Annotated in this window: 79 protein-coding genes and 1 riboswitch (2 of these 80 cut by a window edge); of the genes, 49 read left to right on the top strand and 30 right to left on the bottom strand. The window is 70.2% G+C overall.

Features of this window, described 5'->3' with window-relative positions:
• Window positions 1-398, bottom strand: partial view of a ShlB/FhaC/HecB family hemolysin secretion/activation protein gene (locus ACQZ13_RS10580; RefSeq protein ID WP_431051679.1) — the 5' portion only. Its footprint begins 1,306 nt before the window's first position; the window shows 398 of its 1,704 coding nt (coding positions 1-398); it begins with the start codon at window positions 396-398; the stop codon falls past the left edge of the window.
• A gap of 279 nt (window positions 399-677) precedes the next feature.
• On the opposite strand from ACQZ13_RS10580, the gene ACQZ13_RS10575 reads away from it, so the two are divergent.
• The 3 genes from ACQZ13_RS10575 (at window position 678) to ACQZ13_RS10565 (ending at window position 5,132) form a co-directional block, all read left to right on the top strand.
• A complete protein-coding gene (locus tag ACQZ13_RS10575) occupies window positions 678-1,328 on the top strand; it encodes a response regulator (RefSeq protein WP_431051677.1) in 651 nt (216 codons plus the stop codon).
• 119 nt (window positions 1,329-1,447) lie between these two features.
• On the top strand, window positions 1,448-3,376 hold the full coding sequence (locus ACQZ13_RS10570) for an ATP-binding protein (protein WP_431053187.1): 1,929 nt from the start codon (window positions 1,448-1,450) through the stop codon (window positions 3,374-3,376).
• A 100-nt stretch (window positions 3,377-3,476) separates the two neighbouring features.
• Window positions 3,477-5,132, top strand: coding sequence for a lectin (locus tag ACQZ13_RS10565; RefSeq protein ID WP_431051675.1), 1,656 nt, complete (start codon window positions 3,477-3,479; stop codon window positions 5,130-5,132).
• 76 nt (window positions 5,133-5,208) lie between these two features.
• On the opposite strand, the gene ACQZ13_RS10560 is transcribed toward ACQZ13_RS10565, so the two are convergent.
• From ACQZ13_RS10560 to ACQZ13_RS10550, 3 genes are read right to left on the bottom strand one after another with little or no spacing between them, the layout of a single operon-like run.
• Window positions 5,209-5,634, bottom strand: coding sequence for a group II truncated hemoglobin (locus ACQZ13_RS10560; protein WP_297524383.1), 426 nt, complete (start codon window positions 5,632-5,634; stop codon window positions 5,209-5,211).
• Between the two features lie 30 nt (window positions 5,635-5,664).
• A complete protein-coding gene (locus tag ACQZ13_RS10555; protein WP_088403687.1) occupies window positions 5,665-6,477 on the bottom strand; it encodes a MinD/ParA family protein in 813 nt (270 codons plus the stop codon).
• Window positions 6,474-7,193, bottom strand: coding sequence for a GGDEF domain-containing protein (locus ACQZ13_RS10550; protein ID WP_431051672.1), 720 nt, complete (start codon window positions 7,191-7,193; stop codon window positions 6,474-6,476). Before ACQZ13_RS10550 ends, ACQZ13_RS10555 begins: the two co-directional genes overlap by 4 nt.
• 186 nt (window positions 7,194-7,379) lie before the next feature.
• Between ACQZ13_RS10550 and ACQZ13_RS10545 the strand changes: the two genes are divergently transcribed.
• The 3 genes from ACQZ13_RS10545 (at window position 7,380) to ACQZ13_RS10535 (ending at window position 10,210) form a co-directional block, all read left to right on the top strand.
• Window positions 7,380-8,249: a CheR family methyltransferase gene (locus ACQZ13_RS10545; protein ID WP_431051670.1), complete on the top strand. Its 870-nt coding sequence runs from the start codon at window positions 7,380-7,382 to the stop codon at window positions 8,247-8,249.
• Between the two features lie 57 nt (window positions 8,250-8,306).
• Window positions 8,307-8,978 (top strand): chemoreceptor glutamine deamidase CheD, encoded by a 672-nt coding sequence (gene cheD, locus ACQZ13_RS10540; protein ID WP_088403685.1) that lies wholly within the window; start codon window positions 8,307-8,309, stop codon window positions 8,976-8,978.
• Between the two features lie 116 nt (window positions 8,979-9,094).
• On the top strand, window positions 9,095-10,210 hold the full coding sequence (locus ACQZ13_RS10535; protein WP_088403684.1) for a protein-glutamate methylesterase/protein-glutamine glutaminase: 1,116 nt from the start codon (window positions 9,095-9,097) through the stop codon (window positions 10,208-10,210).
• A 36-nt stretch (window positions 10,211-10,246) separates the two neighbouring features.
• Here ACQZ13_RS10535 and ACQZ13_RS10530 read toward each other — a convergent pair whose 3' ends face one another.
• Window positions 10,247-10,657 carry a nuclear transport factor 2 family protein gene (locus ACQZ13_RS10530; RefSeq protein ID WP_431051668.1) on the bottom strand — a complete coding sequence of 137 codons (411 nt, stop codon included), beginning with the start codon at window positions 10,655-10,657 and terminating at the stop codon, window positions 10,247-10,249.
• Window positions 10,658-10,677: 20 nt separating this feature from the next.
• Window positions 10,678-11,043 (bottom strand): hypothetical protein, encoded by a 366-nt coding sequence (locus ACQZ13_RS10525; RefSeq protein ID WP_431051666.1) that lies wholly within the window; start codon window positions 11,041-11,043, stop codon window positions 10,678-10,680.
• A 198-nt stretch (window positions 11,044-11,241) separates the two neighbouring features.
• On the opposite strand from ACQZ13_RS10525, the gene ACQZ13_RS10520 reads away from it, so the two are divergent.
• The gene (locus ACQZ13_RS10520; protein WP_431051664.1) at window positions 11,242-12,204 is read left to right on the top strand and encodes a LysR substrate-binding domain-containing protein; all 963 of its coding nucleotides are present in this window, start codon (window positions 11,242-11,244) and stop codon (window positions 12,202-12,204) included.
• A gap of 41 nt (window positions 12,205-12,245) precedes the next feature.
• Here the strand turns inward: ACQZ13_RS10520 and hemW are convergent, their stop codons facing one another.
• The 5 genes from hemW to ACQZ13_RS10495 are packed head-to-tail and all read right to left on the bottom strand — an operon-like array spanning window position 12,246 to window position 16,697.
• Complete coding sequence (hemW, locus tag ACQZ13_RS10515; protein ID WP_431053185.1) at window positions 12,246-13,430, bottom strand: radical SAM family heme chaperone HemW; 1,185 nt, start codon at window positions 13,428-13,430, stop codon at window positions 12,246-12,248.
• Window positions 13,431-13,440: 10 nt separating this feature from the next.
• Entirely contained in the window at window positions 13,441-14,046 is a 606-nt protein-coding gene (gene rdgB / locus ACQZ13_RS10510) for an RdgB/HAM1 family non-canonical purine NTP pyrophosphatase (protein WP_431051662.1), read from the bottom strand.
• Window positions 14,047-14,077: 31 nt separating this feature from the next.
• Window positions 14,078-14,812 carry a ribonuclease PH gene (rph, locus tag ACQZ13_RS10505; RefSeq protein ID WP_431051660.1) on the bottom strand — a complete coding sequence of 245 codons (735 nt, stop codon included), beginning with the start codon at window positions 14,810-14,812 and terminating at the stop codon, window positions 14,078-14,080.
• 20 nt (window positions 14,813-14,832) lie between these two features.
• A complete protein-coding gene (locus ACQZ13_RS10500) occupies window positions 14,833-15,732 on the bottom strand; it encodes a PP2C family protein-serine/threonine phosphatase (protein ID WP_067275106.1) in 900 nt (299 codons plus the stop codon).
• On the bottom strand, window positions 15,729-16,697 hold the full coding sequence (locus tag ACQZ13_RS10495) for a serine/threonine protein kinase (RefSeq protein WP_058936168.1): 969 nt from the start codon (window positions 16,695-16,697) through the stop codon (window positions 15,729-15,731). Before ACQZ13_RS10495 ends, ACQZ13_RS10500 begins: the two co-directional genes overlap by 4 nt.
• A 31-nt stretch (window positions 16,698-16,728) precedes the next feature.
• Between ACQZ13_RS10495 and ACQZ13_RS10490 the strand changes: the two genes are divergently transcribed.
• From ACQZ13_RS10490 to ACQZ13_RS10480, 3 genes are all read left to right on the top strand, one after another.
• Window positions 16,729-17,646: a YicC/YloC family endoribonuclease gene (locus ACQZ13_RS10490; protein WP_088403678.1), complete on the top strand. Its 918-nt coding sequence runs from the start codon at window positions 16,729-16,731 to the stop codon at window positions 17,644-17,646.
• A gap of 142 nt (window positions 17,647-17,788) precedes the next feature.
• On the top strand, window positions 17,789-18,100 hold the full coding sequence (locus ACQZ13_RS10485; protein ID WP_421037868.1) for a helix-turn-helix domain-containing protein: 312 nt from the start codon (window positions 17,789-17,791) through the stop codon (window positions 18,098-18,100).
• Entirely contained in the window at window positions 17,994-19,367 is a 1,374-nt protein-coding gene (locus ACQZ13_RS10480; protein ID WP_431051656.1) for a type II toxin-antitoxin system HipA family toxin, read from the top strand. Before ACQZ13_RS10485 ends, ACQZ13_RS10480 begins: the two co-directional genes overlap by 107 nt.
• 3 nt (window positions 19,368-19,370) lie before the next feature.
• Here ACQZ13_RS10480 and ACQZ13_RS10475 read toward each other — a convergent pair whose 3' ends face one another.
• The 3 genes from ACQZ13_RS10475 to ACQZ13_RS10465 form a co-directional block, all read right to left on the bottom strand.
• The gene (locus ACQZ13_RS10475; protein ID WP_431051654.1) at window positions 19,371-20,171 is read right to left on the bottom strand and encodes a radical SAM protein; all 801 of its coding nucleotides are present in this window, start codon (window positions 20,169-20,171) and stop codon (window positions 19,371-19,373) included.
• 73 nt (window positions 20,172-20,244) lie between these two features.
• Window positions 20,245-20,814: a 3'-5' exoribonuclease domain-containing protein gene (locus ACQZ13_RS10470; protein ID WP_431051652.1), complete on the bottom strand. Its 570-nt coding sequence runs from the start codon at window positions 20,812-20,814 to the stop codon at window positions 20,245-20,247.
• On the bottom strand, window positions 20,811-21,461 hold the full coding sequence (locus ACQZ13_RS10465; RefSeq protein ID WP_431051650.1) for a DUF7146 domain-containing protein: 651 nt from the start codon (window positions 21,459-21,461) through the stop codon (window positions 20,811-20,813). Before ACQZ13_RS10465 ends, ACQZ13_RS10470 begins: the two co-directional genes overlap by 4 nt.
• A gap of 222 nt (window positions 21,462-21,683) precedes the next feature.
• On the opposite strand from ACQZ13_RS10465, the gene ACQZ13_RS10460 reads away from it, so the two are divergent.
• The 27 genes from ACQZ13_RS10460 (at window position 21,684) to rpoZ (ending at window position 65,020) form a co-directional block, all read left to right on the top strand.
• A complete protein-coding gene (locus ACQZ13_RS10460) occupies window positions 21,684-22,745 on the top strand; it encodes a sigma 54-interacting transcriptional regulator (protein ID WP_431051648.1) in 1,062 nt (353 codons plus the stop codon).
• A 170-nt stretch (window positions 22,746-22,915) separates the two neighbouring features.
• A complete protein-coding gene (locus tag ACQZ13_RS10455) occupies window positions 22,916-23,158 on the top strand; it encodes a hypothetical protein (RefSeq protein WP_431051646.1) in 243 nt (80 codons plus the stop codon).
• A 94-nt stretch (window positions 23,159-23,252) separates the two neighbouring features.
• Complete coding sequence (locus tag ACQZ13_RS10450; protein WP_431051644.1) at window positions 23,253-23,900, top strand: DUF4255 domain-containing protein; 648 nt, start codon at window positions 23,253-23,255, stop codon at window positions 23,898-23,900.
• Window positions 23,897-24,724, top strand: coding sequence for a hypothetical protein (locus ACQZ13_RS10445; protein ID WP_431051642.1), 828 nt, complete (start codon window positions 23,897-23,899; stop codon window positions 24,722-24,724). Before ACQZ13_RS10450 ends, ACQZ13_RS10445 begins: the two co-directional genes overlap by 4 nt.
• Window positions 24,725-24,816: 92 nt before the next feature.
• Window positions 24,817-26,613: a phage tail sheath family protein gene (locus tag ACQZ13_RS10440; protein ID WP_431051640.1), complete on the top strand. Its 1,797-nt coding sequence runs from the start codon at window positions 24,817-24,819 to the stop codon at window positions 26,611-26,613.
• Window positions 26,614-26,687: 74 nt separating this feature from the next.
• A complete protein-coding gene (locus ACQZ13_RS10435) occupies window positions 26,688-27,131 on the top strand; it encodes a phage tail protein (RefSeq protein ID WP_431051638.1) in 444 nt (147 codons plus the stop codon).
• Window positions 27,132-27,421: 290 nt separating this feature from the next.
• Window positions 27,422-29,062, top strand: coding sequence for a phage tail protein (locus ACQZ13_RS10430; protein ID WP_431051636.1), 1,641 nt, complete (start codon window positions 27,422-27,424; stop codon window positions 29,060-29,062).
• Entirely contained in the window at window positions 29,059-29,538 is a 480-nt protein-coding gene (locus ACQZ13_RS10425; protein ID WP_431051634.1) for a phage tail protein, read from the top strand. The genes ACQZ13_RS10430 and ACQZ13_RS10425 overlap by 4 nt, the downstream gene beginning before the upstream one ends.
• A complete protein-coding gene (locus ACQZ13_RS10420) occupies window positions 29,538-30,731 on the top strand; it encodes a hypothetical protein (RefSeq protein WP_431051632.1) in 1,194 nt (397 codons plus the stop codon). The genes ACQZ13_RS10425 and ACQZ13_RS10420 overlap by 1 nt, the downstream gene beginning before the upstream one ends.
• Before the next feature lie 6 nt (window positions 30,732-30,737).
• Entirely contained in the window at window positions 30,738-30,905 is a 168-nt protein-coding gene (locus tag ACQZ13_RS10415) for a hypothetical protein (protein WP_431051630.1), read from the top strand.
• A 15-nt stretch (window positions 30,906-30,920) separates the two neighbouring features.
• Window positions 30,921-32,006, top strand: coding sequence for a phage late control D family protein (locus ACQZ13_RS10410; protein WP_431051628.1), 1,086 nt, complete (start codon window positions 30,921-30,923; stop codon window positions 32,004-32,006).
• A gap of 28 nt (window positions 32,007-32,034) precedes the next feature.
• Window positions 32,035-32,748, top strand: a complete 714-nt coding sequence (locus ACQZ13_RS10405; protein WP_431051626.1) for a phage baseplate assembly protein V — start codon at window positions 32,035-32,037, stop codon at window positions 32,746-32,748.
• 11 nt (window positions 32,749-32,759) lie between these two features.
• Window positions 32,760-34,391 carry a hypothetical protein gene (locus ACQZ13_RS10400; RefSeq protein ID WP_431051624.1) on the top strand — a complete coding sequence of 544 codons (1,632 nt, stop codon included), beginning with the start codon at window positions 32,760-32,762 and terminating at the stop codon, window positions 34,389-34,391.
• A 4-nt stretch (window positions 34,392-34,395) separates the two neighbouring features.
• On the top strand, window positions 34,396-34,779 hold the full coding sequence (locus tag ACQZ13_RS10395) for a GPW/gp25 family protein (RefSeq protein WP_331616352.1): 384 nt from the start codon (window positions 34,396-34,398) through the stop codon (window positions 34,777-34,779).
• 4 nt (window positions 34,780-34,783) lie between these two features.
• Window positions 34,784-37,162 (top strand): baseplate J/gp47 family protein, encoded by a 2,379-nt coding sequence (locus tag ACQZ13_RS10390; RefSeq protein WP_431051622.1) that lies wholly within the window; start codon window positions 34,784-34,786, stop codon window positions 37,160-37,162.
• Window positions 37,162-40,116, top strand: coding sequence for a phage tail protein (locus ACQZ13_RS10385; RefSeq protein ID WP_431051620.1), 2,955 nt, complete (start codon window positions 37,162-37,164; stop codon window positions 40,114-40,116). The genes ACQZ13_RS10390 and ACQZ13_RS10385 overlap by 1 nt, the downstream gene beginning before the upstream one ends.
• 18 nt (window positions 40,117-40,134) lie before the next feature.
• On the top strand, window positions 40,135-40,449 hold the full coding sequence (locus ACQZ13_RS10380) for a hypothetical protein (RefSeq protein ID WP_431051618.1): 315 nt from the start codon (window positions 40,135-40,137) through the stop codon (window positions 40,447-40,449).
• A gap of 13 nt (window positions 40,450-40,462) precedes the next feature.
• Window positions 40,463-40,861: a hypothetical protein gene (locus ACQZ13_RS10375; RefSeq protein WP_431051617.1), complete on the top strand. Its 399-nt coding sequence runs from the start codon at window positions 40,463-40,465 to the stop codon at window positions 40,859-40,861.
• Window positions 40,858-41,796 (top strand): hypothetical protein, encoded by a 939-nt coding sequence (locus ACQZ13_RS10370; RefSeq protein WP_431051615.1) that lies wholly within the window; start codon window positions 40,858-40,860, stop codon window positions 41,794-41,796. The genes ACQZ13_RS10375 and ACQZ13_RS10370 overlap by 4 nt, the downstream gene beginning before the upstream one ends.
• A 109-nt stretch (window positions 41,797-41,905) precedes the next feature.
• Window positions 41,906-44,020: a hypothetical protein gene (locus ACQZ13_RS10365; protein WP_431051613.1), complete on the top strand. Its 2,115-nt coding sequence runs from the start codon at window positions 41,906-41,908 to the stop codon at window positions 44,018-44,020.
• A 24-nt stretch (window positions 44,021-44,044) separates the two neighbouring features.
• Window positions 44,045-49,171 carry a hypothetical protein gene (locus ACQZ13_RS10360; RefSeq protein ID WP_431051611.1) on the top strand — a complete coding sequence of 1,709 codons (5,127 nt, stop codon included), beginning with the start codon at window positions 44,045-44,047 and terminating at the stop codon, window positions 49,169-49,171.
• Between the two features lie 4 nt (window positions 49,172-49,175).
• On the top strand, window positions 49,176-50,780 hold the full coding sequence (locus tag ACQZ13_RS10355; RefSeq protein ID WP_431051609.1) for a hypothetical protein: 1,605 nt from the start codon (window positions 49,176-49,178) through the stop codon (window positions 50,778-50,780).
• Complete coding sequence (locus tag ACQZ13_RS10350) at window positions 50,777-52,741, top strand: ATP-binding protein (RefSeq protein ID WP_431051607.1); 1,965 nt, start codon at window positions 50,777-50,779, stop codon at window positions 52,739-52,741. Before ACQZ13_RS10355 ends, ACQZ13_RS10350 begins: the two co-directional genes overlap by 4 nt.
• 376 nt (window positions 52,742-53,117) lie before the next feature.
• Entirely contained in the window at window positions 53,118-62,213 is a 9,096-nt protein-coding gene (locus tag ACQZ13_RS10345) for a hypothetical protein (RefSeq protein ID WP_431051605.1), read from the top strand.
• A gap of 48 nt (window positions 62,214-62,261) precedes the next feature.
• Complete coding sequence (locus ACQZ13_RS10340; protein WP_431051603.1) at window positions 62,262-64,076, top strand: Imm49 family immunity protein; 1,815 nt, start codon at window positions 62,262-62,264, stop codon at window positions 64,074-64,076.
• An 83-nt stretch (window positions 64,077-64,159) separates the two neighbouring features.
• Window positions 64,160-64,795 carry a guanylate kinase gene (gmk, locus tag ACQZ13_RS10335; protein WP_431051601.1) on the top strand — a complete coding sequence of 212 codons (636 nt, stop codon included), beginning with the start codon at window positions 64,160-64,162 and terminating at the stop codon, window positions 64,793-64,795.
• Window positions 64,796-64,816: 21 nt separating this feature from the next.
• Window positions 64,817-65,020: a DNA-directed RNA polymerase subunit omega gene (gene rpoZ, locus ACQZ13_RS10330; RefSeq protein WP_058936171.1), complete on the top strand. Its 204-nt coding sequence runs from the start codon at window positions 64,817-64,819 to the stop codon at window positions 65,018-65,020.
• 84 nt (window positions 65,021-65,104) lie between these two features.
• On the opposite strand, the gene ACQZ13_RS10325 is transcribed toward rpoZ, so the two are convergent.
• Together ACQZ13_RS10325 and ACQZ13_RS10320 are read right to left on the bottom strand one after the other, a co-directional pair.
• Window positions 65,105-66,136, bottom strand: a complete 1,032-nt coding sequence (locus ACQZ13_RS10325; RefSeq protein ID WP_431051598.1) for a DUF4253 domain-containing protein — start codon at window positions 66,134-66,136, stop codon at window positions 65,105-65,107.
• Window positions 66,137-66,166: 30 nt separating this feature from the next.
• Window positions 66,167-68,155 (bottom strand): DEAD/DEAH box helicase, encoded by a 1,989-nt coding sequence (locus tag ACQZ13_RS10320; protein WP_431051596.1) that lies wholly within the window; start codon window positions 68,153-68,155, stop codon window positions 66,167-66,169.
• 106 nt (window positions 68,156-68,261) lie between these two features.
• Here ACQZ13_RS10320 and ACQZ13_RS10315 point away from each other — a divergent pair, with 106 nt between their 5' ends.
• The 4 genes from ACQZ13_RS10315 (at window position 68,262) to ACQZ13_RS10300 (ending at window position 70,573) form a co-directional block, all read left to right on the top strand.
• Window positions 68,262-69,578, top strand: coding sequence for an Nramp family divalent metal transporter (locus tag ACQZ13_RS10315; RefSeq protein ID WP_431051594.1), 1,317 nt, complete (start codon window positions 68,262-68,264; stop codon window positions 69,576-69,578).
• Window positions 69,579-69,672: 94 nt separating this feature from the next.
• Window positions 69,673-69,885, top strand: coding sequence for a DUF4287 domain-containing protein (locus ACQZ13_RS10310; RefSeq protein WP_431051592.1), 213 nt, complete (start codon window positions 69,673-69,675; stop codon window positions 69,883-69,885).
• A 249-nt stretch (window positions 69,886-70,134) separates the two neighbouring features.
• Window positions 70,135-70,341, top strand: a complete 207-nt coding sequence (locus ACQZ13_RS10305; RefSeq protein ID WP_297532502.1) for a type II toxin-antitoxin system HicB family antitoxin — start codon at window positions 70,135-70,137, stop codon at window positions 70,339-70,341.
• Window positions 70,342-70,345: 4 nt separating this feature from the next.
• Window positions 70,346-70,573, top strand: a complete 228-nt coding sequence (locus ACQZ13_RS10300) for a type II toxin-antitoxin system HicA family toxin (protein WP_431051590.1) — start codon at window positions 70,346-70,348, stop codon at window positions 70,571-70,573.
• On the opposite strand, the gene ACQZ13_RS10295 is transcribed toward ACQZ13_RS10300, so the two are convergent.
• From ACQZ13_RS10295 to ACQZ13_RS10265, 7 genes are all read right to left on the bottom strand, one after another.
• Window positions 70,570-71,256: a glutathione S-transferase family protein gene (locus ACQZ13_RS10295; protein ID WP_297532498.1), complete on the bottom strand. Its 687-nt coding sequence runs from the start codon at window positions 71,254-71,256 to the stop codon at window positions 70,570-70,572. The genes ACQZ13_RS10300 and ACQZ13_RS10295 overlap by 4 nt on opposite strands.
• An 87-nt stretch (window positions 71,257-71,343) precedes the next feature.
• The gene (locus tag ACQZ13_RS10290; protein ID WP_431051588.1) at window positions 71,344-71,625 is read right to left on the bottom strand and encodes a hypothetical protein; all 282 of its coding nucleotides are present in this window, start codon (window positions 71,623-71,625) and stop codon (window positions 71,344-71,346) included.
• Entirely contained in the window at window positions 71,622-72,053 is a 432-nt protein-coding gene (locus ACQZ13_RS10285; RefSeq protein ID WP_431051586.1) for a hypothetical protein, read from the bottom strand. The genes ACQZ13_RS10290 and ACQZ13_RS10285 overlap by 4 nt, the downstream gene beginning before the upstream one ends.
• Before the next feature lie 4 nt (window positions 72,054-72,057).
• The gene (locus ACQZ13_RS10280) at window positions 72,058-72,537 is read right to left on the bottom strand and encodes a hypothetical protein (protein ID WP_431051584.1); all 480 of its coding nucleotides are present in this window, start codon (window positions 72,535-72,537) and stop codon (window positions 72,058-72,060) included.
• A 308-nt stretch (window positions 72,538-72,845) separates the two neighbouring features.
• The gene (locus tag ACQZ13_RS10275; RefSeq protein ID WP_431051582.1) at window positions 72,846-73,631 is read right to left on the bottom strand and encodes a hypothetical protein; all 786 of its coding nucleotides are present in this window, start codon (window positions 73,629-73,631) and stop codon (window positions 72,846-72,848) included.
• Entirely contained in the window at window positions 73,628-91,906 is an 18,279-nt protein-coding gene (locus ACQZ13_RS10270) for a hemagglutinin repeat-containing protein (RefSeq protein ID WP_431051580.1), read from the bottom strand. Before ACQZ13_RS10270 ends, ACQZ13_RS10275 begins: the two co-directional genes overlap by 4 nt.
• 59 nt (window positions 91,907-91,965) lie before the next feature.
• A complete protein-coding gene (locus ACQZ13_RS10265; protein WP_431051578.1) occupies window positions 91,966-93,810 on the bottom strand; it encodes a ShlB/FhaC/HecB family hemolysin secretion/activation protein in 1,845 nt (614 codons plus the stop codon).
• An 87-nt stretch (window positions 93,811-93,897) separates the two neighbouring features.
• Window positions 93,898-93,999: riboswitch (cyclic di-GMP riboswitch) on the bottom strand.
• Window positions 94,000-94,404: 405 nt separating this feature from the next.
• Here ACQZ13_RS10265 and ACQZ13_RS10260 point away from each other — a divergent pair.
• Window positions 94,405-95,760, top strand: a complete 1,356-nt coding sequence (locus ACQZ13_RS10260) for an ImmA/IrrE family metallo-endopeptidase (RefSeq protein WP_431051576.1) — start codon at window positions 94,405-94,407, stop codon at window positions 95,758-95,760.
• 38 nt (window positions 95,761-95,798) lie between these two features.
• Here the strand turns inward: ACQZ13_RS10260 and ACQZ13_RS10255 are convergent, their stop codons facing one another.
• Both ACQZ13_RS10255 and ACQZ13_RS10250 read right to left on the bottom strand, forming a co-directional pair.
• A complete protein-coding gene (locus ACQZ13_RS10255) occupies window positions 95,799-96,182 on the bottom strand; it encodes a DUF7079 family protein (protein WP_431051574.1) in 384 nt (127 codons plus the stop codon).
• Window positions 96,179-97,021 carry a hypothetical protein gene (locus ACQZ13_RS10250; RefSeq protein ID WP_431051572.1) on the bottom strand — a complete coding sequence of 281 codons (843 nt, stop codon included), beginning with the start codon at window positions 97,019-97,021 and terminating at the stop codon, window positions 96,179-96,181. Before ACQZ13_RS10250 ends, ACQZ13_RS10255 begins: the two co-directional genes overlap by 4 nt.
• Window positions 97,022-97,191: 170 nt before the next feature.
• Between ACQZ13_RS10250 and ACQZ13_RS10245 the strand changes: the two genes are divergently transcribed.
• Complete coding sequence (locus ACQZ13_RS10245) at window positions 97,192-97,794, top strand: 2-hydroxychromene-2-carboxylate isomerase (RefSeq protein ID WP_431051570.1); 603 nt, start codon at window positions 97,192-97,194, stop codon at window positions 97,792-97,794.
• Between the two features lie 116 nt (window positions 97,795-97,910).
• Window positions 97,911-98,162, top strand: coding sequence for a YXWGXW repeat-containing protein (locus tag ACQZ13_RS10240; protein ID WP_088403665.1), 252 nt, complete (start codon window positions 97,911-97,913; stop codon window positions 98,160-98,162).
• A gap of 84 nt (window positions 98,163-98,246) precedes the next feature.
• Here the strand turns inward: ACQZ13_RS10240 and ACQZ13_RS10235 are convergent, their stop codons facing one another.
• The 5 genes from ACQZ13_RS10235 to ACQZ13_RS10215 all read right to left on the bottom strand — a co-directional run bounded on the left by ACQZ13_RS10235 (window position 98,247) and on the right by ACQZ13_RS10215 (window position 108,559).
• The gene (locus ACQZ13_RS10235) at window positions 98,247-99,134 is read right to left on the bottom strand and encodes a hypothetical protein (protein ID WP_431051568.1); all 888 of its coding nucleotides are present in this window, start codon (window positions 99,132-99,134) and stop codon (window positions 98,247-98,249) included.
• Between the two features lie 286 nt (window positions 99,135-99,420).
• Window positions 99,421-101,829, bottom strand: a complete 2,409-nt coding sequence (locus ACQZ13_RS10230) for a protein kinase domain-containing protein (protein ID WP_431051566.1) — start codon at window positions 101,827-101,829, stop codon at window positions 99,421-99,423.
• Window positions 101,826-103,751, bottom strand: a complete 1,926-nt coding sequence (locus tag ACQZ13_RS10225; RefSeq protein ID WP_431051564.1) for an HDOD domain-containing protein — start codon at window positions 103,749-103,751, stop codon at window positions 101,826-101,828. Before ACQZ13_RS10225 ends, ACQZ13_RS10230 begins: the two co-directional genes overlap by 4 nt.
• Before the next feature lie 105 nt (window positions 103,752-103,856).
• Complete coding sequence (hrpA, locus tag ACQZ13_RS10220) at window positions 103,857-107,756, bottom strand: ATP-dependent RNA helicase HrpA (RefSeq protein ID WP_431051562.1); 3,900 nt, start codon at window positions 107,754-107,756, stop codon at window positions 103,857-103,859.
• A gap of 389 nt (window positions 107,757-108,145) precedes the next feature.
• Complete coding sequence (locus tag ACQZ13_RS10215; RefSeq protein ID WP_431051560.1) at window positions 108,146-108,559, bottom strand: VOC family protein; 414 nt, start codon at window positions 108,557-108,559, stop codon at window positions 108,146-108,148.
• A 110-nt stretch (window positions 108,560-108,669) separates the two neighbouring features.
• On the opposite strand from ACQZ13_RS10215, the gene argA reads away from it, so the two are divergent.
• The 5 genes from argA to dnaG form a co-directional block, all read left to right on the top strand.
• Complete coding sequence (argA, locus tag ACQZ13_RS10210; RefSeq protein ID WP_421037901.1) at window positions 108,670-110,010, top strand: amino-acid N-acetyltransferase; 1,341 nt, start codon at window positions 108,670-108,672, stop codon at window positions 110,008-110,010.
• Between the two features lie 127 nt (window positions 110,011-110,137).
• The gene (locus ACQZ13_RS10205) at window positions 110,138-110,410 is read left to right on the top strand and encodes an oxidative damage protection protein (protein ID WP_088403658.1); all 273 of its coding nucleotides are present in this window, start codon (window positions 110,138-110,140) and stop codon (window positions 110,408-110,410) included.
• 246 nt (window positions 110,411-110,656) lie between these two features.
• Complete coding sequence (locus tag ACQZ13_RS10200) at window positions 110,657-110,959, top strand: H-NS family nucleoid-associated regulatory protein (protein WP_088403657.1); 303 nt, start codon at window positions 110,657-110,659, stop codon at window positions 110,957-110,959.
• Window positions 110,960-111,197: 238 nt separating this feature from the next.
• Window positions 111,198-113,771: a putative bifunctional diguanylate cyclase/phosphodiesterase gene (locus ACQZ13_RS10195; protein ID WP_431051557.1), complete on the top strand. Its 2,574-nt coding sequence runs from the start codon at window positions 111,198-111,200 to the stop codon at window positions 113,769-113,771.
• Window positions 113,772-113,780: 9 nt separating this feature from the next.
• A protein-coding gene (dnaG, locus tag ACQZ13_RS10190) for a DNA primase (RefSeq protein WP_431051555.1) crosses the window boundary here: on the top strand, window positions 113,781-115,343 show its 5' portion. The gene runs 537 nt beyond the window's last position; only the first 1,563 of its 2,100 coding nucleotides appear in the window; its start codon is at window positions 113,781-113,783; its stop codon lies beyond the right edge, outside the window.

Raw genomic sequence — 115,343 nt, 5'->3', positions numbered from 1 at the left:
TTCACCTGCTGCGGCGGCACGACCACGCGCACCAGCGGATAACCGGCCTCGCGGTAGAGCGCTTCGACCGCATCGGCCAGTTGATAGAACGCGGCCACCGTCTGACGTTGACCGCGCAGCGGCGCCGCCAGCGCCGCGGACGCCGCGGCCAGCTCCGGGAAGCCGTCGCTGAAGCGTACGTCGTCGACGCTGACCTGCAGGTCGCGCGCCTGCGCCGGCACCGCGTTGGGCGCGGGCACCGGCAGCGGCGCGGCGGACGCCGCCGGCTCGGGCGGGCGCAGATCGCGCGGCGTAACCTGCGGCGCGAGCGGCGGCGGCGGACTCTGCTGGGCCAGCGCCGCGCCGGCGGCCAAGGCCAGGGCGGTGCCGCCGAACACGGCGGAACGGAAAGGACGCATGCGGGATTCCCTCGAACCGTCCGCGTGCGCAGACGATCCCTCGTGATGCTTGTTCGTTGTTCTTCTCTCGTGGAGGCTCGCGGGGAGGCTCTCGTGGAGGCTGTCGTGGCAGCGGCGCGATCGTAGGCGCGGCCCCTCCCGCGAGGCGTAGAACGAACGGACTACACCGCCACCCCGCGGGCGCCAGACAATCGCCATCCGATGCAAACCGCACACGCCACCGCCCCCGCCTCGGCACTTCCGGGCACCGACGCCGCCGGCTCTCCGTACGATGCGTTCATGACGCTCATCCACGTGATCCTGGTCGAGGACGATCCGGGCTTCGGCGACGCCCTCTGCCGCGTCGTCGAAGACTCGCCCGGCATGCGCCTGGCGGGTCGCGCGGTCACGCGCGCCGAAGGCCTGGCGCTGCTCGCCGGTCCGCCCGCCGACGTGCTGCTGGTGGACCTCGGACTGCCCGACGGTTCGGGCATCGACGTCATCCGCGCCGCCGCGCGCGACTGGCCCGCCTGCCACATCATGGTCAGCACGAACTTCGGCGACGAGACCCACGTGATCCGCTCGATCGAGGCCGGCGCCTCGGGCTACCTGCTCAAGGACAGCGCCCCGGCACGCATCGTCGAGGAGATCCGCAGCCTGGCCGCCGGCGGCAGCCCGATCAGTCCCATCATCGCCAGGAAGGTGCTGTCGCGCTTCCGGCAGGACGCCGCCCGCGCCGTCCCGGCCGAAGCCTCGCCGCTGTCCGCGCGCGAGAACGAGGTCCTCGCCCTGATCACCAAAGGCTTCTCGACCGCCGAGATCGCGGACCTCATGACCCTGTCGCCGTTCACTGTGCGCAGCTTCGTGCGCCGCATCTACGGCAAGCTGAAGGTCAGCTCCAAGGCCGAAGCCATCTTCGAAGCGCGCTCGCAGGGATGGCTGCCGGAGTGACGCCGCCACGCCTGCCCCCAAGCGATTCTTCAAGCGCTTCTCCAAACGCCTCTCCCAGCGTTTCTCTACGCGTTTCCCCACGGCCATCCCCGATCGCGTGGCTGGTGCTGCTCGTCTCGCTGGTGCTGGCGGCGGTGGTTACGGCGGTGGCGCTCAGCGCCTTCGTCGACCGCGCCTTCAGCCCCGCGCTGCATCTGACGGAAGCGGACTGGCAGGTCTCCGAACGCGCCGGCCGCGTCACGCCGCCGGCGACGCAGGACGCCGACGCCTTGCCGCAGGACTGGCATCCGGTGACGCTGCCGCTGGCCTTGCCGGTGGCGCTGCTGGGCCAGGCCGAGGCGGCGCGCGAAGGCGACGCGGCCGTGCGCACGACCTGGCTCCGCGTGCGCGTGCCGTCCGTGCCGGGTCATGCGCGCGGCCTGCTCGCGGGCCAACTGGGCCTCTACGGCGCGCGCATCAAGACCGACGGCACCATCGCCGTCTACGCCGACGGCCACCTCGTCCATCGCGCCCAGGAACAGGGTCCGTTGTGGAACAGCACCCGCACGCCGCTGTGGGTGTCGCTGGAGCCGCCCGAGGACGGCCCTCCGGTGCGCGAGTTCCTGATCCGCCTGGAACACACCAGCCGCAGCCAGGTGGCGGTCTCCAGCCTGTGGCTGGGACCGGTCGACGCCCTGCGGGCCCGCTATCACCTGCGCGCCTGGCTGCAGCTGGAGCTGCCGGCGATCCTCGGCGCGGGCTTCGCGGCGATCGGCGTGTTCGCGCTGTTCGTCTGGATCCGCCGCCCGCATGAGACCGGCTACCTGCTGTTCTTCAACCTCGCGGCGACGTCCTACCTGCGCGGGCTGCATTTCTACGTCTCGCTCCCGATCGCCAACGACGCCTTCGCCTGGCTCACCGTCAACTCGCTGTTCTGGCTGGTGACCGTCGTCCACTTCTTCCTGCGCTCGCTGCACGGCCAGCCGATGCGCGGCATGACGCGCGCGCTGGTGACGGTGACGGTGCTGGTCGGCATCGCGACGCTGCCGCTGCCCGGCCTGCTGCCCAACACCCCGCGCGTGACGCCGCTGCTCTACCTCGTCGTGGCCGGCATGGGCATCGTGGTCGGCACCGCGGGCGCGCGCGCCGCGTGGAAGAGCTCCCGCGAAGGCCGCCTCGTGGCCGCGGGCATCGGCGCGTGCGTGCTGCTGGGCATGTCGGACTGGGCGCTGCAGAACAACGTCGTGAGTCCCGAGGGCTGGTACCTCGGCGCCTACGCCAACGCCGTGGCGCTGACGGTCTTCGGCCTGCTGATGTACCGCCGTTATGTGCAGGCGATCGCGACCGTCGAGGACCTCAACGCGAGTCTGGCCGAGCGGCTGGCCGCGCGCGAGGCCGAGCTCGACGAGAGCCACCGCCGCCTGCGCGAGATCGAACGCCGGCAGGCCGTCAGCGACGAGCGCCAGCGCCTGATGCAGGACATGCACGACGGTCTGGGCGCGGCGCTGATCGGCGCGATCCGCAGCGCCGAGCGCGGCGCGCTGCCCGAGCGCGACGTGGCGCGCGTGCTGCAGGACTGCCTCGACGACCTGAAGCTGACCATCGATTCGATGGAGCCGGTCGAGGCCGACCTCCTGCTGCTGCTCGCCACCCTGCGCTTCCGGCTGGAGCCGCGGCTGGAAGGCAGCGGCGTCGCCTTGCGCTGGGATGTGCGCGAAGTGCCGCAGCTGCCATGGCTGGAACCGTCGAGCGCGCTGCACATCATGCGCATCGTCCAGGAGAGCATCGCCAACGTGCTGCGCCACACGCGCGCGTCGGAGATCTGCCTGAGTACTTCGACCCAGGACGATGGCGTGTGCGTCGAGATCGTCGACAACGGCCAGGGCTTCGACGTGGCGGCCACGCTGGCCCGCGGCGGCGGACGCGGCCTGCAGAACCAGCAGCGCCGTGCGGCGGCCATCGGCGCGCGTGTGGACTGGCAGTCCGGCGCGCAGGGCACGCGCTTCAGACTCTGGCTGCCGTTGGGGTCGTCGACGTCGTCGTCGCCGCAGATCGGTCACTCCACCTAGTCACCGATCGACGCACCTCGACACAAGCGCTCCGGGAGCGCGTGCCTACAGTGCCCTCCACCTTGACGCCCCCTCGCGGTGTCGCAGTTGGAGACTCCTCGTGACCTTGTCCCGTCGTACCTTCCTCGGCAGCGCTGCCGCCGCTGCCGGCGCCGCCGCCGCGTCCACACTGCCCTTGTCGAACGCCGTCGCCGCCAGTCCGATCGGCGACGTGGTCGGCAAGATCACCGTGGGCTACCAGGGCTGGTTCGCCTGCGCCGGGGACAACGCGCCCATCAACGGCTGGTGGCACTGGGCGCAGGACTGGAGCCGCACGCCCTCCCCGACCAATCGCGCGATCGTCTCATGGCCCGACATGCGCGAGTACGCCGCCGGCTACGCCACGGCCTTCTCCCGGCTCGGCAACGGCGGCCCGGCGACGTTGTTCTCGTCCTACGACCAGTCCACCGTCGACACCCACTTCCGCTGGATGCAGCAGAACGGCTGCGACACCGCCGCGCTGCAGCGCTTCAACCCCAACGGCGGCGAAGGCGCGACCCGCGACGCCATGGCCCTGAAGGTGCGCAGCGCCGCCGAGTCCTACGGCCGCAAGTTCTACGTCATGTACGACGTGAGCGGCTGGCGCAACATGCAGCCCGAGATCAAGGCGGACTGGCTGAACAAGATGTCCGCACTCGTGGCGTCCTCGGCCTACGCGCGGCAGAACGGCAAGCCGGTCGTGGGCATCTGGGGCTTCGGCTTCAACGACGACAACCATCCCTGGTCCGCCGCCGCCTGCCTGGACGTCATCAACTGGTTCAAGAGCCAGGGCTGCTACGTGATGGGCGGCGTGCCCACCTACTGGCGCGAAGGCAAGAACGATTCGCGCACCGGCTACCTGGACGTCTATCACGCGTTCAACATGATCTCGCCCTGGATGGTCGGCCGCATCGGCGACGCGGCCGGGTCCGACTGGTTCTACCAGAACGTCAACCTCGGCGACCAGGCCGACTGCAACGCGCGCGGCATCGACTACCAGCCCTGCGTGCTGCCCGGCGACGTGAGCGCGCGCCAGCGCGCGCACGGCGACTTCATGTGGCGCCAGTTCTACAACATGGTCCGCCTGGGCTCGCAGGGCCTCTACATCTCGATGTTCGACGAGTACAACGAGGGCAACCAGATCGCCAAGACCGCCGAGACCGCGGCCTTCGTGCCCGCCGGCTCCGGCATCCTCGCGCTCGACGAGGACGGCACCGCCTGCTCGTCGGACTACTACCTGCGCCTGACCAACGACGGCGGCCGCATGCTCAAGGGCCAGCTGCCGCTGACGCCCACCCGCCCGACGCCGCCCGTGGTCGGCACGACGCCGCCCACCGCCCAGGTGGTGACGCTGCGCGCTCGCGTGAACAACCGCTACGTGACCGCCGAGAACGCCGGCGGCGCGCCGCTGATCGCCAACCGCGACGCCATCGGCGGCTGGGAGCAGTTCGAGCTGCTGGACGCCGGCAGCGGCAACATCGCGCTGCGCGCGCGGGCGAACGGCAAGCTGGTCTGCGCCGAGAACGGCGGCGGCTCCGCGCTGATCGCCAACCGGACCGCGATCGGGCCGTGGGAATCGTTCAAGCTGATCCGCAACGCGAATGGCTCGGTGTCGCTGCAGTCGCTCGCCAACAACCGCTACGTGACGGCGGAGAACGCCGGCGCCGCGTCGCTGATCGCGAACCGGACGGCCATCGGCCCGTGGGAACAGTTCGACTGGATCACCGCCGCGCGCTGAGGCCGGCTCGTCGAGACGTAGACACGTCGCGGGACGCGACGTGTCGTCTCAGAGGTCTTGACTCGGACGTCTGGCGTCAGACGTTGCGCATCCAGTCCGCCGTGTTGGCGAACGAGGCGGCCAGGCGCCGCTGCAGTTCCACGTCGAGTTCGCACTCGGCCATCGCCTGCGTCATCGCCGACATCCACTGGTCGCGCTCGGCGATGCCGATGCGATAGGGCATGTGGCGGGCGCGCAGGCGCGGATGGCCGAAGCGCTCGACGAAGTGGTCGGGGCCGCCCAGCCAGCCGCACAGGAACCAGAACAGCTTGTCCCGCGAGCCGTCCAGCGTCGTCGGGTGGATGGCCCGCAGCTGCGCGAAACGCGGCTCCAGGTCCATCAGGTCGTAGAAGCGGTCGACGAGGCGACGGACCGCATCCTCGCCGCCCACCCACTCGAAAGGGGTAGCGGGCGCGGCGGCCTCGGGCGTGCCGTCGGCACCGGTCTCGGTGGAATCAGTCATCAGGGCGCGAGGAACGGGAAACGGGCGGTATCAAGCGTGTCCGGCGGAGTATTCCAGCACCTTGGTCGCGAGCCCGCGAATCCCCTGCGCCGCGTCGCAGCCGGGGTAGTGTTCCAGCAGCAGCTGCCGCTTGAGCACGGCCTGCCGGACCATCGGGTCGTTCTTGACCTCGCCCAGCAGTTCCAGCTTGAAGGTCTGGCCCGGCGTCGGGCCGACGAAACGCTGCAGCACCTGCTGCAGCTGGCCGCAGATCAGCTTGCCCTCGCCGGGCCGGTTGGCCTGGTTGACCACCAGGCGCACCAGGCGGCGCTCCTGCTGGGTGGCGAGCACCTTGATCGTGGCGTACGCGTCCGTCAGCGAGGTGGGTTCCGGCGTCGCGACGACGAGCACGTCATGCGCCATCGACACCGAGAACAGCACCACGTCCGAGATGCCGGCACCGGTGTCCAGCAGCACGTAGTCGAAACGCGGCCGCACCACCTCCAGGATGTGCAGCAGCTTGTCGCGCACGTCGGGCGTCAGCCGCGAATACTCGACCATGCCCGAGCCCGCCAGCAGCACGTGGAAGCCGCCCGGCGCGGGCAGGATGGCCTGGTCCAGGGTGCAGCGTTCGGTGAAGACGTCGTGCAGCGTGAGCTTGGGGTGCAGGTTCAGCACCACGTCCAGGTTGGCCAGGCCGAGGTCGGCATCCAGCACCAGCACGCGCTCGCCGCGCGCGGCCAGGGCCGCCGCCAGGTTGGCGGTGACGAAGGTCTTGCCCACGCCGCCCTTGCCGCTCGTGACGGCCAAGGTGCGAGCGCCTCCGCGGGCATGGGGTGCAGCAGGAGCTGTTGTATTGCTCATTCACTATCCTGTTGCGTTACGGCGAACAACATGCCCTTTTCCTCGGCGCTCACCAGCGAGTCCACATGGCTCTCGAGGCAGGCACGGTTGCGGCCTTCGGCCTTGGCACGGTAAAGCTGACGATCCGCCCTTTCCGTCCAGATCAATGTCGACGACCGCACCCACTGGGGCGCGAACGCCCCGCCGATGCTGATCGTGCAGGTCAGCGGCGGATGACCGGCGCCGGCGCTGATCGCCAGGGCCTGCACCCGCTGCCGGATGCGTTCCGCGACCGTCACCCCGAACGAGGTCGGGCAGTTGGGCAGGATGATGGCGAACTCTTCGCCGCCTATCCGCGCCACCGTGTCCATCGGCCGCACCGTCTGCGCGATCGCCTGGGCGACCGCGCGGATCACCAGGTCGCCGGCCGCGTGGCCGTGCTGGTCGTTGACCGCCTTGAAGTGGTCGATGTCCAGCATCAGCAGCAGCGCCGGTTCCCCGGAGCGCGCCACGCGGTCGACCTCGCGCGCCAGCGCCATCTCGAAGCTGCGGCGGTTGACCAGGCCGGTCAACGCGTCCTTGCTGGAGAGATCGCACAAGGCGTCGAGGATGCCCTGCAGCCACAGCTCCGAATACGGTTCGGCGTCGGGCAGCATGGCCCCGGCCTGTTGCAGCAGCTGCAGGGCCAGTTCCAGGCGCAGCTTGTGGGCTGCTATGAGACTTTGCGGAGCGTCCAAGGTCGATTCGGGCAATTTCGAGGGCAGTCTAGCGGCTTCCCCCCCAAATGAGCGCGCAGAAAAGAGGGGTTCCCCCCACCTCTTTCACACATCAAATGGACCAAACACACTCAAACTAGCTATTGTCGACAATGGCGATCACCCGGTGCTACGGCATCTCATCCTCGAATAAAACCAAACAGCCCCATGCGCCCAGGTCAACCGGTTTCGCTCGCGGTCCCGCCCCAGGTGGAGGCGATCGATCATGAGTTCAGCTTCAGCAAGGCCGACTTCGAACGGGTCCGCCAGCTGATCTACCAGCACGCCGGCATCTCGCTGCACGACGGCAAGCATGCGATGGTCTACAGCCGGCTCTCGCGCCGCCTGCGCGACACCGGCCACAAGAGCTTCGCCGACTACCTCCAGTGGCTGGAGGGCGTCACCGGCCCGCAGGGCGACCAGGAGTGGCAGGAGTTCGTCAACTGCCTGACCACCAACCTGACCTCGTTCTTCCGCGAGGACCACCACTTCCTGTCGCTCACCGACGACCTCAAGACGCTGACCGGCAAGCCGATCCGCATCTGGTGCTGCGCGGCGTCCACCGGCGAGGAGCCCTACTCCATCGCCATGACCTGCCAGGAATCGCTGGGCGCCAGCAGCGGCGTGCAGATCGTCTCCAGCGACATCGACACCAACGTGCTCAACACGGCCCGCAAGGGCGTGTACGCGGCCGAGTCGCGCGGCCTGTCGCCGCAGCGGCTCAAGCAGTTCTTCCTGCGCGGCACCGGCGCCAACGAGGGCCGCATCCGCGTTCGCCCGGAGCTGGCCAAGATGATCGACTTCCGGCCGCTGAACCTGATGCACACCACGTGGTCGCTGGGCGACCCGTTCCACGTCGTGTTCTGCCGCAACGTCATGATCTATTTCGACGCCCCGACGCAGCGCAAGGTGCTGGAGCGCATCCACAAGGTGATGCGTCCGGGCGGATTGCTGTTCGTCGGGCATTCCGAGAACTTCACCGATTCCCGCGATCTCTTCCGCCTGCGCGGCAAGACGATCTACGAGCGTGTCGGCTGATCGCCACGAACGATCCGCCGCACGACGATCCGAAGAACCCTCATTCAGCGACACCCCATGACCCTGCCCTCAGCCTCCTCCGCGATGCAGCAAAGCGCGGCGCTGGCCAGCGCCGGCGCGGCCCGCGTGGCCCAGCTCAAGTCGGTGACGCGCAAGAACGGCGAGGCGTCGTTCTTCTTCTACGAAGCGCACTTCAAGAACGCCGCGGTCAAGGTCCTGCCCGGCGAGTACTTCGTCGACAACGACGACATCCTGGTCATGACCACGCTGGGCTCGTGCATCGCCGCCTGCCTGTGGGACCGCCACGCGCAGATCGGCGGCATGAACCACTTCATGCTGCCCGAAGGCCAGGGGGACTCGGGCCGCTACGGCTCGTTCGCGATGGAACTGCTGATCAACGAGATGATGAAGCGCGGCGCCTCCAAGAGCCGCATGGAAGCGAAGATCTTCGGCGGCGGCGCGGTGATCGCCGGCATGAACACGATCAACGTCGGCGAGCGCAACACCAACTTCGTTATCGACTTCCTGAAGCTGGAACGCATCCCCATCGTGTCCAAGGACGTGATGGACGTCTACCCGCGCAAGGTGTGTTTCCTGCCTAAGAGCGGCAAGGCGATGGTCAAGCGCCTGGCGCCGACCAACACCGACGCGCTGGTGCAGCAGGACCGGACCGCGGCGCAGCAGGCGCAACCGGTGGCGAGCACCGGCGGGTCCATCGACCTGTTCTGACACGCAGACGGATGCGGACAAGGACGCATCACTGAGACAACATCGGGGCGGCACCGAGGCAACAAGGACGCCGCGCCGGAACCGGCCAAGCCGGGCAGTACCGAGGAGTAGAAGAAATGGCCAAGACCACCGTCGTCGTCGTCGACGATTCCGCGCTGGTGCGGAGCATCCTGACCGAGATCATCAACCGCCAGCCCGACATGCAGTGCATCGGGGCCGCGAGCGACCCGCTGGCCGCGCGGGAGATGATCCGCAACCTCAACCCCGACGTGATCACGCTCGACGTCGAGATGCCGAAGATGGACGGCCTCGATTTCCTGCAGCGCCTGATGCGCCTGCGGCCGATGCCCGTCGTGATGGTGTCGACGCTGACCGAGCGCGGCGCCGAGGTCACGCTCAAGGCGCTGGAGCTGGGCGCGGTGGACTTCGTGGCCAAGCCCAAGATCGGCGTGGCGGACGGCATCCGCGCGCTGGCGCAGGACATCACCGACAAGATCCGCATCGCGGCGAAGGCGCAGATCCGGCGTCTGCACGCGCCGGGTCCGGCCGCGGCGCCGGGCGCCCCCGCCCCCACCGGCGGCGCGACGCCCCCGCTCAAGCCCGCCTCGCCGATCGCGAGCCTGGGCCGGCTGTCGACCGAGAAGATCATCTTCATCGGCGCGTCGACCGGCGGCACCGAGGCCACCAAGGACGTGCTGATCAACCTGCCCGCCGACTGCCCGGCGGTCTGCATCACGCAGCACATGCCGGCGGGCTTCACCCGCAGCTACGCGGCGCGGCTGGACGGCCTGTGCAAGATCCGCGTGAAGGAAGCGCAGGACGGCGAACGGATCCTGCCCGGCCACGGCTACATCGCGCCGGGCGGCATGCACTTCAGCGTGGAGCGCTCCGGCGCCAACTACATCGCCCGCGTGCAGGACGGCGAGGCGGTCAACCGCCACAAGCCGTCGGTGGAGGTGCTGTTCAACTCCGCCGCGCGCGTGGTGGGCCAGAACGCGCTGGGCATCATGCTCACCGGCATGGGCGCGGACGGCGCCAAGGCGATGAAGACGATGAAGGACGCGGGGTCCTACAACCTCGTGCAGGACGAGGCGACCTGCGTCGTCTTCGGCATGCCGCGCGAGGCCATCAACGCCGGCGCGGCCGACGAGGTCCTGCCGCTGCACCAGATCGCCACGCGACTGATCGAGCGCCTGCGCAGCACGGCAGGCATGTCGATGAACCGCGTGTGATGCGCAATTGATCGGCGACTGATCGTCGATCAATCGTCACTTCCCGGCGGGGAGCTCCTCGCCGAACACGAAACGGGCGCTAATGATGCGCCCGTTTGCGTTTCCGCTCGCACCTCCGTTGCCGCCCTCGCCGTCTGCGTGAGCCGGGTCGACCTCGTAGATCGCGATCAGCTCGCGCACGACGGGGCCGTCCGGCGTCTGGTTGACGATGCGTTCGTGGTCGATGACGGTGTTGCCGACTGCGATGCGATGCAGCAGCTGAGCGTGAGGACGCGAGGCCTCGAAGCGCGCGGCCATCCGCTCGCGCAAGGCCGGAGAACCTTGCGCGATCAGCCGGTCGGGATACTCGTACTGGCGCGCGTCGGCCGCGTAGGTGGCGATCAGCGCCTCGACGTCATGCGCGTTGTAGGCGTCGAGCTGCGTTTGAACGATGTCGGCAGGCGACATCGAAACGCTCGTCGTTTTGCTCATTGGGCGCGACCCTTCTTTTCTTCGTTGTTCCGGTTGACGACCGGCAACGCGCGCGCGGGCGCGGCCGCCTGTCGATCGTTGGCTGCGGCAACCAGCGTCGCCTGGCGCGCGGCCTGCTCGCGGGCGACCCGCTGCGCTTCGACCTTCGCGAGGCGCTGCTCGCGGGCGGCGATCTGGAATTCGGCGTTGACGTCGTTGAAGGCGTTGGCGTTCGAGACCAGCGCCAGCGCGGACAGGATCGCGATCAGCACGGTCAGCGCCGGTCCGATCACCGGGAAACGCGCCCACGGCGAGTAGGCGTAGCACGGTCCCTGCGGGGTCAAGCGGGCGTGCAGGCAGGACGTGATGTCGGGCTCGTTCATGGTCGTTCCTTCGTTCATCGGGGGGAGTTCTTGGGCGATCACAGGGAGTTCTGGATCAGTGCTGGTAATGCTAGATGCCCAACAAACGCTCTCCAAACGCTATATCCTTGCCTCCTTGTGCAGCCTGGCTACCCAGTGGAAGCCACGCCAGAACCCGGACCTCGATCCGGGACGGGCCCCGACACAGGATGACGACCGATGCGAATCCCCCGCCTTCCGCTCCAGTACCTGGCCGCTTTCCGCGCCGCCGCGCTGCACCAGAACCTGCGCGCCGCGTCCGAGGAGCTCAACCTCACGCACTCCGCCGTGAGCCAGCAGATCCGCGCGCTGGAGCTGCAGCTCGGCTTCCCCGTCTTCGACCGGCAGGGACGGCGCGTGGTGCTCAACGCGGCGGGCGGCGCGCTGCTCCGCGGCGTGGAACGCGCGTATCAGGAGCTCGACCAGGGCCTGCGCGCTGCGACGGCCGCGCACGGCATCGAGCAGCGCAGCCTGCGCGTGACGGTGCTGCCCTCCTTCGCACAGCGTTGGCTGCTGCCCCGACTGGGCCGCTGGCATGCGCGGCATCCGGAGGTGACCATCGAGATCGAGGCGTCGCCGCGCCTCGTCGACCTGGAGCGAGAGAACTTCGACATCGCGCTGCGCCAAGGCCTCGGCCCGTGGCCGGGCCTCGACAGCGAGCCGCTCTTCGACCTGTCGATGCTGCCGGTGGCGTCGCCGGCGCTGGCGCACCAGCTGATCGGCGAGCCGCTGGAAGCGCTCGCGCAGGCGCCGCTGCTCGGCGACGCGGCGCAATGGGAAGACTGGTTCTCGCAGGCCGGACTGCGGCGTCAGGTCGTGCCCGTCGCGATCTTCAACGACTTCGGCATCCTGCTGCAGGCGGCGGAGCAAGGCATGGGCGTCGGCCTGACGCGCGAGCTGCTGGCCGCGGACGCGCTGCTCGACGGCCGCCTGGTGCGCGTCGCGCCGCGGCAGGCGATGCTCAAGGAGCCGCAGCGGTACCACATCGTCTACCGGCCGAAGTCGCGCCAGGAGCCCGCCGTGTGCGCGTTCATCGAGTGGCTGCACGAGGAGACCGCGCAGTCGCGCGCCGCGCTGGACGGTGCCAAGACCTGTCTGGCGACGGGCAAGGTCACGCCGGGGGCGATGCCGGTCACGACCTGAGCGTCACCCGTTCAGGTCGGCGCTCAGCTCAAGCGCTCAGCTCAAGCGCTCAGGAACAGTTCCTGCAGATCGCTGAGGAAGTCGAAGCCTCGCGGCGTCGCGCGGATCACGGCCGGATCGGGATCGAGCAGACCCTTCGCGCGGCCCTGCTCCATCGCCTTGGCGATCGCCGACGGCGGCAGGCCCGTGCGTTCGAGGAAGCTCTGCATCGTCACGCCTTCGCGCAGGCGAAGCGCGTTCAGCATGAACTCGAAGGGCAGCTCGTTGCGGGCGACTTCGTTCTCGTTGGACACGGCCTGACCCTCGGCGGCCTTCTGCATGAAGGTCGCGGGATCGCGCCAGCGCACCTGGCGCAGCAGCCGATGCGCGAAGCTGAGCTTGGTGTGCGCGCCGGCGCCGATGCCGAGGTAATCGCCGAACTGCCAGTAGTTGGTGTTGTGCGTGCAGCGATGGCCGTCGCGCGCATAGGCCGAGACCTCGTAGCGCGACATGCCCTTGGCGCCGGTGCGCGCGGTGATCAGGTCCAGCATGTCGCTGGCCAGATCGGGATCGGGCAGATGCGCCGGCGGCGAATTCGCAAAGCGCGTGTTCGGCTCGATCGTCAGGTGGTAGACCGACAGGTGCGGCGGATCGAAGGCCAGCGCGATGTCCAGGTCCTGGTCGAGTTCCGCCAGCGTCTGCCCCGGCAGCGCGTACATCAGGTCGATGTTGAAGGTGCCGAACGAACGGGCCGCTTCCTCGATGGCCGCGCGCGCCTGCGTGCCGCTGTGGATGCGGCCGAGCGCGTGCAGCTTCGCGTCGTCGAAGCTTTGTACGCCGATGGACAGCCGCGTCACGCCCGCCTGCGCGAAGCCGGCGAAGCGGTCCTTCTCGAAGGTGCCGGGATTGGCTTCCATCGTGATCTCGCAGCCCGGCTCCAGCGGCAGCCGCGCGCGCAGGTCGGAGATCAGCTCGGCGATCTGCTCCGGCGCGAACAGGCTGGGCGTGCCGCCGCCGATGAAGATCGACACGACGGAGCGTCCCCAGATCAGCGGCAGCGCCGCTTCCAGGTCGGAGCGTAGCGCGGCGAGGTACTTGCGCGCGGTCTCGACGTCGAGCTCGCGCCCGTCGCGGTATTCATGCGAGTTGAAGTCGCAGTACGGGCACTTGCGGATGCACCACGGCAGGTGCACGTACAGCGACAGCGGCGGCAGCGCCGACAGCGTCAGCGTGCCGGGCCGCATCATGCGGATGATGTCAGCCAAGGTGCCAGCTCTCGCGCATCTGGCGCAGCAGGTCCTGCGACGCGAGCGCGCGATGGCTCAGGCGGTTCTTCGCCTCGGCGCCCAGCGCCGCGACGCTCTTCCCGAGTTCGGGAATGAACATCAGCGGGTCGTAGCCGAAGCCGCCCTCGCCTTCCTGCGCGTGCAGGATCTCGCCGTGCCAGCGGCCCATCGCGATCAGCGGCTCCGGATCGTCGGCCGAGCGCACCGCGACCAGCGCGCAGACGAAGCGTGCGCGTCTATCCTCGATGCCTTCGAGCTTCTCCAGCAGCACGCGGTTGTTCCCGGCGTCGCTCTTCTCATGGCCGAACAGGGTCGCGTAGCGCGCCGACAGCACGCCCGGCATGCCGCCCAGCGCGTCGACCGCCAGGCCCGAGTCGTCCGCCAGCGCCGGCAGGCCGCTGGCCTTCGCCGCATGACGCGCCTTGGTCAGGCCGTTCTCGACGAAGGTGTGGAAAGGCTCTTCCGCCTCCGGGATGCCGAGGCTGCCCTGCGTCACGAGTTCGATGCCGAGCGGCTCGAACAGCGCCTGCAGTTCCTTCAGCTTCTTCGCATTGTTGGAGGCCAGGACCAACTTCATCGCTTGCTCCAATCGGACAGGAATCGCGGAATTACTTGATGCCGAGCGCCTCGCGCTGCGCGACGAACAGCTCGCGGATGCCCTTCTCGGCGAGGTTCAGCAGCACGTCGACCTCGGCGCGCGTGAACGCGACGCCTTCGGCCGTGCCCTGCAGCTCGACGAAGTGTCCCGCACCGGTCATGACCACGTTCATGTCGGTGTCGCAGGCGGAGTCTTCGACGTATTCGAGGTCCAGCAGCGCCTGGCCGTCCAGGATGCCGACGGAGATCGCGGCGACCGCATCCTTCAGCGGCGTGTCGACGATCTTGCCCTGCGCGATCAGCCAGCTCACCGCGTCATGGGCAGCCACGTAGGCGCCGGTGATCGCCGCGGTGCGCGTGCCGCCGTCGGCCTGCAGCACGTCGCAGTCGATCTGGATGGTGCGCTCGCCCAGCTTGGACAGGTCGAACACCGCGCGCAGCGCGCGACCGATCAGACGCTGGATCTCCTGCGTGCGGCCAGTCTGCTTGCCGCGCGCGGCCTCGCGGTCGCTGCGGGTGTGGGTGGCGCGGGGGAGCATGCCGTATTCGGCGGTGACCCAGCCTTCGCCGCTGCCGCGCTTGTGCGGCGGCACCTTCTCTTCGACCGACGCGGTGCACAGCACCTTGGTGTCGCCGAACTCGATGAGCACGGCCCCTTCGGCGTGACGCGTGTAGTGACGGGTGATGCGGACCGGACGCAAGGCGTCCGCCGCGCGCCCTTGCGGGCGGGTGGCGCTGCTGCTCATGAGGAAATCCTTTGGTGCCTTCAGTGGGGCTTCTTGCCGGCCTTGCGGATCGCGTCCTGGATCTCGCGCACGGCGGAATCGATCTCGGCCTCGTCGAGCTGCACGTCCTGGGTCGCCCCGTGGATCGTGGAGGCGAAGCCTTCCTGGTCGAGGTCCTGCGTGGAGATGGAGTCCGGGGCGTCGCCCTCGCCTTCCCACTCCACGGCCAGGGCCGTCACATTGTCGCTGCGCGCGCCGGCCTGGCGCAGCGCCTGCTCGACGAGCTCCGGCACCGCGTCGCCGACCGAGCGGCTGTCGGACATGTGGCGCAGGATGTCCACGTCGCTGACCGAGCTCCACAGCCCGTCCGAGCACAGCAGCATGCGGTCGCCGTTCTGCAGCAGCACCGGGCCGTTGACGTCGATCATCGGCTTGCCGGGGCTGCCGAGACACGTGAACAGCACATGGCGGTTGAAGCGCTCGGCGCCGGTCGCGTGGCGGCCCAGCGCCTCCTGCAGCTCGCTGTAGGAATGGTCACGGGTGCGGGCGATCAGCTCGGTCTCGCGCAGCAGGTACATGCGGGAGTCGCCGCAGTGCGCCCACCAGATCTGGCCCTGTTGCATCAGCCCGACGACGATGGTCGTGCGCGGCGTGTCGTTCATGCCGCGCTGCTGCGCGTAGGTCAGCAGCTGCTGGTGCGCGAGCAGCACCGCCGTCTCCAGGAACTGCGAAGGTTCCTTGATCACCGGCTGCGCATCGCGCTGGAACAGCGCCGCGACGTTCTGGAGCGCCAGATGGGCGGCGACCTCGCCGTCCGGATGGCCGCCCATGCCGTCGGCGAGGGCGAAGAGACCGGCCTCGCGGGTATAGCAATACCCCATGCGGTCCTCGTTCTTCTCCCGTCCGCCCCGACGGCTCACCTGATAGACGGAGAACTTCACGCCTTCGCCCCGGTCTTCAGGTTCTCCAGCTGCAGCTTGAGGCGCTCGCTGAAGCTGAGCTTGGTGTAGCGGCGCTCGGTCTCGCGCGACAGTTCCTTCTGCAGCGCGAAGACGCTCTGCGGGCGGGTCAGCGGATCGAGCGACATGCACCACTCGGTCACTTCGAGCAGGTTGTCGGAATACACGTTGCGCAGGCGCGAGAGCGACAGCCCCAGGCGGTCCTTCTCCAGGCGCTGCGGCGCGTCGTTGGGCGGATAGCCCTGCATGCAGGCGTAGATGCAGGCGCCGATGGCGTAGATGTCGGTCCACGGGCCCAGCGAGCCGTCGCGGCGGTACATCTCGGGCGCGGCGAAGCCGGGCGTGTACATCGGCCGGATGAAGTTGCCTTCCTTGGACAGCACTTCGCGGGCCGCGCCGAAATCGAGCAGCACCGCCTTGTTGTCGTTGGTGATGAAGATATTGGCCGGCTTGATGTCCAGGTGCAGCATCTTGTGCTGGTGCACGATGCGCAGGCCCTTCAGGATTTCGTCGAAGAGCGACCGGATGGTCGATTCGCGGAACACCTTGTCACGCTTCAAATCGCGGGCGGTCACGATGAAATCCTGCAAGGTATCGCCTTGCAGGTAATTCATGACCATATAGACGGTCTCGTTCTCGCGCAGGAAATTCAGCACCGAGACGACGCTCGGATGCGAAATTTGCGCGAGGGAGCGGCCTTCCTCGAAAAAGCTGCGCAACCCCAGGCGGTACAGGGGCTGTTTTTCCGGTTTCACGCGGGGCGTGAGTTCTCCGGGAGATCGTTCTGCAAGGGACGAGGGGAGGTATTCCTTCAGAGCCACCAAGTGATGGTCGGGGTCTTCGGCGAGATAAACGACGCCGAATCCACCCGCAGCCAGTTTCTTGATGATCTGATAGCCCCCCACCACCGTGCCTGCGGGCAAGGGCGCCGGTTTCGGCTTTGACATAATCGCGGTTCGATTGTTCTACCGATAGCTGATGCCAGTTTACAGCATGACCGGTTATGCCAGCGCCACGGCACAACCCGCGAACTCCGGCGAAACCCCTAGCCCGGCCACCCAACCCGCGGTCACGGTGGAGGCGCGCTCGGTGAACGGACGCTTCCTCGACCTGAGTTTCCGCATGCCCGACGAGCTGCGCTCGCTCGAGCCGGCGCTGCGCGAGCTCGTCTCGGGCAGCGTCAAGCGAGGCAAGATCGAACTGAGGATCAACACCCACAAGGACACCGACACTTCCTGGCCGAACCCGCAGCCAGAGCAGCTCAACCGGCTTTCGCGGCTGGAATCGCAGGTGCAATCCTGGCTGCCGAAGGCGCAGGGATTGAGCGTCCAGGAAGCGCTGAACTGGTGCAAGACGGGAGCGACCGGCGCCTCGGCGAACGACGAGACGGTGCTCGACGCCGCGCGTCAGTGCATCCAGGGATTCCTCGAAGCGCGTGAGCGCGAAGGCGCCAAATTGGTAACGATGCTCAAGCAGCGCGTCGCCACTTTGCGGGACCTCGCCACACAAGCCGAGCCGCTGGTCCCCGCGGCGGTGCAACGCCAGCGCGAACGTTTCCTCGAACGCTGGCAGGAGGCGCTGAGCGCGACGGGCGCCACGCAGACGATCTCCGAGCAGTCGCTGCAGGAACGCGCCGTCAATGAAGCGGCGGCCTACGCGCTGCGCATCGACGTGGCCGAGGAGCTCACGCGGCTGCGTGCGCACCTGGACGAGATCGACCGCCTGCTCAAGAAGGGCGGCGAGGTCGGCAAGCGGCTGGACTTCCTGATGCAGGAACTGCACCGCGAAGCCAACACGCTGGGCTCCAAGGCCGCGGCCATCGAGCTGACCAACATCTCCGTCGACATGAAGGTCGCCATCGAGCAGATGAAGGAACAGGTGCAGAACATCGAGTGAGCGGGCGCGTGCGCGGAGATTCTGTCGACACCGTCGACAAAATCGGTCCGCGCGGCGGGCCTCCTCGGAGCGCGATGAAGGCATCTTCAAATGCCACTAAAATGGTTGTTATGAAGCAAAATCGCAGATAGCAACCACAAAAATGGCATTTACGCTGGCGACAGCCCATGAGATCCTTGAGGCGCTTGGACAACGCGTCCGTGCGCAACGGCTGGCTCAGAAGCTGTCTCAGCAGGAGCTGGCCAGGATGGCCGGACTGTCACTGGGCGCACTGCGCAAGTTGGAGAGCAACGGGCAGTCGTCCCTGGAGACGGTGATCCGCGTCGTGCAAGCGCTTGGACTGGTCGATGAACTGGAGGAGCTGTTCGTGCTCAAGCGCCAGTCCATTGCCCAGATGGAACAAGCCGAAGCCGCCGATCAGCGGCAGCGCGCGCCTCGCCGGAGATCCTCATGACACTCGATCTGCCCGTCCCGTCGCCTTCCTGCGAGGCGCGATGAAACAACTCGCCGTCCACTACTGCGGGTGGGGCGAGGACTGGCCCTTGGGGCGACTGGCCGACGACGGCCGCACGCTGCTTTTCGAGTACCACCCCGACGCCTTGGCGCAAGCCTTGGAACTGTCGCCGCTTCATCTCAAGCTGCGTTCCGCGGCCTATGGCGGATTCCCTTCGCACCAGCACCAGCTCCCCGGCCTGATCGCCGACAGCCTGCCCGACGGCTGGGGCCTGCTGCTCATGGACCGCCTGTTCCGCCAGCAAGGCCTTCGACATCCCGGGCCGCTGGACCGCCTGGCTTTCATCGGCGAGCGGGCCATGGGCGCGCTTCGTTTCGTACCGGCCACCGCTTCCGATGTCGAAGAGCCGGATTGGACGCTGCTGGCGCTGGCCCGGGAAAGCGAACGTGTCCTCGCGGGCGACACCGGTGCCGCCTTGCGCGAACTCGCGATGACCGGAGGGTCGCCGCAGGGCGCCCGCCCCAAGGCCCTCGTGCAGCACGACGCGCGCACCGGTCAGGTCAGCACGCACAGCGACGCGCCCGGCGAGCCTTGGCTGGTGAAGTTTCCCTCGCAGCACGAGCACAAGGAGGTCTGCGCGATCGAGGCCATGTACGCAGAGCTGGCCAGGGACTGCGGACTCGAAGTGCCTCAGAGCGCCTGGTTCGACCTGTCCTCGAAGTTGGCGGCTTTCGGCGTCGCACGGTTTGATCGGGAACAAGGCCTGCGCGTGCCGGTGCACAGTCTGGCCGGCCTGTTGCAGGTCGACTTCCGACTGCCCGGCAGCGCCGACTACACCAGCTTCCTGAGGGCGACGCGCGCCCTGACTCGCGATGAGCAGGAAGTGGAGAAGGCGTACGCCCGCGCCGTGTTCAACGTGCTCTTCCACAACCGCGACGATCATCCGAAGAACTTCGCCTGGCGCCTCGGGAAGGATCGTCGATGGCGCGTGGCACCGGCTTTCGACCTGACCTTCAGCGACGGCCCGATGGGGCAGCACCACATGGATGTCTGCGGTGAAGGCAATGCCGTGGGTCGATTTCACCTGCTGCGACTCGCGGCGGAAGGCGGCGTGGCCAAACAGTTCGCGGAGGCCATGATCGACAGCATGGCTGAGCAAGCCGCAGCATTCGGTCGACGGGCAATGGCATTTCCGATCCGTCGGACCACCGTCAAGCTCATGGTGTCGGCGGTCAACGCCTGTCTGCAGCGGATGGCGAGCATCTGAGTCTCAGACGACCGCGCGCACCGTCACCCTCTTTCGGGGCGCGACTTCCCCCGGGATCACCGCCACCACCGTATCCAACGCCTCGCTCGCCCGCTCCATCACTACCCGGCCGTCGGCCTCGACGACCGGGAGCGCCTGCGACGCGAAGTCGAGCCACCTCACATCGAGCTTCCCCAGCAAGACCAGACGCTTGCGCCGCACCCGCTCGCGCAACTGGGTGCGTTGCGCGGCGGTCAGGCCGTAGCGATCCTCCGTCTTCACGCCGCTGCCGCGCGGGATGAACGGCAGCAGGCTCAACCGCTTCACGCCGAGCGCGAGGCAGTGATCCACCATCCAGTCGAGCACCCACTCCCCGCCCGCGACGAGGGTTGTCTGCACCGTGGTCGGCACACGCGCCGCGAGCATCTCGCGCAGGTGCGCGTTCGCCAGCTCGAAGGCGGGTCGCCCGACGATCGCATCGTGATGCGCCTGATCGCCGTGCAGGCTCAACTTCACGGCGGTGCCGGTCGCGCGCAGCGCGGCGAGCAGCCCGTCAGGCAGCGCGATGCCGTTGGTCGTGAGTCGCGTGGCGCATCCGCAGGCCCGCGCGTGGACGAGCAATTCGGCGAGACCGGGATGGATCGTCGGTTCCCCGCCGCAGAAGTGGACCGTCCGCATGCCGTGCGCGACGAGCCAGTCGACGCGTTGCTTCAGCAGCCCGACATCCGGATGCACACCGTCCGGCGGCGCGAGGCAGAAGCCGCAGCGCGCGTTGCAGTAGCGCGTCACGCGAAAACACATCGTCGCCGGCAGCCTCGGATCCATGAGCGTGTCTCCCTGGCCCGCGAGCGCCGCACTGGAGCGCGGCACGCCGTCGCGCCGGCGCGTTGGATGCGCCTCAGCGCTGGCGGCTCTCCGCGAGCATGTTGCAGAAGAGTGCGCCCTGCTCGATCGCGTCGTCAAGCGCGACGTGGGAATGCGGCAGGTCGTCGAACCAGCGCTTGGGCATGGCGCTCTTGGTGCTGCGGCGGTAGTCGCGGCGCAGCATCACCATGGCCATCGTCTTGACGTCCAGCGCCGAGAAGCTGAACGGACTGCGCCCGGCGAAGCGGATCAGGTACCAGTAGACGAACATGAAGTCGAAGGACGCGGGATAGCCGACGAACACGGGCTGTCCGGGCAGCGCCTCCAGCCACGCGACGTACTCGGTCATCGCGGCGAGCGGCGGACGCGGATCGACGCGCGAGGCCTGCCAGGCGTCGGGATGCTGCGCCCACCAGGCCATGGTGTCGGGATGGCCGGTCGCGTCGGGCAGCGTCTCCAGGTTGGCCGAGAAGGTCGACACCAGCGTCTTGTCCGCGAGGTACGCGGCCGAACCGAAGCTCAGCATCGAATGCGGGCCGGGGATCGGGCCGTCGACCTCGACGTCGGTGCTGACGTAGATCTCGGTGCGGGTTTTCTCGTTCATGAGGACGAAGTATCGGCGCTGTCCAGCTGAGCGCGCAGCCAGCGCGTCACCTCGGCGCGGCCGCGCTTGCACAACGCCGTGTTCCAGTCCTTGCAGCGGGGCGGCGGCGGCAGCCGGCGCACGCGCGACAGCCGCTGCGCATACGCGGCCGCCTCGCGCTCGCCGGGCTTGTTCGCGTCGAAGCCGAGCCACGCGAGGCGGTCCGCGCAGGCCTCGGGCAGCCACGGCGCCCAGCGCCCGATCGTGGCCACGCCGCCGCAGCCGCACACCGCCAGCGACAAGGCGTCGAATACGCCTTCGACGAGGATCAACGGGCGGCCGTCCCCGACGTCCCCGATGTCCACGACACCGCCGCCCGGACCGATCGTCAGCATCTTGTCCTGGCCGCGCAGCGTGCTGAGGTAACGGCCGTGCACGGACACCATCGCGCCCGCGTGGTCATGCAGCGCCACGAGCACCGCGGGACGTCCGGCCCAGTCCGGATCGAAACGCAGGCCCGCCGCCTCCGCGATGGCCAGCGGGATCCCGCGACGTTCGACGTAGTCCTGACCGGGCGTTCCGGCGAGCGGCCGCGCCCGCGCGAACCGTTCGTCGGGCGATTCGCCGGAACGGGGCATGCAGATGGGGTCACGGGTGAAGGGGACCATGCCTCGATCTTCCTCCTCCCGCATCCGTCTTTCACGAAGCGATCCCCCCAGTTCCGCAATTGACCTGCCCCAGGTGGTGGCCTAGCTTGGCGACTAGAACGCCGAGGCACACCGCCCGGTCATACGAAGACACAGTCACACGGGCATACATCCGGGAGGAGTGATGGTGAAGCGAAGTACGCGCGCACGGCGGGATCTCCCCGCCGCGGCAGGAGCGCGCCCATGCTGAGCGAGCGCTCGCCCCAGCTCGTGGGCCGCGCGCCGGCCTTCCTGCAGGCGCTGTCGCTGATCGGGCGCATGGCCCGTTACGACGCGCCCGTGCTGATCGTCGGCGAGACCGGCACCGGCAAGGAGCTGGCGGCCCGCGCCATCCACTACCAGTCCGAGCGGCGCGACGCGCCCTTCGTGCCGCTGAACTGCGGCGCCGTGCCGGAGACGCTGATCGAGAGCGAGCTCTTCGGCTGCGAACGCGGCGCCTTCACCGATGCGCGCCAGGCGCGTAGCGGGCTCATCGCGGCGGCCGAGGGCGGCACGCTGTTCCTGGACGAACTCGACTCGCTGCCGCTGCGCGCGCAGGTGACGCTGCTGCGTTTCCTGCAGGACTACCGCTACCGGCCGGTCGGCGGCACGCGCGAATGCAGCGGCGACGTGCGCGTGGTCGCGGCCGCCAGCCCGCGCCTGCACGAGCTGCTCGAAACCGGCGCCTTCCGCGACGACCTGGCCTTCCGGCTCAACGTGCTGCTGCTGGAGATGCCGCCGCTGCGCGACCGGCCCGGCGACGCGCGCGTGCTCGCGGAACACTTCATCGCGCGGCATGCGCGGCAGCATGCGCTGCCGCCGCGCGCGCTCGCCGCCGGCTGCATCGACTGGATCGCGCGTCACGCGTGGCCCGGCAACGTGCGCGAGCTCGACAACCGCGTGCAGCGCGCGCTGATGCTGTCGGACGGCGACGAACTCGACCTGCGCCCGTGCGCGACGGGCTCACCCAGCTCTTTCGGCTCATTCGATGCGGCTGGAACGATGAGCGCGATGGGCTCGATCGGAACGTCGAACGTCGGCGCCGTCCCGCGGGGCCCGGCCTCCGCCGGCGACCTCCGCGCCTTCAACGATGCCCGCGAGGAGGCGTTGCTGCATTTCGAGCGCAGCTACCTCGAACAGCTGATGCACTCCGTGCACGGCAACGTGACCCACGCCGCGCGCCTGGCCGGCAAGGAACGCCGCGCGCTGGGCAAGCTGCTGAAGAAGCACGGCCTGGAGCGCGACGCGTTCGACGCGCCGAACTGAACGCCTTGCCGGGTCGGGAGCGACCCGGCGGGTCGCGGCAGGCGGGTCCGGCATCACCCGGTGCCCGGTCCCTCGCAACGCCCTCTCCTCTGAAACCCCCGTCCGACACGTCGGCGCCGCCGCTGGCACGTTCCTCGCATTGACTGCTCACAACGTTGTTGGAGACGCCGTTGTGCGAAGACGCAGGCACGAGAAGACGGCGGGCGGAGTCGGCCATCCTGGCCCACCTCGCCCGCCATCCGATGGCTGCCGACACCGAGCAGGGGATCGCGCAATGGTGGCTGGGGACGATGGGCGTGGACGTTCCGCTGGACGACGTGCGGCAGGCGCTGGAGACGCTGCTGCGCGACGGCCGCATCGAACGGGCCACGCTGCCCGACGGTCGCGCGATCTTCCGCGCGCCTCGGCCTTGAACCCGATGCGCCCCCCGCTGCGGCAACGTGTTCGAACCAGGATCTCCAGGCATTCATCAGCGCTTTCAAAGGGAACCCAGAGGACTTCACCGGCATGGCCAACATCCAGGCGATCCACTCGGTCGGGCACTCGATCGTGACCTACCTGCGCAACACCTATCCGGCCAACTCGGGCGGCGCGGCGATGCCGGAGTGCGACGTCGCGCTGGTGTCCTCGGGCGAGCTCGCCGGCACGCTGGACGACGCGACCCGGCTCACCCTCTACCTGTACCGCGTGACCGTCAACGAGCACCTGCGCCAGCACCGCCCCGACCGCATGTCCGGCGAGCAGCAGGCGCCGCTGGGGCTGGACCTGCACTTCCTGCTCAGCGCCTGGGCCGACAACGCGCAGGACGAGCTGCTGCCCTTCGCGTGGGCGATGCGCCAGCTCTACGAGCATCCGATCCTCGACGCCTCCGCGCTCTCGCCCGAAGCCGGCTGGGGCCCCGACGAAGTCATCCAGATCATCCCGTCCGAGCTGTCGACCGAGGACATGATGCGCATCTGGGATGCGCTGGAGCCGGCGTACCGGCTGTCGGTCTCCTACATCGCGCGGCGCGTGCGGCTGGATCCGGACCGGATCCTCGACGCCGGCCCGGTCGTGGCCACGCGCTTCGGCTACGGGACGGCCGTGCAGGCGGGGAACGCATCCGGCAGCGCGTCCGCGGGCGCATCAGGCACACCCGAGGGAGGCGCGCCATGACGCTCCTCATCCGCGAGCTGGAGCGCACCGACACGCGCGTGCTGGGCGCGCTGCGCTGCATCGACGCGACCACGCGCGTGCAGGTCGAATCGAGGCTGGACGTGCGCATCGACGGCGCAACCGTCAGTCGCAATCGCAGCGGGCTGTACGTGATCGTGCGCGCGCACGCGCCGCTCGAACTGGCCGCGCACGAGTCCGCCTTCGACACCCCGCCCGCCGCGCCTGTCGTCGGCGACGTGACGCTCACCGTGACCGTCACCGACCCCGGCGGCCGCTACCTGCCGCGCCGCGCGGCACTGACCCTTCCCCGCGATCCGCAGCCCGCGAACGCCGCCTCGCCCGAATCGCTGTTCCGCGCCGTCGAGCTGCCGCTGTATCCGTCCGCGGTCGCGTCGACCGGCATGAACTGGTCGGTGCTGCGCCTGAGCGTGCATGAGACCGGCAGCCTCGACGCGCTCGGCGGCGCATTGCTGCTGGCGCGCGCCGGCGGCAACGTGCTGGCGCGCGCGCTCACCGACTGGCGCGGCGAAGCGTTGCTGGCGGTGCCCGGCGTGCCGGTGACGACCTGGTCGGACGACGAGGACGCAGTCGTCGTCACCGAGCTCGCGGCCCGCATCGAATGGTGCTTCGATCCGGCGCCCGGCGCCGGGGGCACCCGCACGCCCGCGGCGCAAGTGCGCGCCGGCCGCGGGCCGGCGGTGCAACCGCTGGTCGATCCGGACGATCTCGAATCCCGCGCCGCCGCGCTCCCCGCCGCCACGCTGGACGTGGCGCTGGCGGCCGGCCGGTCGCAGTCGTTTTCCCTTCCCCTCGCACTGCCATGAAGGAACTCCTGAAGGCCCCGCGAGATGTTCGTCACGGCGATTCCCACCGCGGGTTTTTCCGCGGATGCGCCTTCAGGCAAAGGAGATAGGCCATGCCCGAATACCTGGCACCCGGCGTCTACGTCGAAGAGACCAGCTTCCGCGCCAAGTCCATCGAGGGCGTGGGCACCAGCACCACCGCCTTCGTCGGTCCGACGCGACGCGGTCCCGTCGACGGCGTGCCGGAGATGGTGACCAGCCTCACCGACTTCGAGCACGTCTACGGCAGCCTCGAGAACCTCGGGCTGAGCGACGTCACGGACGCGCGACGGCGCCTGAACTTCGTGGCGCACGCGGTGCGGGCCTACTTCGACAACGGCGGCTCCCGGCTCTACGTCGTGCGCACGGCCAACACCGCCGGCACGGCCGCGGGACGACTGCGCGACCCCAACGGCACGCCGGCCGAAGGCGCCTTCATCCGGGCGCGTTTCCCCGGCGCGGCCTACAACGGCCGGGTGTTGTTCCGCGAGGCGCGCCGTCCCGCGACGCTGCGCACCATGGGCACGGCGCCTGCGGGCAGTGTGCTGGCCGTGACGCCGGACGGCGGCACCGAGACGCTCTACACCGGCAGCGGCGCGACCTGGACCGACTCCGCCTCGGCGGCGCTGTCGCTGACGGGCCTCGGCCCGGACGACGTGCCGGGCGGCGCGAACGCGACGGCCAACCTGGTGACGCTGGCGCTGGACGTGATCGACGCGGACGGCGGCGCCCAGACCTGGGAAGACATCGGCGTGTCGCGCACGCATCCGCGCTGGATAGGCGCGGTGCTGGCGAGGACGCCGGCCAGCCGCGCCGAGGCGCTCATCAACACCGTCTGGGCCGACATCGGCGACGCGGTCGACGGCTTCGAGCTGATGGCCGCGGTGCGTGCGCTGCCCGCCGTGCCGGGCGACGCCGACGGCCGCCGCGTGCTCGCGCTGGGTAGCGGCGTGGGCAGCGAGGCGGGCAGCGACGGCGTCGCGCCGACGCTGGGCGCGGAAACGACGTCCGGCAGCTACGCCGCGGCGCTCGCGATCCTGTCGGGCATCGAGGACGTGTCCATCGTCGCCGCGCCCGGCAGCAGCGCCTACGCCGAAGCGCAGGCCGTGCAGAACGCGCTGATCGCGCATGCGGAGCGCCGCCGCGCCTACCGCATCGCGGTGCTCGACAGCGCGCCCGCGCAGACGCCGGGCGACATGCGCGTCGCGCGCGGTCGCGTGGACTCGAAGTACGCGGCGCTCTACTACCCGTGGGTGGTGGTCGCCAATCCGCTGGCCCGTCCCGGCCGCGACGACATCCCCAAGGAGATCGCGCTGCCGCCGTCGGGCTTCGTCACCGGCATCTACGCGCGCAACGACATCCAGCGCGGCGTCTACAAGGCGCCGGCCAACGAGGTCGTCACCGGCGCGCTGCGTTTCGAGTCCGACGTCAACTTCGCGCAGCAGGAGCTGCTCAACCCGCTGGGCGTGAACTGCCTGCGCTACCTCAGCGGACGCGGCTACCGCGTCTGGGGCGCGCGGCTGGTCTCCAGCGATCCGGAGTGGAAGTACGTCTCCGACCGGCGCTACTTCAACTACCTCGAAGCCAGCATCGACCGCGGCACGCAGTGGGCCGTCTTCGAGCCCAACGGCGAGCGGCTCTGGGCCAACGTGCGCCAGACCATCTCCGACTTCCTCTACAACGAGTGGCGCAACGGCGCGTTGCTGGGCAGCACGGTCGAGCAGGCCTTCTTCGTGCGCTGCGACCGCAGCACCATGACCCAGAACGACCTCGACAACGGCCGCCTGGTCTGCCTGATCGGCGTGGCCCTCATCAAGCCGGCCGAGTTCGTCATCTTCCGCATCGGCCAGAAGACGGCCGACGCGGCATGACGCCCGCGCCGCGCATGACGCGCACGCAACGCACGACCCGCATCAAAGGCCCTGTCGCTTAGGAGCATCCCACCATGGCCAACCGCACCACGCCCTACGGCGCCTTCAACTTCCTCGTCAACTTCGACGGCGGCGAGGTCTTCGGCGGCTTCTCGGACGTCTCCGGGCTGGGCACCGAGCTCACCGTGGCCGAGTACCGCTTCGGCAACGACAAGGAGAACCACGTCCGCAAGGTCGCCGGCGTGCACAAGGTCTCGGACGTCACGCTCAAGCGCGGCATCCTGAACTCGAAGACCCTGTTCGACTGGATCGCGCAGGCGCGGGTCAGCGGACCGGCGGCGCAGAAGAGCGTCACCGTCACGCTGCTCGACGAGGCGCAGAAGCCGGTGCAGTCCTGGGTGCTGCGCGGCGTGATCCCGATGAAGTACACGGGACCGACGCTGGCGGGCAAGGGCGGCGGCGACGTGGCCATCGAGGAAGTCGTGCTGTCGGCGGAAGCGCTGGAGCTGACGGTGTGATCTGCCGTACTGCCACCGCCGCTGGCCCTCACCCCCGCCCTCTCCCGCAAGCGGGAGAGGGGGCCAGAGAACGGCGGTACTGCTACGGCCACTGGCCCTCACCCCCACCCTCTCCCGCAAGCGGGAGAGGGGGCCACCCCAGTGATCCTGCAACGAATGGCTCGCTCTTCCACCTGCTACGAATGGCTCGGTGCATTCTCACTCCCTCTCCCGCTTGCGGGAGAGGGCGGGGGTGAGGGCCAGCGGCCTATGCAGGACTCCAGCGCCAACCGCTTGATCGGACATCGTCCATGAGCCTCGTCTTCGAACCTGCTGCCCCGGCCGCGCCGCCCGATGCGCAGCGTGCCGACGTCGCCTGCTTCGTGGGCTTCGTCGGCCGCCGCGCGGGCCGTCCGCTGCCCGACGCGCTGCGCACGCAACTCGATGCGGGCGGCTGGGTCACCGGCCCGTGGGCGCGACCGGCCGCGCAGGTCGAGGCGCTCCTCAACCTCCCGCTGGTGCTCGACAGCTGGCACCTGTTCGACCGTTTCTACGCCTGGGACGAGCGACCGCTCGACACGCCGGAGACGCCCGACCCGCTCGACCCTGTCGATCCCTCGCGTATGAAGCCGCGCCGCTGCGCGACCTACCTCGGCGCCGCGGTGCGCAGCTTCTTCGCCCGCGGCGGCAAGCGTGCGATCGTGATCCGCGTCGGCGATCCCTGGCCCTATCTGGAAGATGCCGCGACACGCGCCGCGCAACAGGCGGATCGCCTGGCGCTGCTGCTTCCGGCGATGTCCCCGTCCTCCGCGCCGTTCGCGCCGCACGAGCCCGCCTCGTGGCAAGGCATGCAGCACCTGTACGGCCTCCAGGACGACAGCCTGCTGCTGTTGCCCGACCTGCCCGATGTCTGCGCCACCGTGCCGCCGCCGCCCGATCCTGAGCGCCCCGCCGCGCCGCAGCCCGAAGGCTTCGCGCCCTGCGACGTCGAAGCCCCCGCGCCGCGCGACAACTCGCTGATGCGCATCCCCGCGCCGCGGCTCGACGACGCCGGCTACCAGCGCTGGCGCCAGGCGATCCGCGACGCACGCGATTTCCTCGACCGCCGACAACGCGCCGCGATGCTGCTGGCCGCCCTTCCCTTGCCGCTCGCGGGCAGCCTCGCCGCGCGGGGCCTGCATGCCCAGGCCGACCCGCGCCTCTGGCTCGAACAGACGCAGATCCTGCGCAGCGCTTTCGACGAGGACACGCCGCAAGGCCGCCCGGCCGAGGCGCTGTCGCAACTCGCGTGGCCGTGGCTGCGCACACGCGCCGCGCGCAGCGATCTGCCGCAAGGCCTGGAACCGCCAGACGGCCTGCTCGCCGGCCTCATCGCTCAAGGCGCGATCGCCCAAGGCACCTTCCGCTCCGTCGCCGGCGACGGCTCGCTGCCGCTGCTGCGCGACCTCGGCGGCGCGGAGCCCATGCCCTCCTGGGGCCTGGGCGACGACAGCCCAGGCGGTCGCCTCGCTCAACGCGTCTGCGTCTTCGCGCCCGGCGCTGACGGCTGGGCCCTGCAATCCGACGTCACGACCTCCGCACTGGACCCGTGGCGCTTCGGCGGCGCGAGCCGGCTGATCGGCACCATCCTCCGCGCCGCACGACGTGCCGGCGACGGCGCCGTCTTCGAGCCCAACGGCCCGAAGCTCTGGGCGCATCTTCGCGGCACGCTCGAAGACCTGCTCGCCGGTTTCTGGCGCGAAGGCGCCTTCAACGGCGGCGCGATGTCCGAGGCCTTCGAGGTCCGCTGCGACCGCACGACGATGACGCAGAACGACCTCGACGCCGGCCGCCTCGTCGCCTACGTGCGCGTGCGTCCGGCGATGTCGATCGAGCGCATCACCGTCGTGCTCCAACTGGGCCAGGCCGCCGGCTCCGCCAGCGCCACCGTCCTGCAGCGGGAGGCCACATGAGCGCCGACGACCTCTTCATCGGCCTGCACGTCTTCCGTTTCGAAGTCACCTTCAAGCGCGTGGGCAGCGGCAGCGGCCCCGTGGAGGTCTGCGGCGGCGCGTTCTCCGACTGCACCGGCCTGGAAGCGACGATGGAGCCCAAGCTCATCAAGGCCGGCGGCGTCAACTACGGCGCCACGCAGCGCGCCGGCACGGTGAGCTTCGCCACGGTCGTGCTCAAGCGCGGCTTCACGCGCAGCCGCGACCTGTTCCGCTGGTTCCAGACCGTGGGCGGCGGCGGGTACGCCTACCGCCTCGCGGCCGAGATCGCCGTGCTGGACACCGAAGGCCAGCCGGTGCTGACCTGGGGACTGGACCGTTGCCTGCCGGTGAAGTTCAAGGCCGCCGACCTCAACGCCAAGGGCACCGACATCGGCATCGAGGAACTGCACCTGGCGCACGAGGGCCTGCGCCTGCTCGACGCGGGAGGCGCGTGATGCCCTGGCTGCCCGACGCCCCGACGGTGGCCGCGGCCACGTTCAAGGTGCTGGAAGGGACCGGCGCCGGCGGGCCCGCGTTCGACGTGCAGTTCAACCCCGCGTCGCTGGACTACACGATCAGCAACGAGTTCGACGACCGCAACGGCAACAACGGCGCGCGCCAGTTCGTCAAGAAGAGCAGCGCGAAGCTGACGATGACGCTGATCTTCGACACGACCGAGACCGGCGCGTCGGTGCGCGACGTCACCGCCAACATCGCCGGGCTGCTGGAGCCCGCGCCCGACGGCACGAAGAAGTTCGCACCCAAGGTCGAATTCGGCTGGGGCACCTACAGCTTCAAGGGCGTCATCGAGCAGTTCAAGGAGACGCTGGACTTCTTCTCGCCCGAAGGCGTGCCGCTGCGCGCCAGCATCAACCTGACGCTGGCCAGCCAGGAAGTCGAGTTCCAGAGCAGCCGCAATCCCGCCCCGGCGGTCGACCGCAACGCGCAGCCGGAGCCCGTCAGCGCGGCGCCGGGCGCGGGCGCGGCCGACGTCGCCAACGCACTCGGCGATCCGCGCGCGGCCCGCGCCATCGCCGGCGCCAACGGCGCGGCCAGCCTGCGCTTCGGCGCCGAGGCGGGGCTGTCGGTGGGGGGAAGCATCTCGCTGTCGGCCGCGGCTGACTTCTCGGTCGGCGCGAGCGTCGGCGCGGGGATCGGCGCCGGCATCAGTGGCGGCATTGGCGCTGGCCTCAGCGGAGGCATCGGAGCCGGCATCAGCGGCGGGATCGGCATCAGCGGCGGCATCAGTGGCGGCATTGGCGTCAGCGGTGGCGTCGGTGTGGGCGTCAGCGGTGGCATCGGCGCGAGCGCCGGGATCGGCATCGGTGGCGGCATGAGCGGAGGCATCGGCGGCGGCATCGGTGCGGGTGTCTCCATGGGCGGCGGCGTGTCCGCGGGCGGCGGCTTCAATGTCGGCGCGGCGCTGACAGCCACTGCGGGCGCTGCCTTCGCCGATCTTCACGTCGCACCGCCCAGCCTCAGCGTCGATGTCTTCGACGCCCGCGCCGCGCTGCTGCCCGCGCCGCGGGTGGCCGGCTCCGCCAGCTTCAATCCCGGCGGCCGCGCGGTGGCGCAAGCCGGCGGCAGTCTCAGCGCCGACGTCGGCACGCACGCGGACCTGCACGGCCGCATCCGTTTCGGGAGTTGATCCGTCATGCCCATCACCTTCGAGGAAGTCACCGCCGACATCGAGATTGAGCCGCAGCCACGCGGCGCCGGATCGGACGCCTCCGCCGCCGCGCCGGCGACCGACATCGACGAGCAGATCGAGCAGGCGCTGCGGCTGCGGGCCGAACGCGCCGCCCGCCTCTGCGATCTCTGACCATTGCCCATCGCCATGACCGAAACCAGCGTCAGCCGTTCCGCCATCTTCAGCGCCCGCCCCACGTTGCGCATCGCCGGGCAGGCGGACGAACGCCTGTCGACGCTGATGACGGCGATGAAGATGGAGGAACACGAAGGCGGCATGAGCGCGCTGGAACTGCGCGTCACCAACTGGGTCGCGACCGGCGACGGCCGCGCGGAACTTGCGTTCAACGGCAGCTCTTCGCTGAAGCTCGGCGCGGAGCTCGGCGTCTACACCGGCGACGAGGCCGCGCCGCGCGAGATCTTCAAGGGCAAGGTCAGCGCGCTGGAGATGGTCTGCAACTACGGCGCGCCGCCGGAGCTGGTCGTCCTCGCCGAGGACGCCTTGAGCGCCGCGCGCCGCGCACGCCGCAGCAAGGTCTACACCGACATGACGCCGGCCGACGTGGTGAACGCGATCGCCGGCGGGCTGGGCCTGACGCCGTCCGTGACCGGACTCACCTCGGCGCCAGGCACCTGGGCCCAGCTGGACGAGACCGACCTCGGTTTCCTGCGCCGGCTGCTCGCGCGCTTCGACGCCGATCTGCAGGTCGTCGGCACGCAGCTGCAGGTCACGCCGCGCAAGGACGTGCAGCGCGGCACCATCGATCTGACGCTCTACAGCCAGCTCGCGCGCGTGCGCATCACCGCGGACCTTGCCGATCAGCCCACCGCCGTGAGCGTGGCGGGCTGGAACGCGAAGGACGGCTCCGCGGTGAAGGGCGAAGCCGGCACCGTCGCCAACGCGGGTCCCGGCCAGGGCCGCAACGGCGTCGCGTGGGCGGGCGAGGTCTTCGGCGATCGCAACGAGCACCTCGCCGCGCCGGCGGTCTACAGCACCGACGAGGCGCGTGCGGTGGCGGAGGCGGCGCTCGACCAGCGCGCCCGCCGCTTCGTCCGCGCCGAGGGCGTGTCCGAGGGCAACGCGCAACTGCGCGTCGGCAGCTGCGTGCGACTGACCGGCGTCTCGCCGCAGTTCGACAACACCTACTACGTCGTGCGCGCCTGCCACCTCTTCGACATGAAGCAGGGCTACCGCACCGAGTTCAGCGCGGAATGCGCCTTCCTCGGGGCCTGAAGCCGCACGGGACAACCAAGGCGATCTCATGCAACGCGACCTGCCCTCCTCCCTGTCGTCCGCCCTGCCCTTCGGCGGCCCGCTGCCCTGGGCCGCGGGCGCACAGCTGGCCAGGGTCAGCTCGATCGACGACCCCGAGCGGCTCAACCGCGTGCAGGTCCGGCTGCTCGCCTTCGACGACACCACCGGCCAGGACGCCGCGATGTGGGCCCGCGTGGTCGCGCCCTTCGCCGGCGACGACCGCGGCACCTTCTTCGTCCCCGACGTGGACGACGAGGTGCTGGTGGTCTTCGCGCAGGGCGACCCGCGCCATCCGCTGGTCCTGGGCGGCCTGTGGAACGGCAGCGCCGCCGCACCGGCCGACATCGAGAGCGGCGGCCTCAACCGCTACAAGCGCATCAAGTCGAAGAACGGCATCGTCGTCACGCTGGACGACCAGAGCGGCCAGGAGACGCTGACGCTGGAGACTCCTGGCGGCTGCAGCCTGACGCTCAAGGACGGTCCCGGCACGGTGACGCTCGAGGACAGCAACGGCAACAGCATCGAACTGGCGACCTCCGGCATCACCGTGAAGGCCGCCGCCCAGGTCACGGTGCAGGCCAGCCAGGTCACCGTCAGCGCCGGCATGGTGAAGGTCGACGCGGTGATGGCGGACTTCACCGGCATCGTGAAGTGCGCGGTGCTGCAGACCAACGCCGTCATCAGCGCCAGCTACACGCCGGGCGCCGGCAACGTCTGGTGAGGGAACGGACCATGAACCATCCGCACCATCCCGTCGTCGTCAGCGCACCGCGCGGCCTCGCCCGCAGCCTGCAGCCCTGGCTGCTGCAACGCAGCGACGACGATTTCATTCCCGCCACGCTGGACGACCTGCGCGGCGCCGGTGGTTCCAGCGGCTCCGGCTCCGGCTCCGGCTCTGGTTCTGGTTCTGGCTCTGGCGGAACGAGCGGCCTCGCGCGGCTGCGCGATCTGCGCGCGCGGGCCACCAACAAGAACGGCACGCTCAAGCTCTTCCAGCCGATCCAGCGGCAGTTCCACCTCGCGCTGGTCGAGGCCTGGTGCGACATGCCCGGCGAGCCGCGCGTCGATCCCGCCAAGATCGAATCCGCAGGGCTGGTCCTGCGGCGCCTCGGCGCCGGCGGACAGCCCGAGGGCTGGATGAAGTCCAACGGACGCATCCGCGGCTGGGTGCCGATGTCGCGTGTCGGCGGACCGGACGCGGATCCCGTTCCGACGCAACGCGCGCAGCGCGATCTCACCGGCGTCGCCGACATCGACCGCCAGCTCGTCGCCTTCTCGCGCGAGCGGCCCGACACCGCGCTCGAAGAACAGTCCATCCCGCTGTACCTCGCCCCGCCGGACGTCTGCGCCGATGCCGGCCAGACGCTGTACTACGGCCTGGTGCCGACCGTCAGCAGCGAGATCAGCGAGACCGACGCGAGCTTCGGATCGGCACAAGGATTCGACTTCGGTCCGTCGTCATCGGCCTTCCGGCTGCATCTGGTGCAGGCGCTGCGCGGCGAGGCGATGACGCTGCCCAAGGTCGGCGAGTCGGTGAGCCGCGGCTGGCTCGAAGAGAGCGAACAGCCCTCCCCCAACTCCAACCTCGTCCGTTTCATCCTGATGCTGCGCCAGCTCGCGGGCGAGTTCGACGCGTTCGGCCCGACCGGTGGCCCGATCCTGCAGGCGCTGCATTCCTTGCAACTGCCGCTGGTGCGCCGCAATGGCGAATGGCCGCAGCGCACCGTGCGCGCGGACGAGTTCCTGACGCGAGCGCACACGCTGATCCTGATGCAGGGCAGCGTGCCCGGCTCGGTGGAGATGCCCGAGACCTGGCCCGCGATGAACGCCGGCCAGACGCAGCAGCTGCTGGGCGCGATGCACGCCGCGATGCGCGCGCGCTTCGCCGCGATGAAGGCCAAGACCGGCCGCTTCGACGAGCCCGACGCGCGTTACCAGCTGCGCGCCTTCATCCGCCTGAAGGCCGACGGCCCCTGCCCGTCGCGCGTGATCTGGAGCGCCCCGAGCGATCCCTTCGTGATCGCCGCCTGGTACGAGGGCGCGGGCGCGCCGCCGGTGCAGATCGCCCTGCCCGATCCGGCCGACAGGCAGCTGCTGGCCGCGCTCAAGCCCAACGTGGCCTTCGTCGTCCCGCCGTCGCTGCAGAGCGTGCTGATGGGTTCGGCCAAGGACCTGATCGACGGCAAGAAGCCGCCGCCCGCGAGCCCCGCGCTGACGTGGATCTGCGGCTTCAACATCCCGATCATCACGATCTGCGCCTTCCTGGTGTTGAACATCTTCCTGTCGCTGTTCAACCTGTTCTTCGGCTGGCTCTTCGCGATGAAGATCTGCCTGCCGTTCCCCAAGATCCCGCCGCAGGAGTGACGCGATGACCTCCGCACTCATCGGCTGGCCGCTGCTGCCGCTCCCGGGCGACGACGGCGGCCTGGCCTGGCCCGACCTGGCGCGCAGCGTGCGCGACGGCTTGCGCCTGATCCTCAGCACCCGCCCCGGCGAACAGCTGATGCGGCCGGAGTTTGGCGGCGGCCTGGACCGCCTGCTGCACCAGCCCAACACGATCGCGACGCGGCGCGAGATGCGCGACCTGGTGCGGGACTCGCTGGCGCGCTGGGAGCGCCGCATCCTGCTCGACGCGGTCGAGGTCTGGGAAGTGCCGGGCGCGCCCGGGCAGGTGCGGGTGGAGATCGCCTACCGGCTCGCGCGCACCGGCGAGCCCGGCGCGATGAACGTCACCGTGGACCTGGAGGGCTGACGCCATGGCTATCCTGCCCCCCTCGCTCGACGACCGCCGCTTCGACGACCTGGTGGAGGAGCTGCTCGCCCGCATCCCGGCGCACACGCCGGAGTGGACGAACCCGCGCCTGGGCGATCCCGGCCGCACGCTGATCGAGCTGTTCGCGTGGCTGGGCGACGCGCTGCTGTACCGCGCCAACCTGATCCCCGAACGGCAGCGGCTGGTCTTCCTCAAGCTGCTGGGACTGGGCCTGCGGCCCGCATCGCCGGCGCGCGGCATCGTGAGCCTGGCCTTCGCGAAGGACACCGAGCGCGGCGCACACACGCTGGTGCCCGGCGGCACGCTGAAGGCGGCGATGCCCTTCGAGACGCTGTCGGAGACGACCGTGCTGCCCATCACCGGCGAGGCCTACATCAAGCGCCGGCTGAGCAGCACCGAGACCGCGCGGCGCAGCGACGTGCTGCAGGGGTTGGCCCGCATCCATCGGCTCAGCGGCACCTTGAAGGCCTACGAGACGACGCCGGTGTTCGCGCAGGGTCGCGCGGTGCCGGAGGGCGTCGACGTCTTCGCGCAGAGCGCCGACCGCGCGCTGTGGATCGCGCTGCTCGCGCCCAAGGCGCCGCAGGCCGATCAGCAGGAGGCCGTCAACGAGGCGGTGAAATCCGCGCTCGGCGGCGGCGACGCGGGGCTGCCGCCGCTGCTGTCCATGGGCATCGTGCCGGCGTTGAAGGCCCCGGCGCTGTTCGAGGACGTCACCGCGCCGACGCCGATCCCGGTGCTGTGGGAGATCACCACCCGCGGCCGCACCGACTTCGACACCGACTACCTGACGCTGCCGGTCCAGCCGGGCACCGACACCAGCAACGGCCTGTCGCGCGCCGGCACGCTGCGCCTGCAGATGCCCGACGAGCGCCAGATCTGGGCACCGAAGAACGACGTCGGTCTGAATCCGCAGGCCGGCGTCGGCGACGCGCCGCCGCGGCTCGACGATCCGGAGCGTGCGGACCGGCTCGTGGCGTGGCTGCGGCTGCGGCCGCAGCCGGGTCTCGCCGGCGCCTCGTCCCCGACCTCGTCGGCCCTGTCGGCCTCGTCAGGCAGCTCGGCTTCCGCAGCGTTCACGGCATCGTCGGCGGCCACGGGCGCATCGGCCCTCGCCGCCTCGGTCCAGCATCTTGCGCTCGCGTGGATCGGCGTCAACGCCATCGAGATCGACCAGCGCGCCACCGTCACCGGCCGCGTGCTCGGCACCTCCACCGGCGCGGCCGATCAGCAGTTCCCGCTGCCGATGAGCGGCGTCGACCCGACCACGCTGCGGATCGAGGTCGAAGCCCCCGGACGCGGCTATCAGCCCTGGACGCGCGTGGACGACCTGGGCGCGATCAGCGCCGACCCGGACGTCGCGCGCGATGCGACGGCGTATGAGATCGACGCCGAAGCCGGCACGTTGAAGATCGGCGACGGCCTGCGCGGCAAGGTGCCGGAGTCCGGCATGCGCGTGCGGCTCGCGCTGGGCCGCTTCGGCGGCGGACGCGCGGGCAACCTGCCGCCGGAGTCGCTGACCGAGCTGAGCGCACGCCGCATCGACGGCCAGCCCGCGCCGCCGATCAAGGTGCTGCAACCGCTGGCGCTGACCGGCGGCGAGGACGCGGAGACGCTGGCCGGCGCCGAGCGCCGCATCCCTGCGCGCCTGCGCCATCGCGACCGCGCGGTCACCGAGGAGGACTATCGCCGCCTCGCGTTCGAGGCGCCGGCGGTCGATGTCGGCCGCGTCGAGGTACTGCCGCGCTTCAAGCCGCGCGACCGGCGCTTCAACGTGCCCGGCGTCGTCAGCGTGATGGCCCTGCCCGCCGCAGCGCTGGCGCCCGCGCCGAACCCGAGGCCCGATCGTCCCTTCATCGAACGGTTGCACGCCCACCTGTCGGTGCGCACGCCGCTGGCGACCGAGCTCTACGTGATCGGCTGCGACTACGTGGCCGTCGGCATCTCCGTCGCGGTCGCGATCCGCGACGGGTATGCGCGGGACCAGGTCCTGCTCGACGTGCGCGAGTCGCTGCGTCGTCTGCTGTGGCCGCTGGCGCCGGGCGGACTCGACGGCCAGGGCTGGCCGCTCGGCCGATCGGTGCGCAGCCGTGAACTGGAGGTCGAGGTCTCGCGGGTGGCGGGCGTCGACGAGCTGCGCGGCCTGCGCCTGTTCCGCCAGGCCGGCACCGAGTGGCAGCCGCTGCCCGCCATCGCCGCCGACGGCGCGCAGATCCTCGCGCTGCAGCCGTGGCAGTTGCCCGAGCTGCTGTCGGTAGTCGCCATCGAAGGCAACGCCGCGCCGACCGACCTGCGCGCCCTGCCCAACCCCTTCGCCGATGCGGACGCCGTCGCGGTGCCGGTCGTGCCGGAGCTGTGCTGATGGACGCCAACGGCCTGCGCTTCTGGCTGCTCGGCGACGCCGCGCACTTCCCGGCCGTCGAGCACGCGGTGTGGGACGGCGGCTGCCGCCGGCTGCGCCTCGCGTCCGAACGCACGCTGGCGTCGGCGATGTCGCCCGCCGACGCGTTCGCCGCGGCCCAGTCGGCGCTGGAGCGCGTGCCGCGCGCGATCGATTCGCTGGAGTGCGTTGCGCGCTGGGACGCGGCGACGACCAGCGTGGTCGTGAAGAGCGTGCTGCCCGGCGAGGCCACGCTGCTGGCGCTGGACGAGACGCCGACGGACCTCTGCGCCGCGCCGGACGGCGTGCTCTACCTCGCGCTGCCGAACGCCGCGACGCCGACCGTGCGGATGCACGACCTGCGCGGTCGGTGGAACGACGTGAACGTGTCGCTGGACGGCTTCGTCCCCTGGCGGCTCGCACCGGCGGCGGACGGCGGCGTGTGGGCGCTGGAGCGCGCCACCGGACGCATCGCGCGGCTGACGGGCCGGCCGATGCGCACCGAGACACCGCAGCCCGACGACTACGACCCGCGCGTGTTCCGCCCCGATCCCGAGAACGGCTGCGCGCCGCGGCTCGCGCTGCTCGGCCCGGCGCCGCTCGATGCGGCCGAGACGCCGGTCGCCATCGCCGGCGGACCGGACGGGGCGCTCGCGCTGCTGAGCTGGACCGGCGGCATCGGCACCGCGCGCGTGCGTCGGTGGATCGCCGACGAGCGCCGCTTCGCGCCGCCACAGACGCTGATCGGCGCGACCTATGCATATGCCGTCGCGTGGCTCGCACCGGACCGCGTCGCGGTGCGCGTGCCCGGCCGTCGCGACGCGCCAGCGTTCGACCTGGGCGCCACCGGCGCCGGTGCATCGAGCGGATCGGTCGGCTCCGGTGGTGGCTCCGGTGGCGGAGCGTTCACACCGCTGCGCGAGCTGATGCCGCTCGGCGACGTCTACCCGCTGGCGCTCGATGCGGTCGAAGGTCCGTTCGCCAACGGCGCCGCGCAGCCGCCGCACTATCCGGCCGGCGCTGCGAGCGCGGAGCCGCTGCATGCGCTGTCGCTGCGACAGCTCGCGCGGCGCGGCGAGGCGCGCCATTACGCCGACAGTCCTTCGGGCCTCGTCGCCCGGATGATCGACAGCGGCGACGGCGGCACCGTCTGGCATCGCCTCTTCGCCGAAGCCGCCCTGCCCGCCCACACCGGCTTCGTCGCCTGGCTCGCCGCGACCGAGACCCCCGTGCCGCCGGCCGACGACGACCGGCTCGCCTGGCATCCGCACGGCTTCGGCGAGGACATCGCCGAGCTCGACGACGCGATGCGCGCGCCGCAGGTGCCGCTCGCCGTGTGGGAGCCCACCGCCAGCGAGCTGCCGCATCACCCCGGCCTGCTCGGCGGCGAGCGCGAGGTCGGCGTGCGCGGCCTGTTCTCGGTGCTGGTGCAGAACGCGCGGCAGCGCGTGCGCACGCTGTCGGGCCGTTACCTCTGGCTGCGGCTGGTGCTGCACGGCGACACCCGCGCCACGCCCGAGATCGCCGCGCTGCGCGTCTGGGGCAGCCGCTTCTCCTATGCCGAGCGCTACCTGCCGCGGCTCTATCGCGAGTCGCTGTTCGGCGCCGCCGCGCAGGCGCCGGGCGAACGCGTCGGCCAGATCGACACGAGCTTCGTGGCGGCCCTCGATGCCGGCGGCGCGCCCGACGATGCGCTGCGCGCGCGGCTGCGGCTGGAGCAGGTGACGCTCGGCGACCGCGCGTCGATCGAGGTCGAGCACGCCGGCGACGCCTGGCTGCTGAACGACGCCAACCGCGCGTGGCGGCTCCGGCTGGAGGCCGACGCCATCGCCGTCTACCGTCCGCGCGCCACGCCGGCCGACTTCAACGCGCGGATGCTGGCCAGCTTCGAAGGCGTGCTCACGCGCCTCGAAGACCAGGTCGCCGCGGCGCATCTGCTCACCGATCCCAACGTCGTCGCCGACGCGCAGCTCGACTGGCTGGGCAGCTGGATCGGCATCGCCTTCGACCCCGTGCTGCCGGCCGCGCGCCGTCGCGACTGGCTGCGCGCGGCGCCCGACCTCGCGCGCTGGCACGGCACGCGCATGGGCCTGCGGCTGGCGCTGGACATCGCCACCGACGGCGCGGTGCGCGGCGGCGAGGTCATCGTCCTCGAGGACTTCCGGCTGCGGCGCATCCTCGCCACGCTGCTCGGCGTGGACCTGAGCGATGAGCACGACCCGCTGCTGCCGGGGTTGCAGGTCAGCGGCAACTCGGTCGTCGGCGACACGCTGGTGATCGGCGATCGCGAGCGCGGCGAGTTGATGGCACTGCTGGACCTGGGTACTTCCACCGCCGCTGGCCCTCACCCCCGCCCTCTCCCGCAAGCGGGAGAGGGAGCAAGAGAGCCTCAGCACTTCGATGCGGCGAGCGGCCTCGGTGCGGCGAGCGGCCTCGGTGCGGCGAGCGGCTTCGATGCGGTGAGCGGCTTCGATGCGGCGATCGACTTCGACGCCCGCCTCGCCTTCCGCGCGACGGTGCTGGTGCACCAGTCGGTGGAACCGCAGGACCTCGCGCTGATCCGGCGCATCGCGCAGCTCGAATCGCCGGCGCATGTGGAGACGCGCGTCGTGTCCGCGACCTGGCCGCTGATGGTGGGCATCGCCGCGCTGGTCGGCGTGGACACCTACCTCGGTCCGCCGCGACTGCCGCGGCCGGTGCGGGTGGAGCGCAGCGGCCTGGGCATGGGCGACTACCTGATCGGCGCCGCCGTGCTCGATCCGCGCCTGTCCGGCGCGCCGCCGGTGAGCGCCCCGCCGCCGCAGGCCGATGCCGGGCTCGACGCCGTGGCGGCGGCAGGCGCCAGCTTCATCCTCGACGCCCGCGGCTCGCGCGCGGCGTCGGGCCGACAGATCACCGAGTACCGCTGGCGCCTGTTGCCGCCGACGGATGTTTGACCCTGCAGGAGAGTGGCCATGGCCGAATTCGTTCCCGGCACCGACATCAGCACCGACGCGCCGACCATCGAGGTCACCGTCAATCCCGACAAGCCGCTGCCGATGGGCCGGCAGACCTTCCGGCTCGTCGTCATCGACGACGCCGGCAACGCGTCCAAGCCCGACGAGGTAACCATCATCGTCGCCGACCAGGACGCGCCGACGGCGGTGATCCGCGGGCCGCGCATCGCGTCCTTCGGCAAGAGCTTCGAGCTGGACGGGTCCGCGTCCTTCGACGTCGGCGGCGGCAAGGTCGTCAAGTACGTCTGGACCTACCTGGGTCCGGTGACCTGAGCGGAGCCGCGCGATGGCGAAGTTCGCGATCGGCAAGCCCGTGACGACGGAGACCTCCACGGTCGACGTCGACGCGGGCCTGGCCGTGGGCGCGCACCGCTTCAGCCTCGCGGTCGTCAACGCCGCCGGGCTGCCCAGCCGCGTCGCCGACGAGGTCGTCGTGCAGGTGACCCAGTCGCGGGTGGTGCTGCCGCCCATCGCGCCGGCACCGGCACCTCCGGTGCGGCCGTTGAATCCGCGGCTGCCGCTGGAGCCGGTCCCGCCGCCGCCGCCGATCGAACCGCTGCGGCCCGCGCTGCCCGCGCAGCCCTCGCTGCCGGTGAAGCCGCAGCCGCCGAAGCCGGTTGAACCGGACAAGCCAGACAAACCCAAGCGACCGCCATCCCCACGCACGTCGAGGAGACCCTCATGAGCATCCAGGCGACCAACGCCGATCCGCTGGTGGCGCAGCCGCGCGCGGACCGCCTCGCCTACGCCACCGGCATGCTGCTGGACGCGCAGGACTTCAGCGACGAGCAGACCTACCACCGCGGCCGCCTCGCGCGGGCGCTGGCCTTCGTGGCCGGGCCCGGCACGATGGCGGGCCTGGAGGTGCGGCATGTGCCGGGCTCGGTCACGCAGGTCGAGGAGATCAGCGTCCAGCCCGGCGTCGCCGTGGACCGGCTCGGCCGCCTGGTCGAGCTGCCGCGCGACGCCTGCCTGCGCCTGCCGCGCTGGTACGACGCGCAACGGCTGGCCGTCACCGGCGACGGCACGCCCACCGGCAACGTCCCCGGCAGCGCGCTGACGCAGGCGGCGTACACCGATCTCGCGCGCTTCGCCTCGCCGCGGATGATCGCGTCCGGCGTCGCGCTGCCGGCGCTGGCGGTCGTGGCCGATGTGTTCCTGCGCTTCGCGGCCTGCGCGCGCGGACTGACGCCGAGCTTCGCGCAAGGTCCGTTCGACGCGCTCAACGCGGTGTCCATCTCGCGGCTGCGCGACGCCTACGAGCTGCTGCTGATTCCGCGTGCGGGGCTCGACGACGCCTATAGCGGCCTGCCGCTGCCGCCGGCCGATCCGGCGGCGGGCGATCCCGAGGCGACGCCAGCCGCGCGCCGCGACGCGCTGCAGGACGCCGTGCTGCACGGCTGGGCCGGCAGCGGACAGGCGAGCGTCGACGGCGCGCTCGCGCCGGCGCCCGAGCACCCGCGCGGCCTGGATCCGAGCGCGGTTTTCCTCGCCCGCGTCTTCATCCCGGTCGACACCGCGACGCCGCCCGCGCGCATCGCGGAACTGCCGCTGGTGGACAACTGGGGGCGGCGCTTCCTGCCGCCGTCCGCGCTGTTCGCGCAATGGGCCGGGCTGTAGCAAGCCCTGACCCCGAAGCCACGGCCATCGCATCCCGACCGCATCCCAAGCGCAGCAACGAGCCACAACGAGCCACAACGAGCCGCACCGAGTCTTCAAGGAGTCCGACATGGCGATCAATCTCACCCTCGGCGCCGCCCGCGTGCGCATCGATCCCGTCGAGGCGCCGACGTTGCGCAACCGCGGCGTGCTGGTCGAGGATCCGCGGCGCCAGCGTCCGCGCTACTTCGACGGCCGATTCCTGGCGGCCCGCGACCTGATCCGCGATCAGCAGTACTTCCTGACGCGCGAGGCCGACCTGGGCCGAGCCGCCGGCAGCGGCGTCGCGCACGGGTTGTCGGTGTCAGAAGGCGCAACGCCGCAGACAGTGCGCATCGCCGCCGGCGAGGGCCTGACCGGCGCCGGCGAGCTGGTGCTGCTGCCGCGCTCCCTGACCATCGACCTGGCCGACATCCCGCAGACCGAGCAGCTGTCGGCGCGCTTCGGCCTGTCGCGCCTGCCGGCGGCGCCGCTGCGCAGCCGCACCGGCCTGTTCGTGCTGGGCCTGCGGCCGGTGGAGTTCACCGCCAATCCGATCGGCGCCTATCCCACGACGCTGACCGGCGCGCGCACCGTCGAGGACGGCGACGTGATCGAAGCCACCGCGGTGGTGCTGATCCCCTGGCAGGACGACGGCGCCGCCGACGCGCTCGACGCGCGCCGCGGCTCCGCGGCGCGGACCATCTTCACGCAGCCCACCGCGCCGGGCTGGTCGGCCAACGTGCTGCCGGTCGCGATGCTGGCGCTGCAGTCCAACTCGCTGGTCTGGATCGACGAGGCGATGGTGCGGCGCGAGCTCGGCGCCGATCGCGGCGACCTGCCCGGCCTGGGCTTCGCGCCGCGCGGGCTGCGTCTCGCGCACCTGATGCAGCATCAGAACCACCTGGCCGACGTCGTCGCGCAGTTCCACGGCCGCAGCTTCCCCGCGGCCACGCAGTTCCCCGCGCTGCCGCCGGCCGGCCCGCTGCCGGCGGGCATCATCGACACGGCCGACTTCACGCAGCGCTACTTCCCTTCCGAGGTCGACGTCGACTTCTCGATCATTCCCGAGGACGAACTGCCCGCGCTGGTCGAAGAGGCGCTCGCGCTGCCGCCCATCGACTTCCTCGCCCCGCAGGCGGCCCTGGACCTGACGGCGGTGCTGGTGCTCGCGCCGGTACCGCGCGCTGACTTCGCCGCCGTGCGCGCGAAGCTCACCACGGTGTCGCGGCCGCTCAAGGCCGCGGCGCCCAACCTCGTCGCGCAACGCAAGCCGCTGGAGATCCTGACCCGCCTGCGCATTCCGCTGCCGCTGCGGCCTGTCGACGTCTCCAACCCGTCCGACGCCGAATGGGCGCGGCTGGCGAAGCTCGACTCGCTGTGGTTCGTGCGACGCCGCAACCTCGCCTACCGCGACGACCTGGTCGGCAAGCCGATCGCCGTCGCGGGCGGCTCCGATGTCGTGGTGGAACGCGCCATCACCGCGCGCATCGCGGAGCTCGGCCTGACGCCCGCGCTCGACAAGGTGCTGGCGGCGTCCAGCGCCCGCGCCGCCTCCAGCGTGATGTCGCTGCTGGCCTCGCCGCGCATCGCGGCCTCGCCCGCGCTCACGGCGGCGGCACTCGGTGCGCTCAACGCCAAGCCGGCGGACAACAACGCCAACGATCGCGCCGACGATGGCGCCGGAGCACGCGCTGCGGGGATCGACCATGCGCGCGTGCTGCAGATCGGCGCGGAGCTCGCCGACGGCGCCGTCGGCAACGGTCTCGAGAAGCTCGAACGCCACGCCGGCGACGCGGTCACGCGCACCGCGCTGGTCAGCCTGGCGAGCAACGACAACTGGCGCAAGCTCGACACCGCCGCCAGCAGCGCCGAAGGCACGAAGCTCGATCAACTGAGCGCGCGCCTCACGCGCGTGCCGGGCTCGCCGGCCACGCCCGCGCCGATGCCGACGCCAGCTCCGGTCGTTGCCGATCCCGCACCAAAGGTCGCTCCTGCGGCCAAGGCCCCGGCGAAGTCCACGGGACGCGCGGCCGCAAAGACAGCGACGACAGCGACGAAAGCAGCGGCCGCCGCGAAAGCGCCGGCGGCGATGAAGCCTCCCGCCAAGACAGCCGCGACGAAGACGACTGCGGCGAAGAAGACCGCAGCAAAAGCAAGCGCGGCAAAGACAACCGCCGCGACCAAGCGCCCGCCGCAAACCTGAGCCCCCGCGCCGTGGAGACCCATCGTGAGCACCACTCCCATCCGCGATCCGCTGGCCGGTGAGCGCGTCGTCGGGCTGTCGCCCGGCAGCGCGATCGAGGCCGCCGCCGACTGGCGCCGACGTCCCAACGTCTTCCCGGGCCGTGCGCTCACCGCGGGCGCGCTGACGCAGTGGCAGGCCTGGCAGGCCGGCCATCTCGCCACCCGCGGCCAGGACTGGACCGCCGGCATCGTCGCGGGACTCGAGGTCCGGGCGGGTCCCGTGGTCCCGCCTCCGCCGCCACCGCCGCCGGAACCGGTCCCTCCCGCGCCGACCGGCTTCCACGCGGTGGAACTGGAGATCACGCGCGGCCTCGGCCTGGCCTGCAGCGGCGAGGACCTCGTCCTCAACCAACCGCTGCGCTGCGTGCTGGCAGAAGTGCCGGTGGTCGCGCCGCCCGGATTCTTCGTGGACGGCAGCGGCGTCGAGCCCGGCACCGAAGGCGCGCCGGCCACGCTGCGTGCGCGGAAGATCGGTGCCTCTCTGGGTGAGCTGGAAGCCGCGTCGCTGGCGACCTTGCCGGCGATCGGCGTGCTGGTGCTGCAGCCGGTGACGGCGGACCGGTCGAGCGCCGATCCCATGGATCCCTGCGAGCGCGGCGCCTGCGACGAGGGCACCTACGGCGACGCCGCCGCCTTCGAGGACTGGCGCCTGGGCGACGGCGCGCGGCTGCTCTGGTACGTGTGGCCGGGCGAGTGGCGCGGCCTGCCGGCGGTGCCCGACGTGCAGCTGCGCAACGCGCTGGCCTGGACCGTGTTCCAGGCCGAGGACGCGCTGCCCGAAGGCGAGGTGCTGCCCTGGGAGGAATGGGGCCTGCCGATCGCGCTCGTCGCGCTCGACGGCGTCGCGCGTCAGCCGCTGTGGCTGGACCGTGCCAGCGTCGTGCGCCGCGGCGGCCAGGGCCGCGATTCGCGACTGGCCTTCGCGGACGGCGCGCTGATCGCCGGCTCCCGCAAGCCGGCGCTCTGGCAGGCGCGCATCGAGCAGTTGGCCGAGCAGGTCGCCGCCGCCGGCGAACCCGCACCGCTGCCCGAGACGCTCAACGACGCCTTCGGCCGCTTCCTGCCGCCGGTGGGCCTGCTGCCGCGCAACGCCTTCGATCCGAAGACGCTCAAGAGCGGCTTCTTCCCCGTCGGCTTCGACCTCGACGCGGTGCCGGTGCCGGTGGAACAGCTCGACCTCGCCGTGCGCGCGAGCGCGCCGCTGGCGCCGCTCTCGGTCGCCGCGCCGGAGGCGGTGCGCCTGCTCGTGCCGGTGCCGTTGGGCTCGTGGGAGCCTCGGCTGCTGCACAAGGAGATCGTCGATCCGCTGTTCCAGCAGACGCTCGACGAGAACCTGCTGCGCCGTTCCCGCACGCTGGGACTGCGCCAGGGCCTGCGCAACAAGGCCGCGATGCTGTCGCACGCGCTCGACGGCACCTCGCCTGTCGTGCCCTCGTTCAAGGACGATGCGGACGCGGTCGAGAACGAGTCGCTCAGCCCCTGGGGCGAGCCTCCGCCGGGTGGCGGCCATCGCAGCGACGTGCGCGCCGGCCTCCATCAGCATTTCTTCGACGGCGCCACGCCGCCCTTCGTGGTCCAGACCGGCGAGTCGCTGTTCTGCTGGGTCTGCCTGGACCCGGACCATCCGCCGCGCACGCTGATGCTGCAGTGGCACACCGAAGGCAACTGGGACCACCGCGCCTACTGGGGCGAGGACCTGATCGGCTGGGGCTCGCCGGCGGGATCGGCCGCGCACTACCGCGTCGGCGACCTGCCGACGCCGGGGCAGTGGGTGATGCTCACGGTGCCCGCCTCCGCGCTGGGCCTCGCGACCAAATCCCTCGACGGCATGGCCTTCGCGCTCTTCGACGGCCGCGCCGCCTACGGTCTCACCGGCGCGCGCACGCCGCAGGTCTGGCGCAAGTGGTTCTGCAACTTCCTGCCGCCGGGCGCGCGCGTGCAGGGCGACGAGCACTGGGACCTGCTCACCGCCAACGACCTGTGGACGCCGTTCGAGCCGCATGACGGCGTGGTGCCCAGCCTGCCGGAGCTGGAGTCGCAGGACGGCGGCGACATCCTCAATCCGGGCCAGGGATCGGCGTCGGCGCTGGCGGTGCCGACCAGCGGCTTCAACCTCGCCTACCCGCCGACCTCGGGCTGGCGCGGGCACACGCTGATGAACAAGGACGGCTCGCCGATTACCGTCATCGAGAAAGGCGCCGCCGACGCGATCACGACCTGGCTCTACCTCGACGAGCTGAACCCGCCGCGCTCCCTGTGGATCGGCGTCTACGGGCGCGGGCTGCGGGCGGACAACACGCCGAATTCCACCCTCCAGCTGAAGTTCGCGTATTGGGGCGAGAACCGCTTCGCCGAGCTGCGCAAGGCGATCCCCGGCACCGAATCGCTGCAGGCGCAGTCGGTGCGCGGCGGTCCGCTGCCGCGTTCGGGCGGCTGGGTCGAGCTGCCGCTGGTCGTGCCCGACAGCAACATCGTCGGCGAAGGCGGCGCGCGCATGTCGGTGTTCGGCATCGTCATCATGGCCTTCGACGGCACGCTGGCCTTCAGCGACCTGCGCCGCAAGCCGGCCGCGGCCGGCGCGCTGCCGGAGCTGATGTGGCCCAAGCAGGTCAGCGACGATCCGAGGCCGACCACGGTGCCGGCCTACACCGCGCTGCTCAACGCACCGCTGCAGCCGCAGCACAACCTCGGCGTTCTGACGCCAACGCCGTCCTCGCGCATCGGCACGGTGCGCGTGTACACCGAGCTGGTCGCCGATCCGCTGATCCAGCGGCTGTCGGGCCACGAGCAGTCGCAACTGCTGCTGCGCGGGCTGGACGGCTTCGCCGACTACCTGCGCACGCGCATCGACCGCGCGGACGACATCACCGACTTCGGCTTCGCCCACATGCAGGTGGACATGCACCGCATCCGCCAGCTGACGATGAGCGCCAGCGACGCGGGGCGGCTCGCCGTGTCGCCCACGCTGGCGGCGCTGGCGACCAGCGAGAGCGCGCTGGTCGTGCAGCAGCAGATCCAGGAGTACATCGGCCGGGTCAAGGCGACGGCCACCGCGCCGCCGCCCTCCAGCGTGCCGAAGGGGACGGCGGGCATCGCCGCGGCGGCAGGGTTCAGCGTCAACGCCTCGGCGACGGCGGCCGCCATCAACGCAGCGGCCAACGAGCGCGTGGCGACGATGGCGCAGTCGGGCGCCGGTCTCAATGCCGGCGCCAGCGCGGCCTTCAACGCTGGCGTCAATGCGGGTCTGAACGCCAACCTCAACGCCAAGGCCGCGGCCCAGATCAACGTCCGCGCCGACGCCCGGTCGTTCGCCTCCGAGGCCGTGCTGATCCGCCCCCCGAAGGCGCCGCCGCCCATCATCTACGCCAACCCGGTGGTGGGTCTGTCGGAGATCCGCACCACCGCGATCGCCGAGCGCCTGAAGAATCCGCCCTCGCCCGAGGCGCGCAACTACGCGCTGGCCAACCGGCAGCGCACGGTGATGTCGCTGCTCGGCCTGCTGGAAGCCTTCAGCGCCGAGGACAGCGGCGAGCTGCCCGCGCTGTTCCAGGACTTCCAGATCCCGGGGCTCGCGAACGATCCCTTCCTCGTCGGCGCGAATGCGCAGCAACGGCCGCTGACGGACTTCCGCAACAACGCGACGCTGCAGGCCGCGCTGGCCAAGCCGCCGACGGGATCGGACGCGGCGCTGGACGAGGCCACGCTGTTCACGCAGGCGGTGAGCCTGTCCGACATCACGATCTCCATCCTGCGCCAGCTGGAAGCGCGGCTGACGGTGTACCGCGACGCGCTCAACCGTTGCGACAGCGCGCTGGAGACGCTGCGCGGCGAGATCGACACGATGACGGCGCGGCTGTCGCAGGTCGGCGACGCACTGGCCGAGGCGCGGCACGACGTGAGCGTCGCGCGCGCGCTGCTGGCCGAGGAGACCGAGCGCGTCGACGGCATCAACACGCGCCGCGCGAAGGTCCTGGCGGAGGAAGTGAAGTTCATCGCCTTCATCCGCCCGCGGGAGGCCGACAACCTGCTGGCCGCGCCGACGCGCGCGGTCGATCCGGGGCTGGTCGATCCCGCGGTGCCCGCCTGCCTGCGCGACCATCCCGATGCGCCCGACGAGCTGCTGGACATGCTGCGCGTGGTGCGCGAGGCGCCGGCCAGCTGGTTCGTGCGCGCGCCGCCGCTGCTGCACCGCCTGGACAAGGTCGACCACCTGGTGCGGCTGGTCGGCAGCGCGCAGGCGCGCGCCGTGGCGGGCCTCGCGGCGCCGATGCTGGCGGTGCAGACGATTTCTGCCAGCACCAAGGTCGCGACCGGCATCGTGCAGGTGGCCACGCGGCAGGCCGAGGCGCTGGCGCCACGCATCGCGACGCTGCGCACGCTCGACCTCAACGCGCTGAAGGTGGCGACCTGGCAGGGCGTGCGGCAGCAGGCCGAGCAGGTGTTGAGCTTCGGCGACCTGGCCGAGGGCGGCCACGGCCGCGCGGACGTGTCGCACGAGGCCGCGGCGGAGCTGGACCGCATCCGCGCCGTCACCGCCTGCCTGCACGCGGAGTTCAGCGGCGTGCTGCCGGTGATCCGGCTGCAATGGGCGGAGATGCTGTCGGAGTTCGACGCCGCGCCGAATCTGCGCAACCTCGCCAGCCTGCCGCGCTGGGGCGAGATCGCGTACCTGGACCGGCGGCGGATGCAGTCCTACGTGGACTGGCTGTTCGCGCAGATCGAGCCCGGACAGCCGACGGCGGTCGCGCTGGTCAACGACGTGGTGCGCATGGCGCTGCTGCTCGCCAGCCACGCGCCGGTGGACCGCATCGTGCAGGGGCGGATGGCGCGGCCCACGCCGGGCGTGATCCCGGGCACGCGCATCCCGCTGACGGTGCTGGACACGAGCAAGCTGCGCGTCGGCATGCAGGCGCTGATGTATCGCGGGGACACGCTGGTGGCGCGGGCGACGGTCGAGGATCTCGGCCAGCAGGAGGTCGCCGCGCGCGTGATCCACACGACGCTGGCCAAGGTCGACCTGGGCGACGACGTGCGGGTGCACTTCGACACGACGGCGATGGTGAGCCTGTCGGCGGGGGCGGCGAAGCGGACGCTGTTCCGGGCGAGGTGACCGCATGACCGCGCCTGAACGCACCGTCCGACACCTGCGGCTGCGCGCGCCGGGCGAAGCGGCGGTGCGGCGGATCATGCCGACGCTCGAAGATGCGCTGCGTTGCGCCAGTCTCGGCGACGAGGGCGCGCGACTCATCGTCGTGAGGAAGCTGGCGCTCGGGCGCGTGACGGCGGGAGCCTCATCGCAGACGCTGTCGAGGTTGATCGAGGAGAGGGCCGCCGCGGTCTCTCGGCAATGGGTGTCGACGTCCGGCGGCGCTGCGGGGGTCGCGGCGACGGACGTCGGTGACGGCGCTGCGGACCGCTCGGGGTGTGTTGTCTTCGCCAGCGTCCTGGCGGCGCGGACGCAACTGGCGTCGCAGCTGCTGCGAGGCCAGCGCGCGGACGCCTGGTACTGGCCGCTCGCAGTGCCGGAGTTCGATCCGAGGTTGCCGGTGCGGCACAACCTCGCGCGGATCGCGCTCGCGATCGCGCGCACGCCGGAGGCCCAGGTCGCGCTGCCGCAATGGGTCGCCGCGCTGGTTGAAGGCCACGGCATCCGACGAGTCGCCGAGTACCTCGACGAAGACGACGGCGACCGCCTTCTGGCGATCGCCGGGCTGTCGACGACGCCGGCCCGGGCGAGTCGCGCCGTGCGGTCGGGCGACGCAGCGACCGCGTCGCAGCTGGCAACCGATGCGATGTCCGATTCGGGCGGCTCGGCCGCCGGCACAGGTCGACCGCCGACTCAGAACGCCGGCGACGACGCGCGCGCGCCGCGCTGGATCCAGCGGCTGCTGGCGCTCGCCGGCGCGGCCCCGGCTCCGGCCTCGACCGCCGCTCGCCGAGCTGCGGCGGACACGCTGGCCGTCGATCCCGCGGCGACGCTCCGGAACGCCATCGCAACTCGGCCTCGCGCGCTCCCCGATGCCGACGCCGGCGATGACGGCCGTCTCCCAGACTCGGCGGTGAACCGAGCGGATGACGTATCAGGGGCGAAGGCGTTGAAAGTCGAGCCAGGGGCACCGACGGATGCGCTCGACCGCGGACCTTCCGCACCGGACTCGCGCGACGCACACGCCGCGCTTGCGCCGTCCGCATCGGAGGCGTGGCCCTGGCTGCAGCCGACGAGCTGCGGCGGACTGCTGTTCCTGCTGCCGGTGCTGGCGAGGCTCGGCGTGCCGCGACGCGCGTCGGACGACGAGGCCGCCCGCCGCCTTGTCGCGGCGGTGCTTCACCAAGCGCTGAGACGCTCGCATGCGCCGCCCGACGATCCGATGTGGGAGCTCGCGGCAGCGCATGGCGAGGTTCCGACCCAGAGCACCAATGCGCACGAGCACGAGCACGAGCACGAGCACGAGCACGAGCATGAGCATGAAGACGAGGACGCGCAAGCCGGGGCGATCCTCGTGGAGGCTCGCCGCTGGCTGCACCGCGCCGGCCGCATCGGCCTCGTGCGACTGATCCGTCGCCGGGGCCATGTCAGCGCCACGGCCACGCACGTGGATCTGCACTTCGCGCTCGATCAATGCGACCTGCGGCTGCGCCGCCTGGGACTGGACCTCGATCCCGGCTGGGTGCCGTGGTTCGGACGGGTCGTGGCCTTCCACTACGGGAGTCCGACATGAATGCCCCCGCGCTGCCCTGGCAACTGCAGACGGTCTCGCCGACGCTGGCCGAGATCGCGCTGGCGAGGCTGGCGCCGGCGAGCGCCGACGACGACGCGGCGCCCGAGGCACGTTGGCTCTGCGCCCTGCGCGCGGCCCAGTCGGACCTGTCTCCGCTGACGGAGGCGCTGCGCGCGTGGTCCGAGTCGCCGCCGGAGGCGGACGCTGCGCTGCATCGTCTGTCGCGCGCCATGTCGCTCCCGCCTGTCGAGCAGTTGGCGGTGGCGCTCGCGCTGGCGGTGGACACCGATCCGCTCACCGCGCGCGCGGTCGCGTGGCTGCAGGCGCCGCTGCGGGAGATGCGCCCCACCGCCGGGCTCGTGGCTGCGCTGCACGCTGGTGGCTTTGACAACGGTGTTGGCGGATTGGCCGCGCTGCTCGACGGCATCGCGTTGCGCAGCGGGCTGCTGCGGCTGACGCAACCACCCGACCGCACGCTGCCCGACTGCGCGTTGTCGGTACCGACGCCGGTCGTGCTCGCCGCGGCCGGTGCCACGGGGCATTGGCCGGGCGTCGTGTTGAAGGAACCCGACAACGCTGCTGAAGCAAGTGGCACGGCCAGCGCGCAACTGCCGCCCAGCCTGCAAGCGCAAGCCGAGCGGCACGCGCGCGAGTTGCCGGCCCTCGGCGGCGCGCTCGTGGTGCGAAGCGCGCATCCGCTCGAAGCGCGACGTGCCGCGACGGCCGTGGTCGGCGCGCTGGGCCGGCGGGCGGCCTTCATCGAAGGAACGCGTGCGGAACCCGGGCTCGCCGCGTGGCTGCTGCTGCTCGACGCGGTGCCGGTGTTCTGCACCGCCCTCGCGCCCGGCGAGCGGCAACCTGTTCCTTCGCTGCCCGGCTACCCCGGGCCGATGATCGTGGCCACCGGCCTCGACGGCAGCTGGTCGCGCGACGGCGATCCGCCGGCCGGCTGGTCCGTCGAGCTGCCGACCGCCGACGAGCGCGTCGCGCTGTGGACTGACGCCGGACTCGATCAGGCGCTCGCCGCCTCGTGGGGCCATCGCCACCGCCACGCCGCCGCGCGCATCACGCAGCTGTCGCGCGCCGCATCGGCGTGGGCGGACCTCCCGACCGATCAGGCGCTGCATCACGCCTCGCGCCGCCAGCGCAGCGAGCTGGGCACGCTCGCCGAGGCGCTCACCGACGACGTCCCCGACGAGGCGCTCGTGCTGCCGCCTGCCCTGCGCGCCGCGCTCGAAGGCGTGCTGCGCCGCTGCCATTTCCGCGACGGTCTGGCGGAAGGCCTCGGCCCCGCCGTGCGCACGCGCTACCGGCCCGGCGTGCGCGCGCTGCTGGTCGGTCCGTCGGGCACCGGCAAGACCCTCGCGGCCGGCTGGCTCGCGACGCGGCTGTCCTTGCCGCTGTACCGCGTCGACCTCGCCGCCGTCACCAGCAAGTACATCGGCGAGACCGAGAAGAACCTCTCCGAACTCTTCGCCCGCGCCGAGCACGACGAGGTGGTGCTGCTCTTCGACGAGGCGGACTCGCTCTTCGGCAAGCGCACCGACGTCAAGGACGCGCACGACCGCTTCGCCAACCAGCAGACCAACTACCTGCTGCAGCGCATCGAGGCCTACGACGGCATCGTGCTGCTGACCAGCAACAGCCGCGGCCGCTTCGACAGCGCGTTCACGCGGCGGCTCGATGCGATCGTGGAGTTCCCCGCGCCGGCGGCCGAGGAGCGGCGCGCGCTGTGGCTGGCGCACCTGGGCGACGCGCACCGGCTCGACGCCGCCGGACTCAACCGGATCGCCGCGACCTGCGAACTGGCCGGCGGGCACATCCGCAACGTGGTGCTGGCCGCGCGGGCGGCGGCGCTCGGCGGGCCCATCGACGCGCGGACGCTGGACGCGGCGCTGGTCGCCGAGTACCGCAAGCTGGGCAAGGCGCCGCCGGCGGGACTGACGGCGCGCGACGGCTGAGGTCATGGGACGCGCCGCCGCTCCGGTCCGCACGCGACGGCTCGCGGGGCGGGCCGCGCCGGACGCGCGTCGCGTCGAGGCGCGCGGCGGCGGAGGCGGTGCCGGCGAGCGAGCTCGCGGGCTCCGCGGGGCAGGAGACTTCTCGTCCACCTTCTCCGACGGACTCACGTCGACGTTCAGCGCGGATCTGACGGCCGAGCTGAGTGCCGGGTCGGCCACGGACTTCACTTCGTCCTTCGCGTCGGATTTCAGCGCGGGCTTCAGCGCGGGGTTGGGCGCGGAGTTCGGCGCAGACCTCACGTCAGATCGCTCGACCCGGTCCGCTGCGACGTCTGCAGCGCGACCAGGAACGCCGCGCTATCTCGCGGCCAGAGCCGTGCCTTCCACGCTCGCGCCACGACCGGCGCCCACCGCCGCCGCCGCGCTGAGCGAGCCCCCGCCGGCCGCAGTCGAGCGCTTCGCCACCACGCAGGCGGCACGCCAGCCTCCTCCGCCCGTCGCACCGCGCGTGGAGCCCACGCCGCCGCCGCGCGATCCCGGCGTGGTCACGGCGGCGTTGGCCACCGCCGACGCCGCGACGTCGACTGGGCCGGCACCGACATCGCCGGAGAGCGATCCCGCCGCCGCGTCGCCGGATGGCGCAGCGGACGGGGCGACGGATCCAGCCGCCGCAGCGGCGGGCGCTGACGCTGCGTCTGGCGGCGAGCGCGCAGGCGGTCCGGCAGGTGCGCGTGAAGGTAGCCGCGAAGGCGCCGCCGGTGGCGCAGCTGGCGCAGGCGCAGCCGGCCCAGGCGGCGGCCTCGCGAACTTCGAAGCGCTGGACGGCGAGGAGGACGAAGACACCGGCGACGACCTGCTGCCCGAGGGCATCGACGAGCAAGCGGATGCACCGGTCGAGGCGCCTCCCCTGCCCTGGTCGCCGCTGGACGCGGTGTGGACCGCCGCCGCGGACCTGTCCGCCGATCAACTCCTTCCTCCGCCGGGTCGCGGTGCTCGCGGAGGTGCTCCGGCGCCAGCGCCTGCGGGCGGCGCGGGTTCGTCCGGCGGCGGGGGCGGTGCACCGGCACCGGCAGGTGCTGCGGCGAAGCCCGCGCCGCCGCCCGCTCCCGGCGCCAACGCCCAGGACAAGCGCCGCGCCGAGCGCGAGGCCGCCGCCCTCGGTCAACGCGCCTACGCCGACCTCGCGCGCGACGCCCGTCGCGAGCAGGACGGCTTCGTCGCGGACGCGAACCGCATCTCGCACTACATGGCGCAGGCCTACGGCCTCACCGCCGGCGAGATCGTCCAGCGCCACGACACCGACGCCCGCGCCATCGACCAGACCGCCGACGCCGCCGAGGCCGACGTGAACCGCGCCGGCGAGATGGCGCTGCTGTCCGTCGAGTCCGCCGCGATCTCCGCCGGTCAGGCGATCGACGCCGCGGGCCGCAGCGCCTACGGGCTCATCTCCGCCGGCGAGACCGGCGCCGCGTCGCGCATCGCCACCGTCGTGAGCGGCCTGGTCGCGGGCCACATCGGCGCCTACAACACCGCCGTGCGCACCGCGCAGGCGGCGCACGACAACGCCAGCACCCAGCTCACCAGCTTCAGCGACGAGCGCGCGACCCACTACTCGACCACACAAGGCGGCTGGCTCGAACGCGCGAAGAACGAGAAGCGCCAGCTCCGCATCCCGCACTGGGTCACGCCGGAAGCCGAAGGCCTGCACAAGCGCTTCGAGCAGAAGAAGACCGCGTGGGAGAGCTCGCGCGATTCCACCTCCTGCAGCCTGTCGTGCAGCTACCGCGAGGCGCTCACCGCCGAGAACACGCGCATGGCGACGCAAGGTCGCAGCGCCGTCAGCGGCGCGCTCCGGACCGCGCGTCGCGGCTTGAAGGACCAGACGAAGGCGGCCCGCCGCGCGCTGGAGGACATCACCCGCGGCCAGCGCCAGCAGGTGCGATCGCAGCAACGCGCGGCGCGCAGCCGGCTCAACAGCGCGGCGCGCGGCGCCGTCGCCGGCGTGCGGCAGGAAGCCGGCCAGGCGATCGGCGGCCTGCAGGCCGCGGCCCGCGGCGCGCTGCCGACCTACGTCCGCGCGGCGCAGGGCTTCGAGCAGACGCTCAAGGGCAGCGTGCCGCGCGGCGCGCAGGGACTGCGGCAGACCGCCGAACACGGACCGGCCGGCGCGATGCAAGGCGTGCGCCGCAGCTCGGCGCAATTCGGCGAGCGGCTGCAGGGGAACCAGCAGCGCCTGGACGGCAGCCTCGATGAGCAACGCGCCACACAGCGCCAGCAATCGGAGCAGGAAGCCGCGGCGCTGCTGCCCGCGCTCGACCTCGTGCGGACGCAGACCACCGAGCAGCTCGATCAGGGCGCCTCGGGTTTCATCACGGCCTTCGATGGGCTCGCTGGAACCGTCAACGCCGCCGCCGGCAACTGGGCCCAGCCGTTGCAGGTCCGGATGGCTGCGTTCATCGCGCAGAAGTCGCAGGAGGCCGGGGCTGCGCTGGCCAGCCTGCGCAGCGGGGGTGGTGGTGGCGCAGGCGGTGCGGGTGGTGCTGGCGGTGGCGGAGCTGGCGGACCTGGCGGTGCGGGCGGAGCTGGCGGTGCGGGCGGTGCGGGCGGGGCTGGCGGAGCGGGCGGTGCGGGCGGCGCCGCAGCAGCCGGTGCGGCGGGAGGCGCCGGCGGAGGCGGCTCCAGTTGCGGAGCCTGCGATGCCGCCACGGGCGGTGGCGGCGGAGGAAGCGCAGGCGCAGGTGGTGGTGGCGGAGCCAGCGGTGGCGCGGGCGCCGCGAGCGCACCCGGCCTGGACCAGCAGGTCAGCGACGAGGAGACCTACAGCAACGAGCGCGCCGAGCCCAAGACCTTCTATTCCGCGCAATTGGCCACCGCCGGGGCCGACGCGCAGAGCGCCTTGGAGACACGGTCCAACAGCGCCGTGGGCGCGATGGGCGGCGGCTTCGCGGGCACGGTCGACGAATCCGGCGTGCTGGCCGCGCTGCGCGGCATGACGCTCAACCAGGGCCGCGCGCTGGACCTGAACGTCTACCCCGGCCGCCACGGCGGCCGCCACCTCGACACCGACCTCCAGGACAAGCTGGGCGCCGACAGCGAAGACTACCGGGCCGCGTCCGCCTACCTGTACGGCGACAACGTCACCGGCGCCAGCATCGAGCTGGCCGACTCGACCGGCGTCTTCAACGACGACGAGGCCCGCATCGAGGCCGTCATGCGTTCGCTCTCCCCCGGCGAGCTGGCCGCCCTGGGCAGCGACCACGCCGGCACCATGGCCGACGTGCGCGACGCGCTGGGCGGCACCGACCTGCAGGTCTTCGACGCGCTCGGCCGCGGCGACTACGCCGCCGCCGACGCCTACCGCATGCGCGACGCGGTCGACGAGGCGCGCGTGGACGGCGACGCCGACGCGGTCCACACCGCCATCGAGCGCTACACCGGCGCGCCGCAGGAAGGCGACTGGCGCGCCGCGCAGGAGATGGATGCCGACACCCGCCGCGCCGAGGTCGTTCGGGCGCTGGGCGGCATCGTGTCCGACGCCGACGTCGCACGCGGCCTGGAGCCCGGCCAGGACCTGTCGACGATGAGCGCCGAGGATCGCGCCGTCGCCTACGTCAGCCGCGACATCGACGTCTACGTCGGCGGCGGTCCCGAGGGCGAGGGTCAGGTCGTGACGCGCCGGCTCGAAGGCGCGAACCGCGACCTGGCCGGCGCGCTGCTGCGCCACGGCGAGAGCAGCGTCGAGGCGCGCGCCGCGCGGCTGGGCGTCGAGATGCAGCGCACCGGCGATCCGCCGAACGCGATCAACATCGACCGCGCGACCTTCGATCCGCGCTTCCAGGCCAACCTGGCGGGCGCGTCGCCGGCGGAGATCGCCGCGCACCGCCGCGCCGCCGAGGATCGCGCCCGCGTGGTGATGCTGGCCGCCGAGCGCTACGCCAACGGCCCGCCGCGACCGGAGGACCACGAGCCCGCGACCGATCCCGCCGACCCCAACGCGGCGATGAACGAGACCCGCGTCACCGAGGCGCGCGACCGGCTGATCCAGCAGTTCGACGGCCGCTTCGGGTCCGACACCACCGGCGCGCGGCTGGCCGCCGGCCTGCTCACCGACGCCCGTCCCACGCCCGAGACCGCGGCGTTGGCGATGGAACACGCGATGGACGGCGCGGGCACCGACGAGGAACTGCTGTTCCGCTTCACCGAACGCATGGACCGCGACGAGATCGCGGCGATGCGCACGGCCTACGTGCGCAACACGCACCGCTCGCTGGACGCCGACCTGGGCACCTTCGGCGAAGGCTTCCTCGGCGAGGTCTCCGGCGACGACCGGCTGCGCATGGAGCGCGCGATGCTGGGCTCGCCGCGCAACGACCGCGAGCGGCTGGAGGTGGCCGCCTTCGCCATCGAGCAGCAGCGCCGGGAGTCCAGCGGCTTCGGCGCCTGGCTGGCCGACGGCACGCTGGCCGAGGAGGCCATGTCCTCGACCGAGGCGGAGCTGCGCACGCTGGCCGGCGGACCGATCGGCTTCGGCCGGCGCGGCGAGGTGATCGGGGTCGCGTCCAGCGGCAACTTCGACGCAAGCGGCCGCTACATCGGCGGCGACGCCGACAGCTTCGCCGCCACGACCTCGGCGGCGCAGCGGATCGCGGAGACCTACTCGCGCCGCATCGACGCGTTCGCGGACGTCGCCACCACCGGCATCGCGATCCTGGGCGCGATCGCCGCGGCGGTGATCACCGTGGCCACGGGCGGCGCGGCCGCGCCGCTCATCGCCGCCGCGATCGTCACCGGCCTGGCCTCGATGAGCGCGAACTACGCCATCAAGGGCGGCCGCTACGGCTGGGAACAGGCGGCGGTGGACCTCGGCATGACGGCGGTGCAGGCGGTGACGGCCGGCGTCGGCGCGCAGCTGGGCGCGGCGGCGCAGGTGGCGTCCAAGGGCGCGGCGGCGGCGAGCACCGCGTCGCGCACGCTCGCCAGCCTGTCGCGGCTGTTCACCGGCAATCCGGTGGTGGACCAGATCATCATCGGCGCGGTCACCGGCTCCATCGGCGGCGTCGCCAACGCGGGCTTCGACGAACGCACCTGGGAACACGGCGCCGGCAACGCGGTGGAGTCGCTGTTCGGCGGGCTCATCAAGGGCGGCCTGTCGGGCGCGGCCTCGGCGGCGCTCACCAATTCGGTCGAGGCGCTGGGCCGCAACGGCGCGGCCATCGCGGACCGCGCGCGGGCCTTCGCCGCGCAGGGCGGTCTGGCGCGCGGCGCGATCGGGCTGGCGGGACGCGGGATCGGTGGCATCGGTCGCGGGCTGGGCGCGGCGGTCAACATGTCCACCGAAGGCGGCGGCATGCGCGCGGTCGGCGCGATGGCCGCGCGCGGTCTGGCGAAGGGCACGATCTCCGGCCTCGGCGGCATGGCCGGACGCGGCACCGAGATCGCCGTCGACGCCGCGACTGGCCGCTACCACGGCGACGCCGGCGACGCGCTGCTGGAGATCGGCCAGGCGGGCGCGCATTCGTTCGTGCAGGGCATCGGGGAAGGCGCGGGCGAGGCGGTGGGCGCGACGCTCCACAGCCGGCGCACGGCCGCGCTGGGCGAGGCCATCAACCGCGAGCGCGATGCGATCGGCGAGCCGCGCCTGAGCGGCGACGCGCTGGAGGCGGCGACGCAGGACCTGATGTTCATGAACCAGGTCGGCGAAGGCGGCGCGCTGGGCCGCGCGATCCACCTCGACCATGTGGCGACGAACGGCGGGCTGGAGATCCGGCCGCCGTCGAGGGCCGCGGCTGCGGCGGAATCGCCGCACGCGCTCGCGCGGACGAATGCCGGCGACGAGCACGCCGGCGCCGCGCCTCGCCCGGTCGACGAAGCCGCAGCACCGGCCGCACGACCGACCGCGATGCCGACCGCGGAAGCCGCGGCGGAGATCGCGGCCACGATGGCCAGAACATCGGCGCACGAATCGATGGAAGCGCAGGCCCAGCCATCGAGACCCGCGGCGGCCGATGCGGCAGAAACAGCGACCGCGCCTGCGGCCACTCGCGCGGCCGACGCCGAGCCCAACGCGGTGCCGCGAGCGGGTTCGGACACGGGCACGGAGACTCACGCCGCCGCGCAGCCGGACGCCGGCGCGGAACCGCATCCGGGCACACGTTCGGGCGCGACGGTGGAGGCGGCCGAAGCGGGCACCGGCCGCCGCACCGGCGACACGCCGGACGCTCACGCCGAAGCGGCGGCGGAAGCCGGCGGACCGCCTTCGCGCGGCGGCCACGACGGCGACGATGGTGATGGTGGGGACGGCGGCCCACGCGGACCGCGCGGTCCCGGCGGCGAGGGCGAGAGCGACCGCCTCTTCCCGGGCCTGACCGATGCGGAGGTCGACGCCGCGTTCGCCGCGCTGGAGACGGGCCCGCTGCTGCGCGTCGGTGTCGACCAGCCCGGCGCGGACACGCGGGCGCGGCCGCCGACGCCAGATTCCGAGGCCACGCTCACGCAGCGTCAGCGCGCGGGCGCGCTTCACGAGGAAGCCAACGGCCTGTCGGCGCGCGCCGACGAGCGGCTCGACCGCGCGATCGTGCGCGAGGCCGACGCCGCGCGCGCCGAGGCAGCGGGCAACCCGCGCCGTGCGGCGGCGCTGCGGGCGGAATCCGACCGGCTGGTCAACGAAGCCATCGATCTGCAGAACCGCGCGATCGGTCTGCGCGCGGAGGCCGCGGAATTCGCGAGCGGTCGTCGCTCCGCCACCGCCGACCTGCCGGGAGCGGACGATGTCGACACGCTCTTCGCCGGCATGCGGCCCGAAGGCCCGGGGCTGATGCGCGTGCCGCTGTCCGACGTCGAACGCAATCCGGCGCTGCTGCAGCGGATGATCCGACCGATGCTCGAAGGCGAAGGCGGCGGACGCATGGTCTTCCGCGTCGAGAGCGAGCGCAGCCGCAGCCTCGTGCACGTCGACGCCGCCGGCAACGTCACCATCGAAGGCGGCGCATCCGCGCACCTGAACTTCGGCTCGTTCGAGCGCGCGGTTGAGTTCGTGATGCAGAACAGCCAGGGCAACGCCCGCATCATCGCGTTCGAGGTCGACGAGGGCTGGGTGCGCTCGGTGCGCTCGGCCGCGATCCCGGAATTCGGCACCGTGGACCTGCACGGCCAGCCGCGACTCGTGGACGTGCGCTTCGCCGACGACCAGCTGGAGATCCCGTCCGGGCTGATCGGCGAGCTGAACCGCTTCGTCAAGCCGGGCAGCGGCGTCGTCCACGAACTGCCGCGCGGCACGCCGCCGACGTCCGGCGATCCCTCGCCGGGCGCTCCGCCAGGAGCGCCGCCAGGAGCGCCGCCAGGAATGTCGCCGCTCGCGCCGGCGGGCACCGGCACCGCGCCGCGTTCGACCCCGTCTTCCGAGGAAGCGCATGCGGCGCGGCTGCTCGGCGGCGACGACGCTCCCGCGGCGCAGGCACGCGCGCAGGCCGACGCCCCGTCGTCGACACGCGCGTCCCCGCATGTCGACGACGCCGGTTTCTCCACGACCGCGGCGGCGATCCCCGGCAGCGACTTCCATGGCGACAACCGCGGCGTGATCAAGCGCGGCGGCAGCACCGCGCTGAGCGAAGCGCCGCTGGCGATGCAGCGCCTGATCGGCCCGGGCGGGCAGTTCGACGGCATCGTCGTTCCCACGCGCCGGGACGCGGACGTGCTGCGCGTGCCGAAGCATGGCGGCGGCGAACTGGAGGTGACCCTCCGCGTCGGCACCCTGGAGCCCAACGCCGACGGCCTCACGCCGGTGGCGCGCTACGTCGAGCGGCCCGGCACCAACCGCGTGGAGATCATCGTGTCGGCCCACGCGCCGTCGCATCACGTCGAGCGCGCGCTGGCGCACGAGCTCAACGAGCTGCGTTTCATCGGCCACCAGCGCGACGACGCCCTGCGTCCCGGCAGCCGGCCGATGCCGCCGCCCGACGCGAACAAGCAGATGTCGCGCCACGACCGCGGCCGCATGGGCGAGCTGGAGCACCTGGCCCGCCGCATCGAGGCCGCGGGCTCGCCGCCCGCGCCGGAGCGCGCGCGCGAGGTCGCCTCGCTGCACGACGAGGCCAGCCGCCTGGTCGCGCACCTGGGCCTGGTGCATGGCGGCGACGCGGCGGACGCCCGACGCGCGCTGGCGTTGTCGGCGCTGGAACCGGGATCGGCCGCGCGACGCCTGCTCGGCCCGATGGTCGAGGCCGCCCGCACGAATCCGATGCTGGAGCCGATGACCGGCACGCTGGACGACCTGCACGTGCTCGCGCGACAGATGGACTACCAGCGCGCGCAGGACCTGCCGCGCGCACGAGGCACCGCGCATCCGGTCGAGACGGCCGCGCGCCGGCTCATCGAACACGACCTGGTGCGCAACGGCGGCCGCACGGTGGACGTCGAGCGCCTGGCCCAGGCGCGCGCGCAGTTGCCGGACGACCCATCGCGCGCCCTTTTCGACCTCGCGGTGGAGCGCGCACGGACCGACGGCCATGCGCTGGAGCGGAGCATCGCCAAGGCCCGCTTCGAGCCGCCCGACCGGGTCGCGCGCGAGCTGGCCGAGCAGCGTTTCGGCGATCACGTGAACTACCAGGACTTCGAGCTCTTCCGCTCGCGCTACCTGGCCGCGAATCCCTCGCGCAACGGCAATGAGCCCGGCATCCATCAGGAGCTGTTCCAGCGCTGGGTCGCCGGCGCCTTCGTGACCCACGCGGGCGGCGTGGCCAGGATCTCCATCGGCCTGATCCGCGCCGAGGCCGTCGACATCGCCACGCCGGGGCTGGGCCTGCACGCCGATCCGATCCAGCAGGCCGTGGCCAAGGCGCAGGCCGACGCCATGACCGAGCGCGACAACATCCAGCGCGAACTCGCCGGGCTGTCACCGCCCAGCGGTCGCACCGTCGAGCAGCTGGAAGCCGACCTGAGCGCGGCCCGCCGCACCATCCGCGACGCCGGCGAAGCGCTGGGCACCTCGGCGGCGCAGCATTTCGCCGATCAGCACCTGTCGCTGGGCGGCACGCCGATCCCCTGCTCGCGCACCGGCGCGGGCGTGCCCGACCTCGCCTTCAACGGACCGGGCGGACAGCTGGTGATCATCGAGGCCAAGGGCCCGCAGGCCAGCCTGATCACGCGGCGCACCGTCGACGGACGGCGCGCCGAACAAGGCACGCCCGAGTACCTGGAGAGCCTGGCACGTGACATGATGAAGCCGAGTTGCCCGGCGGATGTCCAGGCGCTGGGGAACCGCCTCCTGACGGCGCTGCGGGCCTCGCCGCCGCAGGTCGACTACTACGTGGTCCGGCAGCCGCTGGACGCCCGCGGGCGGCCGGCGCCGCTGGAGGCGCAGAAGTTCGACCTGACCACCGGCCGGGCCGTCATCGCGGGGGCGACGGTCACCGGCTCGACTTCGAGCTCGGGAACGGGGTCGAGCTCGGGCTCCGGCTCGGGAACGCCACCATGACAACACCTGCCCCCTCCAGCCGCAACGCCCTACTCGGAACGCCCTGACATGGCTTCAGACGATCCTCGCGACCCGGTCCTGTGGACAGCGCACGCCCAGGCGCTGACCCAGGTCGATGCCTTGCGCAAGACGGTGCTCGCCGCGCGCTACGCCGACGACGCGGCCGAGCTGTTGACGGTGTCTGCGGAGCGGGCCGCGCTCGCATCGATGGACGCGACGAAGGCGGGTACCGTGGCCGCCGCGGTGCGCGAAGGCGCGGCCTGCGGCACGGCGGCGGCGCTCTGCGCGTCGCGGCGCGAAGGGACGGCCCGGGTGCGCTTCGCCGACGGCGCGATGCGCGACTTCCCGGTCGGCGGCCGCACGGGTTGGCAGGCGCCGCGCTGGTCGTTGGCGGCGGCGCTGGCGAGTTGCGCCGGCGATGCCGGCGCGCTGGAGACGATCACGCATCCGCTGGCCGTGCAGGCGGCGCAGGAGCCGCCCGAAGTCGCGGACACCGCATGGACGCCGTTCTGCATCGCGCTGGCGGCGCTGTATCGCGGGGAGGACGGCGCCGCCGCCTCGTTGCTGAGCCAGGCGATCGACGCCTTTGCGCCTGAGCGGCTGCGCATCGCCGATCCGGGCTGGGCGGCGCGGACGCGCGTCCCGTTGCTTCGCTTCGCTCAGGCGCTGGCCGCGGCCGCCTCGACTGAGACGCTGCGCGCCGCGTTGACCGACGCGCTCGCCGAGCACGCGCGGCACCACGGCGCGGGCGACGGCCGCGGCGAGACGTTGGGCCTGCTCGCGTTCGAACTGGCGGGCCTGTGCGCGCTGGCGAAGCGGCGTGGCCTCGTGCTCCACGTCGATTCGCCGCTGCTGCCGGACACCCTTCTGGCGCCCGCCTCTGGGCCTGCGCCGACGACCGCCGTGGACGCAGCCGAGGTCGCTGATCTTGCCCCGGTCCTCGTCGACTACGAGTTTCCGCCCCGCCGCGTGCTGCACGACCGCGAGCCGCAGTGGTTCCTCGACCTGCAAGGCTTCCCGCGCGTCGGGCGTCGACACGAACTCGTGACCCAGGACGACTGCCTCATCGCGATCCATCACGCCGACGGCTGCCCGGGCTTGCCGCCATCGCGCTGCCGCTTCGCGCTGCCGGACAGCGGACCGGCGCCGGATTGGCCGCTCGCGCTGACCGCCGCCGAGCTGTTCCGCGTCTACGCGGCGCTGCGGCGCGGCGTGACCACGGCGCAGGACGCTTCCGACGACTCCGGCGCGCAGGCGCTTCACGCCGAATCGTTGCAGCTGCTCGACGCGCTGGAGCGCCGATTTCCGGCCGAAGCCGCCTCCGCGGGCATCACGCTCGCACAAGTGCGCGAGGAGCGCACACGCCTCACGATCCCGCCGGCCGTGCCTGCGCCGGCCCGCGCGCTGGCCTCGATCGCGCTGATTTCGGAACAGGTCCGACCGCTGCTGGGAGCGCTCAACCGCGATGCGACGGGCGCGATCGCCGCGCAACTGCGCCCGCGGCCCGGGGACTACGCCGCTGTCTTCCACCCGGAGGCCGTGGCCGCAGCGCGGGAGGCCTACGAGGCGATGTGGACGTCGCGTCCGCCGGCCGTCCGGCGCGCCTCCGCCACCAGCCGCCTCGTCATCCAGGCCGCTCCCGCCGGCATGCTCGGCGACGACAACGCCCTGTCCGGCCCCTTCCCCACCGGCTACCGGCCCCTGGTGCCGCTGCTGGATCCGCATCGGATCTGGGTGACCTGGCAGGTGATCGAACCCGGCCACGACGCCGGCGTGCGCTACGACGGGCTGGTCTGGGTGGACGACCACTGGGCGTGGTTTCCGAAGCCGTTCCGGGCGCTGGCGGCCTTGCTCGGGGGCTGATCCGGCGCGGCGCCGGGCTCTTCGGAGGTACGCCGGGCGGGCGGCTGGCGGAGCCAGCGCGCCGTGTCCCTTAAAATCGGCGCATGGAATATCCGGGCAATCTCTTCGTCGTCGCCGCGCCGAGCGGCGCCGGCAAATCCAGCCTCGTGAAGGCGCTGCTGGAACTGGACGCCAAGCTGAGCGTCTCCGTGTCCCACACCTCGCGCGCGCCTCGCGGTCAGGAGCAGCATGGCCGCGAGTACCTGTTCGTCTCGGTGGACGAGTTCCGCGGGATGATCGATCGGGGCGAGTTCTTCGAGTGGGCGCATGTCCACGACAACCTGTACGGCACCTCGCGGGCGGCGATCGAGGCGCGCCTGGCGCACGGCGACGACGTCGTGCTGGAGATCGATTACCAGGGGGCGCTGCAGATCAAGCAGCTGTTCCCGCACGCGGTGCTGATCTTCATCCTGCCGCCGAGCTGGGAGGAGCTGAAGCAGCGCCTGATCCGTCGCGGCGACACCGCCGACGACGTGATCGCCAAGCGGATGCAGACGGCGCGGGAAGAGGTCGCGCAGGCGAAGCACTTCGATTTCGTGGTCATCAATGCCGTGTTCGAGACGGCAATTTTCGACCTCAAGTCGATTGTGCAGGCGCAGCGGCTAAAATACGCGACCCAACGCCGCAACCGGTCGACCGTCTTCCGCGCGCTCGACCTCATCGCCGACGTTACCGAATAACCCCGACTCTCAGGAACCAGCATGGCCCGCATCACTGTCGAAGACTGCCTGACCAAGATCCCGAACCGTTTCCAGCTGGTGCTTGCCGCGACCTACCGCGCCCGCATGCTGAGCCAAGGCCACGCGCCCAAGCTGGAGTCGAAGAACAAGCCCGGCGTGACGGCGCTGCGCGAAGTCGCCAACGGCGACGTCGGCGTGGAAATGCTGCGCCGCGTGCCGGTCTGATCGCAGGCTGAACGGCGACGCCCTCCGGCGCCGCCTTCGCTCAGGAAACGCCCCGCTCCGCGGGGCGTTGTCGTTGGTGGGTCCTCAATCCCACCAGAAGACCCACACCGGTGCGTCGAGCAGCGCGGCCGCCAGCGCTTCCAGCGTGCCATAGCCCTGGATGACCAGATCGTCGCAGTACAGGAAGTGTTCCCTGGCCAGAGCCAGGGCTTCCTCGGCGGTGGCTGGCGGACGGTCCACGACGAACTCGACGACGCTCCCCGTGACACTGGCCACCTGCGCGCCGTGGCGTTCCGCCCAGGAGCGCCACAGCGCGACATGGTCCTGAGGCTCAGGGCAGGCGTTCCAGCCGCCGAACCTGAGCCAGGCGGCCGCTTCCCAATGCCGGGCCGTCGGCAGGAGGGCCACGCCGATCCCCGATCGCGGCGTGCCGTCATCCGAGAACGGGACGCGCAAGAAGGTCGAGGCTGCTCGCTTCGACGTCGGCCAGACGCCGTCGGAGAACTCGGCAAGCCGATCCGCGTTCTCGCGCTCCCGCTCGCGGAGCCAGGTGTCGACGTCGATCGCATCCGCTCGGGCCAGCAGTTCATCGAGGGCTGGCTCGTCGCTGTCCCATCCTTCCCAGAGCTGCTCGCGATCCTCAAGATCGCCGAGGATCACGGGTGTGCTGCCGCCTTCGGCGCGGAGCGCCTGCCAACGCTCAACGGCCCGGTCGCCCGGCATCGTCTCGACAGGGAACGGAAACTTCAGCGGCCGGACCACGACGTCGATCGACGCAATGCCGTCCTCAGGCGGTCCGTAGCGAAGGGTGACCCGCGCCTCGTCCATCCAGGCCGCATTCAGCAGCGCGGGACGGATCGATCGGAACAGTGCGTTGGCGTCGTGACCGTAGGCGTAGATCGTGGCATCGCCGCCGCCCACGGAGACCTCGTGCCCGTCCACTTCTCCCGCGCCTGCGTCGGCCACGGCGCGTGTCATCTCGTCTTCGAGCGCATGCAGCGCGGTGAGATCAGACCGTCCGTAGTGGAAGCGGATCAGCACCGCGTGCTCGGGAGCCGGCGACGCAGCGTCGGGCGACGTCGAGAAGCGGTCGAAGATCTTCTTGAAGAGGCTCATCAGGCGGCACCGTGTTGTCGACGAGCATTCTCACGCGCCGTTCGTACCGTTCGTACAGTCCATGCCGCTCATGCCGCTCGCGCGATCTCGCCAGAACCCGGCATCGATGACCACCTCGTTGCCGCTCTTCTCGTTGATGATCCAGAAGCGCGCGCCGTCGGGCGCAATGCGGTCGACCTCGCCGACGAGGCGGCCCGCCGCCACGCGCAGTCCGCGCGTGTTGAACGGGAAGTCCGGCGCCTTCGCCAGCGTCAGCAGCGGCACCGCCTCGCGCGGATCGCCCGCCAGGCGCATGCGGTGCACGATGGGCGCGAGCACCTCGTTGGTCAGGTCCGCCGACGAGAGGCAGATCACCACCTTCGCCTGCGCGCGGCTCAGCGCGACGTTGAGCAGCCGACGCGCCTCCTCCGTCTTCAGGAAGGGCTGCGTGCCGTCGGCCGGGTCGAAGAACACGACCGGCGCCTCGCTGCCCTGCGCGCGGTGGACGGTGCTGACCTTCACGCCGTCGTCGACGCCGAGGGCATCGAGCCGCTGTCGGATCAGCGCCCGCTGCGCGCGGAACGGCGTCAGCACGATGAGCTCATGCGGCGCCCAGTCGCCGCTCGCGAGCGCCTGCGCGATCAGGGCCGCGATCGCGTCGGCGGATTCGCGCCGGATCGGGCCGCGGTCCTTCGCGGACCAGAAGCCCTCGCGCGTGATGCGGTGCACCTTCACGTGGACGTCCGCCGGGATCTCGCCGAGCGCACGCTCGCGCGAGCGCCGCCAGTCCTCCGACGCCAACGCCTCCGCGGCGACGCGCAGCGCGCCGTCGTAGAACAGGTCGCTCACCAGCGCTCCGATCGGTGCGGCCATGCGGGACTGCTCGTCGAGCATCGCCACTGCGGAGGCGCCCTGTCCGCTCGGACCGCTCAGGCCGCTCTGATCGCCCTGCCCGCCTTGGACTCCCCGGGGCATCGCCGCGAACGGCGATCGACCCAGCCACTGGCGCGCGAGTCGGTCCTCGCTGCGCAGCACCGGCGAGAGCTGCTGAGGATCGCCGGCGAAGAGCCGCGCGCGACCCAGCGGCATCAGCGCCAGCGCGTGCGCCAGACTCACCTGACTGGCTTCGTCGAAGACGACGAGGTCGAACGGCGGCTCGCCGTCGGGCGAGAGCTCGCGCAACGTCTTCAACGTGAAGGCGGCGCGGGTCGTGGTCATCGTGGCGAGCCGGCATTGCGCCAGCACCTGCGGCGACGGGATGCCCGAGGACGGGATCAGATGCCCGCGTCCCTCGTAGGCATCGACATCGAAACGCGAACCGAGTCGCTGGACTGCCGGTCGGAGGTGTTCGCGCCGCCCCTTCTGCAGCGCCTTGTCGACGGCGAGGGTCGCGAGGTCGACGGCGTGGTTGGTCGTCGAGAGCAACAGCACGCGCGCCGCCGGGCGGCGGTCGAGGTATTCGGCGAGCAGCACGCCGAGCGTCGTCGTCTTGCCGGTGCCGGGCGGCCCCCACAGGAAGGCGTCGTGGAAGCTGACAAGCTTCAGCGCCTCGCGCTGCGCGGGCCGCAGCCAGCGGAACGGCGAGCCGTCGAGCGTCGTCGCATCGGCCCTGGGTCTCGGCGTCGACAGGCCCGGCCAGCAACCGGCGGCGCGATGCGCCCAGGTGTCGTCGAGCCACGCATCGGCGACGGCATTCAGGAAACGCGGCGGATAGATACGCAGCAGATGGCCTTCGCCCGGCGGCGGGGCGCTGGCGTTCTGGAGCACGAGCTGATCGTCCGCGACCACGACGGCGCGCACGCTTGCCGCGCCCTTGACCGGCGCGCCCCACCACGCGGACGCGCCTTCGAGGCGCTCGTCGAGCAGCGTGTGGGCGGACGCCTGCCCCGGCCGCTGGCCTTCGGCGTAGACGTAGTCGGGTGCTAGCGTCACGCGCCAGAGCGCGCCGTCGGCGCTGCTGCGCAGCACGCGGAAATCGTAGAACTCGGGCGTCGCGGCCAGCTCGGCGGCGATCGCCGCGCGGATGTCGGCCAGGGGCATGGGTCGCGACGGGACAGGCGGGAATGCGAAGGAGGCGGGACTATAGCGGGGCGCCTCGCGTACTGACGGCCCGCGGCCCATTGCCGACTCCGCAGAGAATCCGCCCATGCTCGGTCTGCCCACCACCGCCACTGCTCCGTTCTGCCCGTCCGAGGTCCACGGTTCCATCGATCTGCGCGAGGGCGCGCCGCTGTGGAAGCGGCTGCTGCGCGTGGCCGGACCGGGCCTGCTGGTCTCGGTCGGCTACATGGACCCGGGCAACTGGGCCACGGACATCGAGGCCGGCTCGCGCTTCGGCCATGCGCTGCTGTGGGTGGTGCTGGCGTCCAGCCTGGCGGCGATGCTGCTGCAGACCTTGTCGCTGCGGCTCGGCCTGGTGTCGGGTCTTGACCTGGCGCAGGCCTGCCGCGAGCGCTACCGGCCCGCGGTGCGGCTGCCGCTGTGGGTGATGGCCGAGCTCGCCATCGTCGCCTGCGACGTGGCCGAGGTGCTGGGCACCGCGCTGGCGCTGCACCTGCTGTTCGGGATGTCGCTGCTGGCGGGGGTCGGCATCGCGGCGCTGGACACGGTGATCGTGCTCGGGCTGAAGGGCCGGGGCTTCCGGCAGGTGGAGGCGATCATCCTCGGCCTGGTGATGACGATCGGCGTCTGCTACGCGGTGCAGCTCTTCCTGATCGGGCCAGACTGGGCCGCGGTGGCGCGGGGCTTCGTGCCCAACGGCGTCGCGGTGCAGGACCCGAAGGCGCTGCTGCTGGCCATCGGCATCCTGGGCGCCACGGTGATGCCGCACAACCTCTACCTGCACTCGTCGATCGTGCAGACGCGGCGCGTGGGGAGCACGGCGTCGGCCAAGCGCGACGCCATCAAGCTGTCGACGATCGACACGCTGGTGTCGCTGACGCTGGCCCTGATGGTGAACGCCGCGATCCTGATCCTGGCGGCGACGGCCTTCCACGCGCACGGGCACACGGAGGTGACGGAAATCCAGGACGCGTACCACCTGCTGGACCCGCTGGTGGGCGGCTCCATCGCGTCGGTGCTGTTCGGGGTGGCGCTGCTGGCGGCGGGCCAGAGCTCGACCTTCACCGGCACGATCGCGGGTCAGGTCTTGATGGAGGGCTTCCTGCGGCTGAAGATCCCGTGCTGGCAGCGTCGGCTGGCGACGCGCTTCCTGGCGCTGGTGCCGGCGTTCCTGGGGCTGCTGTGGTTCGGCGAGAAGGCGGTCGGGCAGTTGCTGGTCGCGAGCCAGGTGGTGCTGAGCCTGCAGCTGCCCTTCGCCATGTGGCCGCTGATCCGCCTGACGGGCGACCGCGCGGTGATGGGCGAATTCGCCAACGGGCCGGTGGTGCGGGTGCTGAGCTGGGGGCTGTTCGTGCTGGTGACCGGGGCGAATGCGGCCTTGCTGTGGTCGCTAGTCAGTTGACGGGGAAGACCGTGTCGAAAACGGCGAGGATCGGACGTCGTGAGGATGAGGTCAGGCACTGACCCGACGATCACCATCCATCAAGGAGCGATACATGACCACCGAAGAGAAAGTCAAAGGACCCGCGTCGTACTTCCCGTCCATCGAGAAGAAGTACGGGCAGCCGATCGAGCACTGGATGGGCGTGCTGAAGGCGGCGGGGCCGATGAAGCACATGGAGCTGGTCGCGCTGCTGAAGACGGACCACGCGATGGGCCACGGGCATGCGAATGCGTTGGTGGCGGTGTTTCTGGCGAAGCAGAAATAGCAGATCCGGCGAGCGCCAAAAACGGAAGTGAACGGCTTTGTCCGATCCTCGCATCAGAACTCGACGTTCGTTGGCGCGCATTTGACGAAAACGAAGTCCGCTTCAGAAACAGAAGGCGTGTCGAAATCGGAAGAGCCGCCCGTTCCTAGACTGCTTGCATTACTTCAGCAGTCCGGAGGCGTCATGCTTCAAGTTCCTTCCCTGCGTCAGCGTCACCTGCCCGTCGTGCGCGGCGCTATGCTCCCGCGCATGATTTTCAATGCCCTGATCGAGCGCGAGCCTGACAGCGACATCCTGGTCGGCAGCGTGCCCGAGGTTCGCAGCGCCTACACGCAAGGCGCGACAGTCGCCGAGGTCCTCGACAACCTGACCGAGGTGCTGCAGATGCTCGCCGAAGAAGGCATGGTGAGCATCGAGGGCGGCATCGCGTTCAACACCACGTTCCGCATGGAGTGAGGTCATGGGCGCCGGCTTGCCGGTGCTCAGTGCCAGGGAGGTTGAGCGGATCCTGCTCGCGCTTGGATTCGTGCGACGTCCTGGCAAGGGAGCACATCGCTTCTTCCGCCATGCGGACGGCAGGACCACCACGGTGCCCTTTCACGCCGGCCGCGACATCCGCTCTTTCCTGTTGCACAAGATCTGCGCGGACATCGGCCTCTCGATCGCCGACTTCATCGGCTCGCGTTAACCAGGCTGCTTACCTGCAGCGAGCGCGTATGGCCCGCCACGCTCCAGCGCTCGCTGGTAGGCGGGCCGCGCGTGGATGCGCTGCAGGAACTCGGTGATGCGCGGCTGGCGCGCCGCGGCGCCGCCGCGTTGCACGGCGGCTTCGAGCGGGAAGCTCATCTGCACGTCCGCCGCGCTGAACTCTGCCCCGGCGAACCACGGGCTCTTGCCGAGTTCGCCTTCCAGGTAGTTCATGTGGTTGTCGATCTGCGGCTGCACGAAGGTCGCCTTGGCTTTCGCGGCGATGCCCTTGGCGATCGGCTTCACGAAGAAAGGCACGGGCGCGCGCTCGATGCGGTCGAAGACCAGCTTGAGCAGCAGCGGCGGCATGGCCGAGCCCTCGGCGTAATGCATCCAGTAGCGGTAGCGCAGCGCGTCGGGCGTGCCGACGGCGGGCTTGAAGCGGCCCTCGCCGTAGCGGTCCACGAGGTACTCCAGGATCGCGCCGGATTCGGCGATCACCAGCCCGTCGTCGCTGATCACCGGCGACTTGCCGAGCGGGTGGACGGCGCGCAGCTCGGGCGGCGCGAGCATCGTCTTCGGGTCGCGCTGGTAGTGCTTGATCTCGTACGGGAGCCCGAGTTCTTCAAGCAGCCACAGGACCCGCTGCGAGCGGGAGTTGTTGAGGTGGTGGACGGTGAGCATCGGGGGAGTCTATGCGGGCGCTGGAGATCCCAGTTCAAGCATTTCCCCTTGCAACCAGGCGCGGCACGGATTGAGCACCATCCACTTTCACTCCTTGGCCATCGAGTCCTGAGGGCCGGCTCCCAGCCCCAACGATCCACCCAGATTGGCCACGAACTCTGCGTGAGGTGAGTGCGTGTATTCCAACGACAGGCCAATGAAGGCCTCACTCAGCGCACGCTGCTCATCAGTCGACAGGCGCTGAAGGTCGTGCGCCATCTGTTCGAGCGCCTGGACGGCCAGATCGGGATCGATTTGCGAGTCCTCCGAGAACTCGAACACCAGAGCGGCGTTCGCGATGGTCCTGGCGAGAGCGAGCATGGTGGTCATCGAGGCTTTTGGACGGAGGATGTCAGGCGACCGCGAAGATTCTCGATGCCAAAACGGGAAACACCTGGCACCGTAGCCGCGCGATCCGCAAGCAGGAGGATCGGCTCGCAGAAACTGGCGAGCGGTTCCGGGTGCGACTCAACGAGGTGGTAGATCGCATCGAAGCACGCGAGTTTCACCAACGCGTCCTCGTGATCAAACATGTCGAGCAGGAGCGATATCACCTGCAGCGGACGCGCCGAAGAAGACATTGCCTCCGCACACCCCCGCAGCCATACCGCGTCGCGCGCGCTCCAGGCTTCGCTCAGTGCCCTCCAGTCCGCCGGACCGAAATCATCCAGCGCATCCGCCGCGCGATGCAAGGCGTCGTCAGACCAGTAATCGGTGGACTCGACGATCGGACAGAGTTGGTCGAAGAACTTGAACACGGGCTCAAAGGGTGGGATCGCAGAACTGACCGGACATCGGGCCCGCGGCGTCACCCAGACCCGGCACCCAACGCAAATCCACCTCGCCCAAGAGTTCGAACTTGTGTCCGCCCCCACCAGAGGGAATCTCGATCCCCTCTTCAACACGCCCTTCCGGATGGAACACGAGGACCGCACCAGGTGGGCGACGGCCTTCATCCCCGACCACCACGGGCGTGCGTAGCTTCAAGCAGAGTGCGTGACCCAGAGCGGCAACGGGAGGAAGATCGAAGTTGCCAGTTAGCCGCACGAACACTCGCGCCCCGTCAGCAAAACGTGACGGTTCAAAAGCGATAGCTCTCGTTGCGTCGAGCGAGCCGGCCCAGAAGTCACCCTGAGGCAGGAAACATTCGGGCGCCACCTGAAGAAGGTCGGCGAGCGCCATGACGATCTCCGCATTCGGACGCTCGTCGAGAAGGTCGAACTCGGCGAAATCAGCGCTCATGAGATTCCAAGACTTGCTCGATGACAGAAGCGTTGCATAGCCCGAGAGGACTGTCCCCACATTTAAGGCCAACGCGCATACGGTTCCTCTGGTTCTCAGCTCGGGCCACCAGGGGCGCACGAGACCTGGCACCCGATTCCGCTTTGACGCGATCCTTCATGCCCCCACACACAGGAATTAGGACAGACCCCGCTCCAAAGCGCCCGCACAGGCATGCATCACTTGCACCAACTCATTGAGTATCTTTACCTGCAGCTCCCTAATAATTTATGAGTTTCATACGTCCCCACGTTTAACCAAGACGACGATCATGGACACTTGGGTTCATGGTTGATCCGAAACAACCCGCTCCGGAATAATCCTCGAAGCTCGGCGCGTCGGCGCGAGAAGTCAATGAAATCATCTTCAACGGCGAAAATATCATCCGTCACGCGCACGACAATTCCATCGCCCAATCGTTCAACAGGAAAACCAGCATTCCGAATTTTATCTTCTTGCACCTCACTCATTAGCCCGGGGCCAAAATAATTAGCCCAAGCCAAATTTGCAGGCCCTTTTTCTTTCAGCCTAATCGGTGGAACTCCATTCAAGTGATCATTTGTCCCATATGTTGCATCAGCAGCCTCTCCAAAAGCATCCGGAGCATCTTCAATTTCTGTCACCAAATGGAGAGTTGCATAGTCTGGAACGAGCACACGGCAGAATTTATCGAATAACTTCAACCAATCAACCTTTCTATCGATTGAAGCTTCAAAAACAAACCATGCAGCTCGAACTTCCCCGTGAATATTCCTAAGCTTGTGCATCATATGCCCATAGGACTTGATCGCGCGAGATCGCTTCCAAATGAATCCATCCGCGTTGCGTTCCATTCCTGGCCGGCCGGAGCCGTTCAGAACGGCCCAAAAGGGCTTACACCCCTCAACATCGGAAACGCTATTTTTTAGCGGCTCAAACGTACCGACCTTTTCAGGCAAAAGACGAGCATCCGTCTCGATCAGCGCTTCCAGCAGAGAGCGTCCGACCTCCCACTCAGAGGTTTCCAAGGATGAAATTATTGAGATCCTAATGTAGGACTTCTTGATTTTGGTCATTGGGGCCTCTTCGTAATCAATTTAGAAGTATTGGTCACCGGATCGTACATGACGACTTTCCCACCTGCGAGATCGATTGAATCCCACAACGTCTTCGAGATGCTTATATTTTCCGGACTAACAACCAAGGTGTAAGGCACCTTATTTTCTTGGGCAAATTGGATTTGAGCTCTAAACTGATCCGACATGTCAATCTTTCGCTCATTCTTAATTTCAACAACGCCGGTTGGTTTGCCATTCGCGTCTGGAATAGTGTTCACCACCCTTCCGCCACCTAGATCGACTTCTCGCACCTTTGTATTTCTTTGAAGCTCCATACCATCGATTACTTCGGTTTGGAATTTCACGCCTTTCGCATAATTCTCCGCAATCTGCGCACCAGCATCGCTTACCTTTTCCCACTTGATACCACTTGAGGTATCGCCACGCAGCACCGGAACTTGCGTACCGGTGACCTCGTCCACCTTAAGATACTCTCCGCTCGCGCGCTGGAAGATCGGCTGTCCGCTCTCTGTTTCCCCGACTTTCGCCATAACGCCGCCATTGGGCCCGACATAAACCCCATCGGGCTTCGCGACATAGCCGGGCGGCAGTTTCTCTGCCGTGCGAGGAACATCCGGTGCACCCTGCTGCATCGGCGGGACGGGCGCCGGAGTGCTCCCCAACGCGCAGCACGGAGCGTTGTGAACAAAGATCCCGAGGCCTCCCACATGGTAGGTGTGATGCTCTTGCACCTCGACGTTGTAGACGGTGGCCGTCCAGCCCACTTCCTTCTGGGACTCGACCACCAAGGCCTGACCCATCAGGTCGATCAGGCCCATGCCGGGCTCGAGCGACGCTGCGCGCACCCACTGCGCGTGTGTCCCTACCCCGACCGTCTGGCTTACACCGCCAGGCAGATTCGTCACCCAGAACGGGTGTTCCGCCGTGGTGTGCAAGGTATCGCGCATTCCTTGCACATCGACGACGACCACTTCGAAGATCGGCTGATCTTCGTTGGCAGTCGTGGCCACCACGGGTCGTAGACCCGGTTCCAAAGTGAACTCATCGCGAGAGAACACAAGTTCGCCGCCGACGAACGTTTCGATTGGCTTGGGGCCGTCTGCCGTGTGAATCAGCGTGCCGGCAACAAAACAGTTCGGCGGCGCAAGGCAGGCGGCGGCGTCATCGAGAGCCTGTTCGGTCGCGCCGTTGAATGTGCCCCCCCCGGTTTGAGTTGATCCCTTGACCTCTGTAGAAGCGTCACCTACGTGTGGCGTGGGACTGCTGCCGGAACCTACTGGCTTCACATCGGCGGACTCGGCGGCCTTGGTCGCGGCAGCCGCTTCAGACTCCAGCTTGCTGATGGCCTTCGTTTCAATTCCTTCGAGGATGTTGTTCGCGAGCTTGGTCCCGACACCTACCCCCGTTTCCACGACTTTCCCGGCAAGGAATCCACTGGCCAGGAATCCCCCCTCGGTTCCTGCGGCCTTGATCTTCTCCGGATCGTTGGAGCTCACGCTCTCGACCTGGTTCATGAAAGTCATCACCGGAGTCACCGAGAGGACCGCCTTGAAGACATCCGCGCCAGTGATGTCCAGCGGCTTGCCGCTGATCAGCCACTGCATAGTCTTGGACTCGAAGGTCAGGGAATCGCTGCCAACAGCCCCCGTCGACAGGAAGCTGGTGACAGCGTTGCTGGCGTTTAGGAAAGTGCCTGTCGTCAAATCCTTGTTCAGCGCCACAGCCTCATTGCCCAACGCCACTGCGGCGTTTTTCAGCTTCTCCGGGGTCTCTTTCAAGCCTGCGACGTAGTATTTCGCCTCTAACGCCGAGAGCGTCGTCTGCTGCTCCTTGTTGGCTTCGTAGAGTTGGAAGCTGCCGTCGGCCTGCGGCACCTTCACATAGGTCGTGTTGCTGCCAAAGATGAAGGTGTAGGTACATTGACCGGCCGGGGTCGTACATCCCTCCACCGGGAACTTCGTGAAGGTCCTCATCCCATCGGACATCGGCGTCGTGCCGGGCTGTGTGCCCAACCACGTTCCGTCTGCCTGCTCAATACCGCCGGACGGGGTCTGTCCCACCAGCTTGTAGCTGCCGACGGTTTTATTCAGGAGCTCGGTATTGCCGGTGTGATCGTCATATGCAGCCGTACCGCGCGCATCCATACTCACTCCGGATTCGCGAGCAAGGTTCGCCAGGATCTGCTCGGCCAGAGGGTCGTTGCTCTGGCCTCCAAATGTTGGCGAGTAGGCGCTGTCGTTCTGGTGCAGCAACTGCTGTGTCAGCCGCTTCTCCCATTCGGACTCGTCGAGTCCTTGCGTACCAGCCAGCTTCTTGGCTTGTTCCTTGAGAAGCGCGATCTGATCCGGATGCAGTTGCCGGTTGTTGTAGTCCTGATTCAACCCAGCGGCCGCGCCATCGAATCCGCCACCCGCGGCGGCACCGATCCCCGTGGCCAGTGCGCCCGTTGCAAGCTTGGAAAGCGCTGAAGCCCAGTCGTTGTTGCCCTTGTCGTCCGGGCCGAATCCTGCTTCCGTGAGCTTCGTTTCAAGCGACCGCTGCAGCTTGTTCAGTTCCCCCGCCGCGGCGGCACTGCCGGCCGCACCCAGGGCGCCGCCAAGGTCCCCGGTCAGCGCACCGATGACCGAGTGCATCGCGACCCGATAAGCGCCGCCTTCATCCCACTTCGTCGCCTCTGCGTTGAGCGTCTCAGCGGTCTTTGCGTCACCGGCGTTCTCAGCCGCCTTCGCCTGCTTGCGCAGGTCTGCGGCCTTGTCGCCCGCAAACGTCCCCACCTCCTTCGACGCCTGCGCCCCGAACTCCGCCACGATCTGCGCGTTGAGCTTCGCCTGCTGTGCCAGGTCTTGCCCGTTCCATCCTTGCGCCAGCTTGCCCGCCGTCGCATCGTTGGTCGCTCCGCGGTCCAGCTTGTCGAGTGCGGCCTGGCTCGCCGCATCCCCGCTGGTAATCGTCGTGTTGCCCGCGCTGATCGTGCTGCGCGTCGTGCTGCGGTCGTCGTCGCTGTCCTTGAACGCGCCGGCCATGCCGCCACCCGTTCCCGCGCTCACCATCACGGCGCTCGCCTTGAACTGGCTGCGGTTCTCGATGTCGCTCGTGGTCAGCGTGCCGGTGCTCAGGCTGTTGCTGCCCGCATCGATCGCCGCCTGGCTGCTCGTGATCGCCCCACCCTTCAGGTCGGTGTTGCCCTTCACGTTCACCTGGAAGCCGCCGTCCCCCGCGCGGATGCCCGCCTGCTCGCCAACCGCCGCGAAGTCCGCAGTGACCTTCGATTGGCTGAAGTTGCCGCTGGCGCTCGACCCGTACCCGATGGTCACGCTGCCGCCGGCGCTCATGCTCTTGCTGTCGAACTTGGCTGTGTCCTGCAGGCTCTCGATCTTCAGATTCCCGCCGACATCCACGCCCACCTTCGGACCGCTCACCACCGCACCTTGCAGCGTCGTGTCGCCGCCGGACACCAGCTTCACCGAGCTGCCGCCCGTGACCTGCGTCGTTGTGAAGTAGTTGTCCGTGCCGTCGGAGTTGCCCTTGGACACGCTGGCCGAGGCGGTGAAGCCCAGGCTGTTCTGCTTGCCGAGCGTGACGCCGATGCCCACCGACGCACTGGTGCTGCTGTCCTTGCTGTGCTGCTCGCTGCTGTTGCCTGCGGCCAGCAGGTTGATCGCGTTATCCGCCTTGATCAGCACGTCCTGGCCCGTCAGCGCACTGCCGCGCACCGTCACGTTGGAATCAGCGCCGCCGCCGGTCGCGATCAGGCTGAGGTTCTTGCCCGCCGAGATCGCGCTGCTCGCTGCCTGGTCGGACTCGTTGTGCTGCGTGCTCTTGCTCTGAGAGCTGCCCACCGTCAGGCTGAGACGGATGCCGGCGTTCTGGTTGGCATTGTTCATTGCCTCACCAAGCTTCTTGATCTCATCGACCGCCTGCATCGCCTTCGAGATCGCCGTCGCCGCAGCGAGCGCCTTCATGCGGTCGTCCTGCGTCTGCGTGACGTGCTCGGCCGCCTTGCTCGCATCCATCGCGGTGCTGATGCCCGGCACGCTCAGCGCCAGCGTCACGCCGCTCTGCTTGAACTTCGTCTCGCTGTCCTGCGCCGACTTGTTGCGCGCCTCCTCGATCTCGATCGATTTGGCCTGGATCGTCACGTTGCCGCCAGGCGCCTGCACCTCCGAGCCGGTCTGCTTGTACTTTCCGCCTGCGTAGATGTCCACGTCGCCGTTGACGCTGCCCACCGTGGAGCCCTGGTTGGTCTCCTGCGTCGACTTCGTCGCCTGCGACAGCTCCTGCTTGCCGATCGTCACCCCGATCCCGCCGCCACTGAACAGCCCCGACTTCACGGTCTTCTTGAACTGCTCGGTGTCCACCGAGTTCGTTACCCCGTCGATGGTGATATCGCGGTCCGCGATCAGCTTCGTGCCGTTGTCCGACACCGCCTGCGCCGCAGCCAGCGTGATGTCGCGGCCCGACACGATGTTCACCGTGTCGCCGGACACCGTCGTGCCGATTGCCGTCGTCTCGTCGGTCTTGTTGTAGGTGGTGACCGTCTTCTTCTTGAACAGGCTCTTCTTCGTCTTCTGCGTCATCTCCTCGACGACCGAGTTGGCCTCGCCCGCGAGCAGTTGCACATCGCGCTTGGCGTCCAGCGTCACCGCGCCCTGCGCGCTGGCGATCTGCGCCGCCGTGGCCGTCAAGTCCTGCCCCGCCTTCAGCAGGATCTCGCCCTCCGCCTGCACCGCAGTGCCGACGTCTTGATGCTGACTCTCCTTCTTGTAGTTGTTGGCGTTCTTGATCTCGTCGCGCGAGCTGGCCGTCGTCACCGTCGTCAGCGACAGATCGCGCCCGGCCTGGATCAGCACGCCGCCGTCCGCGCCTGCGCCGTCCGCCCCGCCCTGCGTGATCTGCACGGCCTGCATCGTCACGTCGCGTCCGGCCTGCACCACCATCACGCCGCCCGCGCTCAGCGAAGCGACCTGATCCAGCACCGTCGCCTTCGTCGTCACGTTGCCGCGCTGCGTGCCGCCGCTGGCCGTGGTCGTCTCCATCACGATGTCGCGACCGGCCGTCAGGCTCATGTCGCCCGTGGCGTTCAACGAACCGCCGATGTTGCGCAGATCCTCCCGCGCGGTCAGCGCCAGCGTCGTGCCGCGCATGTCGCCCGTGTTGGCGATGTTCTGCGCGGTAATGTCCACCACCCCGCCGCGCACGTCGCCGCCGTTGTTGAAGTCGCCCGTGAGCGCCATCTCCACACGGCCGCCCGCGATGAGCGAGCCGCTCGGCAGCAGGTCGCCGTCGCGCGGCACGAGGTAGACCTGCGGCACCAGCACGCGCTGCGTCGTGCCGTCCGCCAGCGTCACCTCCTGTTCCACCAGCCACACCAGATCGCTGGTGAGCTGCGACATCTGCTCCGCCGACAGCGCAACACCCGGCACCAGCTGGTGCTCCTTCGCGAAGGTCGCGCCGTTGGTCAGCAGCGCGCGGTACTGCGCCTCGTCGTCCGCGTAACCCGACAGGTAGCCCGTGCCGGTCAACTGGCCGATCTGCTCGCGCACCAGGCGCTGCTCGTAGAAGCCGTCGCCCAGGCGCTTCTGCGTCACCGTCGGATCCAGCGCCATCGCCTCCAGCAGGAAGTCGCTGGACAGCCAGTCGCGATAGTTCGCGAAGCGCGGGTCGGTCTCGACCAGGTACTTCGAGGTCGGTTCCTTGTGCGTCTTGAACAGGCTGTTGGACGGCGGCGTCAGGTTGATCTTGACGCTCAGCGCGAGCGGCTTGCCGTTGAAGGTCGCACCGGAGCCGCGCAGCGTCACGCCCTGCGCCGCGCCCGGACGTTGGGACGACGAGGCGACAGCGTTCTGCACCGTGCCGATCTGCGTCGTCGCCTTGCTGTCGGCGGCCGTGCCGCTCAACTGCGCAGAGGCCGCCGCGCGCAGGGACTGGCTGATCGCCGACAGCCCCTGGCGCGCATTGCCCTGCACGCCGGGCTCGAAGCCGATCGTCTCGGACTTCTGCACGTTCTGCGCCGACGCGGCGTCGCCGTCGCGCCATTGCGTCGTCACCTGGGCGCCGCGCACGTCCTGCGCGCCGCCCGCATGCACGTAGTCGCCGTCGCGCGTCTGCTGCGTGCTGGCTCGCACCGAAGCGCCGGCATCGCCGGACAGGGCGGCATTCACCGCCTTGGTCACACCGTTGGCGCCCGTGCGCTGAGCAGCGTTCACCGCGCCGACACCGCCTGCCGCGTTACCCGCGTCGACGGCCTCGGCCACCACCTGACCACCGCTGCGCCATTGCGCGTTGGCCTGCGCGCCGGTCTGCGCCGCGCCGCCCTGGTTGACTTGCTGCGTGACGCGGTTGATCAACCCGCCCAGCCCGCCTCCACCTCCCGCGGCCGCCGGGCCGTGGTTGCTCGACGTCTGCTGCGACGCGCCCCCTCCGGTGCTGACGGCGCCCGCCTGCTGGCGGTCACCGGGCGCCTGCGAACCCGGGACGAACGACTGCGCGCTGCTCGGCAGCACCAGATCGATGGTGTGCGCCACGCCTTGGTCGTCCAGCGCCGTCACCGTGTGCGGGACGTTGACGACCTGCCCGCCCGTGATGGCCACCCCCGTCATGCCGACGACCTGGCTCATGTCGTTCGTGATCGAGCTCGCGCCGATGCGCAGCACACCGCCCACGATGATCTTCGCGGCCAGCGTCTGCGTGACCGGCGCGCCTTCCTCGCCGACCCCGGCCGTCGAGGTGTACGAGATGACCATGCTGCCCGGGTGGTCGCGATCGAAGTCCGCCAGCGCCTGCTGCTCGGTCCGCCCGTTGAGCTCGATTTCGATGTAGTTCAGATCCTGCTTGTTCCCCTGCTTGTACTGGAGCTGCAAGGTGCCCTCCGTGCCGCCGCTACTCGCATAGCGGCCCCACCGCAGGTAGGGGTTGAGGTTGTCGATGCGGCCGGCGGTGAGCGTCAGGTCGCCGCGCGCCTCGATCGTCGCGCCGCTGTTCAGCAGGCTGGCGCCGTTCACCGTCATGTTGCCGCCGCTGCGGATGAAGGCCTTGGTATCCAGGAACACGGGGCCGCCCGGGTCGGCGCCCGAGTTCTGGCCCGAGCCCACCCCGTCCAGCACCGTCCGGTTCACGATCCCGCCCGTCATCCGCAGGTCCAGCAGACCGCTCGCCTCGATCGTCGAGTTCTCGTTGAGCAAGCTCGCACCCGTCATCGTCAGCGAGCCGTCCGCGAAGATCAGCGCGCCGCCGGTGTTGGCGATGTCGCGCGTCATCGCCGCGTCGATCGTGCGCCGGCCTGCGATCACCGCCGACACGCCGCCCTCGGCGCCGTTGGTCAGCTGTCCGCCGTCGAGGATGACGTCCCCGCCGTAGATCCGGCCCGTGCCGACGTTGACGATCCGGTCCGCCGTCAGCCACACGCTGTCGCCGTCGATCAGCCCGCGGTTCGTGAGCTGCCCCGCCGCCGTGAGGAAGGTCATCGCGCCGCTCAGTTCGCCGCTGGCCGCGTTGTCGATGTTGGCCGCCTGGATGGTCAGCGCGCCGCCGCTGCGCAGCGTGCCCTGATTGCCGAAGTTGCCCGACACGTCCAGCGTCATGTTGCCGGCCGCCTGGAACTGGCTGCCCGCGCCGTAATTGAAGTCGCCGGCAAGCTTCACCGACATGCCCGCGCCGCTGGTGATCTGGCCGCCGACACCGCCGGCGAGCTCGCGCAGGTTCAAGCCCAGCGCGTCGCCCGACCAGATGCGGCCGCCCGCGTTGTTCAGCGACAGCGCCGACGCCATCGCGCCGTCCCCGATCGTCTGCGTGCCCGATGCACCCAGCGCGCCGCCGGCGTTGTTCAGCGCCTGCGTGACCGTCAGCCCGAGGTTGCCGCTGGCCAGCACCTGGCCGCCGACGTTGTCGAACTGCGGCGCCTGCACCGTGACGTTGCCGCCCTGGATGCCCTGACCGCTGGCCGAGGTGTTGGTGTTGTCGATGCGCCCGGCCGAGGTCAGCGTCAGCGAGCTGCCGCCGTAGATCAGGCCGCCCTGGTTCAGCACCTGCTGCGCTGTCGCGTTGAGCGACTGCGTGCCGACGACGCGACCACCCTGGTTGTCCAGCGTGCCGGCCACCGTCAGGCCCAGCGACGCGGCCGACAGCTCCGCGCGGTTCGTCAGCGCGCTCACCGTGACCTGCGCGGTCGTGCCGGCGCTGATGCCGCTCTCGTTGGTCAGCGCGCCGGCGTTGATCGTCATCCCGCCCTGCGCGTGCAGGCCGGTCGGCGTCGTGATCGCCGCATCGCGCGTGTTGTTCAGCGCCGCGCCGTGCGTCTGCACCGACAGACCACCGAGCGACTGCAGCAGACCGCCGCGGTTCTCCAGCGTGCCGCTGTCGGTCGTCAGCGATTGCGAGGCGAGCAGGCGTCCACCGGCGTTGTCCAGCGTCTGTCCGCGCGTGTCGATCGCGACCGTCGCGCCCGAGACTTCGCCCTGGCGGTTGATCAGCGAGGTCGACAGCAGGTCCGCCGTCTGCGCCGCCTGGATCGTGCCTTGGGTGTTGTCGAGCGCGCCCTGCGCGCGCACCGTCGCGCCGCCCTGCAGGCTGGCGATGCGACCAAGCTGGTTGCCGACGGAGGCCGCATTGAGCGTCACGCCCTGCTGCGCCAGCAGCGTGCCGCCGCCGTTGAGCAGCGCGCCGCCTGTGGTGACCGTCAACGCACCATCGCTGCCGACGGAGCCGCCGCGGTTGTCCACGGCGCCGGCGTTCAGCGTCATCGTCGAGCCGCTGCGCAGCCGGCCGCCCTGGTTGTCCAGCGTGCCGGCGATGGTCGTCTGCACCGTCGAATCGCTCTGCAGCAGACCGTTGCCGTTGTTCGCGAGGCTGGCCGCACGCACGTCGAGCGCGCCCGCGCTTGCGAGCGTGCCGCCGCTGTTGTCGATGGCGCCATCAATGGTCACCTGCGCCGTGCCGGTGCTGACCAGGTTGCCGCCGCGATGGTCGAGGCTGCTGCCCGTGACCGTCACGCCCGCGCCCTGCGTCTGCGCGTTCGTCAGCGTCACCGCGCCACTCGCGCCGACCGTCAGCGCGCCGTTGCTGAGGATCTGGCCGCTCGCGCCGTTCAGCGTGCCGGTCGACAGCGTCAGCGCACCGCCGCCCGCCTGGACCATCGCGCCGCGCACGTTGTCGATGGCCTGCGCCTGCAAGCGCAGCAGCGAACCGCCAGATTGGATGCGGCCGTCCGTGTTGACGATCTGGCCGCCGACGGTCGCCGTCAGTTGCCCCGTCGAGCCGACCTGCGTCAGCGAGCCGCCGACGTTGCGCCAGTCGCTCGCCGTCAGACCGACGTTCGCGCCGCTCAGCGTCGCGCCGTCGGTGGACAGCAGGCCCGCGCTCGCGAGCATCAGATCGCCGGCGCTGGCCAGCGCCGCGCGGTCCAGCCGCAACTGGCCGCCGCTCGCCGTCAGCGAGGCGCTCGCCGCCTGCACACGGCTGTCCTGGAGTTGGAGCTCACGCCCGCTGACCGTCAGGCGTCCCGCCGACAGCATCGCGCCGCTGGACTGCAGCGTACCGGTGGTGCGCACCGTGAGGTCGCCCTGCGCGGCCAGCGTGTTGTCCGGACGAAGGCCCGCGGCCAGCGAGCCGGAGCCCGACAGCGACGCGGCGTCGATCGTCAGCGCGCCCTGCGCACCGATGGAGCCGGTGTTGGCGAGCGCGTTGCCCACGTTCAGGACGGCATTGCCCTGCGCGTAGACGGCACCGCTGCTGGTCATGTCGCCGGTCACCGTCAGGCGCGTGTCCGTGCCGGACTGCAGCGAGCCGGCGTTGTTCAGCTGGCTCGCACCGACCGTCAGCGCACCCTGCGCATTGACCAGCCCTTGCGCGCCGTTGGTCAAGGTGCCCGTCGTCAGGTCGACGGCGCGGGCGCCGATCTGGCCGCCCGTGTTGTCGATCGAACCGGCCTGCGCGCGCAGGTCCCCGCCCGCGACGATCGCGCCGCCGGCGTTGTCGAGCGCGCCCGTGACGCGCACCTGCGCATCGCCGGCGCTCAGCAGCTCGCCGCCTTGATGGCGCAGGCTGCCCGCGTCGATCGTCACCTGGGCGCCTTGCGTCTTCGCCTGGCTCAGGTCGACCGCGCCGGTCACCGCCAGCGTCACCGCGTGCGCGCCCAGGATCTCGCCGCCGACGCCGTTCAGCGACGTCGCGTCGATCCGCATCCCTTCGGCGCCCGCGTGGACGAGGCGCCCCTGCGTGTTGTTCACCGCGCCCGCCGAGATCGTCAGCGTGCGGCCCGCCACGGCGATCTCGCCGCGCGTGTTGTCGAGCGCGCCCTGCAGCGTAGCGCTGAAAGTGGCGCCCTGCCCGGTCTGCCCCGTCTGCGTCACCGTGCCGTCGACGTTGGACCAGCGTTGCGCCGTCACGGCGATGCCGTCGCCGGAGACCGTCGCCGCGCCGGTGTCGAGCGCGCCCGCGCTGTTCAGCGTCAGCGCACCGGCCGAGGCCAGCGTCGCGCGATTCAACTGGAGGTCGCCGGCCGAGGCCGTCAGTCCGACGTTCTTCGCCTGGAGCTTGGCATCCTGCAGCTGCAGCGACGTGCCGCTCAGCGACATCGCGCCCGCTGCGAGGGTCTGGCCGCTCTGCTGCAGCGCGCCCGCGCTGCGCAGCGTCAAGTCGCCCGACGCGGCCAGCGTGTTGTCGGGATTCAACCCGGCGATGAACGCACCGCTGCTCGCGATGCTGCCCGCCTGCGCCGTCAGCGCGCCTTGCGCCGCCAGCGTGCCGGCGTTGCTCAGCAGGCCGTCGGTGGTGATCGTCATCGGGCCGCGCGCATACGCGGAGCCGGTGTTGGCGAATGCGCCGTGGACCGTCAGGTCCATTGCCGCCTGCGATTGCAGCAGGCCCGCGTTGTCCAGCCGGCCGGCCTCGACGCTCAGCGCCTGCACCGAGGCGATCAGGCCCTGCGCGCCGTTGTTCAGGCGACCGGTCGTGCTCAGCTGGACGGCTCGTCCGTCGATCTGACCGCCCGTGTTGTCGATGGATCCGGCGCTCACGCGCAGGTCCTCGGCGCTCTGGATCAAACCGCCGGTGTTGTCCACGGCGCCGCCGACCGACAGCGTCGCGCCGGCCTGGCTCAGCAACTGCCCGTCGCGGTGGCTGAGGCTGCCCGCCTGCAACTCGATGCCGCGCGCCTGCGTCAGCGCGCCGTCCAGCGTCATCGCGCCCTGCGCCGACACGCGCAGCGCGCCCTTGCCCAGGATCTCGCCGTCGCGGCCGTCGATCTGCTGCGCGTTCAGCGTCAAGGTGCCCGAGCCGGCGTGCAGCAGCGTGCCGTCGCGATTGTCGAGCTGCTGCGTGTTCACGGTGACGTCGGTCGCGTTGGCCGCGATCGAGCCGCCCTGGTTGTTCAAGGTCCCGGCGACGTCGACGCGCAGTTCACCCGCCGTGGCGGTCTGGGCGATGTCGCCGGCGGCGTTGCGCCAGTCCGTGGCCGCGATCGCCACCGAGCCCGCACCCAGCGTCGCGCGGGAGGTGTCGAGCGTGCCGGCGGCGCTGAGCGTCAGACGCTCGGTCCCCGTGGCCGCGGCGCGGTCCAGCCGCACGTCGCCGGTCAGCGCGGACATCGTCACGCGCTGCGCCTGGAGGCGGCTGTCCTGCAGCGCCAGCCCGGCGCCGGTCAGCGTCATCGAGCCGCCCGCGAGCGCGGTGCCGCTGTGCTGCAGCGCCTGCGACGCGGTCAGCGTCAGGTCGCCGCCGGTGCCGACGGTGTTGTCGGCGTTCAGGCCCGCGGCGAAGGCGCCGGTGCTGGCGATCTCGCGCGCGGTCGCCGTGACCGCGCCTTGCGCCGTGATCGTGCCGCTGTGGGTCAGCAGATCGGCGCGGATCAGCGCGTCGCCTTGCGCGCGCAGGGATCCGCTGTTCAGCAGGCTGCCGCCGGTACGGACATCCAGGTCGCCGCCCGCTTGCATCGCCCCTGCGTTGCTCAGCGTGGCGACGTCTGCGGACAGTCGTCCTTGCGCCGCGATCAGGCCCTGGCCCGCGTTGACGATGGAACCGCCCGTGAGCGCCACATCGCTCGCGCCGATCTGGCCGTCACGGTTGGTCAGCGTGCCCGCGTCGATCGCGAGGTTGCCGCCGGCCTGGACCAGGCCGGTGGTGTTGTCGAACTCCCCGTCGACGTTCAACCGCGCGGCGTGCTGCACGAGCAGCTCGCCACCTCGATGGTTCAGGCTGCCGACAGTCGCCGTCAGGCGATCGGCCTGCGTCTGGGCGCCGGTCAGGTCCGCGGCGCCGGTGACATTCATCGTCAAGCCGCCGGTCGCGGCGATCGTGCCGTTCGCGCCGGACAGGGAACCCGCATCGATGCGCAGCTCGCCGGACACGCCGCCCGCCTGCACGATCTGTCCCGCCGTGTTGTCGAGCGTCGCCGCCGACAGCGTCAGAGCCGCGCCGTTGCCGACGAGGCGACCGCCTCGGTTGTCGAGAAGGCCCGTCACCGCCGCAGTGAAGGTGCCGGCAGCGTCAGTCTGGCCGATCTCCCCGCCGGCATTGCGCCAGTCGACCGCCGTGACGGCGACGCTGGCACCGCTCATCCGGGTGCCCTCGGTGTTGAGCGTCGAAGCGCTGTGCAAGTCGAGCAGCCCGCTCACCGACAGCAACGCGCGGTCGAGGCGGAGTTCCCCTCCGCGCGACGTCAGGGCCACTGTGGCCGCCGCCGTCTGGCTGTCCTGCAGCAGCAGCGAGGCGCCGTCCAGCGACGCGCGCCCGACGGCCTGCGTCGTGCCCGAGTGCTGCAAGGTGCCGGTCGCGGTGAGCGTCAGATCGCCCGAGGTGCTCGCCGTGTTGTCAGGTCGCAGCCCCGCCGCGAAGGCGCCGACGCTGGCGATGCTGTTTGCACGCAACGTCAGGTCGCCCTGCGCCGCGATCATGCCGCTGTGCGTCAGCGCACCGCCGGCATCGACCGACACCGCGCCCTGTCCGTAGACGCTGCCGGTGTTGGTGAAGGCGCCGCCGACGTTCAGCGTCGCGTCGCCGCTCGACTGCATCGCGCCGGCGTTGTTCAGTTGAGCCGCGTCGATGCGCAGGGACTGGGACGCCGTGATGACGCCGTCGACGCCGTCGACGCCATTGGAGCCATTGGAGCCATTGGCGCCTTGGGCACCCCGAGCACCGTCACTGCCGTTGTTCAGCAAGCCATCCGTGCGCAGTTGCACCGCGCGGCCATCGATGCGGCCGGCCGTGTTGTCCAGCGATCCGGCGTGCACCGTCAACGCCTGGGTCGCCTGCAGCAGGCCGCCGGCGTTGTCCAGCGCGCCGACGACCGTCAGCGCCGTCTGACCGTCGCTGACGAGTTGTCCTTCCCGATGGCTCAGACTGCCCGCCGCGATGGCGATGTCGCGGCCTTGCGTCCAGGCCCGATCCAGCGTCGCCGCGCCGCTCACGTCGAGCGTCACGTCGCCCGCGCTGGCGATGCGACCGGCGGTGCTGGTCAGGGTCGTCGCCGTCACGGACAGCGTGCCCGCGCCCGCATGGACGATCTCGCCGCTGCGGTTGTCCAGCGTGCCGGCATTCAGGGTCGCCGACTGCGCGTTGGCGCCGATGCGACCGCCCTGGTTGGTGATGGTCCCCGTCACGTCCGCGCGGAACGCACCGGCCGCATCGGTCTGCGCCAGCGCACCCGCCGCATGACGCCAGTCGGCGGCCGCGATCGACACGCTGCCGCCGCTCAACGCGGCGCCGGACGTATCCAGCGCGCCCGAGGACGACAGGCTCAGTTGCCGCGTCGCGGCGACGGTAGCCTGCGTCAGACCGAGGTCGCCGCCCAGCGTCTGCAGCGACACCGCGCTCGCCTGCGTCTTGCTGTTGCCCAGCGCCGCACTGTCCGCGCTGAGCGAGAACGTCCCGCCCGCCAGCGCTGTTCCGCTGTGCGTCACGTCGCGCGCCGTCAGCGTCAGATCGCCGCGGTCGTCGACGGTGTTGTCGTTCTTCAGGCCGGCGGCGAAGGTGCCGGAGCTGTTCAGCGTTCCGGCTTCCACGGCGACGTTGCCGCGGGCGGCCAGGGTGCCGGTGTGCTGGAAGGTCTCGGCGCGCACGTGCGCATCGCCTTGCGACACGATCAGGCCCGCGTTGTCGAGCGCGTCGCGCACGGTGGCGGTGAGCGCGCCGGCGGCCTGCAGTTGACCCGCGTTGCTCAGCCGGTCCGCGTCCACCGTCAGCGACGACGTGGACGCGATCAGGCCCTGCCCCGCGTTGTCGACGGAGCCGCCGCGCAGCGCGATGCCCGCACCGCCGATCTGTCCGTCCCGGTTCGTCAGCGTCGCCGCTTGCACGCTCATCGCGCCGCCGGCCTGGAGCAGACCGCCGGTGTTGTCCAACGCGCCGGTCACGCCGAGTTGCGCGGCGTTCTGGGCCACGAGCTTCGCGTCGCGCATGCTGAGGCTGCCGGCCGTGATCGTCACGCGGTCCGCCTGCGTGAGCGCCTGCGCGCCGCCCAGGTCGGCAGCGCCGCCCACCGTGAGCGTGAGCCCGCCGGCGCCAGCGATGGTGCCGTTGCCGCCGTTGAGCGTCGTAGCGTCCAGGCGCAGTTCCCCGTTCACGCCGCCGGCGTGGATCACCTGGCCCGCCGTGTTGTCGAGGCGGTTCGCGCTCAGCGACAGCATCGTGCCGTTACCGGCGATGCGACCGCCGGCGTTGTCCAACGTGCCGGACACCGAGGCCGTCAGGCCGCCGATCGCTGCCGTCTGGCTGATCATGCCGCCGGCGTTGCGCCAGTCGGCGGCGGTCACGGCCACCGTGGCGCCGCTCACCTGCGCGTTCTCAGTGATCAGCGCAGCGCCCGCGCGCAGATCCAGTCCGCCCGTCGCGGCCATCACCGCGCGGTCCAGGCGCAGATCGCCGCCTTGCGCCTGGGCGACGATGCCCGCCGCCTGGGTCTGGCTGCCCTGCAGCTGGAGCTCACCGCCGTCCAGGCGCGCGTTGCCGCCGGCCAGCGTCGTTCCCGAATGCTTCAAGGTCCGATCGGCGGTCAGCGCCAGATCGCCCGACGCGCCGATCGTGTTGTCGGCCCGCAGGCCCGCGGCGAAGGTGCCGCTGCTGTCGATCGCGCCGGCGCGCACGCTCAGCGCGTCGCCGGCCGCGAGCGTGCCGGTGTGCGTCAGCGTGTCCGTGTCGACGGCGACCGCGCCGGTTGCGCGGATCAGGCCGCGACCGGCGTTGTCGAGTTGCCGGCTCGCGATGTCGATGCGGCGACCGCTCACCTCGCCGTCGCGGTTGTCGAGCTGACCCGCGTCGATGGTCAGATCGCCCGACGTCGTCAGCGTGCCGCCCTGGTTCGCGAGCGCCTGTGCGCTCAGCGTCAGCGCGTCGCCGCCGGTCGCGATCTTGCCGGCAGTGTTGTCGATGGTCTGCGCGGTCAGCGAGACCTGCTTCGCATTCGTCTGGATCACGCCCTGGCGGTTGTCCAGCCGACCGGCCAGCGACACGGACAGATCGCCGGTGCCGCTCAGCGCCAGTTGGCCGCCCGCATGGCGCCAGTCCTGCGCCTGCAGCGACAGCGACGAGGCGCTCAACTGCGCGCCTTCGGTGATGATATCTCCGGACGACTTCACGCCCAGCGCGTTCACCGCCTGGACCTGCGCGCCGGTGAGATCGAGGCCGGCGGCGTCGAGGTTCGCGTCGACCGCGAGCAGTTGACCACGCAGCGTCATCGCGGCGCCGGCCGTCATCGCCAGCGCGCCCTGGCCGCCGATGCGGCCGTCCGTGCCGAGGCCGGCCGCGACCGTCGCGCCCGAGCCGGTCTGCAGCTGCTGCGCGGCGGTGACGCTCAGTTGACGTTGCGCGGCCAGCAGGCCGGTGACGCTCAGGTCCGCACCCGAAACGGCCGTCACCTGTCCGCCGTAGACCGAGCCGCCCAGCGCCACGCCGCCCTGCGCCGACAGCGTCAGCGCGCCGCCCGCGCGGAGCTGCCCGTCGGCGTTGATCGAGCGCGCCTCGATGCCGAGGCCGTTCGTCGCCGACATCGTCGACGACGCGTCCTGGCGCAGCGCGCCCTGCAGCTTCAGCGCGACGTCCTGGCCGCCGATCGCGGCGCCTTGTTCCTGCGCCAGCGACCGTCCTTGGATCGCCACGCCGTCGCGCGCGGCAATCAGGCCGGCGCCGTTGGCGATGTCGGCCTGGCCGTCGATCGCGATGCCGCCCGCGGCGGCCTGCAATTCGCCGCGCTGGTTGTTCAGCGCAGTGCCGGCGTGGATCGCCAGGCCGCCGTCGGCGGCAACGCGACCGTCGCGGTTGTCGATGCGGTCCGCGCTCAGCGACACGGTGCCGGTCGTGCGCACGGTCGCGCGTTGCTGGCTCAGCATGCCGTCGGCCTTCAAGGCGATCGAACGCGCCTGCGCCTGCGCGCCGTCCAGCGTCAGCTGCGCCGCGGTCGCGGACAGCGCGCCGTTGGACCAGAGGCTAGCGCCGCTCAGCGTCAGCGTTTGAGCGTCGACGCTCAACGCGCCGCTGCCGTATTGCTCCAGGCTCGCGCCGATCGCGCTGAAGGCGTTCGCCGCGATCGACAGCGATGCGCCGTTGCTCGCGATGCGCGCGCCGTCGGCCGTCATCGTGCCGTCGACGCGCAGCGACAGCGCGTCCGTGCCGACCTGCAGCCATTCCGCCTGGCGCAGGTTGAGGTCGCGCGCGGCGATGTCGAGCTTGCCGCCGGCGAGACTCGCCGTCTGCGTGCTCAGCGCGCCGTCCGCCTTCAAGCTCAGGGTGCCGGTGGCCGACAGCTTCGCGCCGTCGGCGGTCAGCGTGGGTGCGCTCGCCGCGATGGCGTCGGCCTGCACTTGCGCGCGCGTCAGATCGACGGACGTCGCGCCGGTGGCGGCGATGCCGCTGCCTGCGATCAGCAGCGCATCGCGCGCCGCGACCGTGTCGCCGACCACGACGATGCCTGCGGCCTGCGCTTGCGCGCCGCTCAGGTCCAGCGCGGGCGCCTGCACGGTCAGCCGGTCCGCGGCCAGCAGTTGCCCGGCCTGTGTGGCTGATTGCGTGGCGGTCAGCGACAGCTTGCCGCCGCCGGCACCGGCACCGCCGGCGCCGTCAGCGACGAGGGCGCCGTCCGTGCCCATGCCCGCCGCCGTGACGCTGCCGGCTTCACCGGTCAACTGCGGCGCGCGGACGTCGGCCGAGCCGCGCGATGCCAACCAACCGGCGTTGCGCACGCCGGCGTTGGATTGCACCGTCAGCGCCGGCGTGCCGTTGGCATCGGTCTCCTGCGCGTAGACCGTGCCGGTGTTGTCCAGCCAGCCGTCCGCGCGCAGCGTCAACTGACCGCCGACGACCTGACCGGCCTGGCGCACGCCGAGGCCCGCCTCGGTCCCCACGAGCGTGATGCGCTGCGCGTAGATGCCGCCCAGGGCCGTGCTGTCCAGCGCGTAGCGCGGACGTTCGCCGACGGGTGCCAGCGACTCGCCGCCCGCGACGCCGGTCTCGTCCACTGTCATCACCTGCGTGCCGGTCTGGATGCGGGCGTCCTTGGCCCAGATCCCGGCGTTGATCTCGACCGCGCGCGCGAGCAGCGCGGTGTAGTCCGTCGACGAAGCGTCCAGGCCCAGTCCGTCCACGCGGATCAGGCCGCCCTGCACGCCGTAGCCGGCGATGCTGCCGTCGGCGTTGAAGCGCGGCGTGCCGGTCGTCAGCACCGCGGCGCTGGCGTTGATGAAGCCGGCGCCGTCGACCTGGATGCCGGCCGGGTTGGCGATGACGACTTCGGCGCGCTGGCCGGCCACCTCGACGTAGCCCTTCAACTGGCTGGGCGCGCTGCTGTTGACCTCGTTGAGGATCACGCGCGCGCCGCCCTTGGCCAGCCACGGATTGCCCTGCACGAAACCGCCGAGCTGCGTGCTGACGTCGCTGCGCGAGTTGTTCAGGATCACGCCGCGCTTGTCGACGTCGAACTGGCTGTAGCTGTTGCGCGAGACGCCGGCGGCGCTCGGCGTCTGGATGTTGACCTGCACGGTGCCGTTGGCGCTGTTGACCACCGTCGGCTGCTGGCCCTTGGGCGCGTTGGGATCGGCCTTGACCTGCGCGAGCGCATCCGGCGCCAACGTGATCACCGCGCCCATCGCGAACGCTGCCGCCAGCGCGAGCAGCGACGGCGGTCCGCGCGACGCCGCGGGCGTCGCCTCGGCGGACACCGGCGCGCGGGCGGCGGGTCCCTGGCTTTCCCCGGCGCTGCCGCCCTTGACGTGACTCAGGGCGGTCTCGGCCACGGCCATCAACTGGCCGCGTTGCTTGTTGAAGACGATTCGGTACTGAAGACGGTTCATCGCGATCTCAACGAAATGGGTTCGGGGCCAGGCTCCACGCGGAGCCGGTCAGGAACGGATCAACGGGAATAGGTCAGGTTGAAGCCCGCGACGACGCGGGCCGCAGGGAAGCGCGACGGCTGCCACAGGGGCGCGCCGGCGAACACGTCGAGCGAGAAGCCCTGCGTGCGCACGCGCGAGCCGATGACGGCGCCGGTCAGGTGGCGGCCGGCGAGGCGCTCCGCGCCGTAGCCGCCGACCAGGCCGGCGTCCACGCCGAGGTACATCGACACGGCCGGCGACTGCTGCGCGGCGGAGAGCGGCAGTTCCGCCTCGTTGCGCCAGAGCAGGCCGTTGTCGGCCGACAGCGACGCGTCGCTGCCGAAGCCGCGCACCGTGTAGCGGCCGCCGATCGAGAAGCGATCCTGCGGCGTGAGCCGGTTCAGCGCGTACTGGCCGCGCAGCGAGGTGCTCAGCTGCAGCTGTCGGCTGCCGAGCGCCAGCGCGCCGTTGAGGCTGTAGCCGCCCTGCAGCAGGCGCACGCGCGAGTCGCCTTCGCCGAAGGTTTCTTCGGGCGCCTGCAGCGCGTGGAAGGCACCGGTGCCGCGCCTCAGGCTGAGCTCGGCCTCGCTGCCGACGCCGCCGGCGTTGCGCTTCAGGCTGATGCCCGCTTCCCAGCCGCCGGTGCGGCGGCGCTGGACCTCGACTTCGGCGTCGTCGATGTAGTTGCGCGAGCCGCGTCCGAACAGCTTCACGTAGCCGCTGAACTTGTACTGGCCGTCGCGCCAGAGCATGCGGGTGAGCTTGAGTTCGCCGTTGCTGCTGGCGCCGCGGTAGACGTAGGTCTGGCTGGCGCCGATGACGACCTGGCGATAGCCGCTGCGGCTCATGGTGATGCTGATCAGCGAATGCCCCCACGGCAGCGAGTAATGCAGCACGTGGCCGCCGGTGCCCTTGTGCGGGCCGTCGCGGTGGTCGACGCGGCGCGCGAGCCAGTCGGCGTCGCGGTTCAGCGTCGCGTAGAAGAGGTCGTTGAGCGTCAGCGCGTGGTCCAGCGACGCGGTCAGCCCGAGCGGGTAGCGGCCGGTGGCCTCGCTGCCGCTGTCGTCGAGCGAGACCTGCCAGCGCCATTGACGGCCACCCTGGTAGCTGACGGCGAGGTCGCTGTAGCCGGGTTCGGCGGTGCCTTGCGCGGGCTCGACCTGGATGTCGGCCTGCGCGCCGGGGACGCGTTGCAGGTTCTCCAGCGCCTGCTCCATGTCGCGCAGGTTGAGCACGTCGCCGGGCTTCACCGGCAGCGCGTTGGCGAGCCGCACCTGCGGCGAGGTGCCTTCGCGCAGCCGGATCGCGTGGACGCGCCCCGGCACGACGGTGAGCACGAGGCGGCCGGAGGACAGGTCCTGCGGCGCCGCGAGCACGCGGGTGGTGATGAAGCCTTCCTCGATCAGCGCGTCCTGCAGGCGCGTGACGAGCGTGGCGACGCTGCCGGCGCCCAGGCAGCGGCCGATCGGCGCGTCGTCGCCCTGCGGGCCGTCGAGCGCGCCGATCTGGCGCGCCATGCGGGGTTGGCCCTCGACGCCGCGCACCTCGATCTGCGTGATCAGGAAACACGGGGACTCGTCGTCGCGCAGCCGCGGACGCGCCTGCGGCGCGCTGGCGCGCAGACGCACGTCGGGTTCGCGTTCGAGCGACTGGCGCTGCTGGGCCTCGCGCTGCTGCTGGAGCTGGCGCTGCGCATCAGGGTCGACGGTGCCCGGCGGCAAGACCTGGCCCCAGGCGGCGCCCATGCCGGCGTGCGTGCCGATGCCCGTACCGACGCCCATACCGATGTAGAGGGCGACGGCCATCGCGATGGTGGTTCCCGCCGGCACGCCGACGGTCGGACGTCGCTGCGCGAGCGTCCGCTGTTCATGCTTCTCTTGCATCCCTGCCTGCCGTTTGTCTGGCGTTGTTTTTTCGACCCAGGGCAGGCCGAGGCAAGCGGCGATGCGTCACGAACCGGACGAGACCGGAACGGCAACCCCGCTATCTCGCGTCGTGATTTCCTTGGGAAATCGGCATCGAGACCGGAGGCTTTGCGTCGCCGGCTCGCGCCGGTTTTGCCCTTTCAGCCCTCAAGGCGTGACATCCCTCACGGAATGCACAGCCCCTCGGGGAACTGAAGTAAACGACTGTATCCGACCGCAACAAGCGGACACATCGCCTCCCGGGGGTGGTTGACGGGCGGGAGGGGGATGGGGTAGCGCCTGAGGCTGACGAATGACGCGACCCGAGATGAGGACTCTCGACGCGTCGCCATTCGCAGATGGGCGGTCGGGGTCGCCACTCCCTCGCCCACATCCACGAATAGATTTCGCTCCATAGAATCGTGCAGAAGAACAGGGAGTCAAGAATATGAATATCACCTTTCCACAGACCGCCACCTTCGCGGTCAGCATGCAACCCGTCCCTTGCGAAACGCGCGGATGGGCCGCAGCACTGAGTCGCTTCGATTTCTGGATCAGAGTCGGACGTCAGCCGTGAGCACCACCCTCAAAGGCGACACGCTTGAGATCGCCGTGTTCAATCTTCTGAAACACGAGATCGAGTCGGGCGATTTTTGGGCAAAGAGTGACTGCTGTCAGATTCATCGCAAGAAGGGGTACTTCTCCAAGGACCGGGAGGCCAATATCGTCTTTGATGTCTCGATTGAGATTCGGTACCCCGGAGCAGACACCTACTCAATGCTCGTCCTCGTGGAGTGCAAGAACTACGACAAGACCGTCCCAGTGGACGACCTTGAGGAATTCTTTGCGAAGGTTCAACAGGTTGGTGCAGCGAACGCCAAGGCTGTCTTCGTTACCCGAAGCGCTCTACAGAGAGGCGCTTTGCAGTTCGCCAAGTCCAAAGGAATTGGAGTCGCTCGCTACTTTAATACTCAGCAGATGAAATGGGAGCTACGTCGTTCGCCCTCCGCGACTCTCAATGGCCAACGATGTGACGACAGCGAGATTTCGGCTGCGCTGACGCAACCCGAGTACAAGAGCGCAGTCTTCGATCTCTTCTTTCAGACTCCATCCACTAACACGAACTCGCTCAACGTGTTCTTCGACGAGCTGCTACTTCACCGGGCGACAGCGGACCGTCGCCTGCGCTCTGTTCGAAACTCCGCCCGCCGAAGCTCTGCCTCAGTTCCTTTCATTAGCATGGCGGCGCTTGAACAGCAGGCGCAACAAGCCTTGAGCGAGGCGGGGATCGAACAGGGCTATGTAGATCTCCATAAGCTCTGCGAACGCCATCCGGTGGCGCAAGAAGTGCAAATTCAGAAGTTCACGCGATCGGCCAACGATGGAGCAGCGCCTCTTGGTCGCATCAGGTTCGATCCTCCAGTGATTGAACTTCTCTCTGACTCGGGGCAGAGCATTGGCCGAGAACGATTCACTTTTGCCCATGAGCTGGGCCATTTGCTGCTCCGTCACGGAATGTTCTTGCGGGCGGAACTATGTGATGAAGCGGATCACCTGAATGCTGTGCGTCGGATCGACGATGGAAGCGCGATCGGGCGGATGGAGTTTCAAGCGAATCAATTTGCCTCGTGCCTCCTCATGCCTAGACAGGCCTTTTTGGAGGCATTCATTCGCGCAATGGATCACCTTGATCTCAGAAGAAGGGGCTCCGCCCCCCTCTATGTCGACGCTCAACCTTGCAACATCGGCCACTTCTTGACCGTGACTAATCGCTTGATGTTTGCCTTCGGAGCATCGCGCGCGGCAGTCGCGATCAGACTGTCTTCCCTTGGCCTCATGAAGGATGTTCGCAGAACCGGTCAAAGGAGACCTGAGGCAGCGGACTTCTCGTGGCTCTGGTCCGAGATTGAAGACGAGGCGTGGTCTTAGATTCCCATGAACATCGCCCCGGGCCTCGAACCAGATTTCTACTTCCCCGATCTGCCCAGCAGTTGACGCAAATGCATCCAATCGGCTCGCGTCGAAGAGGTCCAGCGCGAGACCTTCCAACGCTGCCAGAAGTTGAGCGATGAAGCAGAGATGCGGCTACGTTCGATTTCGGCGATCAAAGCTTCCCTATCGAAACCGGTCCACACACCACCGGGCATCGTGCGCAGATTGCGCCAGCAAGCCGGGGCGACCTCGGTTTCGTAGATGCGCTGCAGCTCATCCACAGGTAGACCCGTAGCGAGCAGCTCGCGCGCGATCGACTTCAGGTCGAGTTCGTCCAGTTCCGTATCCAGGAACAACTGCGAGATCGCCAAGCGCGCAGAGCGATGGGCCTCGTCGTCAATGAAGCGCGTGTCGCTCATTCGCCCAACCAATTCACCACGTCACGTTGGTCGAGCACCTGATCGGCCGCTGCGCTCGCCGCCATCGCGCCGAAGATGCCGCCGACGATGAACAGGGCCGTCACGCACACCGGCGCGCCAGGTCCGCAGACAAAGCCTGCTGAGGCCGTCGCGGCAGCGCCGCCGAGCACTCCGCCTGCCAGCGTCGCGCCCTCCTTGACGCTCTGCCGCAGCTTGTTCTTGGCCTCCCAGATGTTGTAGATCGAGATGGCCACGGTCACCACCGCAAGACCTCGTCCCAGCATCCGCCAACGCGGGATCTGCCCCGTCACCTTCGGACTGGATCGGCCCGACGCGTCGACGATCTCCAGGAACACCAATCGCTTCTGCGCAGCAGACAGCTGGGCGAAGGTCTGGCCGGGAAACAGCTTCTTGACTGCCTTGTCGAGCGCCATCTCCAGCGTGAGACCCTGCCCCTTCATCGCTTCGGCCCCGGCCTTGCCGATCGCCGAAGTGATCGCACGGATCTCTTCCATGATCATGTTCCGGGACTGAGCGGCAAACGCCGCCCCTTCCGCTGCACTCATCTTTCCAGCGAGGACGTCGGCGCGAATCGTGCGCGCGGCCTCCGCGATGCGCTGGACATAGGTCGCGCGTGCCTTCGCATCCTGGATGTATCGCCACGCGAAGTTCTGGGCGGTCGCCTGCAGCGCGTCGAGTGCCTCGTCGAGGCCGCGCAGGTCTTGCGTCTGCCGGCCGATCAGAGCAGGCGACGGCGACTGGGACAGGCAGTTCGTACCCTTGTCCACGATTTGAGGATTGCTGATCTGGCACAGCGGGCCCGGCGTTCTCGCGCTCATCGCCTCTCCCAGTAAATCTCGCCGGATGATATCGATCGTCCCGCAGACGGAACATCGGATCGCGATCCCGGATGACCATGGTCATCCGCTGTTGTCACCCATCCGGCGGATGCGTCACCGGCCGGTCCGAGGCACGCTCCTACAATCCGCGCGCCTTGTCAGGAGCCCGCATGCCCGCACCGATCGATTTCTATTTCGACTTCGCCTCGCCCTACGGCTACATCGCCGCGCAGAGCATCGACGAGCTCGCCGCCAAGTACGGCCGCACCGTCAACTGGCACGCCATCGTGCTGGACGCCAACTTCCAGTCGCTCGAACGCATCCGCGTGCCCAACAGCGTCATGCGCAGCGACTACGTCCGCCGCGACGTGGTCCGCATGGCCGCCTACATGAAGGTGCCCTACAACACGCCCTCCTCGCTGGGCCTGCACACCGAGATGGCCGCGCGCCTGTTCCACTGGTTCAACGACCGCGATCCCGAACAGGGCCGCAAGTTCGCGCAGGCCGTCTACAAGGCCTACTTCGTCGACGACCGCAACATCGCCCAGGCCGAAGTCCTGCAGGACCTCTGCGCCACGCAGCACGTCTCGCCCGACCAGCTCCAGGCCATCGCCAACGACACCGCCGCTCGCGCCCGGCTCAAGGCCGAGATCGACCTCGCCGAAGCCCGCGGCGTGTTCGGCTCGCCCTTCTTCATCGTCGAAGGCGAACGCTTCTGGGGCAACGACCGGCTGCCGCAACTCGAACACTGGCTGTCGAACGGTCCGTATTGATCGGCCTCACCGCCCGTTACTCCTTGTCCGCCGGGTAATGCCCGGCGCGACCGGTCATCGGCGACCGCCGCCACCGCGTTGTCAGACGCATGTTGTCCCCTTCATGGAGGTCCCACATGCGAACGCTTCGTCCCCTGCTGCTCGCGCTCATCGCGGCTCCGCTGGTCGCGACATTGACCGGCTGCGTCGTGGTGCCCGCCCATCGTTATCACGGCTATGACCGCGGTTATGGCGACGGCGGCGGCTACGGCGCCGGCTATTCCGACGGCGGCCCGGTCGTCACCGGCACCATCTGGATCGACGGCTACTGGGACAACCGCGGCGGCGGTCGCCGCTGGATCCCCGGCCACTACGGCCCGCGTCGCTGAACGTCCTTCAACGACGAAGCCGGCGCAAGGCCGGCTTCGTCTCCCGAGCGCGAGGCCTTCTCAGGCCCGCTCAGTCCTGGCGCGTCACTGCGCCGTGCAGTTGAACGTCGCGACGCCGCGATAGCTCGAATCGCCCGCCTTGGCCTGGAAGGCCGCGACGATGCGCAGCTTGTTCGTGCCGCCTTCGCCGATCGACAGGCTCATGCCCTCGCCGCCGCCGAAGTAGTTGCCGGTGATCGCCGTCGTCGCCGGCGACGCGATCGTGCGCGCGGTGGCCGACACCGTGCCCTGCTGGCTGCCGGCCGTGGTCGTGATGGACACGTCCACCGACGCGCCGGTGGCGGAGAAGCTCAGCGCCGCCGTGCCCGAGCCCTTGCCGAAGTAGACGCTCGACGTGCCGTTCACCAGGCTCGGCGAGGAGAACCGGCCGTCGTCGCACTTGTAGGTGCCGGTCGCGGGGAACGCCGCCGGCACGTTGTAGACGGCGTAGTGGTAGGCGGCGTTCACCGACGACTCGATCGTCGAGCTGCCGCTCGAGGTCGTCGCCGTGCCCTTGCTCCAGCGGCCGATCGCGAAGGTCTCGTCGCCGGCGATGTCCGCCACCGCGCGCGTCGCGCCGGTCAGCGTCTGCGCGTTCAGCGTGACCACGCCGCCGTCGCTCGTCTGCTCGAACGTATCCACGCGGCCGCTCGCCTGCTGCGAAACGCCGACGAACTGGTAGCGCGCCGTCGTGCCCTTCACGAAGGCGGTCGGGGGCGTCGTGGTGGTGCCGGTGTTGCCGCCGGTCGTGCCGCCCGTGGAGCCGCCCGTAGAACCACCGGTAGAGCCGCCGGACGTGGCGCCGCCCGTGCCGCCGCTGCCGACGCTGGTGTCGACCGACGCGGTGCCGCCATCGCTGCCGCCACCGCCGCAGGCCGTCAGCGCCGCGATCAGCGGCAGGAACACGAACACCTTCTTGACTTCGAACTTCATGAGATTCCCTGAATTGAAAACTTTTGTTGCCAAATGCATCCGTTGGCGGGGGCGGAGTCTCAAGGGACTCGCCGCTTTCCGCGCGTGACTTTTTGGCGCTTCCAAAGGGAATCGGGTTCGGCGCGCGCTATGCGCCCGCCCACCCTGGGTGTGTGGGGTGGCGTTCACCCCCCAAGGGGGTGTAGGACTTGACCAGGATTTGGCGTCTGCGATATCCGCGTGGAGGCCCGAACGGATCACCCCGCGAGCAGCCGAGCCACCAACGCGGTGTCGGTGGCGCGGCGCCTCAGCTCGCCTGCTTGAAGGCCATCACGGCCTGGTTGCGCAGCGTGCGCAGCAGCGAGAGCTGCTTCTCGTCGAGCACCACGCTGCCCGGCTGCGCCTTGTCCGCGTAGATCATCGCGAAGGGCGCGCCGCGCAGGGCCATCGGCAGGATCAGGAAGCTGTGCGCCTTGGCTCCGCTGAGGAACCACGGCGGCAGCCGCTCGGCGATCTTGGGCTGCGAGGCGTCGGCAATCAGCGTGTCCACGCCCTTGGAACAGATCGCCGTGAAGAGGTCCGCCGGCATGCCCGGCATCACCCGCAGCGGCACGCGGAACAGCGGCACCACCGCCTCCACGCCGTCGCCCAGGCCGAAGCGGCCGGTGAGCGTCTCGGTCTTGGGATCGCGCAGGCAGAAGATCACCCGCCGGAAGCCCAGCCCGCGGTACATGGTCTCCAGGATCATGCGCAGGATCTCGTTGAGCTTGAAGCTCTCGACCATCGCGTTGGTGATGTCCTGGATGCCCGCGGCCAGCGTCGCCGCCGCCTGCTCGGGCGGGATCACGCCGGCCGGCGCCTGGCCGTCCACCATCGTCGCCTGCAGCTGGTGCGGCGACAGCGTGTCCTCCGCCGACGGCGTCAGCGGCGCCAGCAGGCGCTGCGCCGGCGAGTTCTTCGTCAGCTTGATGTCCATCGCCTGCGCCAGCTGCGTCAGGCGCTGACGCGCCTGGTCCGCCGCCGCTTCGAACGCCTTGGCCTCGACGCCCAGCGCGCGCGCGTAGCGCTGCGCCATCGCGCGCACCTTGGCATGCGCCTCGGCCGGATCGCTGTTCAGGATGACGTCCGCGACGTCGTTGCTCGCGCGGCCCAGCCAGCGCATGCGGTCGGTCGAATGCTCCACCAGCCGCGCCGGCGCGTCGCCGTCGGGCCGCTGCATGCTGCGCTGCAGGCTGTCCGGGAAGCCCCACTGCCGCGCCACGCCAAGACCGAGGCTCTCGTAGCTCAGCCCCAGCACCTGCGCGGAGGCTGCGGCCTCGCTCAGCGGCGGCGCCGCCTGCTCGCCCATGCCGCGCTCCGGCCGCACGACGCGGCGCACCTGCTGCGCCTCTTCGGGCAGGTAGAACTCGGCCAGCAGCCGGCCCAGGCCCTGGAACATCGTGGCGAGGAAGGACTCCTCGTTCTCGCGCGGCACCAGGCACAGCTCGCGCGCCAGCGAGCCCGCCATCAGCGAGCGCAGGAACTCCTCCTTCAGCCGCTGCGCGTGGCCCTTGTTCTCCATGCGCTCCAGCAGCACCAGCGACAGCGCCAGGTTGCGGATGCCGCCGAAGCCCACCAGCGCCACCGCCCGCGACACCGTGCTGATGTGCCCGCCGCCGGCATGGCTGAACTGCACCGTGTTGACCAGGCGCAGCAGCTTGTTGGTGAGCGCGACGTCCTTGAGGATCTCGTTGGAGAGCGAGGTCAGGCTCTCGTTGTCGGACTGCGTCATCCGCTGGATGCGCGTCACCGAGTCGGCCATCGCCGGGAAGTCGCTGCGATGCCGCATGCGGCGCAGCAGGAATTCGAGCGTGGCGTTGCCGCCCTCGCCGCCTTCGGTGGTCTCGCTGGCGGCCGGATGCAGCCACGCGGCCAGCGCGTCGTGGAAGGCCTTGGCATCGGCCCAGCGCTGCGACGACTCGCGCGACAGGCCGCGCAGCAGCACGGCGCGCAATGCGTCGTCGCTGTCGGGGCCGAGGTCGGCCGGCGGATCGAGGGTCTGCTCCATCGCGCGACGCACCGCGCGCCACGGATCGGGGTCGTAGTTGAGCCGCTGGCCCGACAGCATTTCGCTGAGCATCACGGCCGCCGCGAACACGTCCATGACCGGGGTAGCGGGATCGCCCTTGGCCGCTTCCGGCGAGATGTAGCCCGGCGTGCCGACGATGCGGTTGGGCTTCGCAGCCACGCCCGCCGCAGCCGACTGGATGCGCCCGGCGATGCCGAAGTCCATCACCTTGGGTCGGCCGGTGGAATCGATCAGGATATTGGACGGTTTCAGGTCGCGGTGCACGACCCCGGCCTGATGCGCCGCGTGCAGTCCGTCGAGGATGCCCAGCATCAGCGCGACGGCCTCGCGCGCCGGCAGCCGGCCGCGCTGGCGCAGCCGCTCGGTCAGCGTGCCGCCGGGCACGTACTCGAAGACCATGTAGGCCTGGCCGGCCTCGATGTCGGCCTCGAAGACCGGCACGATGTTGGGATGCGTCAGCCGGCTGACCGCCCGCGCCTCGTGCAGCCAGGCGTCCACGCTGGCGCGGTCGACCGCCTGGGTCAGCACTTTCAGCGCGACCTCGCGGTCCAGCCGCGGATCGTGCGCGAGCCACACCACCGCCTGGGCACCCTGCCCAAGACTGCGCAGCGGCTTGAATCGCCCGACGGCGGGCGGCATGGCGGTCATGGTCGGTCCTTGCCGGGCTGGGGTGTGCCGGACGGGCGCGTGCCTGTCGACGACCCTGGCTGGGCGGTGCTGTTCGTGTTGTTCGTGGACGTGTTGGTGGCGGTGGCGGGAGCCGGCGCGCCGGACTCGGCGCGCTCGCGCAGTCGGGACCGTGGCGCCGCCGTCGCCGCCGCACCCACGGCCGGGTCGCTCATCGCGCCCAGGCCGCTTTCGCCCGCGTCGGCGATCGCGCCGCTGTTGCCCAGCGCGTCGTAGATCTCGCGCAGACCGAGGCCGAGCGCGCGCGCATACCGCCGCGTCGCCAGCTCGATCGCCGCCTGGCGCTTGCGCTCCGGCTGGGCCAGCGCATCCACCAGTTCATTGGCCAGGCTGCAGGTGAGCCGCAGCATCTCGGTGTCGCCGTCGGCGTGGCGCACCGGCGCCTCCTGCGGCTGGCGGCGCATCATGTGCTGCAGCTCGTCGCCCAGGCCCCAGTACTTCGCGACCGCCAGGCCCAGGCTCTCCAGGTCGCAGCCCAGCACCGCGTAGGCCGCGGACTGCTCGTTCATGCCGCGCGGATTGGGGTTGTCCTCGGTGGCCTCGGGCGCGACCTGCAACTGGCGGATCTGCTGCGCGTCGTCCGGGAAGTGGTACTGCACCAGCAGCCGGCCCAGGTTCTGCATCAGCGAGATCAGGTAGACCACCTCGCCGTCGTAGCCCGCCGGCCGCAGCGCCTGCGCCACCTGGCCGGCGCGATTCACGCGGCGCATCACGCTCTGCATGAACTGCGCCTGGCCTTCGTTCATCGGACCGGGCCAGGGCTTGAGCGCCCGCGCCGCGTCCTCCAGCCCGTTCAGGCCCAGCATCGCGATCGCGCGCTGCAGGTTGAGCACCGTGCCGCCGCTGGTCGGCCCCTGCTGGCGCAGCGCGTTGTTGACGCGCCGGATCAGCTCCAGCGCCAGCGCCATGTCCTTCAGCGCCATGGATGCCAGCTGGCTGCCGTGCTGCCCCGCCATCGCGGACGACGACACCGTCGTCACCAGCCGGGTCGAGGTGCTCGGCAGGTGGCCGAAGCGCTGCATCTTGTCCTTCAGCAGCGCGATGGGACCGCCGTCGTCCTGCTCGGCCGACAGCCGCCAGCCGTCCAGCGCGCGCCAGAAGCTGCGCGCCAGGTGGTAGCGCTGGCGCGTCTGACGATCGCTGGCGCGGTTGACGATGGCGCGCAGCGGTTCGGGGATGGCGTACGGGGTTTCCCAGCCCAGGCGGACCAGGTCGTGCCCCTGCGGCTGCATGCGCTGCAGCACGACCTGCAGGTCGGATTCCTCCAGCACCGGCTTGCCGCTGAGCAGGCGATGCAGCAGCAGGCCGACGCAGACGACGTCCTCCTCCGCGGCCTCGCGCGCCGCGCGGCGGGTAGCGGCGTTGAAGTCGGCGTTCGGCGGCACGACCTCCTGCGCCACTTCGAGGCCCAGCACGCGGACGTGGTTGGCGCCGTCGACGACGATGTGGGCGAGCTGGATGTCGCGGTGCGCGTGGCCGGCCTCGTGCGCGAAGGCCAGGCCTTCGAGCGCCTGCGCGGCCCAGCCGGCGGCGTCCAGCGGCAGCGGCGGCGCGCCGCGGGACAGGCGCTCCTCCAGCGTCTCGCCCAGCGCGCGGTCGTAGGCGACATAGGGCCAGGGATCGACACGGCCGGTCTCGATGACGTGGGCCAGATTCGGGTGCTGGATGCGGGAGGCGCCGTCGACCGTCTTCAGCCAGTGCAGCATCGCCGCCTCGCTGTTGGGCTTCTCCCGCGGCATCATCAGGAACATCTCCTGGCCGCTCTGCGGGTCGAAGACGACCCACAGCATCGAGCGCAGGCTCTTGTGCAGCAGCGCGCGCAGCTCGAAGCGGCCGAAACGCTTCATCGGGGCGGCGGTGGATGTTGTGGTGTTGTCAGACACGAGCGATGTGCGACTCCCGCCGGTGCGGGGTCACGGACCTTTTGTAATGTCGATTGGACCGGAACCCCGAAGTCCTCGCCTGAAGAACTGAGGGGGATTCTCCGCTCAGTTCTGTAACTGCGCCCACACCTTTTCCAGGCGCTTGACGCTGACCGGCTGCGGCGTCCTCAGTTCCTGCGCGAACAGGCTGACCCGCAATTCCTCCAGCTGCCAGCGGAAATCCTCCACCCGCGCGTCGGTCGTGCCCTTGAGTTCGGCCACCCGGCGCGACCAGCGCTGCTCCAGCGGACGGAGCTCGGACAGGAGTTTGGCGTCGCGCGGCGCGTCGGCGCGCAGCTTGTCCAGGCGCAGGGTGATCGCCTTGAGGTAGCGGGGGTAGTGCTGCAGCTGGCTCCACGGCGTCTGGAGGACGAAGCGCTTGGGCATCAGGCGCTGCAGCTGCGCCTGGAGGTCGTCGACCACGTCCTTGGGCGCCGTGCGGGCGTCCTTGAGCTTGCGCAGCGCGCCCTGGTATTCGAGGAGCACGTTGAAGGTCAGGCGCGCGACTTCCTGGGCGATCAGGTTGAGGCGGGCGCGGCCTTCCTCGAGCCGGGCCTTGAAGCTGAACTCGTCCACCGGCAAGGGATCGGCCAGGAAGGCGCGCTCCAGCGCGACGGCGACGATCTGGTCGCGCAGTTCCTCGGCGGTGCCCAGGCTCATGTAGGACACCGACATCTGCGTCAGGTCGGGGATGTTCTTCTCAAGGTACTTGAGCGGCTCCTTGAGCTGCAGCGCGATCAGGCGGCGCAGGCCGGCTCGGTGCTTGGCGGCGGCGAGCTCGGGCTCGTCGAAGACCTCGATCTCGACGTGCTGGCCCTTGTCGATCAACGCCGGGAAACCGATCAGGGTCTGCGGTCCGCGCTTGATCTCCATCAGCTCAGGGAGCTCGCCGAAGGTCCAGGCGGTGTAGGTCTTCGTGGCTTCGACCGCGGGCTTAGTCGGCGGCACGATCGTCGCCTTGATGCCGCGCGAGGGATTGCCGTCGTTTGACGTCGGCCGTCCTTCAGCGACCGCAGCCCTCACCCCTGCCCTCTCCCGCGAGCGGGAGAGGGAGTCGGACGAGTCCTGCCCTGCGAGAGAGTCGCCCGAGCCTTGCAGCTTCAAGGTCGCCAATGCCTGGAACGCGGAACGTGCTTGCGTGCCGAGTTCCGCCTTCAGCGTCGCGAGGTTGCGGCCTTGACCCAGTTGGCGGCCGTGCTCGTCGACGACACGGATGTTCATGAAGAGGTGCGCGGGCAACTGCTCCAGCTTGAAGTCGTTGCGCTGCACCGCGACCTGCGAGCGTTCCTTCACCGCCTTGAGCAGCACGTCGACCAGTCCGCCCTGCGCGAACGGGTTCAGCTCGACGAACTCGGCGACGAACTCGGGCAGCGGCGTCAGCCGCGCGCGCGGCTTCTGGTGCAGGCTCTTGAGCAGCGCCGTCACCTTGGCCTCGATCATCCCGGGCACCAGCCAGTCGACGCGTTCGTCGTTGACCTGGTTGAGCGCGTAGATCGGCACCGTCACCGTCAGGCCGTCGCGCGCGTCGCCGGGCTGGTGCAGGTAGGTCGCCGTGCAGTCGACACCGCCCAGGCGGATCGTCTTCGGGAAGGCGTTACTCGTGACGCCGGCGGCCTCGTGCCGCATCAGCTCGTCGCGGCTGAGCTGCAGCAGCTTCGGATCGGCCTTGCTGGCCTCGCGGAACCACTTCTCCAGCGTCACGCCGGAGTACACGTCCGCCGGCAGCTGCTGGTCGTAGAAGGCGTAGATCAGCTCGTCGTCGACCAGCACGTCCTGCCGGCGCGACTTGTGTTCGAGCTCCTCGACCTTGGCGATCTGCTTCTGGTTGTGGGCCAGGAACGGGAGACGCGTCTCCCAGTCGCCGTTGACCAGCGCCTCGCGGATGAAGATCTCGCGCGCGGCGACGGCGTCGACGCGGCCGAAGTTCACCCGCTTGTTGTTGTAGAGCACGATGCCGTAGAGCGTCGCGCGCTCCAGCGCGACGACCTCGGCCGCCTTCTTCTCCCAGTGCGGTTCCAGCAGCTGGGTCTTGATCAGGTGGCCGGCGATGCCGGGCAGCCACTGCGGCTCGATCGCCGCGATGCCGCGGCCGAACAGCCGCGTGGTGTCGACCAGTTCCGCCGCGACGATCCAGCGCCCCGGCTTCTTGCTCAGGTGCGCGCCGGGATGGCGCCAGAACTTGATGCCGCGTGCGCCCAGGTACCAGTCGTCGTCATCGGCCTTCACGCCGATGTTGCCCAGCAGGCCCGCCAGCATCGACAGGTGGACCTGCTCGTAGGTCGCGGGCGCGCCGTTCAGGCGCCAGCCGTGTTCGGCGATCACCGTGTGCAGCTGCGAGTAGATGTCGCGCCACTCGCGCACGCGGCGCGGGTTGACGAAGTTGTCGCGCAGCAGCTGTTCCTGCTTGCGGTTGGAGAGCTTGTGTTCGCGCGGCGCCGCCGGGCCGCCCCTAGGCGCCGCAGCCCCCTCGGGGGGCGACGGCTGCGCAGCGGCCGTCTGGGGGTCAACAGGTCCCCCGCCGCGGGACTCGCCGAGCCACTTCCACAGCTTCAGATAGCCCATGAACTCCGACTTCTCGTCGTCGAACTTCTTGTGCTTCTCGTCGGCCTGCTGTTGCTGCTCCATCGGCCGGTCGCGCACGTCCTGGCCGGACAGCGCGCTGGCGATGACCAGCACCTCGCTGAGCGCGTCGCGCTGGCGCGCCTCCAGGATCATCCGGCCGACGCGCGGGTCCAGCGGCAGCTTGGACAGCTCGTGGCCCATGGGCGTGAGCTCGTTGCGCTCGTCGACGGCGCCCAGTTCGTTGAGCAGCTGGTAGCCGTCGGCCACCGCCTTGCGCGGCGGCGGTTCGATAAAAGGGAAGTCCTCGACCTGTCCCAGGTGCAGCGACTTCATCCGCAGGATCACGCCCGCGAGCGAGCTGCGCAGGATCTCGGGATCGGTGAAGCGCGGGCGCGAGAGGTAGTCCTTCTCGTCGTACAGCCGGATGCAGGTGCCGTTGCTGACGCGGCCGCAGCGGCCCGCGCGCTGGTTGGCCGCCGCCTGGCTGATGTTCTCGATCTGCAGCTGCTCGACCTTGTTGCGGTAGCTGTAGCGCTTGACGCGCGCCAGGCCGGGGTCGATCACGTAGCGGATGCCGGGCACCGTCAGCGAGGTCTCGGCGACGTTGGTCGCCAGCACGATGCGCGGCTGGCCGTGCGGCTGGAAGACGCGGTTCTGCTCCTGCTCGGACAGGCGCGCGAACAGCGGCAGCACCTCGACGCCGGGCGGGTGGTGCTTGCGCAGCGCCTCGGCGGCTTCGCGGATCTCGCGCTCGCCCGGGAGGAAGACCAGCACGTCGCCGCGACCGTTGCGCCAGAGTTCGTCGACCGCGTCGCAGATGGCGTCGTTGACGTCGTACTCGCGCGATTCCTCGAAGGGTCGGTACAGCTGTTCGACCGGGAACAGCCGGCCCGACACCATCAGCACCGGCGCAGGACCCTTGGCCGAGGCGAAGTGCTGCGCGAAGCGGTCGGCGTCAATGGTTGCCGAGGTCACGACGACCTTCAGATCCGGACGTCGCGGCAGGATCTCGCGCAGGTAACCGAGCAGGAAATCGATGTTGAGGCTGCGTTCGTGCGCCTCGTCGATGATCAGCGTGTCGTAGGCGCTGAGCAGCGGATCGGTCTGGGTTTCGGCCAGCAGGATGCCGTCCGTCATCAGCTTGACCGAGGCGCCCGGCTGCAGCCGGTCCTGGAAGCGGACCTTGTAGCCGACGACGTCGCCCAGCGGCGACTTGAGCTCTTCGGCGATGCGCTTGGCGACGCTGGACGCGGCGATCCGGCGCGGCTGCGTGTGGCCGATCAGGCCGCCGCCGTTGCCGCGGCCGCGTCCCATCGCCAGCGCGATCTTGGGCAGTTGCGTGGTCTTGCCGGAGCCGGTCTCGCCGCAGACGATCACCACCTGGTGCTCGGCCATCGCCCGCATGATCTCCTCGCGACGGCCGGAGACCGGCAGCGATTCGGGGAACTCGATCGGCGGGATCGGGGTGGCGGGCGCGGGAGGGCGGCGAGGTCCGGCCCGGCGCGGGCCACGCGGTGGGCGGGGAGGACGCGAAGGCGGCGCGGCGGGGGCGTTGATGTCTTGACTCACGGGGCGCGGATTATCTCGCGCTTCGCCGGGAGGAGCTGTTCACAGGCCGCTGGCCCTCACCCCTGCCCTCTCCCGCAAGCGGGAGAGGGGGTAAGAAGGGAGCCAGTCGGACTCCCTCTCCCGCAAGCGGGAGAGGGGGTAAGAAGGGAGCCAGTCGGACTCCCTCTCCCGCTTGCGGGAGAGGGTGGGGGTGAGGGTCAGCGGCGGTGGCAGTGCTCAGGCCCCTACTTCTTCTCGTCCGGCATCTCGGCGTAGGTGATGACGTTGATCACCGCCCCCTGGGGGTCCTGGAGGGTCGCCATCCGCCCGACGGTGGGCACTTCCATGATCTCCATCAGGACCTTGCCGCCCATCGCCTTGGCCTGGGCCACCGTCTCGTCCACGTTGCCCACCGTGACGTAGATCCCCCACGCGGGCGGCATGCCCTGCTGGGGGCAGGCCATCATGCCGCCGATGGCGTCGTCCGCCCCGCGTGCCTTGATCACGTGGTACGGCGGCGCGTCCGCCGGACCGCCGGGCATCGGCATGGCCTCGATGGTCCAGCCGAACAGCTTGCCGTAGAACTCGGAGGCCTTCTTCGTGTCGGTCGTCATCAGTTCCGACCAGCTGAAGGCCCCATGCGTCTTGAAGACTTCCATGTCTCGCTCCGGGGGGTGTTGCGGAGGCGCCATGCTCCGCTGCCGCACAGCGTCCCGCAAGTGACCTTGCCGCCGCGTTGCGGGGACAGGCTGTTGCACAATCCGCGCCCATGAGCCTGGTCTTCCCCCATACCTTCGTGCCGTGGTTTCGCGCGGTGGCCCCTTATATCCATGCGTACCGCGGAGAAACCTTCGTCGTCGGCATGACCGGGGAAATGATCGCCGCCGGCAAGCTGAACAGCTTCGTCCAGGATCTGGCCATCATGCATGCGATGGGCATCAAGATCGTGCTGGTCCACGGTTTCCGCCCGCAGGTCAACGAGCAGCTCGCGCTCAAGGGCCACCAGCCGCAATACAGCCACGGCATGCGCATCACCGACGGCATCGCCCTGGACAGCGCCCAGGAAGCCGCCGGCCAATTGCGTTTCGAAATCGAGGCCGCGTTTTCGCAAGGCCTGCCGAACACGCCGATGGCCAATTCCACCGTGCGCGTGGTGTCGGGCAATTTCCTGACCGCGCGGCCAGTCGGCATCGTCGACGGCGTCGATTTCAAGCACTCCGGCGTCGTGCGCCGCGTGGACGCCGCCGCGATCCAGCGCGCCATCGATATCGGCGCCATCGTGCTGATGTCGCCCTTCGGTTTCTCGCCCACCGGCGACGCCTTCAATCTGATGATGGAAGACGTCGCGACCGAAACCGCGATCGCGCTGCAGGCCGACAAGCTGCTGTTCATGACCGAGGTCGAGGGCGTGCGCGAAAACCCCGAGGATCCGGAAAGCGCGATCGACACCGAACTGGCGCTGGCCGACGCAAAACGGCTGATCGCCAAACTCCCGCCGCCGACGCAGCCGACCGACGTCGGTTTCTATCTGAAGTACTGCGTGACGGCCTGCGAATCGGGCGTCGAGCGTTCGCACATCCTGCCCTTCGCCGTCGACGGCGCGATCCTGCAGGAGGTCTATACCCACGACGGCATCGGCACCATGGTGGTCGATGAAAAACTCGAAAGCCTGCGCGAGGCGACCCACGACGATATCGGCAGCCTGATCGCGCTGATCGAACCGTTCGAGCGCGACGGCACGCTGGTCAAACGCGAACGCAGCGAAATCGAACGCGACATCGAGTCCTATACCGTCATCGAACACGACGGCGTGATATTCGGCTGCGCCGCGCTGCATCCCTATCAGGAAGCGCGCACCGCGGAAATGGCGGCACTCACCGTGTCCAGCGCCGTGCAGGGCCAGGGCGACGGCGAGCGCATCCTCAAGCGCATCGAACAACGCGCCAAGGCCATGGGCCTGACCAGCGTGTTCGTGCTGACCACGCGCACCATGCACTGGTTCATCAAGCGCGGCTTCCAGCCCGTCGATCCGAACTGGCTGCCCGAAGAACGCAAGCGCAAATACAACTGGGACCGGCGTTCGCAGGTCCTCGTCAAGAAACTCACCTGACCGCAGATCACCGATCCCCTCACCGATCCCCGCTTTCCATCGCGCCGGGATCGCCCCCCCCCGGGCAGCGACCGACGTCGGCCGGCTGCCGTACTCCCCCCACATTTTTTGAGCATCGAGGTTTGATATGGCCCGCACCGTCCAATGCGTTTATCTGAAGAAGGAAGCCGAGGGGATGGACTTTCCCATCTATCCGGGCGAACTCGGCAAGCGCATCTATGAGAACGTCTCCAAGGAAGCCTGGGCCGCGTGGATGAAGCACCAGACCATGCTGGTCAACGAAAACCGCCTGAATCTGGCCGACCAGCGCGCCCGCCAATACCTCGCGCGGCAGATGGAACAGTTCTTCTTCGGCGGCGGCGCGGAACAGCCCGCCGGATATGTGCCGCCGACGGAGTGATTTCCCCATCGCGGTGCGCGCCAGCGCGGCGGCCCTCGTCAATTCGTGTCAGTCGAGACACGATTTCTGACAGTTGATCCGGTAAAACCTCCAGAAATTGCCGCTTCCGGACCTTTGAGCAGGCCTTTCAGCGGCCCTTTCCGGGCCGCCCCAGGATTTACCCCCTTGCGGACATACTCAATTCCCTGCCTATAATGCGGCATTCCCTTTCGAGGGAGCCGTTGAACTACGCGAGGAATTGCATAAATGGCATCGCTCAAAGACCTCCTGGCCCAACGGGCCGCCCTCGAAGCGCAAATCGCTGAAACCCAGGACCGCGAACGGTCCGACGCGATCGGCAAAGTCAAGTCGCTGATGCAGGAATACGGCCTGACGGTCGCCGACCTGACCGCCCGCGCCGCCAAGACCGGCGCGCCGAAGTCCTCCAAGGTGGCCGCGAAGTATCGCAACCAGGCCACCGGCGAAACCTGGAGCGGCCGCGGCCTGCAACCGAAATGGCTGAAGGCGGCCATTTCCGGCGGCGCCAAGCTGGAAGATTTCGTCATCTGACGCCAGCGCACGGAAGGCCGCGCGCCTTCCCGTTCCATGAAAGCCACCCTCGGGTGGCTTTCTGCATTTCAGAAACTACCTCCTACGGGCACCCTCATTCCGGGGGGAGGCCGCCCTCCGGCAGGGATAGCGCTGACCGAGCCTCCCCGGCGCACGGCTAGCATGCCGCCCGGTCCCCTCCGCGCCGCGCGCGGATCCGCTCTTTTCCTCCTACGCCGCCCCCACCTTGAAGTCCGAGTTGTCCGCCCCCGCCGGTTGGGCTCCGCCCGCCTCGTCGCGCCGCCTTCCCGCGGTCGCGCCGGCCGCCTTGCTGGTCGGCGCCACCGCCTTGCTGCTGGTCGCCGGCGCGGTCTGGCCGGCCTGGCGCACGGTGGCGTGGTGGCTGCTGCCGCTGCTCGGGCTGGGCGCGGTGCTGCATGCCCGCACGCTGCGGCGGCGCGCGCTCGACGAGCGCCGCGAATGGCGCACCAAGATCGACGATGCCGGCCTGTCGCTGGCGCAATGGGTCCCCGGCGAATCGGTTTCGATGTCGCCCGGCTGGCAGTCGCGGCTGGGGCCGCTCGATCCCGCGGATCCGCTCGCGTGGCTGGCGCAGGTCCATGCCGTCGACCGGATGAAGCTGGAGGAGCGCCTCCCTGCCTTGCTGCAGGGCGGCGCCACGACGGCCGACGCCCACGGTCCGGAGGGCCGTGACGCCCTCGCCGGCGAGGCAACACCCGACCCTGAACCCGACTCCCTGCACCACGCGCTGCGCCTGCCCGACGAGGACGGCGGCTGGGTCTGGCACGAACTGCGGCTGCGCGTCGCGCGCCGCGACCCGCGCGGCCGCGCCCGCCAGGTGCTGGCCAGCCTGCAGGACATCCAGTGGCGCCGCACCGCCGAAGAACGTCAGCGGATGAGCAGCGGCCTGTTCCAGCATCTGCATGAGGGGTTGGCGATCACCGACCTCGACCATCGGCTGCTCGACGCCAATCCTGCCTACTGGGCGCTGATGGCCGCGCTGCTGGAGCCGCCCGCGGGACTGGTCATCGAGAACGGCGATCCGACGCCGCACACCGCCGACGCGCTGCGTCGCCAGATGCTGGGCCACCCGGCGCTGCCGATGGACGAGGCGCAGCTGCGCCGCGCCGGCCACGATCCGGAAGCGATCGCCGAGGCGCTGGCCGATCCCGCCGGCCACTGGCAGGGCCTGGTCAAGGTCCGCGCCGCCGGCGGCCAGCCGCGCACGCTGCGGCTGACCGTGTCCTCCATCCCCGAACCCGAAGGCCCGCCGCGCTACCGCGTGCTGGCGCTCAGCGACCTCACGCAGGAGCTGCAACGGCAGCAGGCGCTGGAGCGCCTCGGCCGCTTCGACCTGCTGACCGGCCTGCCCAACGAGCAGGAGTTCCTGCGCCGGCTGCAGGCCGCGCTGCAGACCAGCCGCCAGGTGGGGCCGGGCTTCATGCTGTGCGTGGCGCGCGTGGACCTGGACGGCTTCGCCGCGTTCAACCGTCGCCACGGCGTGGCGCGCGCGGACCAGGCGATGCAGGAACTCGCCCGGCGCCTGACGCTCGCACTCCGGCAGGCGCCGCAGTGGTCCGACGAGGTCGCCCGCCTGGGCGGCGATGAATTCGGCCTGCTGCTGCGCGTGCAGAGCGTCGAGGAAGCCCAGCAGGCGCTGGACCGGCTCGTGCAGGTGCTGCGTCGACCGATCGATCCGGACGACGAGAGCGGCGCCGTCGGTCCGGGCAGTGCGGGCACCGCCACCGACGCCGAGGGACACGCCGTCGACGCGAAAGACGCCCTCGGCGGCGCGCTGCGCCTGAGCGCCAGCGTCGGCGCGACGCTGTACCCGCAGGATGGCGGCGAGGCCGAGACCCTCATGCGCCACGCCGCGCACGCGCTCTATCGCGTCAAGCGCAACGGCCGCGACGGCGTGCAGTTCTTCGACGTCGAGAAGCGCCGCAGCCGCGAGGCGCAGGCCCAGGCCGCGCTGCGCGTGCAGCAGGCGCTGGAAGCCGGCGAACTCTGCCTGTATTACCAGCCCAAGCTGGACCTGGTCAGCGGCGCGCTGCTGGGCGCCGAGGCGCTGCTGCGCTGGCGCCATCCGCAACGCGGACTGCTCGCGCCCGCCACTTTCCTGCCGACCGTCGAACACAGCGGCATGGCCGCGCAGCTCGGCCACTGGGTGCTGGAGCAGGCGCTGGAGCAGGCCCGCCTCTGGCGCGCCCAAGGCCTGGACCTCGAGCTCAGCGTCAACATCAGCCCGCGCCATCTGGCCGCGCCCGCCTTCGTGCCGCGGCTCGAAGCGCTGCTGGCGCGCCATCCGGACGTGCCGCCGGAGCGGATCGTGCTGGAACTGCTGGAATCCAGCGCGCTCGACGACGTCGCGCACGCGCGCCGCCTGCTGACCGACTGCAAGCGCCTGGGCCTGCGCCTGGCGATGGACGATTTCGGCACCGGCTACGCGACGCTGTCGGTGCTCAAGCAGCTGCCGCTGGACCAGCTCAAGATCGACCGGTCGTTCGTGCAGACCATGCTCGTCGACGCCCAGGACCACGCGCTGGTGCAGGGCGTGATCGCTCTGGCCGGACAGTTCGGCTGCGAACTGGTGGCCGAGGGCGTCGAGTCCCCGGCGCACGCGCAGGCGCTGATCGACCTGGGCTGCCATGTCGGCCAGGGTAGCGGCCTGTGCGAACCGCTGCCGCCGCAGGCGCTGCTCGACTGGGCGCTGCGTCGCACGCCGCCGCCCTCGCCGGCCCGGCCGCGCGCCCCCCTCCCCGACGTCCTCCCCCACATCGCTCCGGGAGTGCCCACCCAGGCCATCCCTTAAAATCCCGAGGTGATCCCACCCGGCTTTATTCAGGACCTCCTGGCCCGCGTCGACATCGTCGACATCGTGGGCCGCCATGTCGACCTCAAGAAGGCCGGCATCAACCACAAGGGCCTGTGTCCGTTCCACGGCGAGAAGTCGCCGAGCTTCACGGTCAGCCCCTCGCGCCAGACCTACCACTGCTTCGGCTGCGGCCAGCACGGCAACGCCGTCGGCTTCCTGATGGAGCACCTGGGCATCGGTTTCATCGACGCCGTCAAGGACCTCGCCCAGCAGGCCGGCATGCAGGTGCCCGAGGACGACCGCAGCCCGCAGGACCGCGAGCGCGAGAAGGCCCAGAAGCAGCGCCAGGCCACCTTGACGGAAGTCCTGGCCAAGGCCGGCCAGCACTACCGCCAGCAGCTCAAGGGCAACCCGCGCGCGATCGAGTACCTCAAGGGCCGCGGCCTGACCGGCCAGATCGCGCTGCAGTTCGGGCTGGGCTACGCGCCGGATGGCTGGCGCTCGCTGGCCAACGCCTTCCCGTCCTACGACGATCCGCTGCTGGTCGAGACCGGCATGGTCATCCTGCAGGACGACCCCGGCAAGAGCGAGGCCGAACAGCGTCGCTACGACCGCTTCCGCGACCGCGTGATGTTCCCCATCCGCAACGTGCTGGGCGAAGTGATCGGCTTCGGCGGCCGCGTGCTGGACAAGGGCGAGCCCAAGTACCTGAATTCGCCCGAGACGCCGGTCTTCCACAAGGGACGCGAGCTCTACGGCCTGTACGAGGCCCGGCCGCAGATGCGCCGGCGCGGCTACGCGCTGGTCGTCGAGGGCTACATGGACGTGGTCGCGCTGGCGCAGCACGGCTTCGGCAACGCGGTCGCGACGCTGGGCACGGCCTGCACGGCCGAGCACGTGCAGAAGCTGTTCCGCTTCACCGAATCGGTGGTGTTCAGCTTCGACGGCGACGCCGCCGGACGCCGTGCCGCCGGACGCGCGCTGGAGGCCGCCCTGCCCCACGCCAACGAGACGCGCACGATCAAGTTCCTGTTCCTGCCCACCGAACACGACCCGGACTCGTATGTGCGCGAGCTGGGCGCCGACGCGTTCGAACGCTGCGTCGAAGGCGCCGTGCCGCTGTCGCGCCAGTTGATGGAGACCGCCGCCGACGGCTGCGATCTCGGCACGCCGGAAGGCCGCGCGAAGATGCTGAGCGTGGCCAAGCCGCTGTGGGCCGCGCTGCCGGACGGCCTGCTGAAGCGGCAGCTGCTGGGCGAACTCGCCCGCCGCGCGCAGTTGCCGGACGCGGAGCTGCAGGTCTTGTGGGCGAACGCGCAGCCGCCCGCGGCGCCGGGCTCGCGCCCCCGCGCAGATCGCCCCGCACCCGCACCGGCGCCCAGGGCGGCGCCAAGAACGTCTGCCCCCTCTTCCGACGGCCCGCACGACGAGCCGTACTTCGACATTCCCGCCTCCGCCTACGGCGACGAAGCCCATGTCGGCGCGGACGACATCCACATTCCCCCGGACGCCTATGGCGCGGCCCCCTCGCCCCAACCACCAGGCCAAGGTCAGAGCCAAGGCCAGGGA

Source organism: Roseateles sp. L2-2 (genome assembly GCF_050613215.1).
In the GTDB taxonomy this organism is placed as follows: Bacteria; Pseudomonadota; Gammaproteobacteria; order Burkholderiales; family Burkholderiaceae_C; genus Roseateles; species Roseateles noduli.
This window is presented reverse-complemented; position numbering and strand designations above follow the sequence as displayed.

Coding starts and splice junctions, on each gene's coding strand:
- ACQZ13_RS10440 (WP_431051640.1), top strand. CDS start 24,817: ATGCCCGAATACCTGGCACCCGGCGTCTACGTCGAAGAGACCAGCTTC.
- ACQZ13_RS10250 (WP_431051572.1), bottom strand. CDS start 97,021: ATGAGCGCGAGAACGCCGGGCCCGCTGTGCCAGATCAGCAATCCTCAA.
- ACQZ13_RS10205 (WP_088403658.1), top strand. CDS start 110,138: ATGGCCCGCACCGTCCAATGCGTTTATCTGAAGAAGGAAGCCGAGGGG.
- ACQZ13_RS10270 (WP_431051580.1), bottom strand. CDS start 91,906: ATGAACCGTCTTCAGTACCGAATCGTCTTCAACAAGCAACGCGGCCAG.
- ACQZ13_RS10545 (WP_431051670.1), top strand. CDS start 7,380: ATGCGCCCAGGTCAACCGGTTTCGCTCGCGGTCCCGCCCCAGGTGGAG.
- ACQZ13_RS10255 (WP_431051574.1), bottom strand. CDS start 96,182: ATGAGCGACACGCGCTTCATTGACGACGAGGCCCATCGCTCTGCGCGC.
- ACQZ13_RS10240 (WP_088403665.1), top strand. CDS start 97,911: ATGCGAACGCTTCGTCCCCTGCTGCTCGCGCTCATCGCGGCTCCGCTG.
- ACQZ13_RS10405 (WP_431051626.1), top strand. CDS start 32,035: ATGCAACGCGACCTGCCCTCCTCCCTGTCGTCCGCCCTGCCCTTCGGC.
- ACQZ13_RS10305 (WP_297532502.1), top strand. CDS start 70,135: ATGATTTTCAATGCCCTGATCGAGCGCGAGCCTGACAGCGACATCCTG.
- ACQZ13_RS10385 (WP_431051620.1), top strand. CDS start 37,162: ATGGACGCCAACGGCCTGCGCTTCTGGCTGCTCGGCGACGCCGCGCAC.
- ACQZ13_RS10320 (WP_431051596.1), bottom strand. CDS start 68,155: ATGCCCCTGGCCGACATCCGCGCGGCGATCGCCGCCGAGCTGGCCGCG.
- ACQZ13_RS10425 (WP_431051634.1), top strand. CDS start 29,059: ATGAGCGCCGACGACCTCTTCATCGGCCTGCACGTCTTCCGTTTCGAA.
- ACQZ13_RS10295 (WP_297532498.1), bottom strand. CDS start 71,256: ATGCTCACCGTCCACCACCTCAACAACTCCCGCTCGCAGCGGGTCCTG.
- ACQZ13_RS10290 (WP_431051588.1), bottom strand. CDS start 71,625: ATGACCACCATGCTCGCTCTCGCCAGGACCATCGCGAACGCCGCTCTG.
- ACQZ13_RS10395 (WP_331616352.1), top strand. CDS start 34,396: ATGACCTCCGCACTCATCGGCTGGCCGCTGCTGCCGCTCCCGGGCGAC.
- ACQZ13_RS10495 (WP_058936168.1), bottom strand. CDS start 16,697: ATGTCAAAGCCGAAACCGGCGCCCTTGCCCGCAGGCACGGTGGTGGGG.
- ACQZ13_RS10420 (WP_431051632.1), top strand. CDS start 29,538: ATGCCCTGGCTGCCCGACGCCCCGACGGTGGCCGCGGCCACGTTCAAG.
- ACQZ13_RS10230 (WP_431051566.1), bottom strand. CDS start 101,829: ATGACCGCCATGCCGCCCGCCGTCGGGCGATTCAAGCCGCTGCGCAGT.
- ACQZ13_RS10445 (WP_431051642.1), top strand. CDS start 23,897: ATGACGCTCCTCATCCGCGAGCTGGAGCGCACCGACACGCGCGTGCTG.
- rpoZ (WP_058936171.1), top strand. CDS start 64,817: ATGGCCCGCATCACTGTCGAAGACTGCCTGACCAAGATCCCGAACCGT.
- ACQZ13_RS10375 (WP_431051617.1), top strand. CDS start 40,463: ATGGCGAAGTTCGCGATCGGCAAGCCCGTGACGACGGAGACCTCCACG.
- ACQZ13_RS10235 (WP_431051568.1), bottom strand. CDS start 99,134: ATGAAGTTCGAAGTCAAGAAGGTGTTCGTGTTCCTGCCGCTGATCGCG.
- cheD (WP_088403685.1), top strand. CDS start 8,307: ATGACCCTGCCCTCAGCCTCCTCCGCGATGCAGCAAAGCGCGGCGCTG.
- ACQZ13_RS10490 (WP_088403678.1), top strand. CDS start 16,729: ATGCCAGTTTACAGCATGACCGGTTATGCCAGCGCCACGGCACAACCC.
- ACQZ13_RS10370 (WP_431051615.1), top strand. CDS start 40,858: ATGAGCATCCAGGCGACCAACGCCGATCCGCTGGTGGCGCAGCCGCGC.
- ACQZ13_RS10215 (WP_431051560.1), bottom strand. CDS start 108,559: ATGGAAGTCTTCAAGACGCATGGGGCCTTCAGCTGGTCGGAACTGATG.
- ACQZ13_RS10380 (WP_431051618.1), top strand. CDS start 40,135: ATGGCCGAATTCGTTCCCGGCACCGACATCAGCACCGACGCGCCGACC.
- ACQZ13_RS10435 (WP_431051638.1), top strand. CDS start 26,688: ATGGCCAACCGCACCACGCCCTACGGCGCCTTCAACTTCCTCGTCAAC.
- gmk (WP_431051601.1), top strand. CDS start 64,160: ATGGAATATCCGGGCAATCTCTTCGTCGTCGCCGCGCCGAGCGGCGCC.
- ACQZ13_RS10450 (WP_431051644.1), top strand. CDS start 23,253: ATGGCCAACATCCAGGCGATCCACTCGGTCGGGCACTCGATCGTGACC.
- rdgB (WP_431051662.1), bottom strand. CDS start 14,046: ATGAAGTTGGTCCTGGCCTCCAACAATGCGAAGAAGCTGAAGGAACTG.
- ACQZ13_RS10275 (WP_431051582.1), bottom strand. CDS start 73,631: ATGACCAAAATCAAGAAGTCCTACATTAGGATCTCAATAATTTCATCC.
- ACQZ13_RS10465 (WP_431051650.1), bottom strand. CDS start 21,461: ATGGTCCCCTTCACCCGTGACCCCATCTGCATGCCCCGTTCCGGCGAA.
- ACQZ13_RS10525 (WP_431051666.1), bottom strand. CDS start 11,043: ATGAACGAGCCCGACATCACGTCCTGCCTGCACGCCCGCTTGACCCCG.
- ACQZ13_RS10480 (WP_431051656.1), top strand. CDS start 17,994: ATGAACTGGAGGAGCTGTTCGTGCTCAAGCGCCAGTCCATTGCCCAGA.
- ACQZ13_RS10560 (WP_297524383.1), bottom strand. CDS start 5,634: ATGACTGATTCCACCGAGACCGGTGCCGACGGCACGCCCGAGGCCGCC.
- ACQZ13_RS10265 (WP_431051578.1), bottom strand. CDS start 93,810: ATGCAAGAGAAGCATGAACAGCGGACGCTCGCGCAGCGACGTCCGACC.
- ACQZ13_RS10365 (WP_431051613.1), top strand. CDS start 41,906: ATGGCGATCAATCTCACCCTCGGCGCCGCCCGCGTGCGCATCGATCCC.
- argA (WP_421037901.1), top strand. CDS start 108,670: ATGAGCCTGGTCTTCCCCCATACCTTCGTGCCGTGGTTTCGCGCGGTG.
- ACQZ13_RS10430 (WP_431051636.1), top strand. CDS start 27,422: ATGAGCCTCGTCTTCGAACCTGCTGCCCCGGCCGCGCCGCCCGATGCG.
- ACQZ13_RS10310 (WP_431051592.1), top strand. CDS start 69,673: ATGACCACCGAAGAGAAAGTCAAAGGACCCGCGTCGTACTTCCCGTCC.
- ACQZ13_RS10280 (WP_431051584.1), bottom strand. CDS start 72,537: ATGAGCGCTGATTTCGCCGAGTTCGACCTTCTCGACGAGCGTCCGAAT.
- ACQZ13_RS10355 (WP_431051609.1), top strand. CDS start 49,176: ATGACCGCGCCTGAACGCACCGTCCGACACCTGCGGCTGCGCGCGCCG.
- ACQZ13_RS10460 (WP_431051648.1), top strand. CDS start 21,684: ATGCTGAGCGAGCGCTCGCCCCAGCTCGTGGGCCGCGCGCCGGCCTTC.
- ACQZ13_RS10470 (WP_431051652.1), bottom strand. CDS start 20,814: ATGAACGAGAAAACCCGCACCGAGATCTACGTCAGCACCGACGTCGAG.
- ACQZ13_RS10245 (WP_431051570.1), top strand. CDS start 97,192: ATGCCCGCACCGATCGATTTCTATTTCGACTTCGCCTCGCCCTACGGC.
- ACQZ13_RS10535 (WP_088403684.1), top strand. CDS start 9,095: ATGGCCAAGACCACCGTCGTCGTCGTCGACGATTCCGCGCTGGTGCGG.
- ACQZ13_RS10340 (WP_431051603.1), top strand. CDS start 62,262: ATGGCTTCAGACGATCCTCGCGACCCGGTCCTGTGGACAGCGCACGCC.
- ACQZ13_RS10350 (WP_431051607.1), top strand. CDS start 50,777: ATGAATGCCCCCGCGCTGCCCTGGCAACTGCAGACGGTCTCGCCGACG.
- hemW (WP_431053185.1), bottom strand. CDS start 13,430: ATGATGCGGCCCGGCACGCTGACGCTGTCGGCGCTGCCGCCGCTGTCG.
- ACQZ13_RS10200 (WP_088403657.1), top strand. CDS start 110,657: ATGGCATCGCTCAAAGACCTCCTGGCCCAACGGGCCGCCCTCGAAGCG.
- ACQZ13_RS10325 (WP_431051598.1), bottom strand. CDS start 66,136: ATGAGCCTCTTCAAGAAGATCTTCGACCGCTTCTCGACGTCGCCCGAC.
- ACQZ13_RS10315 (WP_431051594.1), top strand. CDS start 68,262: ATGCTCGGTCTGCCCACCACCGCCACTGCTCCGTTCTGCCCGTCCGAG.
- ACQZ13_RS10555 (WP_088403687.1), bottom strand. CDS start 6,477: ATGAGCAATACAACAGCTCCTGCTGCACCCCATGCCCGCGGAGGCGCT.
- ACQZ13_RS10575 (WP_431051677.1), top strand. CDS start 678: ATGACGCTCATCCACGTGATCCTGGTCGAGGACGATCCGGGCTTCGGC.
- ACQZ13_RS10475 (WP_431051654.1), bottom strand. CDS start 20,171: ATGGATCCGAGGCTGCCGGCGACGATGTGTTTTCGCGTGACGCGCTAC.
- ACQZ13_RS10400 (WP_431051624.1), top strand. CDS start 32,760: ATGAACCATCCGCACCATCCCGTCGTCGTCAGCGCACCGCGCGGCCTC.
- rph (WP_431051660.1), bottom strand. CDS start 14,812: ATGAGCAGCAGCGCCACCCGCCCGCAAGGGCGCGCGGCGGACGCCTTG.
- ACQZ13_RS10485 (WP_421037868.1), top strand. CDS start 17,789: ATGGCATTTACGCTGGCGACAGCCCATGAGATCCTTGAGGCGCTTGGA.
- ACQZ13_RS10410 (WP_431051628.1), top strand. CDS start 30,921: ATGACCGAAACCAGCGTCAGCCGTTCCGCCATCTTCAGCGCCCGCCCC.
- hrpA (WP_431051562.1), bottom strand. CDS start 107,756: ATGCGGGCGATGGCCGAGCACCAGGTGGTGATCGTCTGCGGCGAGACC.
- ACQZ13_RS10415 (WP_431051630.1), top strand. CDS start 30,738: ATGCCCATCACCTTCGAGGAAGTCACCGCCGACATCGAGATTGAGCCG.
- ACQZ13_RS10390 (WP_431051622.1), top strand. CDS start 34,784: ATGGCTATCCTGCCCCCCTCGCTCGACGACCGCCGCTTCGACGACCTG.
- ACQZ13_RS10520 (WP_431051664.1), top strand. CDS start 11,242: ATGCGAATCCCCCGCCTTCCGCTCCAGTACCTGGCCGCTTTCCGCGCC.
- ACQZ13_RS10530 (WP_431051668.1), bottom strand. CDS start 10,657: ATGTCGCCTGCCGACATCGTTCAAACGCAGCTCGACGCCTACAACGCG.
- ACQZ13_RS10300 (WP_431051590.1), top strand. CDS start 70,346: ATGGGCGCCGGCTTGCCGGTGCTCAGTGCCAGGGAGGTTGAGCGGATC.